Below are 115343 nucleotides of genomic sequence, written 5' to 3' on the forward strand. Positions count from 1 at the left end.
AGACCCTAAAAATACAACCTCATCCGTTAGGCTTTTTGCATACCTTTTTTACAACTATGAAAAAAATCGAGCAAGAAAATCGATTAATAAGTGTATATTAAAAGCATTATTCAAAATTTCAAACAAACTACAATACGAGTGCTTGCAACAACATTAAAAACCTGAAAACACGCTATTAAAACGGCCATTAAACCGAATATCCACAAAATCACAAACAACTAAATATCAAGTTATTAACATTCAAATGTTAAATTAAAAGTTAAAACATAATAAGGCAATAGAAAATTAAAAAACTAAAAATATTAGCATACATTTTTAATGAAATCACATAAAGCTATCAACATATTAAAAATCAGCCTTTTAACATTATCTATTTCAAGTTTTATTTCACCATCGGTTTTTGGTCAGATTTTCAGCACCGAACAAAACCCACTTAGTGTAAAATGGAGGTATATTTCATCTGGCGGCTTCAAAATCATTTATCCGGCAGAACTGGAGAAAGAAGGGCAAAGAATGGCCAATACCCTACCCTTCATATACCCTAAAATTGGACTGGGCTTGAGACAGCAACACACCTCCATCCCACTCCTTTTACAGAACCGGGGAACGGTTGCAAATGGCTTCGTTCAGCTGGGACCAAAGAAGTCAGAATTCTATGCTACACCGCCACAATATTTCGATAGCCAGGACTGGCTGAACAACCTGGCCGTACACGAATTGAGACACATCGCGCAGTTTGACAAATTGACAGGAAATCAAAAACATCCATTTCCTGAACTGGTTTACTTTGCTTACTTCGGTGCCGCGGTACCCACCTGGTTTTTTGAGGGAGATGCTGTAGTAAATGAAACGGCACTTACCTTTTCAGGTAGAGGCCGGCAACCTAACTGGATCATGCCTTTCCGAGCTTCGGTCTTGGAAGGTAAAAAATTCAGCTACAGCAAAGCCTATTTTGGATCGAACAGATCGGTAACTCCGGGCTACTACCAAACCGGATTTTTAATGATGGCCAATCTGAAAGAACAGCTCGGGCAATTTGTTTCAGACAGCCTGCTGAGCGACCTTAGAAAAAGACCGGTGAGACCTTACCCCTTTTCTCAAACCTTAAAAAAGATCTCGGGTTATAACACCAGGAAATTCTTTTTAAGTACTCAAAATAAAATCACCAAAAACTGGCAAGAACAGGCTTCAAAAACTGCTGTAGAAAATGTTGATATTTTGAATAAAAAACCGAGCTATGCAACGAATTATTTTCTCCCGGTTAGATTGAACAAAAAACAGATTTTAGCGCTTAAAGAAAGTAAGGCAGAAGCCAGGCATTTTGCAATTATCAACGAAGACAAAACTGAACAAAAACTATTTGGAATTGGTTATCAGGAACAGCCCTGGTTTAGCTTTAAAAATAACGTGATTGTTTGGGACGAAATACGATACGATCCAAGATATAAACAACGCAGCTATAGCGTAATATGCAGTTACAATATTGAAACTAAAAAACTCAAAAAACTTAGCAGTAAAAGCAGACTCTTTTCTCCATCACTTTCTACGGACGGAAAAAAAATTGTTGCTGTACAGGTTGACCTTAGCAATCAATTTAACCTGATAGAAATTAGCGCATCGGATGGAACGATAATCAAGAAATATTCAAATCCAGAAAATGAGATTCTGCAAACTCCATCTTTCGATTTATCAGGAAATAAAATTGCTTTCATCAGCGTAAGTGAAAACGGTAAAAACTTAAAAGTGCTCAGCAAGGGGATTATTGAAACGCTCATAGCAAACAGCAGGCAACAACTGAACCGTCCAATTTTCATTTCAGATAATATCGCCTTTAATGCACACTTCAATGGCATCGATAATATTTACCAGATTGATATTCTATCGAAGCAAATCAGTGCATTGAGCGCAGCAAAATATGGGGCATTTAACCCAACTGTTTCTGAGTCTGGAAAAATTACTTTTAACAACTATCAGGTTAATGGATATGAAATTTCAGAGAAGGAAATTATAACCGCTCCTGCTGGAGAAAACCATTTTGTAGATTTCACAGCGGCGGCTGAAAAACAAGAAAATGTTGGCAATGTTTTTCAGGGAGTTCCAGACAGTAGTTATCAATCGAAACCTTACCATGCCGGGTTAAATTTATTCAACTTCCACAGTATTGTTCCATCAATCGATAACGAGTACATCTTCGGGCTGGAGCTGCAATCCAACAATCTGCTCAATACGATGAACTTTTATACGGGCGCAAAATATCACCGCGACCTCAAGCGTTTTGAATACACAGCAGATATCAACTATAAGGCATTTTATCCTGTTTTGAGCGTCATCTACCGCAACAGACCAAAAAGAACGTTCTACAGAGCTAATAACACCCTTAAACAGGGAGATTGGCGAGAGCATTATATCAAACTTAATGCATCACTCCCATTATCGTTTAATTCGAGAAATGAAAACTTTGCTTTCAGTTTAAATGCGGCAACGAGTTACACGCGCAGATACCTGCCTGAGAATATGCCAAACAACTTCATCAGAGAACTTAAATTCCCGATGGAATACAGCTTTGCATTTAACCACAGTGTACGTACAACAGAGCGGGATATCGCCCCAAAGTGGGCACAGGTTTTTAGAGCAAGCTACAATCACCAGCCTTTCGACCCTAATCTTAAAGGCGAGATTTTAGCACTTGGGAGCTTCTTTTATTTTCCTGGTTTTTTTCACAACCATTCTTTTCTGGCTAGCTTCAATTATCAAAAAGCAACCGGTGTGAATCAATATGCGACAGACATTTCGACCGTGTATGGCTACAACAATATTTTAGCAAAAAGCAAACTTGAAAATACCTTACTTTTCAATTACCGTTTTCCTTTCGCTTTTCCGGATTGGGAGATTGGTCCGCTCGCCTATGTGAGAAATTTCAGGGCAGGTTTATTTTGCCATTACGAAAACATCGGAAAGGAAACCAACTTTGGAGAACCCAAAACTTATGGGGTAGAACTGAACAGTAGTTTAAACATTTTACGGTACCAGCCTGTTGTTGATGTGGGAGCAAGATTAGTTTTCGTTAATAAAGTTTACAATCAAAATCCGATATTAGAGTTTTCTTTTAATTATAGCTTTTAAACCATGAGTGGAAAAACCATCTTCATTATTGCACTGACAGCCTTACTAACCATTTTCTTAATGGTAAACACTGAGCCTGTTGATTTCGACTTTCTTGTAACAACCGTTCCTGTTTCAAAGCTTCTGGTAATTGGAATCTGTATTGTAATTGGTTTTATTATCGGATTTATTGTTGGCCGCCCGAGAAAAACGCTGAGCAGCTATGATGATGAGATTGCCAGAAATCAGGCCAACGGGAACAAAAAGGAACTAAGCGATGAAGACAGGGATTATATTAGCTAGTAACACGATACGGGGATTTTAGAGGTTCAAGGTCAGGTTGCAAAACATGAAGCTTGTGATACCCCCGCACAGCCCCTTTTTCCTTGTCAACACTTGTAGGGATTGAAATAGAAACTGATGCAATTGGACCAGAATATATTTGATTCTGGAAATCAGTTAGCCCTCCTCCCGCAAGGCTGACATTATTTCGCCGTACAGCAAGCCACTGCCACCTCCATAATGCTGCACAATTTTTAAGCCTGGCCTTAGCGCGGATAATGTTGTCCGCAACTTTTGTTCATCCCCATGATTGATTCCATTTCCGAGCAACACCAAATCCAGGTGCTGTTCCTTACAAACAGATATCGCTTCCTCATCTGAACATACGCAAATGCCAGTCCATTCTTCTCTTGCATTTAACAAACGGTTCATTACAACAGTAATATCAGCATCTCTTCCGACGTAAAGTATGGTTAAAGGCATCATATTTTTTAGGTTAAATCATATGGGCTTACCGGAAAATCCTGGCAAGCCCATTATGAACACTATAATTATCCAATTTAATTTAGTTCCATTGGCACATCCATCAGCAACACTTCCGCTCCTTCAGAATCAGCTCTAAAATTAAGTGTATCCGTATCCCAAACACCTATTGCATCTCTTTTACCTAATTTTTGTCCATTAATGGTTACTTCTCCGCTAATTACAAATGCATAAACACCATTTCCAGCTTTTTTGATTTTATAATCAGTTTCAAAGCCCTGATCAAATTTTCCGAGCGCAAACCAGGCATCCTGATGAATCCAAACACCCTCATCCGCTGCATCAGGAGATAAAATCTGCTGAAAATTATTGTGACGGGCTTCTACATTCAAAGCCTGCTGATCGTACCTTGGTGTAACATTTTTCTTGTTTGGAAACAGCCAGATTTGCAATAAATTTAATTGTTCATCTGCATTGGCATTAAATTCACTGTGACTAACGCCTGTACCTGCACTCATCACCTGGATCTCGCCGCTTTTTATTACTGCTGAATTACCCATGCTGTCTTTGTGTGCAATTGCACCTGCTAGTGGAATCGTAATGATTTCCATATTATCATGAGGATGCGCACCAAAACCCATTCCACCGTCAATTGAGTCGTCATTTAAAACCCTTAATACGCCAAAATGCATGCGCTCCGGATTATAATAATTTGCGAAGCTAAATGAGTGATGTGCATTTAACCAACCATGATTAGCATGACCTCTGGTGTTTGCTGGATGCAAAATAAACTGTGACATAAATTTCCTTTCTTGTTTATGATACAAATTTACCGCAGGCAAGGTTTTAAAACATTGATGTAGGATAAGTAATTGTTAAAGCTTAAGTTTTTCGGATACTTTCTGCCCTTCAAGTTCTCTCAAAGCATCTAATGCTATCCAATTTGCCTTCTTATTGTTTTGGGAGAGAATATTATGTGCAGTTTGTATTGCGTATGGATGTAAAAACGCATTTCGCTTTCCAATTTGTCTTAAGGCCCAGTTAATGGCTTTTTTAACGAAGTTTCGGCTATCATAAGCTTCCCGCTCAATAATTGGAAGAAAAGACAAAAAGGTTTCGTCAGGTTCTTTTTTGAGGTGTACAGCAGCAACTGCCATGAGCACAAATCCTGTTCGCTTTACAAATACCGCTTCTGCCTGACTAAACTCCAATACCTTGGGCATAAAATAAGGCGTTTTAACAAACAGATTAGCACAAGCCTGATCACAGATATCCCATGAATTGAAATCTTTCGTCCAGGCGTTTATTTGAGCCTCATCTACTTGTTTGTAATCACCAATGAAAGTTGCTAATAATCTGGCTTCGTGAATTTCAGTTTTCCAGAGTTCGAGAGAAAGAGCCTGATTTTTTCCTACTTGTTTGGCCAACGTCCTGATATCTGGAACACGGATTCCAAAGGCTTTAGCAATGTCGATCCCAAAGTGAGCCATTTTTTCCAGATAAGCCGGTTCGCTCATAGATTTCAGCTCAGTTAAGATAAATTCTACATCGTTCATGAAGCTAATTTAGTGGTTTAATTGTTTAGTTGTGGAGGTGGCGAGTTGTTTAAAAGTATCAAGAATCAAGTAGCAAGAATCAAGTAGCAAGAATCAAGAATTCAGTTTAAAGTATCAATACTGATTGTATTATAAGTGCTTTTGTTTTATCCTTTAGCTGCTGATACAAACGCAAAGCGGGGCTATCGTACCGATGCCCCGCTGAATTTACTATGCTTAAATAAGCAGTTTTATGCTAATGCCTGCTCAATATCAGCAAGTATATCATTGATGTGTTCAAGTCCTATAGATAAACGAATGGATCCTTGCTCAATCCCCACCTCATTGCGCTGCTCTTCTGTTAATTTGCTATGCGTACTGGTAGCCGGATGTGTTGCAATGGAACGGGTATCCGCTAAATTCGCAGAAATAGAGAACATTTTTAGGCTGTCCATAAATTTACGTGCACCTTCTACTCCTCCATCTACTACAATGGTTACAATACCACCACCTTGCTTCATTTGCTTCTTCGCAATTTCGTACTGCGGATGTGATGGCAGGAAAGGATATTTTACCAATTTTATTTTAGGGTGTTTCTCCAAGTATTCAGCTACTTTTAAGGCGTTGTCGCAATGACGATCCATTCTAATAGCCAATGTTTCTAAACTCTTCGATAAAATCCATGCACTAAACGGCGATAAAGCTGGTCCACTGTGACGGGCGAAACCTACCACTTCAGCAATCAGTTCTTTGGTACCTAAAATAATACCACCCAAAACACGCCCTTGGCCATCAATATATTTAGTAGCCGAATGAATAGAAATATGTGCGCCAAATTTGATAGGCTGTTGTAAATATGGGGTAGCAAAACAATTATCAACCACCAAAAGAAGATTATGCTTCCTGGCCAGATCACCTAAAAATTCCAGATCAATAATATCTATACCAGGATTAGAAGGCGTTTCTACAAAGATCATTTTGGTATTAGACTTAATTAAGCCCTCCCAATCCTGCGGCTTATCCAAATCGGCGTAATCAAAAGTGATTCCCCATTTAGAAAAAACATTGGTCAGCAATTGGTGAGTAGAACCAAAAACAGATCGGCTGGAGACGATATGATCGCCGTTTTTCAGAAAGGCACCAAAAGTGGTAAAAATCGCAGCCATACCTGTTGCTGTAGCAAATCCATCTTCTGCACCTTCTAAAAGGCACATTTTTTCGATAAACTCAGAGGTATTTGGATTTGAATAACGGCTATACACATTCCCTTCCTTCTCATTGGCAAATAAGGCGCGCATTTCTTCTGCATCATCAAATTTATAGCTCGAAGTGAGGTAAATTGGCGATGAATGCTCTTTGTGTAAGCTGCGTTCGGTTTGAGTGCGTATAGCTATGGTTTCAAAATTTTCGGATTTCATTATAAATTGTTAGTGTCGGTATTTTTTTGTGTTGAGGTGTTAGTATCGAGTATCAAGATATTAGTATCAAGTATCAAGACGTTAGTATCAAGCATTAAGACATCAGTATCAAGACTATAATGTCAAGTAGAATAACTCCTTCATTAGAAGCAAGATCATTATCCAAGTACCATTCCTCTTTCTACTTTTAACTTTGTACTTTCAACTTTTTTATTATTTATTAATTTTATAAGTAAAGTTAATGGTTGCTGATCGTCCTAAGATGTTGGAAACGGAGCAATATTTATCAAAAGTCATGGCCAGGGCGCGTTCTACTTTTGGAGTGCTTAAATCGCCATACAAATCGAAGTGAATATCAATAACATCAAATATAGGGGGCATTTCTTCATCCTTTCTACTCGCATTTATTGCTATTTTAATGTCGTCAAGTGGCTCTTTTTGTTTTGTTAATACGTTTACCATATCTATCCCGCTACATCCTCCTAAACCTACCAATAGCATTTCCATTGGTCTAAAACCCTTACCCTCGCCACCAATGGCAGCTTTTGCATCTAATTCTACAGTGAAACCGCTTTCATTTTCGGCTTCGAAATTAAACTTACCGCTTTTGCGGATGAGATTTATATTCATGTTTGTTAGTATAAAGTAGCCAGCCTCAAGTATCAAACTATTGAGCCCAGCCTAAATTAAATATCGTAATAAACTAAGTTAGGTTGTTCCAGTTCGGGTAATTTCACCGCTTTGTTAAAAAGGGCAAAAACAGATGAGCCGCTTCCACTCATAAGAGCAAATACTGCGCCTGCATCGTATAAACTGGTTTTTATTTGATGAATTTGGGGATATTTAACGAATACCGAATCTTCGAAATCGTTGATTACCTTATTTTTCCATGTTGTTGGAGACAAATGTATGATTTCTTTTAGGGAATGCAAAGGCTTTCGTGGTTTTATATGCGCGTAGGCATCCCCGGTGCTCACATGTATTGGGGGTTTTACTAAAACCTTAAAATAAGCTGACAAATCAATTTCGCAACTTTCAAACTCATCACCCTTATTAAAGGCGTACACAGGTTTATTTTCGATAAAAAAGGCACAGTCGGTCCCCAATTTACGCGCATAGTTTTGCATGGCTTCAACTGAAAGCCCTAAGTTAAACTTTTGATTAAGCAACTTGATTACAAAGGCACAATCAGCAGATCCTCCACCTAAGCCGGCTCCCACAGGAATATTTTTTAGCAGGTTGATTTGCTGAGGCGGTAATCCAAAATCAGCATTTAACATGTGGTAGGCCTTTACACAGAGATTGTCCTGTGCATCTCCCGGGATATGAATACCGTGGATTTTGCAGGAAGTCAATTCGGCATCCGAAATTTCTACAGCATCTTTAAGTCCGATCGGATAAAAAACAGTCTCCAGGTTATGATAGCCATCGGCACGTTTTTCTGTTATGTTTAAACCCAGGTTTATTTTTGCGTTTGGAAAGGATAGCATTTTAGTTGCGCGTCTGAAGTCATAAGTTTTGAGTCCGTATTGCCAAAACAAACGGATGGCTCATTTTGCAAACATACAAAAGTCAGGCTTGTTTAAAAATTGCATTTTGTCGAAAACTAAAAAGTTCAACCCATGATAAATTTTAGATATTTGCAATTGATCAATTATTTACAATTTGAAAACCCTTTTTGGGGTGATGGGTTATGAAACAATATTTAGATTTAATGCAGCATGTGCTGGATAATGGCACACAAAAACATGATCGTACTGGCACTGGAACTATCAGCGTTTTCGGTCATCAGATGCGTTTTAACCTTCAGGAAGGCTTTCCAATGGTTACAACCAAAAAGCTCCATCTTAAATCCATTATTCATGAACTCATCTGGTTTTTATCAGGCGATACCAATATTAAATATTTAAAAGACAATGGCGTTCGGATTTGGGATGAATGGGCAGATGAAAACGGAAATTTAGGACCTGTTTATGGTTCTCAGTGGAGAAGCTGGCCTACACCTGACGGGAAACACATCGATCAGATTACTAATATCATCAATACCATTAAAAACAATCCTGATTCAAGAAGAATTATTGTTTCAGCATGGAATGTTGCCGAGATTGAAAACATGGCCCTTCCGCCATGCCATGCCTTTTTCCAGTTCTATGTAGCCGATGGTAAATTAAGCTGCCAATTGTATCAACGCAGTGCAGATATATTTTTAGGTGTTCCCTTTAATATTGCATCTTACGCACTACTTACCATGATGGTTGCCCAGGTTTGCGATCTGGAAGCGGGTGATTTCGTCCATACCCTCGGAGATGCCCATTTATACAACAACCACATTGAGCAGGCACAGCTTCAATTGAGCAGAGATCCGAAACCACTACCTCAAATGAAGATTAACCCTGAAGTGAAAAGCATATTTGATTTCAAATTTGAAGATTTTACATTAGAAAATTATGAGGCACACCCACACATTAAAGGCATTGTAGCTGTATAGCTGCCAGCCCCTGAAGGGAAATTAATTGACTATCATAAATAGATAGTATTTATGAGCCCAGCTGTTTATCAACAGAATAAACCGTCACTCAATTATACTGTCGAACAATGAGTAACAATAATTGTTATATTTGTAATTATGGAAACATTTCTAATTAGTGTCCCCGAACAAAAAACAAATCTTGTTAAGCAGTTACTAAAGGAGCTTGGTGTAACCATTACTCCAAATACTGATAAACAGCCAAATAAAAAAACACTGGCTTCCATGACCAAAACCAGTAAAGGCAAGGATTTGACTAAAACTTCAAGTCATGAGGATTTGATGAATAAGTTAAATTCCTAAAAATGTATAGCCTGTCTTTTTCAACTCAATTTAAAAAAGATTATAAGCGCTGTTTAAAAAGAAGGTATGATATTTCAATTCTTGAGATTGTATTGCAAACCTTAAGAGAAACCGGAACCCTACCTTCGAAATTCAAGCCTCATTTATTAAGTGGAGATTATGCTGGTTTTTGGGAGTGCCATATCAAAAGTGACTGGTTAATGATATGGTTTCAAAATAATGACACAAAAGAAATCTATCTTGATAGATTAGGAACACATTCAGATTTATTTTAACAACATTTTTTAATGTCTATTAGTATCGCAGTCGCCGTAGGCGAAAACTTTGCCATTGGCAAAAACAATCAGCTCTTGTGGCATATGCCTGCTGACCTAAAATTCTTTAAACAAACCACAACCGGTCATACGGTGATTATGGGGCGCAAGACTTTCGATTCTGTCGGCAGACCCCTACCCAACAGAAGAAATATTGTGATTACCAGAGACACTCAATTAAAAATTAATGGAGTAGAAGTTGTTAATAGCTTGCCTGAAGCGCTGGAAATCACAAAAGAAGAAGAAAAACCCGTATTTATTGTTGGCGGAGCAGAAATTTATAAACAAGCGCTTCCCCTTACACATACCTTATTTTTAACGACTATTCATCACCAATTTGAGGCAGATACCTTTTTTCCTCCCATCAACAGGTCAGAATGGAAAGTCGTAAAATCGGAAAGGCATGCGGCAGATGAAAAAAATCCCTACGATTATACCTTCGAGGTATTGGAAAGAATTAAATGAGGTTTGAGCGCTTTGCCGATAATATTAAGCGAATTTAATTCCATCTTAGGGGGCAAACGCGACATTTGTTAACGATTAAAAATTAATCTTAATAAATTATCAATTAGGAGGTTCTATAATTTAAAAATTTAATTAGATTTGCCGACTTGTTAAAAAACAGCGAAAGACAAATTATTTTAAACAAAAAATGCAAGGAAAAGGTTTTATTAAGTTTATAGCGATAGTTTTAGCTATCGTTTGTGCGTACGGCCTCTCTTTTACTTTAGTTTCCTCTAAGGTAGAAAAAGACGCAAAAAACTATGCGAAAGGTGATTTAGCAAAAGAAAAGGCTTACTTAGACTCGATGAGTGGTGAGAAAGTTTACCCGTTATTGGGTTTTACTTATCAGAATGTAAAATCGAAAGAGATTAATTTAGGTCTAGACTTAAAAGGCGGGATGAACGTAACGATGGAGATATCGTTAGCAGAATTGGTAAAATCATTAGCAGGCAATCCTACTGATGCTAATTTCAACCAGGCTGTACAAAATGCTCAAACCCAATTAAATGCTGGTGGCAAAGATTACATCAAATTATTTGTAAATGAGTTTGAAAAATTAAGCCCGGGCGTTAAACTTGCAGATTTCTTCTCTAACCAAGACAATGCTTCTCAATTAAAAGCTAACGCAAGCAACTCAGAGGTTCAATCTTTCTTATCGAAAGAGGCTTCAAGTGCGATTGATCGCTCATTTATCATCTTACGTTCACGTATTGATGGTTTTGGTGTGGTGAGTCCAAACATGCAAAAGCAAGAGGGCAGTAACCGGATCTTAATCGAGATGCCCGGTGTTCAGGATAAAGAGCGTATTTCGAAACTTTTACAAGGTTCTGCAGAACTTCAATTCTGGCAAGTATACCAGGTACAAGAAGTTTATCCTTTGTTAGAAAACATTAACAAAACTTTAGCTGCTACTTTAAAAACAACTGCTCCTGCTGCAGATACTACAGCTAAAAAAGCTGAAGGCGGTAAATTAGCGGGTTTAGAAAAAGCTGCTACAAAAGACAGCGCTGATGCTAAAGGTGGTAAACTTGCTGGCTTAGGTAAAAAAGACTCTACAGCTTTAAAAGCTGAGTTCACAAAAACTAATCCTTTGTATACTGTTTTAAGCTTGCCTATCTATCAAGGTGAAAATGGTCAACAACAATTAATGCCAGGTGCAGTTGTTGGTTTAGCTTTACAAAAAGATACGGCTAAAGTTAATGCATACTTTAAAGTCCCTGAGGTTGCTGCAGCTATTCCTTCTACAATGAAGTTTATGTGGAGCGTTAAACCTAGAGAAAATTCTAAAGTATTCGAGCTTTATGCCATTAAAGCTACAAATGCAGATGGTAAACCAGATCTAGGTGGCGAAGCAATCAGCGATTCCCGTAACGACTTTGATCAAAAAGGAAAACCAGAGGTTACCATGTACATGACCAGCGAAGGCGCTGCTAAATGGAAAAAAATTACTGCTGAAGCTTCTGCTGATCCTCAAAATAAAAAAGCAATTGCAATTGTATTAGATAATCAGGTGTATTCTGCTCCTACTGTACAAAACGAAATTCCTAATGGTATTTCGTCAATCACAGGAAGCTTTACACAGGATGATACAAAGGATTTAGCCAACATCTTAAAAGCTGGTAAACTACCTGCTCCTGCTCGTATTGCAGGAAGTTTCGTTGTAGGACCTACTTTAGGTGCTCAGGCAATCCACGATGGTTTAATTTCATTTGTTATCGCGTTTATTGTAATCTTAGTCTTCATGGCATTGTATTATCACCGTGCCGGCTGGATTGCTAACCTTGCTTTATTAATCAACTTATTCTTCATCATTGGTATCCTGGTATCATTTGGTGCAGTGTTAACTTTACCTGGTATTGCCGGTATTGTTTTAACCATTGGTTTATCCGTAGATGCGAACATTCTGATCTTCGAGCGCGTGCGTGAAGAATTAGCACATGGAAAGAGTACGCCTGTTGCAATCAAAGAGGGTTTCAAACATGCAATGCCTTCAATTATTGACTCAAACGTTACAGTATTCATTTTAGGAGCTATCCTTTATGCATTCGGTAGTGGTCCGGTTAGAGGTTTTGCAACTACTTTATGTATTGGTATTCTTTCTTCTCTATTTGCAGCTGTTGCAATCTCTAGAGTAGTATTTGAATCTTTACTTAACCGTAAAATCGATATCAGTTTTGATAATAGTGTAACCAGAAACGCATTTAAAAATATTTCATTCAACTTCGTTGGACGTCGTAAAATTTATTATGCAATATCTTCAATCATCATTGTTTTAGGTATCGTTTTCTACTTCAAAAATGGTGGTTTAAACTTAGGTGTTGATTTCAAAGGTGGTAGAACTTACCTGGTGCATTTCGATCAGGCTGTTAGCACGGAAGATATAAAATCAAAATTAACTCCTGCATTTGGTAATGAAACGCCTGAGGTTAAAACTGCTGGTGAAGATAGTCAGGTAAAAATTACCACAACTTTCCATATCGAAGATCAGGATGTTAAAACTGATAAGTTAGTAGAAGATGCATTGAACAAAGGTTTAGCTGGTTCTAAATACGAGGTCGTAAGTTCACAAAAAGTAACGCCAATTATTGCGAGTGATATTGTAAACGGTGCTTTATATGCAGTATTGATCTCATGCTTGTTCATGTTTATCTACATTGTAATCCAGTTTAAAAAATGGCAATATGGTTTAGGTGCGGTAATCGCATTGTTCCATGACGTGCTAATGGTACTTTCATTCTATACTATTTTAGATGGTGTATTGCCATTCTCACTGGAAATTGGCCAGGATTTCATCGCAGCCATCTTAACGGTAATGGGTTATACCATGACAGAGACAGTTGTTGTATTTGACCGTATCCGTGAACGCTTGAAAGATGCCGGAAAAGCTGATTTACACGGTGAGGAACGTAATAACTTAATCAACTTTGCCTTAAACAGCACATTGAGCCGTACGATCTTAACCTCATTAACCGTATTCTTCGTGTTATTGGTTATCTTCATCTTTGGTGGAGACAGTATCCGCGGATTTATCTTCGCCTTATTGATTGGTCGTATCATCGGTACTTACTCATCTTTATGTATCTCTACTCCTATCGTAATCGATTTGGGTAGCTCAGAAGAAAAGAAAAAATAGATTTTAAAATCTTAAATATAAAAAGCGTCTTGATCTAGTATCAAGACGCTTTTTTTGTATCAGGTGTTTATTACCAATGTATTAGAAGCTAGTTACACAAACCTAAAGCAGTTAAGTTTTCGTCTGTACGCCACTTTCAACTTGAGACTTTCAACTTCTACTCTTTACACCTAACCTTAACAGTCATCGCAACGTTATATCTCATTTTCGGATCGGATTTATTGTTCAAAACGGCATTCAATAAACCTTTTGGCCATCTTTTTGTTACATTCGTATAGATTAAAACCGGTAAAACATGGATTTACAACTTCCTAAAAGTGAATATCCCAGAGTAGTAATTGTTGGTGGCGGATTTGGTGGTATTGAACTTGCTAAAAGATTAAAGAATAAGCCTTTTCAGGTAGTAATGCTCGATAAGCACAACTATCATACTTTCCAGCCCCTGCTTTATCAGGTGGCAACAGGTGGTTTAGAGCCTGATTCTATAGCATTCCCCCTCAGAAAAATTTTTAAAGGACAGAAAAACTTTATATTCAGGGTAACGAAAGTAACACAAGTTGTTTCATCAGAAAACTATGTCCTAACCGATATCGGTAAAGTAAATTATGATTATCTGGTAATAGCGACCGGATCGACCAGTAATTTCTTTGGCAACACAGAGATCGAGACCAATGCAATGCCAATGAAATCCATCCCAGAAGCACTGGATTTAAGAAGTCTTATTTTACAGAATTTCGAAAAATCACTTATTGAAAAAGATCTCAATAAAAAAGTTGCCCTACTTAATTTTGTAGTCGTTGGAGGCGGTCCAACCGGTGTAGAAACAGCTGGAGCCATTGCAGAGCTTAAAAAACATGTGATACCCAATGATTATCCAGAAATGGATATCAGTAAGGTTAATATCTATCTGATAGAAAATTCTCCCGAGTTATTGGGTGCCATGTCACCACAGGCGCAACAGAAGGCTAAAGACTTCCTTACCAAAATGGGAGTTGAAGTAATGAATACTACCCGTGTATTGGGATATGATGGCCATACCCTAACCTTGCAAGATAAAGCACCTATCCTAAGTTCTTCAGTGATCTGGAGTGCAGGTGTAAAGGGTGAAGTGATTCCTGGTCTGGATAAAGCTGAAGTAGTTCGAGGGGGCAGGATAAAAACTGATACTCATAATCTGGTTGTCGGCTATCTGAATATTTATGCCATTGGCGATGTTGCGGCAATTATTGATGAAGAAACGCCAAATGGTCATCCAGGCGTAGCACCTGCTGCCATTCAGCAAGGCCACCAGCTTGCCAAAAATCTGATAAATATTAGGGAGAATAAACCTTTAGAAAAATTCAAATACTTCGACAAGGGATCTATGGCTACAGTAGGCAGGAACAAAGCTGTGGTAGATATCGGCAAGATACGTTTTCAAGGTGTTTTTGCCTGGTTTACCTGGATGTTTGTACATTTGATGACACTGGTAGGATTTAGGAATAAAATCATTGTTTTTGTAAACTGGGTTTGGAGCTACTTTAGCTATGATAGAGGCACCAGGCTGATCATTAGAACCTTTGCGAAAGACAGAAGCATAGATTATCGGTCTGAAGTTCCCAGTGTAAAAGAAGTAAAAACACCTTAACCACAAACTTTTAAATGACTGTTAAAACATTAGCGCCCAAAAAAAAGATAGCATTAGTAGCACATGACCACCGAAAAGATGATTTGGTAAATTGGGCACTTAGAAACAGAGATGCATTTGTAGGGCATGAACTGCTTGCAACCGGCACAACAGGAAGATTAATTGAAGAAAATTTAAACCTACCCGTGCGTAGACTTCTAAGCGGACCTTTAGGTGGGGATCAACAAATTGGGGCATTAATTGCCCAGGGTGAAATTGACGTGCTGATTTTCTTTTGGGATCCGATGGAAGCACAACCTCATGATCCTGACGTAAAAGCCCTGTTAAGAATTGGCATTGTTTGGAATATTCCAATGGCTTGCGATGTGGCGACAGCAGACTTCTTAATCTCATCACCATTTATGCAAGGTACATACGAAGCCGCGCTAACTGACTATGATGCTTACAAGAACAGGGTACTTTAACTTTAGTCATTAGTCATTAGTCATTAGTCATTAGTCATTAGTGGAAATTTGAATAGCAGCTTGTTGTTTTAAATTCTTTACAATAAAATAAAAATGAGCAAAAACCCATTCAGATTAGTAGAATGCCCTCGAGATGCCATGCAGGGACTACATGATTTTGTGCCTACACAACTTAAGTCGGCCTATCTCAACCTGTTACTTCAAGTGGGCTTCGACACATTAGATTTTGGAAGCTTTGTATCACCAAAGGCTATTCCTCAAATGGCAGATACAGCAGCAGTTTTAGCTCAATTAGATTTGAGTAATACCTCTACCAGGCTTTTGGCCATTGTAGCCAATTTAAGAGGCGTAGAAGAAGCTGTTAAGCATAAAGAGATCAATTACCTTGGTTTCCCTTTTTCTGTCTCAGAAACGTTCCAACAGCGCAATACGAATTCGAGTATTGCGCAATCTCTCACAACGGTAGAGGAAATGCTTTCACTTTGTGATAAAAATGATAAAACTGCAGTGCTTTACCTTTCTATGGGTTTTGGAAACCCTTATGGAGACGAATGGAATTATGAAATTGTAGAACATTGGGCTGATATTCTCATCAGCAAAGGCGTTAAAATACTTTCATTAGCTGATACTGTAGGGGTGTCTACACCTGAAAAAATAACTTCTATACTCCCTAAGTTGATTTCGAGGTTTAATCACACAGAAATTGGAATTCACCTTCACTCTACCCCTACAGAGCGAGTGGAAAAGATAGCTGCAGCTTATGATGCAGGGGTAAAACGCATAGATTCGGCATTAAAAGGTTTCGGGGGCTGTCCGATGGCTGCAGATGACCTTACCGGAAATATTGCTACTGAGGATGTGATTACCTTTCTTAATTCAAAGGGTGTAAATTTGAATCTAAATATGGATAAGTGGAATGAGGCAATGATCCTTTCGTCCAGGATATTTGGATAATTGCCCCGTTTGCGCTATGCCTTTTTAACCATTTTAAAATGCTGAATACCAGCCTCTTCAAACTGATCACCCTCGGCAACAAAACCGAATTTGGCATACAAACTCATCGCATCCAACTGGGAGTTGAGGTAAATGTAATGTGCATCTTCGGGTAAATCAGATAAAGCTTCAGCGATTAAAGCACGGCCAACCCCCTGCCCTCTAAAATCTTTTAGCACCGCAAAGCGCTCTAATTTATATCCTGCATCCGTTTTACGCCACCTGCATGCACCGCAGGGCTGGCCATTGTGTGTAGCTAAAAAATGAATAGACTCATCTTCATGCTCCCACTCTAGTTCTGGCGGACAATTCTGCTCATCAACAAAAACAATTTTGCGAATGGCAAATACTTTATCTAAATCTTCCGGATGTATTACTTTTTGGACTTGAAGGCTCATTATTGATTAGATTTAAAATGTTTATTCGTTTGTAATTTTATTTCATTTAATTGCTTAGCTACATCTATAGAATGTGAACAATGAATATCGGCCTCTTTTTTGGCAAGTGCAGCAATAGTAACGTAAAATTTATGCAGTTGATCCAGTTCCCTTTCACTCAGGTCTTCGATATCAACCATACGATTACTGGCACCATTCTGAGCAGCAATGAGTTCGTTTAATTTCAACTGAATTGCCTTACCGTCTTTATTTTGTGCTTTTTGAATAAGGAAAACCATCAAAAAGGTAATAATCGTAGTACCTGTATTAATCACCAGTTGCCAGGTCTCAGAATAGTTGAATAAAGGACCTGTGAGTGCCCATCCTAAAACTATAGCTGTTGCAGCAATAAATGCAACAGAACTTCCGGTAAACTTGGTTGCAGCATTAGCAAATTGCTCAAAAAAATTGCTTTTTTTGAATTCTTTAGATTTTCTCATCACATTTTGTTTGATTAAATATAGCCATAAAACAAACAAAAACGCCATAGGTTTTATACCCATGGCGTTTTCTTATCATCGTAATGTTAAATAAAAACCTTATAGTTTATCATTTACATTCACACAGTTTAAATCTTCGAAAGCTACTGTTAAACGTTTAACAAAAGCCTCTTCAGCCTTACGTAACCAAACGCGGGGATCATAGTATTTTTTGTTTGGTTTATCATCACCATCAGGGTTACCGATCTGGCCTTGTAAATAAGCTTCGTTCTTTTTATAGTATTCTAAAATACCTTCCCAGAAAGCCCATTGCATATCTGTATCGATATTCATTTTGATTGCTCCATAAGAAATTGCCTCTCTGATTTCTTCCTGTGAAGAACCAGAACCACCGTGGAATACAAAGTTGATTGGTTTCTCGGCAGTTAAGCTAAATTTCTCTTTGATGAAATCCTGAGAATTTTTTAAGATTACAGGTTGTAATTTTACGTTTCCTGGCTTATAAACACCATGAACGTTACCAAAAGCAGCAGCAACAGTGAAACGAGGAGAAACTTTACTCAACTCTTCATATGCATAAGCCACCTCACTAGGTTGGGTATATAGTTTTGAACTGTCTACATCGCTATTATCTACGCCATCTTCTTCACCACCGGTAACACCCAGCTCGATTTCGATAGTCATATTCATCTTAGCCATACGTGCTAAATATTTAGCAGAAATCTCCATATTCTCTTCGATAGATTCTTCAGATAAATCTAACATATGTGAAGAAAACAATGGTTTTCCGGTTTCAGCAAAGAATTTTTCACCATGGTCTAAAAGGCCATCAATCCAGGGCAATAATTTTTTAGCAGCATGGTCAGTGTGTAAAACCACTGCAACGCCATAATGCTCTGCCAATAAGTGTACATGCTTAGCTGCAGATACAGCACCTAAAATACATGCTTGTAATTTCTCGTTATCTAAAGATTTACCCGCATAAAACTGCGCACCACCATTAGATAATTGAATCATAACTGGCGAATTTACTGCCTTTGCCGTTTCCATTACTGCATTAACCGTATTGGTTCCGGTTACGTTTACTGCAGGTAATGCAAACTGATGTTTTTTTGCCTGTTCAAATAATTCTTGAACGGCATCTCCATAAATTACGCCTTTGTAGCCTTTTAAACTCATCTCTTGTTAATTTTATTAAGTCCGAAGTTATAAAAAAAAATAACATTTCAAGCTTTTATCCATATAGAATTATTTGCCTACAAGCAAAATAAGGCCAATTTAGTGTAAAAACTACATTATCCATAGTGTAACATTTACACTAAATAGAAATACTTGAGTTAAAATAATTTTTCGTTTCTTTGCAATCCAATTCTTTAAAAAATTATATGGCTTGGTTTAAGAGAGAAAAAAAAGGTATCATTACCACAACCGAAGAGAAAAAAGAAGCACCTGATGGTCTGTGGAATAAATGTCCAAACTGCAAAAAACCCCTACATCAGGCAGAACTGCAAGAAAACAAATATGTTTGTCATTATTGCGATTATCACCTCCGCGTAGGTTCAAAAGAATACTTCGAGGTTTTATTCGATAATAACGATTTCAAAGAGCTTTTTGCCAATTTAACTTCTGGCGACCCATTAAACTTTAACGATAACAAACCTTATACAGACAGGATTGTTGAAAGCCAGGCTAAAACAGGCTTAAAAGATGCAATCCGCGCCGCTACAGGTAAAATTGAAGGTCAGGATCTCGTTATTGCCTGTATGGACTTCTCCTTTATTGGAGGCTCAATGGGCTCAGTTGTAGGAGAAAAAATTGCCCGTTCTATCGATTATAGCATTAAACACAAAATTCCATTTTTAATGATCTCCAAATCTGGAGGTGCACGAATGATGGAGGCTGCATTTTCTTTAATGCAAATGGCTAAAACTTCGGCTAAACTGGCCTTATTAAGCCAGGCAAAAATTCCTTATATTTCTTTATTAACCGACCCAACAACAGGTGGAGTTACTGCCTCTTATGCCATGTTAGGTGATATCAATATTGCTGAACCAGGTGCTTTAATCGGCTTTGCGGGCCCACGGGTTATTAAAGAAACCATCAAAAAAGATTTACCAAAAGGTTTCCAGACTTCAGAATTCGTTCTGGAACATGGTTTCCTTGATTTTATTGTTGATAGAAGAGCCATGAAAGCAAAACTTGGAGCGTTTATCAAAATGATGAATAACTAATAAGATTCGGGCGGGATTGTTTAATTGTTGAAACGTTTAATTGCTTAATTGAACTGACACCCCTTAATGTTAAACTTCTAACTGAAAATTGTTACCTGAAAACTGAAAAGCAGGGCTTGTAGTACTTCGGTATGGCAGTCCTGCTTTTTGCTTTACTCCGTTGCACTTCGTGTTCGCGTCAATCAGGTTTATTTTACGCAGCTTTGGTATTTCTTTTGAACTTTCAACTGGTAAGTACGCTAAACCTCAGCTTAAATTGCGGTTTAGCGACCTGAGCCAACAAAACCTAACCTGTTAACGCAAATTTCGTATTTCCCATTCCCCACAAATTCAGTATTTTTAATGCAACCAAACTAAAACGTTATGAAAAAGATATCACTGCTTGCCTGTCTGCTTTGCACAATTCTCTATGTTAATGGTCAGGAGAAAAAACCAAAAGCTGCCTTTGATGAGGCATTAGCTAAAAAATTAGGGGCCGATAATTACGGAATGAAGATGTATGTTTTAGTGATTTTAAAAACCGGCACTAACACTACAGAAACAAAGGCCAAAACCGATAGCCTTTTTGCAGGCCACATGGCCAATATGGGGAAATTAGTAGAGATGAACAAGCTCATCGTTGCTGGTCCAATGGGGAAAAATGACAAAAACTACCGCGGAATCTTCATCCTCAATACCAAATCTATAGAAGAGGCCAGACAGCTCCTGGAAACCGATCCGGCAGTAAAAAGTAAAGTGCTTGATGCCGAACTATACAATTGGTATGGCTCTGCAGCGCTCTCAGAGTATCTTCCTTTCCATGAAAAAATCCAGCGGGCTGGCTTTTAAAGATGCGGAGTTGGTTAAAGCAATAAAGTGCAACATTTCCATTAATAAAGCATAATGCGCATAGTTATTTGGTAAATTAGCTTTTCAGATAATTAACTAAACTTACTATGAATAAAAAACTCCTGCTATCAGCGCTATTTTTAGCCGCCTCTTCGCTATCTTTTGCGCAAGACAAGAAAATAATTGAAGGTATTGTTAAAGAAGTTAATGAAAACTCACAATTAGAGAAATTAGCGCACGAACTTTTAGATGTAGTTGGACCGCGCCTGGTTGGTAGTCCGCAAATGAAACAGGCCAATGACTGGGCAGTTAAAAAATATAATGATTGGGGAATTTCTGCAAAGAATGAGAAATGGGGCGAATGGCGTGGTTGGGAAAGAGGAATTACCCATATTGATTTGATTAGCCCAAGGCTAAGAACACTTGAGGGCACTCAGCTGGCCTGGAGCCCATCAACAAATGGCAAAGCCATTAATGCCGAGGCTATCGTTTTACCTGCAATTACAGATTCTGTTGCTTTCCAAAAGTGGCTTCCCAGCGTTAGCGGTAAACTGGTTTTGATCTCTATGAACCAGATTTCTGGTCGGCCAGAGAAAAACTGGGAGGAATTTGCTACTAAAGACTTATTTGAAAAATACAAAAAAGAAAAAGAAGCCGCGGCAAAAGCCTGGGCAGCAGGCATTACTAAAACGGGGTTGACCGCCAAGAACCTGGCTTTATCAATAGAAAATGCTGGCGCTGCAGGCATCATTATCAACAATTGGTCGCAGGGTTTCGGTGTAGATAAAGTTTTTGGTGCCAATACTACAAAAATTCCTACCATAGATTTATCTGTGGAAGATTATGGTTTAGTTTATCGTTTAGCCGTTAACGGCAACAAGCCCATGCTGAAAATATCGGCCGAATCAAAAGAATTAGGGCTTGTACCTACCTTTAATACGATTGCTGAAATAAAGGGTAAGCAGAAGCCAAAAGAATATGTAATGCTATCCGCCCATTTTGACTCCTGGGATGCAGCGAGTGGCGCCACAGACAATGGCTCCGGTACAATTTTAATGATGGAAGCGCTGCGTGTGCTTAAAAAGTTTTATCCTAATCCTAAACGTACCATTTTGGTAGGCCATTGGGGCAGTGAAGAGCAGGGATTAAATGGTTCAAGAGCCTTTGTAGAAGACCATCCTGAAATAATCAATAACCTGCAAGCCTTGTTTAATCAAGACAATGGTACAGGCCGCGTGGTGAATCTATCTGGTCAGGGCTTTGCCAAGGCGAAAGATTATTTAACCCGCTGGTTGGCTGCAGTACCAGATACCATTAAAAATCAAATCAAAACCAGCTTCCCTGGCACCCCGGGTGGTGGCGGATCAGACTTTGCCTCTTTTGTAGCAGTGGGTGCTCCAGGCTTCTCTTTAAGCTCTACCAGTTGGGATTATGGCACCTATACCTGGCATACCAATCGCGATAGTTATGATAAATTGGTTTTTGATGAGATCAGAAGCAATGTAATCCTGGCTGCAATCATGGTGTATATGGCTTGCGAAGATCCTGAAAAAACATCGAGGGAAAAAGCGACAGATTTACCTGTAAATGAGCGCACCGGAAAACCTGCTGCCTGGCCAGAGCAGAAAAAAGCGACCAGAAAGGGAGGATTATAAAAAATACCCCATAACTATTAGGAGCATTTCAACAAATGCTCCTTTTTAATTTAATTTCTCCAGGGTTGAACAAGAAGCCTTTAAATAAGAGAACAACTATATTTGTAGCAAAATAAACATTTGATGAAAAGAATAACTGTTTTTTGTGGTTCGAGTTTTGGTACTGAAAAAATTTTTGAAGAACAAGCCTATTTATTGGGTAAAACTTTAGCGAATAAAAATATTGGTCTGGTTTATGGTGGTGCAAAAGTTGGTTTGATGGGCAGTGTAGCCAACGGAGCTATGGAAAACGGAGGGGAAGTAATTGGTGTGCTACCCCACTTCTTAAGAAGTAAAGAGATTGCTCACAATCATTTAACTGAACTGATACTGGTAGACAGTATGCACGAGCGTAAGACCAAAATGAATGATCTCTGCGATGGCGTAATTGCACTACCAGGGGGATTCGGAACGCTTGAAGAGGTATTTGAAATGCTTACCTGGGCACAATTGGGCTTGCACCAGAAACCAATAGCTTTCCTCAATATTAATGGCTTTTACGATGAGTTATTTGCGCTGCTTAAAACAATGGTTACCAAAGGTTTCTTAAAAGAAATCAATGAAAGCATGGTATTATCAAGCAGTAATATTGATGATTTATTGCTGAAAATGGAAAATTACCAGGCCCCTACCGTTGGTAAGTGGATTAAAAAAGAGGAAGTTTAACACCCCTGGCCTATTACACAAACCAAAAGGCTACTCTTCTTTCTTCTGAAACTTATAAAACAGATAGCCTAAAAATGGCAAAATCAAAATGCTACCTAACAATAGCGCCAAACCTAAACTATAGATCGTTTTTTCTGGCCCTAAAGTTTCAAAAAGTGAAATGGCATTTCCACCTTTGAGTCGAATAAAGTTAGGAAAATGGGCATAACTTATCGCTAGCAGAATCATTGTGACCTGAAACCCTGCCAAAAGCCGTAAAACTTTCGTTTTGCCTTTAATGAGGAGATACCAAAGAAGGATTAATGATAAACTAGCCAGAACTATGGCAGAAAGACCAATTGTATTTTTAAAAACCCAATCTACTAAGGGGATATCATCTCGCTGTGCAGCTATAAATACCATGGCTCCAAAAACAACGGCAGCTACATTCATGAATTCAGCCTTTTTAATGAATCTTTTTTTATCATGCTCATCATTGGTTTCACCAATCAGATAAATTGCAGCCAGAAACCCGCAAAGGGCAACTGTAAACAAACCTACCGCTACAGAGAACCAGTTTAACCAGCTATAGATATAAGCTGAAACAAAATCAGTTGCCTGCGTATCAATATGACCTGAAATGACACTTCCGGCAATAATGCCCAGAAATAGTGGGGTAATAAAGCTCGAATAACGAAATATACGGTTGTATAGCCATTGCATATCATCTTTGATGGCATCGTAATGGCGAAATACAAATGCTGTTCCCCGGGCAATAATACCAATGAGCATAATGAGTAATGGAATATGCAAATACACAGACATGGTGGTATAAATGCGTGGAAAACCAACAAAAAGGATTACAATAGCGATAATTAGCCACATGTGGTTGGCTTCCCAAACCGGACCAATAGCCTGGTACATCGTTTTGCGTGTTTTGCTTCGGTTTTTAGATGAAGTGAACATTTCAATTATCCCAGCACCAAAATCTGCCCCACCGAGCAGGAAATAGAGTAAGATCCCCAAACATAAATAAGTGATAACAACGTATTGCATGGCTAAGATTTAGAGGTTTCAGATTGATTATAGAGGACAGGAACCATTTTAATCTGACGATACAGCAAAAAGATTACTATGATACTTAAAGAGACATAAATGGCAGAAAAGATGTAAAAAGAATATACCACACCCGGCATTGGTGTTACCGCATCTTTTGTACGCATGATACCATAAATAATCCAGGGTTGTCTTCCCACTTCTGTTACTACCCAACCCGCTTCCAATGCAATATAGCCTAGCGGAATAGCATAAACGAACAGCTTGAGTAGCCATGGCTTATCCTCAAAAGGCTTCTTCCTGATGAGCAATACAAAATAAACAACGGAAATTAACATCAGCAAGGTGCCAATACCTACCATAATTTGAAACGCATAATGTGTTATGGCTACAGGAGGTTGATCAGCAACCGGAATCCGATCCAAGCCCTTCACCTCTGCTTTAAAATCGCCATGTGCCAGAAAACTCAATGCTCCAGGAATTTTAATGGCTCCATGAACTGTTTTATCCTTTTCGTTAACAATACCACCAATAAGTAGTGGGGCTGGCTTTTCTGTGTGGTATAAAGCCTCCATTGCGGCTAATTTTGCCGGTTGTCTTTTGGCTACATCTTTAGCTGAAATATCGCCACTTAAAGGTTGAAGCAAAGCACCTATACAGGCAAATGTAGCGGCTATTTTAAAGGCTTTCAGGTGAAACGATCTATTCCTGTTTCGCAAGATCATCAACGCATGAACCCCGGCAACTGCAAAACCTGTTGCAGTAAATGCAGCCAAACACATGTGTAGCGCTTGTGTAAACCATGCACGATTAAACATCGCCTGAATAGGATCTATATTGAGGTACTGACCGTTTACAAAATCAAATCCTGCCGGACTATTCATCCAGGCATTTGCTGCAACCACCAAAATACCAGAGGCTAAACCACTTACACCAACAACCATTCCTGTAAACCAATGAAACCATTTATTAAGCTTGTTCCATCCGTAAAGGAAAAAACCTAATGCAATTGCTTCGATAAAAAAGGCAGTGCCTTCTAACGAAAAGGGCATTCCAAATATCGGCCCGGCATGTTCCATAAATTTCGGCCACAGTAAGCCCAACTCGAAAGAAAGCATCGTTCCGGAAACTGCACCGGTAGCAAAGAAAATCGCTACCCCTTTACTCCAGGCTTTAGTAAGATCTTTATAAATTTCATTATTCGTTTTTAACCATCTGTAGTGTGATACTGCCATAAAAAAGGGCATCACCATACCTATACAAGAAAAAATAATGTGGAAGCCTAATGATAAGGCCATTTGGGAACGTGCGGCAAGAAAATCATCCATATCTGAGGGGATTAGCTATTGTCACAAATATAATAGATAAGGATGTAGTTATAAGGTGTTTAAAGCGGTAATTTAGAATTATTTTAAATATAGAATGTTTATAAATAACGAAAAAATTTGGCTGTACTTCCCAGCCCATTAAGCCAGTAAGCCTCGCTTTTTTTAGCGAGGCCGGTAATCAATTTCCAAATTTTTACACTCCTTTTAGTTCATCGTAAGCGGCGCCTAAGCTCCTTTGAATGCCTTCACCTTTCCATTCAGGAGCATTTGGAATAGCGGTTATCTTTAAGATATCTTCCTTCGTTTTTCCTGCTTTTATTTCAGCGCCTACAAAAGTGAGGAGATTTTGCAAATAACTCTGAAATGCTTTAATATCCGCTTTACTACCCGTTACTTTTTCGGGATCCAAACTATGCCCCCAGATAAATAGTGTATCATTATCGAATTGATTGACAATTTTATCTAAAGCTACGATCCAATTCCCGATATGGGCACCATTTTCTCGATCAATGTAAGGGAACTTACGGTTGAACACCAGATCTCCTACATGGGCAATATTGGCATTTTCAAAATGATAAACCGCATCACCATTGGTGTGTCCGGAGCCATAGTAATAGGCGCTGATGCGTTCATCTCCTATTTTAGCTTTCCAGCCAGTGCCAAAAGTAGTATCGGGCAACAATTGCTTTTCTAAGTTATTTGCTTTTTCGGCACCTCTTTTTTGATTCACTAAAGAATTTTGATGGGCAACCACTTTTTGGGCTAAACCTTTAAAAGCAATATTGCCAGCGGTATGATCTCCGTGATGATGGGTATTGAGCAAGTATTTGAATGGTTTCTCACCCAGTTTTTTCAACTCTTCAATTACATGGGGTGCTGTTGTGGGAAACTGGGCATCAACTACCACAAATCCATTCGCAGAATTTAACCAGGCAATAGTACCACCCTGTTCAGTAAAAATGCCGACGTTATTTCTAAGCAGCTTAAAATTATAGGCCCTGAACATTTCCTGTTGCGCAAATACGTCTGATTTGTATATGGACAGCATGGCCATTGCCAAAGCTGAATTTTTAATAAAAGATCTTCTTTCCATTTTAGGGATTAATTTAAAAAACCACAGCAAATGCCGTGGTTTAAATTTAATGATTTTGTGTGAAAAGCAAGACGCTTTTTATATGGCCGAACCCGGCGTTGCGCCCGGCTCATGACCTGGACCTAACGGATTGTTTTTACGTTTATCTTCTTTGCTGAATAAATTTGTTGTTATTTTCGAAGATTTGTTCTCATCTAAAGAATCGTGATCCCTAACATCCTCAGGCTTTTTATCAAGTAAATCATTCTCTATTACTTTTCCTTTTTCCTTATTGGTTTCCATAGTATTTCTAAATTGATGTACTTATGGAACATTGAGATCAGGGTTTTGTTTAGAAAAAATAAAATCAGCCGGAGGCATAGCATATCCCCTCCTCTTGATATAAGGATTTGAAAAATTAGTTTTTCTTTTATCTAAAATCCGGCACCTGGTATATTACCAATTTCATGAATACATCCAAAAGAATGGAATCTTCTTTTATGTATCTTGTTAAAATGATTAGAGGTTTCTATCGAGAAAGTACTCAAATCGAAAATGCGCGCATGTTTCTTGTCCTGATTTGACGTCTTGTTTTTCAACGGAGCACTTCCAGTGCCCGAGTTGAGGTTTCTATTTGTTTCCATAACGATATGAATATACCCCCTGATATCAGCATCAAGGTTTCGGGTTAAAATAAATTGTAAAGCGGTAATTTGATAAAATCTATGCTTTAAAATAAATACTTTGGGTGGATGGCTTAACCTTATGCTTGGAGGATGGGTGATAAGGTTTCGTTAGCGGATTACAGATAAATAGCTATAAATGACCTAATTGTTATATAAATATAATATATTTTTTAGACTTCAGCCAAATATTTCAGATAAAAAAAAGCCCTGACTTTTCAGCCGGGCTTTCCTCTCTGGTTAATGATTGTTTATGCCAATGCATTTTGTTTCACTACCATTTTTACTTTTTCTATTACGTAATCCAATTCTTCCTTTGTAGTATACTTGCTGAAAGAAAACCTTACCGAAGGGCGATTAGGGTCTGCCTTAATGCCATTTAACACATGAGAGCCGATATTAGAGCCTGATGAGCAGGCACTTCCACCTGAAGCACAAATTCCGTTTATATCCAAATTAAACAGCAACATATCGGCCATATCCATCTCCGGAAAGGATACATTCAGAACAGTATAAAGACTCTTATCTGCATCTGTTTCACCATTAAAAGCTATTCCCGGTATTTCGGCAACCAGTTGAGCTTTCAGGTAATCTTTTAAACCCTGAATATGATTTTGGTGTTGATCCATTTCTGCATAAGCAATTTCTAACGCTTTTGCCAAACCAACAATACCATAAACATTTTCTGTTCCGCCACGCATGTTGCGTTCCTGCGCTCCACCATAAATCATTGGTGGAATTTTAATGTTACTATTTACATATAAAAAACCAACGCCTTTGGGCCCGTGTAGTTTATGTGCAGCACACACAATAAAATGAGCTTTTAATTCTCTCACATTATGTGGATAGTGCCCCATGGTTTGTACCGTATCGGCGTGATAAATGGCGTTATACTGCTCACAGATGTCACCTACCCGCTTCATATCACTTAGCGTTCCCAATTCATTATTGGCATGCATAATAGATACAAAAGAACGCTCGTTATTTTGAAGGAGCTCTTCTAAATGCGCATAATCAATATTTCCTTTCTCATCAATATTTACGAAACTCAGCTTATCGATTTCACCATTTTTGAGCATCATATTTAAGGTGTGCTCAACTGCATGATGCTCTATTTTTGAAGTTATGGCATGCTTTATTCCATACGCTGAGATTCCACAACGAATAGCTGTATTATCGGCCTCGGTGCCACCAGAAGTAAAAAATATCTCAGATGGGGATGCATTTAACAGATTAGCCACTGTTTTACGTGCCTTCTCAACCAAAGTCCTAACCTCACGGCCAAGCGCATGGATAGCCGAAGGATTACCAAAATAGTTCTCCATTACGTTAGTCATTTCTGCAATAACATTTGGATCTAATGGCGTTGTTGCGGCATTATCTAAATAAACCCTTTTCATTTTTAAGAATAATTGTAGTTAGTGTATTATGCGCTCCTGTAAATACCTGAGCTCGAGACTGAGCACTATTGTCCCAGTCTCATTACTATATTTAAATTCTGATTATAAGTGAAGGATTTCCTTAATATCAGAGATAATCTTATTTGCTAAACTTTCAGCAATGGTTTCGTTTTCAGCCTCACTGTAAATACGAATGATTGGTTCGGTATTAGAGCGACGCAAATGTACCCAAGTTTTATCAAATTCTATCTTTAAACCATCAATAGTGCTGTAAGGCTGATTTTTATATTTCTCTTCCACCTTTTTCAGCAAATTATCGATATCCATTTCTGGGGTAAGCGTAATTTTATTTTTAGAGATGTGATAAGCAGGATAGCTGCTTCTCAATACAGAAATTGATTTACCAAACTTAGCCAAATGAGTTAAAAATAAAGCAATTCCAACCAGTGCATCCCTACCATAGTGAGATTCAGGATAGATAATACCTCCGTTACCCTCTCCACCAATAATGGCATTTGTAGCTTTCATTTTATTTACTACGTTTACCTCGCCCACTGCAGAAGCATTATATTCAGCCCCTGCTTTTTCAGTAACATCTCTTAAAGCACGTGTTGAAGAAAGGTTGGACACTGTATTTCCAGGTGTATTTTTTAACACATAATCTGCAACAGCAACTAAGGTATATTCTTCTCCGAACATGCTGCCATCTTCATTTACAAAGCAAAGCCTGTCTACGTCAGGATCTACAACAATGCCTAAATCAGCATTTTGTTTTTGTACCTCCTTAGAAATTTCGGTCAGATTTTCAGGAAGTGGTTCCGGATTATGCGGGAAATGACCATTAGGTTCGCAATATAATTCTACTACTTTTGTTACACCTAAAGCTTTTAACAAAGCGGGAATAAAAATACCACCTGTTGAATTCACACAATCAATAACGACTTTAAAATCGGCTTTTTTGATGGCTTCAACATCTACTAAGGGCAGCGCTAAAACCTTGTCAATGTGTTTTTGCAGGTAAGTATCGTTTTTAATCACCTTACCTAGCTTATCTACTTCAGCAAAATCAAAATCAGCCGATTCAGCTAAATCCAATACTTCCTTACCATCCGCGTCACTAATAAACTCACCTTTACCATTCAATAGTTTAAGGGCATTCCATTGTTTTGGATTATGACTTGCCGTTAAAATAATTCCTCCACCTGCTTGTTCATCAGGAACTGCTACTTCAACAGTTGGCGTAGTTGAAAGACCCAGATCTATTACTTCTATTCCTAATCCCTGCAGTGTACCAATTACCAGGTTATTTACCATTTCACCAGAGATACGGGCATCTCTACCTAAAACAATTCTTTTGTTACCTGTTTTCTGTACTACCCAGCTCCCAAAAGCTGCTGTAAATTTTACGATATCTATAGGTGTTAGACCGTCTCCAGCTCTTCCACCAATGGTTCCTCTGATTCCTGAAATTGATTTGATTAAACTCACTGCGTGTATTTTATATGATGCTCAAAAATAATAAAAAAAACAAGATAGCCGGCACTTGTTAACGGTTTAGTACTTTAATTTACATTCTATTTATATGACGAAATTTACAGAACACATTCAGCGTAATAAATCAAACGTATGTTCGATTTATCACTTTTTTGCAAAATAATCTTTGAATTCATCTACTTATTCAAAGTGCCTACGCCTAAATATTCTGATTTAAAAAGTAAATATTTAAACCAATACCTCTCCTTAAACCATATTCTTGCAACAATATTGCATAATTGATCATCCAGACTTTTGATCATGCTTGAAAAGCCTATATTTGCAAATCAAATAAAACGGCTAAGTATGCAGCGCAAATGGTTTCAATATTGGTTTAATTCGCCATATTATCACATCCTCTATCAACAAAGAAACGATGCAGAAGCCGAATTTTTCATTGATAATTTATCAGCTTATCTTAAACCGGCAGCCGATGCAAAGATGCTCGACATTGCCTGTGGCAAAGGAAGACATTCCATTTATCTTAATAAAAAAGGTTTTGACGTTACCGGAATAGACTTATCTGAGCAAAGCATTAAATACGCCAAACAATTCGAGAACGAAAAGTTGCATTTTCTGGTACACGATATGCGCAGACTTTTTTACATCAACTATTTCGATATTGCCCTGAATTTGTTTACCAGTTTTGGTTACTTCGAAACAGAAAAAGATCATGTTAATGCACTCAAAACATTCAGAAAATGTCTTACGATGAATGGCATTTTAGTTATTGATTATTTCAATACAGAAAAAATCATTAGAAATTTGAATTCCTGTGAGACTAAATCACTCGATGGCATTACCTTCAATATCACCAAAAATGTTGTTGACGGAAAGATCATTAAGAAGATCAATTTTGAAGATAAACAAAAGGTGTACAATTTTGAAGAGCGGGTTCAAGCTTTTAGTTTTGAAGATTTTGAACGGATGCTTGCTAAAGCAGGAATGGTTATCGACCAGTCATTTGGTAGTTATGCATTAGAAGGTTTTGATCAAAACAATTCTGACCGGTTAATTTTAATTTGCAGAAAAGCATGATAGAGCAAGTATTACAATTTGATACTGAACTATTTCTTAAAATCCATCTAGGACTCTCCAATGGCTTTTTCGATTGGCTAATGCCGCTCATGAGAAACCGTTTTTTCTGGTCGCCATTATACCTTTTCATCGTTATATTTTGCATTAAACAATACAAAAAACAGGGTTTTTACATCATTGGTATGATCCTTTTTACTTTTGCAATGGGCGATTTAATAGCTTCCAGGCTTATCAAACCCTTTATTGCTCGGGTAAGACCCTGTAATAACATTGATCTGCAAAACTATATTATTCACCGTGTACCATGTGGCAGCGGTTTGAGTTTTCCCTCTGCACATGCTACCAATCACTTTGCTATTGCCGTTTTTTTGATTTGTGTATTTTACGCAAGATGGAAACCCATTTTGCCCATAGGTTTAGCCTGGGCAGCAATTATCAGCTTTGCACAGGTGTATGTGGGCGTTCATTACCCTGTAGATGTTACCGTAGGTGCATTGTTAGGTACAACAATTGGCCTGCTATGTGCTAAATTATTTAAAACCCTACAACCCGATTTTTAAATGGAAGCTTGGAAATTTTGTGTTCTTTTTTTCTGTGCTTTTTTAGGCGGTGCTACCATCTTTCTGGTAAAAAGCGACAAGTCCAAATTACTGAAGCTAATTTTGTCTTTTAGCGGGGCTTATCTTTTTGCCATAACGGTTTTACACCTTATTCCTGATGCATACAGTGGTCCCGACAGCAAAGAAATAGGTATTTTTATCCTGATAGGTTTCTTGCTTCAAGTATTTCTGGAGCAATTTTCTGAAGGAGTTGAACACGGACATATTCATAAACACCATGATGGACATGTTTTCCCTTTTGGGATTATGATTAGTTTATGTCTGCATGCTTTTTTAGAAGGAATGCCACTGGCAAAAGATCAGCATAACGAACTTATTTTCGGAATCTCCCTACATCACATACCAGCAGCCTTTGCCCTGGCGAGTATTTTAATGCAAAATCATTTCAATAAAGGAAGCGTTGTTTTATACCTGGTGATTTTTGCATTGATGGCACCCTTTGGTTATTATGTTAGTTTGGGTTTAAGTAATGGTTCCATAGGTGGCGTTGAGGCTTACTTCAATAAAATTATGGGGATTGTTATTGGTATTTTCCTCCACATTTCCACCACCATTTTATTTGAATCAAGTGCTGATCATAAGATTAATACCCGAAAAATGATTGCAGTATTGCTAGGGATTAGTGTTGCCTTGATAGGCTTCTTCTTGGGCCATAACCATTAATTTCATTTCAAGCCACCCAAATTTTTCGTATATTAGATGTATGGAAGATATTGTAAATGAGCCTGCTGTTGCTTATAACAAACGTTATTTTAGCGCTGAGGAATATTTAGAGCAAGAACGTACTGCCAGCGAAAAACATGAATATTTTGATGGGGAAATCTTTGCTATGTCTGGGGCGAGCAATAATCACAATGAAATCTTCAGTAATTTATTTACAGAGATTGCAATCAAACTAAAAGGGAATTCTTGTCGGCCATATGGCAGTGATAAACGTTTGCAAATTCCGCAAAACACATTGTTCACCTATCCAGATATCTCTATTTATTGCAATGGATTAACACTAAGCGAAGTAGATGAAAATACTTCCATTCTACCTTCTTGTATAATTGAAATTCTTTCCCCATCTACAAAAGCGTATGACCGAGGTACGAAGTTTAAACTTTATAGAGATATCCCTAGCCTGAAAGAATATGTGATTATTGATTCTGAATCTATTCTGATTGAAGCCTTTCACATTAATGAAAATCAGAATTGGGAGCTGAAAGAATATAAAACAGTTAACGATCAGCTTAAATTTGTTTCACTGGGTTTTGATGTTCCTGTTGTAGAAATTTACAAGAATGTTTCTTTTATCAAAGAGAAATAACCTGGCTGTAGCCTATTTTTTATCCTTCTTCTTACCATAACCCCAAGGACAATGCCTGCATTTATTTTTGCAGCAATAGCCTCTTTTCAAATGATAAGCTTCAGTAAAAACCATCAGCCCCTGCTCGTTAAAATAAAAATCTTCGCCTTCTTTCATTAATTTCGAAATTATTGATGAGTTGGTGTTTGAATGACTGAATTAGTGAATGATCGAATTAGTGGGTGAAGGATAGATAGTCTTGGCTTTCAATACTCGCTACCTGATACTCAATTCCCGATACTTTATACTTGATACTTTATACTTGATACTTTATACTTGATACTATATACTTGATACTATATACTTCGTACTTGATACTCAATACTACTACCCGGCAACTAATTTAAAATCTTAACCACTAATTTACCCTCAAAATATGCCTTCAATTGTTTTCCATCCCCATGTAATGTCCAAACCTGTTGGGGTTTCACCATTTCAATGGTTTCTAAAATAGCATTCCAATCAGCATGATCAGAAATATACAAGGAAATTCCGTTCTGTTGTTGTAAATTTTTCCAACCTGATGCAAACACCCTCACCACATTAATGGCTTTATGGTAACTGTGAAAAACCATGGGTGGTACAATATAAACCTGTCCTTCATGATTGTTCTTCATTACTTTTCTGTCATACATCTTATAATTACCCAATTTCACGCCGTAATCTTCATAAATTTTTACAAATGGCATAATGCTATGGTGAACCATAACATTCCTTCCCGGGCAATGCTGACTCATCAACTGTATTAATCGTTGGCTTTTACCCAAAGCATAAGCACCCAGCATGATATTACTTGAGGTAGCATTCAGTTTTTCTATCTCCTGAACTGGTGATGGATGTATAACTTCAGGATTGGCAAAGGTACTTTCCGTAATTAACACATCTGCCCGAACAAATTCAAAAGGTTCGCAGCTATTATCGGGTTCTATCTTATAATCACCGGTGTAGAGATATTTTGCACCATCATACTCCATTAAAACCTGTGCAGAGCCTAAAATATGCCCGGCCGAGTAAAAAGTAATCAACACCTCTCCAATTTTAAATTGCTGGTGGTAAGCTTTGGTATGAAAATCGACCGCTGCAAATTTGCGATAACGGTGCTTCATGAAACTCATGGTCGGGCTTGTGCAGTAAACGTTCTGGCTTCCACCTATCGCATGATCACCATGTGCATGAGAAACCACTGCTTCTCTTACAGGTTGTTGCGGATCGAGGTAAAAGTCGCCATATCTGCAATATAATCCTGTAGGGGTAATGACAATAAAATCTTCTTTAATCATCTAATGATGTATTACGATAAAGTTTAGGGGTTATTGAGCCCTGACTTTTTCTAAAAATTGTTTATGGAGTGTATACACCTGCTCTATTATGGAGTTTTTTTCATCATTAATGATGGAATAATCTGCGAGTTTAACTTTCTCCTCATCGCTCAGTTGTTTATCCATTCGGGCTTTAACTTGTTCGGCAGAAATACCATCACGCTGCATCACCCTGCTTATTTTAACCTCCAGAGGGGCTGTTACCAGAATGTTTATGTCGCACATCTTATACGAACCACTCTCAAAGAGCAAAGCCGCTTCTTTTAACGTATATGGTGTGCTGGTCGAAATTTGCTTTTCCCAGGTATCAAAACCCCTAAAAACTGCCGGATGAACTAAGGCATTCAATTTTTTCAGTTCGGCTTCATCATTAAATACTATCCCGGCAATGTGCTTATTGTTAAGTGTACCATCGCTAAAGTAGCTTTCTTCTCCAAAAGTTTCTTTAATGCCAGCAATAAGAAGTTCATCCTTAACCATGATATTTTTTGCTTCCGGGTCTGCATAGAAAACGGGGATCCCCAAAACTTCAAATATCTTACAAACAGTGGTCTTACCACTCCCTATCCCACCCGTTATACCAATTTTCAACATTATTTTTCTATTACAAAATCTACCTTTGATGGGCTTACACTAATCAATTTACAATAATCAGGAAACTCAGTAATTTTCACTTTAAACTGACTGTGCTGCAAATTTAACCATTCATCGGCATTTACTGTGGCCTGTATAAAATTATCATCTACCTGATTGTAATTACTCAGGGCTACCAAAAAGGTTACTTTAATTTTTTTAGGATAAAGCTTAATGCTGTTGTAATTGCGGTTATTGATAATCTTCAGGGGCACCTCAACAGTCTTTTCTGTAAATTCATCTATCGGTAACTTAACTTCTACTGAGGAAGGAAATATACTCACATTCTTATGTGTACTGTGTTGCATGGCAATCCTTGCGGTACTGCTACTCTGTACATGATCAAGTTTTAAGGTATCAGTAGCCCATGCACTAATTTTATCGAGCTCCTCAATGGGACCTGTAACCGTTACATATTTAGGATTGAGTTTCACCTCATTGGAAATATCGTATTGCTTTACAAAGTTGATTTCTTTAACCAATTTTATCGGAACTTTTTTAACTGTTCTTTGTGTAAAGTCAAAATATAATGTATCGGGCTTTACGGATATTACTTTTTGGGAACTTTCCAATTGTTTATTCACATTATATAACTGATCAGAAAAAACCACAAAATCCTTTGTATTCAAGGTATTTAAACTCACAGCAATAGATTGCGGGTTAATCCTTAATCTGGCAAACAATAACTGCCATCCTGTGCCTTCAACTTGTAAATCTACTGTATCTGACTGCAGGGGATGAAAGGCTCTTTTTTGAGGGAAATTTTTATAAATAAGAACTGTTTTTGCCGTATAAACATATTTATTATTTAACGCCATAAAAAGCCATGCGGCAATAGCCAGCAGCAAGCAAGCTACCAGGCTGAGCACACGTCTTTGTTCTATTTTGGTTAACTTGATAAAAGGCATAAATAGCGAGTATTTTACAGCAGATTAATCTTAGTTTAAACAACAATTTAGCCAAATGTACCAAAACTTAGTTAGTAGCTCAAATAAGTATAAGAATCATCTCAAAACAAGTTCAATATCAAACAAGAAAGGCCAATCAAGTGATTGGCCTCTACTAATTAGTATTGCTAAAATTTATGCTTTTGGCGCAGTTGCCTTAGTTGCATCTAAAGAGATAGCAGATTTTTCGAAGCGGATTTTAGTACCACCCTCTACTTCAATTAAGAAAGTAGTATCGTTCATATCAACAATACGGCCATGAATACCAGCAGTAGTAATCACTTTGTCTCCTTTTTTCAACTCTTCTACCAATTTTTTATGGTCTTTGGCTTTTTTAAGTTGCGGCCTAACCATGAAGAAGTAGAATACCAATCCGATAGCTGCCATTACAAACAATTGCTTGTAATCGAATCCACCTGCTGCTTGTAAAATTACTGTTAATGTCATTTCTTATGTATTTGTGTTTTGTTATTATTTCTTTTCTAAAACTTCACCTACCAGGTGCACAGTAGTTACTTTCTCACTGGCGTTTGAAGTAACGGTAATCACTTTATCCTGCATACCCATTTTGCCTTCACTATTAAATATCACTTTAATTACACCTTCTTTGCCTGGTAAAATGGGCTCACCCGGAACCTGAGGAACAGTACAGCCACACGTTGCTGTAGCATTAGATACAATTAACGGGCTTTTACCTGTATTTTTAAGCTTAAACTCGTGTTGAACACTCTCGCCCTGAACAATTTTTCCGAAATCGAAAATATCTCTTTCAAAAACGATAACAGGCGCATCTGCAGATGGAACCGTTGCATTTTTTGAGGTATCACTTGTACTACTGGCAGCTGAGGTATTGGCATTACGACATGCTGTAAATGAACAAATGGCTAAGGCAAGTATGAATATTTTTTTCATAGGGTAATCAATTAATGGTGCAGATTGCTCCTGCAACCAATTATTCTTCAATTAATCCGCGACCTATTTTTTTAATGGTGTTTGATTTTTTCAGGTCACCTAAAATTTTGTCTAAAATACCGTTAATAAATGAATTACTTTTCGGAGTACTGTAATCTTTTGATAACTCTAAGTACTCATTAATGGTAACTTTAACGGGAATCGATGGAAAATTTAATAGCTCACAGATAGCCATTTTCATTAAAATAGTATCCATTAAAGCAATACGCTCTGATTCCCAGTTTTTTGTTCTATCGGCAATCATATCCTGATACTTTGCATTATTTTGCAGGGTATGAACAAATAAATCCTGTACGAATTTGCTGTCTTCTACCCAATCAGCACTGATTTCAGTTAATTTGTTTTTAAATGGATCATCGTAAACGAAGTTTTTGAGTGTTTTGGCAACCATCCCCTTCATTACTTCATGATCTACCTGCCAATTGATAAATTTTTCTTCAAAAACCTGAATGATGGCCTGGTTTTTAAGAATAATCTTTCTGAAAATATATTTGATGATGTCTTTGGATGACTCCAGGGTTTCATTTGGATCGGCAAGGTATTCTGCATACTCATTCGAAGCTTTTAACGAATTGAACACAGTTTTACGAATTTCCGGATCAAATCCCCAATCTACCTTATATTTTTTAATGGCGGCGATATATTCGGGATTTTGTTGAAGAAGCACACTGAATTTATTGTGTAAAAGCTTCATGTTCGGATTGATATCATCCGCTGTTTTGATGTATTTGTTGGCCCGTTCAGCAGCATCATTTGCTGTAAACTCGGTTACTTCCACCATAAGAGAAAGCATCCAGATATACATTTCGTAAACGCTATCGATGCTTTGCATTAAAGTTTTAAGATCTCCTTTAATGTCTTTTTTGTCTGCCATGTGCCAAGCAAAAATATTTTGCAAAGCTTTAATTCTTAAGTGCCTTCTATTTAACATGAATGTAAGAACGATGTGGTTATTTAAACCGATTGATAATTAATAATTAATACGATGATTTTATTTTCTTTACATCTGCGATCCGCTTTTCAGCTATGCGGTTTGCAGCTATATTGGTAGATATACTTTCTGATTTACTTAATTTAATAACATTGCGTGTAGCATCATAAATATTTTCGGTAAGCTGAACAGTCCGCTTTTTTCCGAAGCCTGTAAGCTCTGAATAGCAAGATATTAATCCGCCTGCATTAATTAAATAATCAGGGGCAAACAAAATGCCTTTTTTTAACAAGAGCTCACTATCAGCTACTTCGTCTTTTAACTGGTTGTTTGCAGAACCTGCGATAATAGCGAATTTCATGCGTTCGATGGTTTTGCTATTTACGGTTGCTCCCATTGCACAAGGGGCATAAACATCGGCATCTATACCAAAAATTTTATCTGCTTCAATCGGTTTCGCTTTATACTTACGTGCTACATAAGTTAACTGCTCCTGATTGATGTCGCTAATCAGTACTTCTGCATTTTCCTTTCTCAATAAAGCAACCAGATGCTCGCCAACATTGCCAATACCTTGAACTACAATAGTCCTCCCTGCAAGCATATCCGTACCAAAAACTTCCTTAACACTGGCTTTTATCCCGAGATAAACACCTTGTGCAGTAAATGGTGCAGGATTTCCAGCCCCGCCTATAGATTCTGGCACACCTGTAACATAACTGGTTTCCATCCGGATAAACTCCATATCGCGGGTATTGGTTCCCATTTCTTCGGCAGTGATAAACTCCCCGTTCAAGTTTTTAATAAACCTACCGTAACTACGCATCAGCGTTTCGGTTTTATCTTTTCTGGAATCTCCAATAATAACACCTTTGCCACCACCAAGATTTAAACCTGTTATGGCTGATTTATAGGTCATTCCTCTTGATAAACGGAGCGCATCTTCTAAAGCTTCCCCCTCTGTGGCATAACTCCACATGCGGGTTCCACCCAAAGCGGGGCCCAAAGTTGTATCATGAATGGCGATGATTGCTTTTAAACCTGTGTCAGCATCATTACAGAAAACTAGTTTTTTGTGCCCATAAGCACTCAGTTGCTCTAAAATGGATGTATCTAAAGAAGAATTTGCTGGCATAATGTACGTACGGCTAAACCTGCTGCAAAATTAAAATAAAAAACCATTATTACACGTTTTTAACGAAACTATCACAAATTTACTTCAGCTTTAATTAAAATTCCTATCATAAATATCTAAGTTTGCCCAACATGAAACATCTAAGGCATTTAAACAAATACTTCTATAAATATAAGTGGTGGATTATTCCTGGAATCTTTTTCGTTGTGATATCGAATATTTTTGGCGTTGTTCCGGCGCAGGTTATTGGCTATGCTTTTGATTTGATTACCGAAAACATCCAGATTTATCGCACATTTGATGGTTTTGACCGCCAACAAATCATTTACGATATATTTAGTCAGTGCCTTTTATATTTTGGTCTTTTAGTTATTGGACTGTACATATTACGCGGCTTGTTTTTATTCTTTATGCGTCAAACCATTATTCTGATGTCGAGGCATATTGAATTTGATATGAAAAACGACATATATCAGCACTACCAGGATCTAAGCTTAGGTTTTTACCGCAGGAACAACACAGGCGATTTAATGAACAGGGCAACCGAAGATGTTAATCGGGTGCGCATGTATGTAGGCCCCGCCATTATGTATACTGCAAACACCTTTGTGCTTTCTGTTTTGATTATCTGGTCGATGTTTGATGTAAATACCAAGCTGGCACTTTATTCACTCCTCCCACTGCCCTTCCTTGTTATTATTATTTATTATGTAAATACGCTGATTTTCAAAAAAAGCGGCAAAATCCAGGAGCGGCTTTCAGAATTATCGAGTTTTGTTCAGGAGAGATTCTCCGGAATAAGGATTATTAAATCGTATGTTAGGGAAGATTACACTCGGGATAGATTTGCGGTACAGAGTAATGCCTACAAAAAAGATTCGATGAGTTTAGTAAAAGTATCGGCGCTTTTTTACCCCACTATGCTGCTTTTAATAGGATTAAGCACTATATTAACAATCTATATAGGTGGTATACAGGTAATTAACGGGAGTATTACTGCCGGTAATATTGCCGAATTTATTATTTACATTAACCAATTAACCTTTCCGGTAACCATGCTGGGATGGGTAACCTCGCTTATACAAAGAGCGGCTGCTTCACAAAAAAGAATCAACGAATTTTTGAATATTCCTTCAGACATTCAATCCAACGTTTCAAAGGAGCATACCCTCCAAGGCAACCTCAGTTTTAAAAATGTAAGCTTTACTTATCCGGATACCGGGATTAAAGCATTAGAAAACATAAGCTTTGAGATTAAGAGCGGCGAATTTGTAGCCATAATAGGCAAAACAGGCTCAGGGAAGTCTACATTAGCCAATTTAATTATGCGCATGTATGATGTGGGCCAGGGGGAAATTCAGATTGATGCACAACCTTTGAAATCGCTCAATCTAAAAAACTACAGGAGCCAGATCGGTTTTGTTCCTCAGGAAGTTTTTCTTTTTTCTGACACGATTAAGAACAATATTGCCTTTGGTTTAGACAAAACAACAGATGAGGAAGTACATGAGGCTGCAAAAAATGCTTCTGTTTACCATAACATTATTGAGTTTGATGAGCAGTTTGAAACCATGTTAGGGGAACGTGGTATAACCCTTTCGGGAGGACAAAAACAACGTGTATCTATTGCAAGGGCTTTAATCAAATCTCCGAAGATTTTAATATTTGACGACTGCCTTTCGGCTGTTGATACCAAAACTGAGGAAGAGATTTTACAAAATCTGGGCAAAATCATGAATGGAAAGACGAGTATTTTGATTGCACACCGGATTTCTACGATCAAAAATGCAGATAAGATTTTAGTGCTTGATAAGGGCAAAATCATTGAACAGGGCACACACGGTGAGCTACTTAGCCTAAATGGAGCCTATACTGCACTTTATAACAACCAACTTTTGGAAGAAGAAAGCCGAACTATTTAAATTGTGTTAAAATTGTATTTTGAACTTTAAATATTTGCTTTATATTTACCGAAACCAAAAACCACAATCAATACCAACCATGGGAGAATTCGACAACAAGGAAAGAGAAGAAGTTTTTTCAAAGAAAGTAAGAGCAGGAAAGAGAACTTACTTCTTCGACGTGAAGGCTACTCGCTCGGGTGATTATTATTTAACAGTAACCGAGAGCAAGAAAAGATTAGAAGACGGCGTATTTGTAAAACATAAAATCTTTTTATACAAAGAAGATTTCGAAAAATTTGCAGAAGGTCTTAACGAAACTGTTGATTACATCAAAACTCACCAGGATGTTGTGGAAAAACGCTACGAATATTCAGAAAATGGTGAACATGTAGCCAAATCAACTGACGATTTTTCTTTTTAAGTTATATAATTCAAAAAAAAAGCCTTTGCAAAACAAAGGCTTTTTTTTTATGCATTGACGGCAAAGATCTTTTGATGGTTATTTTACCATACTGGCAGCAACAATCATGATGAAAGATAAATAACCAATAATCATCACAATGGTAGCAATGCCCCAAAATTTGAATAATGATTTAAGATTTAGCATCGCATCATTTAAGCTGGCCTGCTCGCCATATAAGATACCATGACTTCCTTTATTTGAAAAACGGAATAAGAGTAAGCTTGGGTAGAAATATAAAAGCGCCAAAATAAGATAAAATACCGTTATTCCAATTGCTCCGATTCCGGCAAGTGGTCCTAATTGAGCCAGCATTGCTGGATTTGCAGTTATTGCAGCGCCTATTCCAAAAGATCCAATGATTAAAAAAGCAGATACAATGAAACCAATGATGGCCAATAGTCTGGTCCATTTGGTTGTTTCATAAATGTAGCTCCGCATTTCTTCTGTAACAATCAATTTGACTTCCTGTACCTGTTGCTCTTCGAATTCTTCCATGTTTAATACGCTAAATTTTGGATAAACTTAGATAAAATATAGCTCTGCTGCAAGAGCATGGGTTTAAATAAAGATTTTAAAACCTTATCTTTGCACGATTTTTAGTGGGAAAACAGAAAGGCCGGAGCGAAAAGTATGATGGATAAATTTGCTAATGCTGAAAAAACAAGCTAAAAAACACACCTAATTAGAAAATAGACAAAGAATTATATATAAATGGCATTACAATGTGGTATTGTTGGCTTACCAAACGTAGGTAAATCAACACTTTTTAACTGTTTATCAAACGCGAAGGCACAGGCTGCCAACTTCCCTTTTTGTACAATTGAACCTAATGTGGGTGTAATTACTGTACCTGATGATAGATTAACCAAACTTGCTGAGCTGGTTAAACCCCATAAAGTACAACCCAATACAATTGAGATTGTAGATATTGCCGGTTTAGTAAAAGGTGCTTCCAAGGGTGAGGGTTTGGGTAACCAGTTTTTAGGAAATATCCGGGCTACTAATGCGATTATCCACGTTTTGCGTTGTTTTGATGATGGAAATGTAATCCATGTTGATGGTTCTGTTGATCCGATCCGCGACAGGGAGATTATCGACACCGAGTTACAGTTAAAAGATCTTGATACCGTTGATAAGCGCATCCAGAAAGTGGAAAAAATGGCTAAAACCGGTGGCGATAAGGATGCTAAACGTACTTTTGAAATCCTTTCGGTTGTAAAACCACATTTAGAAAGTGGTAAATCTGTAAGAACTGCCCCCCTATCTGATGAAGATTTCGATTTTATCGTTGATCTGGGCCTACTTACTCAAAAACCAGTAATGTACGTTTGTAATGTAGATGAAGCTTCAGTGGTAACCGGTAATAAATATGTAGATTTAGTTAAAGCCAGTGTCGCTGATGAAAAAGCGGAAGTTTTGGTCATTTCTGCTAAAATCGAATCAGAAATCGCTGAATTAGAAAGTTATGAGGAACGCCAGGAATTTTTGGCTGATCTGGGCCTGGATGAATCAGGTGTTAACAAGTTGATTCGTGCAGCATACAAATTATTAAACCTGTACACTTATTTCACTGCGGGTGTACAAGAAGTTAGGGCCTGGACCATTACCAAAGGCTTTACTGCCCCTCAGGCTGCAGGTGTGATTCACACTGACTTCGAAAAAGGTTTCATTCGTGCGGAAGTAATCAAATATAACGACTTCGTAACCCTTGGTTCTGAAAATGCATGTAAAGAAGCCGGAAAACTTGGAGTAGAAGGGAAAACATATGTGGTGGAAGATGGTGACATCATGCACTTTAGATTTAATGTTTAATTAAAATCTAGCAATAAAGAAAGCCGCTTCTAATCAAAGCGGCTTTCTTGTTTTAGGAGCCTTTCCAATAACGGCAAAATAAACTGATCGAAGTACAGAACTGGTTATCGAACTAGATGTAAGTTCCAATCAAAATCACTTTTTATTTGTATTTATGTAGTTAACTACGTAGTTTTACGCTATGAATTTACAAGTTATCCCTATAAGCAATGAGCGCGCAATGGCGGTTATTGATATTATCTTACCCATACAACAAAAGGAATTTAATGTCCCCGTAACTTTAAGCGATCAGCCCGATTTACTGAACATAGAGGCCAATTATCACCAAAATGGTGGTTGCTTCTGGGGTGCAGAGATAGACGGAGAACTGGTTGGTACCATTGCGCTCATCAAATTTGATGCTCATGCAGGTGCTATCAGAAAGATGTTTGTAAAACAGGCTTTTCGTGGTAAGGAATTGGGAATTGCCCAAAAGCTTCTGAATACTTTAACGGGTTATTGCAGGGACAATGAAATCTGGAACCTTTATCTGGGTACAGTTCCTGTTTTACAGGCGGCAATCAGGTTTTATCAGAAAAATGACTTTGTTAACATTGAAAAGCAAAACCTTCCGGCAGCGTTCCCCCTGATGAGTGTAGACACCGAATTTTTCACTAAAAACATTCAAACTTTATGATGAACTTAATTGAAGAGTCGGGCATACTAGCGCTATCCACACGCCTGCAGCGATTGAGTGAACAGCTTAGAAAGGATGGGGCTTTGTTATATCAGGCTTTTGGAATCGACTTCGAGCCCAAGTGGTTTCCGGTAATTTATACTTTGCATCATAAACCCCATTTAAGTGTAGTAGAAATTGCAACAGAAATTGGCTATACCCACCCTTCCACCATTAGCTTACTGAAGGAGTTGGAGCAGCGGAAACTGATCCAATCGCAACGGGATAAGGCGGACGAACGAAAGCGTCTTTTATGTCTTACTGATCAGGGAACAGCCTTGATAACCCAGATGAAGCCTGTTTGGGAGGTGATGACTGATATTTTAAATCAGATTGTGCATAATGAGCATAACCTCTTCCTTGCTATTAACCAGGCAGAGGAAAAGCTCAAACATCAAAGCTTTTTACAACGAGCTTTACAATTAAAAAGCGAGCAAGACACTAAATAACCAGTCCAAAGCCCGCTAATTGTTCCTTTGTATCTTCGTAATCGATATGATGAATCCCTGTTAGGCCTAAAGTTTCGGCGATTTGCACAAAAAGCATCCGATCATCAATATACAAGCTTGTAGCTATGTCGCTTTGTGAAATATCAATGGCAACTTTAAAAATATCAGCATCAGGTTTGCGAAAATGTACAAAACTTGAAGAGATGAAGAAATCAATGAATTCATTTAACTTAAAAGTATTGATCCGGTATTGATTTAATTCCCTGCCTTCATTGCTAATCACGGCAACTTTAAGGTTATATTTTTTCTTCAGCTCACAAATGAGCTGAATCATTTCAGGATATGCCTGTGACTTACTGAACATGAATGTTTTGAAGTCATCGTATGTAAAAGAACGTTCTTCAAAGAAAACGATTCTCTCTAAATACTCATCCAATGTTAATTTACCTACTTCGTAAGTATCGAAAGTCAGGTGATGACGTTCTTCTAAATCTACCGAGTCTAGATTAAATAAAACCGCAGCTTCGCCTCTCGCCTTTCTATCCCATCCATTCGTTAATAATACTCCACCAATGTCGGTAAAGAGTGTGGTAATTTTCTTTTCCATTTATTAAAGTTTAAAGTAGAACGCCTTTTAAAAACATCATGGCGACAGAGAAATAAATAACCAGACCGGTAACATCCACAAGGGTTGCCACAAATGGTGCTGATGATGATGCAGGATCGGCGCCGAGGCGTTTAAGTAAAATAGGCAGCATTGAACCTGCGAGGGAGCCCCAAAGCACAATACCAACCAGTGCTACACCAACAGTACAACCGATTAAAAACCAATGGGGTCCGTACATAGTAGAAAAAAGTGTCCAGGCATAAATCCTAAAGAAGCCAATAGTTCCTAATGCAAGGCCTAATAATAATCCGGAGATTAGTTCGCGGCGCATCACCCTCCACCAATCTGCCAATGTAATTTCACCTAAGGCCATAGCCTGTATGATCAAAGTAGAAGCCTGGGAGCCGCTGTTACCGCCGCTGGAAATGATTAATGGAACAAAAAGCGCAAGGATAACGGCTTTTTCTATCTCCCCTTCAAAATAACCCATGGCAGTTGCGGTGAACATCTCTCCAAAGAATAAAATGATGAGCCAGCCTACGCGTTTTTTCACCAATTTTAAGATCGGCATATCCAGGTAAGGCTCGTCTAAAGCCTCCGTACCTCCAATTTTATGCATATCCTCAGTATACTCTTCATTCGCAATCCAGAGGATATCATCAACCGTTACTATTCCCAAGAGCACATTATTTTCATCCACCACAGGTAAGGCCACCCGGTTATTCATCCTAAAAATATTGATGGCATCTTCTTGTGGATCATTGGCTTTCAAGGCGATAAAGCGTTTATCCGTGAGTTCACCTATTTTTGATTCGGGATCAGCCAATAAAATTTCACGGATTCGGATATCATCTAATAAAATCCCCTCTCTGTCAATCACGTAAACCACATCAATCGTTTCGGAGTTTTTACCATACCTCCTGATGTGCGCTAATACCCTCGACACTGTCCACTCTGGTTTTACGGCTACATAATCAGGGGTCATTAAACGGCCTACACTATCTTCCTTATAACCCAACAAAGCCAGCGATTCTTTTCTTTCCTCCGCGGGAAGAAGGGTGATCATTTTCTTAACCACATCCCCTTTTAACTCGCTAAACAAGGCTGTCCGGTCATCAGGAGGTAAGTCCTTTATAATCTGGTTGAGTTTATTGCCTGAAAGTTTTTTAATAATTCTTTCCTGAGTAGGAAAATCAAGAATACGAAACACATTTACTGCCCGATTGAGCGAAATCGTTTCTATAAATTTGGCAGCATATTGCGGTAATTCATCAATAAGTTCTTCTACATCTGAAATATTCAGTTGATCGAGATACTGTTTCAATGCTTTATCATTCTCTTTTTCAAGCAGTTCCTGAATCTCTTCTACAACCAATTCTTCCATAACAAAAAACTAAAATGATTACATGCTTAAACCTTTATTTCCCGGTTCGCAAAGGTGCGGTTTTATTTTCAAAAATGCCAATCATTGGGCTTTTGAAAGGACATTTGTTCGTTAGCCATTGGTTTGTTGGTCATTGAATCACCTGTAGCCTGATACGGAGCTTATGTGAAGACATTGCTGTTTGAATTTGAACCTTTGTAGCGTAATCCTGCTGTTCTGCGTTTTAGGGTCAAAACATGATCCCTATATTTATAATGAGAAAAATCACTTCTTTTCCTAAAAGCATCATTGCCATGCTTTTGGTGTTCATTACATTCGGCTCTTGCAAGAAATCGCAAGAAGAAAATCAACCAGTACCCGTTAGAACCACAGCAAGTATATCCTTTAACAATGGTATCCCTGAACTAAACAAGCTAGATTTTTATGTAAATGGTACAAAAAAAGCCAGCTTGACCGATGCCTTGAACAGCACGTACAATGAAATTGCAACCGGAAAAATTGAGGTTAAGGTTATTAATCCAATTTCCGGAGCCATGGTTGCCACAACAACTTTAGAAATTTTAGCCAGAGATTATTCCATATTCCTTTGTGGCAACCCCATTGATCCAATTTTAGTTTTTTCGGAGGATAATTTAAATGCTCCTGGTACAGACAATGGAAAAATCCGATTTGTAAATCTAAGCCCTGCTGTCAAAAACCTGAGCATAAATGAAGTTGGTAAACAAGCTTTATTTAGCAACCGTCCTTATAAAACTTCTACCAGTTTTGAAAATATACCTGCCGCTAACGAGATCAGTTTTAACCTCAAGGAAACCGGCAGTGATGCTGTGATAACTACTTTAGAAAAAACCAAAATTGAGAAGGGCAAAATTTACACCCTAATTGCTACGGGGGAGCGTATAGAAAATGGCTCTAACGCGAACGTTAAACTCTTGGTATTGGTAAACAAATAAACCGCTCCGATTGAAGAAGTTGTACAGAAAGAGATCCGCTATGATTGGATATTTGTTCATTTTTGTCCTGCAGGGTATAAATGGAATCTTTCTGTACAACTTATTATTTTATTTGCTTCATAAAACCATATTACCTGATAATTTATGCTTCATTGGGGTAAATATGGTTAATGTTGCTTTAAAATCAACCTATTCGTTAAGGGTGCTGGGTTCTACAGTGGGCTGAGGTAATCCTAAGGCAGCTATTTCAGTATAAACACTCTCATTTACCAGGAATCCCCACTTTCTAAAGAAATTAGTTAGATTTTTACCAGATACAGTGCAGGCTTTCAGCATGAAATAACGCATTTTTTCAGCATCTGTGCTTACCACCGGAAGTTCTACACGCGTTTCTTTGTGTAATTGTTTATAAAAGTTATCACCATATGCCAGCCAAAGCTGATGGAACATGTATAGTCTTATCCAATCTCCATTGGTAATACTTCCATTGAAATCTTTAGTTGGGCTAGTATTAGCCAGATAGGTAGAAACAGCAGGCCATCTGTTATCACGTTTTAACCTGGACGGCGTTACACCCATTGCCCGCTCAACTGCAAGGGAATAGATATTAACGGTTACTTCGCCCAAGGTACTCCATTTCCATGCCTGTTGCTGGTGCATGTGACCAAGTTCATGCCAGGGTCCCCAGCCATCTACTCCTCCAAGTGTTGAGGTGAATGCGGCAGAAGCAGCTGCAGTTACATATCGGGTTCGGTAATGAGTAGCTGCCATCCAACCTGTACCATCGCTTTCTGTCATCAATATGCGTTGATGGATATTGACCTGATGTTGTGGAGCGGAACCGTCAATTCCACTAAAAGTATCTTCCACATCCATAGTTTGATCGGCTTTGCTTAAAACGTAATTGTTATCCTGACTTTGCGTATCCAATGCTCTTGCTCTGGAATAAACCTGGTACACCCTTGTTCCGATCAACACCACATCGGGTGATGTAGTGTAAGTGGCTAACTGATTAGCCCAATCTGTAGAGGTAGTTTGATTTTTTATGTATACAGGTGTTCTTACGTGTCCACTAACAAAGGTAATTCGTACCGTGCTTGAAGGTGTACCTGAAGTTACGAAACGTACCCATACCAGCCCGCCGTATTGGTCAGCAGTGATGTTATTCGTTCCGGTAGTGAGGCTGAACTCCTGGGGATTATTTTTGGCCGCATACCTGGAGTAAGTACCTATCAGGATTTTAGGGCGAGTAGTTCCCGACAGCTGTTGCACACTGATTTGCATGGTTGTATTGGGTGAGAGATAAAAACCAGTGGGATCAAAGTCTGACCAGGGAGCGCCCATATTTAGTCTTGTGGCTTCTGTAGGTCCGGATTTTAGTTCTGTAAAATCTTGAACATTACTCCCGATGGTAGTGTAAAGATTTGGATTTGATGATGCCATAAGTGCATCTGGCTTCTTCAAAGTATTGGAGTCCGGTTGAGGTTGCTCTTCTTTACAACCCGAGAGAATTAATGCACAAATCACAATGATGTGAAAAAAACTAAAAATTTTCTGTTTCATAATTTAATTTGATTAGTAGTAGTTAAGGTTAACGGATATACATTTTTCCCCTGCAGTTATCAGGGAGTCGTACTTTATTAAACTTTATCATGTGGTGTTACCTGAACCAATCATCAAAAAACCTGACCAAGAAAGAACACTGCGCAACCGTTTGACAAACAGACAAATAAATGTTTTCCGGAAGTAATTTGGTTGGTTTATCAGTATAAACTATTATGCAACATTAGCGTGTTTATCCGATTAAGATTCAACAGCAGATGATAAAATAAAAAGAGGGGCTTATATCCCCTCTTTTTATCATCTTACTAATTATATAATCCAAGTTCTGCTAAAGAAGCAAATTGTAGCCCGTCTTGAGCGGAGTTGGCAATTACTTTCAGGTATCTCAATGTTTTGGTACTGCCAAATGCGAAGTGTTGTACACCGGCAGCATTCTGAGCTACATAATTGTTTACCGCAGTGAAATTAACATTATCGGTACTTGTTAAAACCTGGAAATTTTTAATTGCTCTGCTTAATCCGCTTCTTTGAACCAGGCTTAAGCCTTTAGCTGATTTTGACGAACCGAGGTCGATAACAATCTGATGCGGATAACTGGTTGCAGAGGTGGTCCATCTCGAATGCCAGTATGTACTTTCGCTTCCATCTATTAAGGTAACCGCTCTACCATTTGTAGCGCCCTCACCACTGGTTTCTTCGGAACTAAATGAATTGATACTCCACCCTGTTTTACTTAATTCTGCAATTGGGGCAACGTTATCCTGTAAAGTTGAAGGATCTGTAGTCGGCGCAGGTAAACCTAAAGCAGCCATATCCGAATATATTTGAGTAGTTGCGGCAACAGTTGATAAATTCAATCCCCATTTTTGGAAGAAATTACTCAAATTTTTACCTGATATATTACAGGCTTTTAGCATAAACCAACGCATTTTGGCATCATCGTTAGCCAGTGTCGGATTTTCAACACGCATATCTTTGGCTAATGTGCGGTAAAAATTGTCTCCATAGGCCAGGGTCAGTTGTTGAAACATACATAGCCTTACAAAAAGATCGGTTAAGGGGTTAGCGTAGCTTGCTGATCCATTATAATCTTTGGTACCAGCCGTTTTCCCTAAGTAGGTAAAGGCTTTGGTCCAAACGCCATCATTTACCAGTCTATTGATTGATGGAGTAAGCGTGCGTTGCACATATAAACTGTAAAGATTTACGGTAACTTCGCCTAATGTACCCCACCTCCACATCATTTGGTGCTGGTGTCCCAGTTCGTGCCACAATCCCCAACCATTGGTACCTACTCCACTTAAAGTTAAAATGGCATTTACATCAGATGTGATATAAGCCGTACGGTAATCATAAGCGAAAAAGTAATAAGCGGGGTCTTCATGCTGTGTTAAGAGATAGGTGTGCACATTTTTGGCATGTACTGGCAATGAGTTGTCTAAACCATTCAGGTCATCCTCCAGTGCAATCACCTGCGTAATTTTGTTTAAAATAGCCGCCTGATCCTCTGTCTGGTACTGTATTGCCTTTGCCCTTGATACTACAATAAAACAATTTGAGCCTTCTAAAACCACATCAGGCGTAGTGTAAGTTTGCAATTGATTGATCCAATCTGAATTAGTGGTTACACCGAGCTTGAAATACGGAGCATACTGGTAGCCTGAATTAAAAGTTACTTTAGCGGTAGATCCTGTAGTAGAATTGGTATATCTGATCCAGAGTAATCCACCAACTGCATTAGTGATGGTGTTGGTGCCAGCGGTTAATTGTACCACTGTAGGTTGAGTATTCCAGGTACCGTACCGGGAGTATGTACCGATGAGTAATTTAGGCAAGCGGGTACCGGCTGTTTGCTGCACAGTAAGGTTTAAGGTATCACCAGGAGCCATGTACAAACCAGTAGCGGTAAAATCAGTCAAATAGTATCCGTTTTTTAAACGGTCTCTTTCATTAGATGCATTAATTTTCTCTACAACATTAAAGATGTTGGTTTGTGTTGCAGACAGCGCAACCGCCGTGCTCATTGTTTTTTCAATACTGAGCGTTTTATCTGGTAAAACGGCAGATTTTTTACAGGCAGAAAAGCCTACAATTGCCAAAGTGCTAAGGAGTACTAGTTTTTTTTTCATGTTTGGGTTAGTAAATTATTTGGTTAAGGGATCCAAAATTCTACTTTTAGAAATTTGGGATAATTTGCTGGGTAGTCTGGGTAACCAACACTTAGCGCAACACGAATCGAAGTGTTAAAACACAATATTGTTTATAGTTCCGACACAATAGGTCTTCTTTTTATGTAAAAAGATTATTTAAAATACAATCATGTAGTTTTAAATATCATCCGAATGTATTTGCATTTCAGTCAAAATAAAAATAAAAACTACGCGCAAACGTTTGACTTATTTTAAAAAAGCCACACAAAAGTTATTTCAGCATGGAATACCTAGATATTTGTGATTTTAATAAAGCTTTGTAAGGATTATTGGGGAGAAAATATAGAACATAAAAAAACGAGACAAGCAGTGATTTCACTAAATGTCTCGTTATGTGTGCTCCCGACGAGATTCGAACTCATATCGATGGTACCGGAAACCATAATTCTATCCATTGAACTACGGGAGCAATGAGCGGCAAATATAGTTATCCTATTTTTAATTTTTAGGCTTTTTGATGAATTCTTCTCTAAGGTGCTGATTGTGGTTTATTTGAAATATTAAACTGCTGTAGAAATTTTGGCTACCTCCAGATTTTAATGTATTTCATTTTTATGCATCTGGCTATTTATTCACTTCAGCCTGCACTTTTCTTAAAACCACATGAAATGCCCCTTCAACGGATTTTACTTGTTCATTTCAAGATCATTATCTACTTATCCACTATGGCCATTATCCTTTTTAAAAATAATGACTAGCTTTAGATTCCGGAATGTTGGGTTAAACCCAATATGCTTTAAACCACTAATGGCCATAATTACAGTCTTAATAAAATGAAGCATTTAGCAGATCATTTGAAAAATTATCAAAACCTTTTTAAAGTAATTCTTAAAGAGAAAACACAAAACATACCGAAATTAGGTTTTGCCTTTTTTATCTGGCTAACACTGACTAATATGACCGCATTTAAGGATGCGGTTGCCCAAGAAATCAGTCCCCAGTCGCCAAAACCAAACATCGTAATTATCATCTCAGATGACCATGCTTTTCAGGCGATCAGTGCTTATGGCAATAAATTGATACAAACACCTAATATTGACCGCATTGCGAATGAAGGTGTCAGATTTGACCGTGCTTATGTTACTAACTCGATTTGTGGTCCGAGCAGAGCTGTTATTCTAACTGGTAAGTACAGCCATAAAAATGGATTTAAAGATAACGTAACCTCGACTTTCGATCATAATCAGGATAATTTTGCCAAGCACTTGCAATCTGCCGGCTATCAAACGGCCTGGATAGGAAAATTGCACCTGAGTGGAAATCTGCAGGGTTTTTCATTCTATAATGTGCTGCCCAATCAGGGGCAATATTATAACCCGGAATTTATTGGAATGGACGGCAATCTGATTAAAAAAGAAGGATATGTAACGAATGTGATTGAAGACATTTCTGAGCAGTGGTTAGATTCAAGGGATACTTCAAAACCCTTTTGCCTCATTATCGGGCATAAAGCTACCCACCGAACCTGGCTTCCGGATACCGCCGATATGGGCAGATATGATCACATGAATTTCCCCTTACCTGCAAACTTTTATGATGATTACCACAACCGCAAAGCAGCTGGCCTACAAGATATGAGTATTAACAAAACCATGTTGATGAGTTACGACCTTAAGATGCTTTCATACAATAAAGGAGAAGGATCGATAGATCGAATGAACACGGCACAACGGACTAAATTTAATGCTTATTACGGTCCAATAGAAGCAGATTTAAAAGCCAAAAATCTTTCTGGAAAAGCATTGGTAGAATGGAAATATCAGCGATACATGAAAGATTATTACAATACAGCAGCCTCATTAGACAGGAATATAGGTAGAACGCTGGATTATTTAGACAAACATAATCTGAGTGAGAATACCATTGTAATCTACATGTCAGACCAAGGGTTTTACTTAGGTGAACATGGCTGGTTTGATAAACGATTTATGTACGAAGAGTCTTTTAGAACCCCTATGCTGATGCGGTATCCTGGGGTATTACAAGCGGGCACACAATCTAAAGCATTGGTTATGAATTTAGATATTGCTCCTACCCTTTTAGATGCGGCAAATTTAGAAGTACCATCAGCTATGCAAGGCAAATCTATGCTGCCCTTATTCAAAGATAAAAATGCAAAGGGCCGGGATGCCATGTTTTACCATTATTATGAAAATGGAGAGCATTCTGTATCTCCTCATTTCGGGCTGAGCACAAAAAGGTATAAGCTGATCCGTTTTTATACAAGAGTATCCTCATGGGAGCTTTATGATCTTCAAAAAGATCCTTCTGAAGAGAATAACATTTTTGGAAAGAAAGGTTATGAAAAAATCACAGTGGAATTGAAAAACAAACTTAATCAGCTCATAGCACAATATGAGGATGAAGATGCGAGAAAAATATTGGCGGAGGATAAATTGTAAGGTTTCTTATGAGATGTTTAAGCAACTAAGGCTTACATCCGCCCCATCTTCTACTTCATCCATTTCCTTTTTACCTGGCTGTTTTTAGCACAAAGATAAATGCACAGCCATTCGAAGTTTGGCCAGGGGATAAGATTGGGCAACCCAACTAACCATACTCTTTCTAAATATGAGATTCATTACCAGCGAATCTCATATTTATTTATTTTTGGCGACATGTTGTCTGACTTCAAGATTCTCCGTTTTTTCGACAGTCCGAGCCTGGCTATTGTTGAGCTTAAGCGCATCGGATTACCTGATAGTACGCCAGGTTCAGCAATTCAATATTGGTTAATGCTTGATAAACATCAGGATAAGCTTTCCTTAATCGATCTCCGTTCTATTGACTCATCCGGAGAAGTGGAAGAACGTTTTTTTGATCGGGGTTTTCTTAAGTATAATACAACAGAAGCTACTTTTATCGAAAAATTCAATTCAGCTCAACACCGCCTTGAGATCAGGAATACGAGCGATTTTCCAACTAAAATGCTCAGTAAGATAAGGGAACTCATTTAGTTAGCTTAAAGGATACAAAGTCAATTCTACCCGACAATTTTGGGCAACATTTGATAGGTGTATTATTTTTATTACATTTATATCCTAATCATTAACCTAACTTCTGGCACTATGGCCATTGCAATCGATGAGCGCAAATGGGGAGACTTTAACGGATCCTCTCCTTTAATTGCAGTATACAATAGTTTTCATCCGCTTACCCCGGAGATGGAAGCACTAATTGACATCCATACCTTTCCGATTAGCTTCAGAAAGAACAGATATATCATTTCTCCAATTGACCGAAACAGATATTTATACCTCATTCTTAAAGGTGTGGTAAGGGGTTTTTATAAAGATGATGGATCTGAGATCACTACCTGGATTTCGAGAGAAAATGAAATTGTGGGAACTATTCGCAATCTCTGGACAAATGAAGAATCTGAAGAATACTTGCAGGCCATTGAAGATGTAGATTTGATTGCCATCCCCCATGACCTGACAACTATGCTCTATCAAAATTATTATGAAGCCAACATTATCGGACGTAAAATTATGGAATTGCATTACCAGGCCGCCTGCGACAGGGCGCTAATCTGCCAATTGCCAACCGTAAAAAGCCGATATCATCATTTACTTAAAGCTTTTCCAGGGATGATAGAACGTGTTCCTCTTAAACATGTTGCTTCTTTTTTGGGCGTACGTATTGAAACACTGAGTAGAGTTCGTACCAGTGAAAAAACTGTTTAATAGCAGCAAGGGGCTTTTAGACTTTTAATCCACAACCGATCAAAACCTCCTAAGGCGGCTAAGTAGATTCCAATCAATAAGAAAAAGGGATAAAGGGAATTAGACCTGCAACTCACAACGTAACCCACAACACATTATAACACATTGGCTACTTCCCACTAAGCACCTATTTCCCCAATTCGAGCACAGCTAAAACAGGCAAATGATCTGACGCATAACGTTCAGGAATAACCTCATGAGTGATTACCTTAAATGGATTTCCAATTTTAAAACCAATATGATCGATGGTTTTGCGTGGGTTAATTACCGGAATCGTAAAGGCACATTCGCTGCAGGTCCTGGTAAAGGCGGTATCAAAAATGGATATGCTTTCGGTACCGGGCGCTGCGTTAAGGTCGCCGGCTACGATAAGTGGCAGGGTTTCATTTGCAGTTAATTTTACGATTTCTTTGGCTTGCATAATGCGGTTTTCTTCAGGGCGCTGTGCATCTAAATGGGTAGAGGCAAAACGAATGAATTGGTTTTTGGCAATTTCTGCCGTGGCAATGGCCAATACCCTTTGCTCTGCCTTAGCATCGGCATTTTTCGGCAATTTATAAGTTTGCTGATTGGAAAGGGGAAAGCGTGAAAGAATGGCTACGCCATAATCTCCCCCATCATGATCGATTGCCTTTCCGAAATAAAAGTTCATTTTTAGCTTTTTAGCTAATACCACAGCCTGGTTTATGTTACCAGACCGTTTGGTATTTACATCAACTTCCTGCAGGGCCACTAAATCAGGTTTTTGTTTAGCTATGGCTTGCACTATAGCATCAACATCAATTAAACCTTCTTTTTCTTTTGAAGGCGGATTACAATGATGAAGGTTATAAGATAATATGCGCAGTGTTGTACCACCAGCAGATGTGCTTTGCTGGTTGATTTTCGGAGAACAACCACCAATCAGAACTAAACATAAAAGCAACAAAGAGTATAATTTCATAGGTTTTAAATTTAAGAAAAGATAGCGTTTCCCGAATATGGGAAACGCTTAAAATATTACCAACCTGGATTTTGCCCCAAAGCCGGATTTCGTTGTAACTGGGTGATGGGAACTGGCCAAAGGTAATTCTTCGGGTCAACAAATCTTCTTCCTGTGTTAATTACAAAATATCCCTGATTATCGGTAGCGATTGTGGATACATATTGTTGATTAAAACTTTCTACCAGGCTCTTTTTCATCCCTTTTACATCCTGAGCCAATAAATCGCCTTGTTTCCAACGGAGAATATCGTAATAACGTTGTCCTTCTAATGCCAGCTCCACTCTCCGCTCGCGCCTGATTTCAGTTCTTAAATCCAATCCGGCGGCGGTTAATTCGGTAATTACCATTCGCTTCATACCCACCCGGTCGCGCAGTTTATTAATGGTATTGTCTATATCTGTTTGCGTAATCGTTCCCTTTTCCAGTTTCGCCTCAGCATAAATTAAGAGTACCTCAGCGTAGCGAATGTGGTGAATGTCATTGGAATCCTGACTTACCGTACCCACTGCTGCCACTTCAACATACTTACTAAAATAGTACCCAGTTCCGGTGATACAGCCTTTTTTATCGGCATTCCATTTTGGGGTATTAAAAACAGGGTTGGTATTGGCGTCTGCATCACCGTCATCCTGGCCACCCCATGCCGATCCGGGTGTTAGAATGGTTTGATTCATTCGTGGATCCCTGTTTTTGAAAATATTCGCATAAGTTTGCTCATTGTACAACGGCGATTTATCGATTGGTAAACCATCTGAGCAGAGATAACAATCTACCAGCGATTTAGTAGGCGAATACCGACTTGTTTGGTCTGGCACCTGTATTTCCCGACTGGTGTTGTGTACGCTTACACCAGCAACATATGGCCGGGCCAAAATTGTTTCTTTATTTGCTCCTGCAGCAAGTTTACCTTTGTAAGTAAACAAATCATTATAACATTTTCCTGGCCCACCGGCGGTATATAACTGATAAACATTCAGATCCATAACCGCTTTAGCAGCCAGTTCAGCAATATCCCACTTCTCGAAGAACAGGGCTACCCGTGCTTTCCAGGCCAGTGCAGCACCTTTTGTAATTCGACCAAGATCTGCTGATGCGGCATAGTTTGGTGGTAAACCGGTTGCGGCTGTATCTAAATCTGCAAACACAAATTCCAGTACTTCGGCCCTTTTGTTCCGTGGTCCAAATACCTCTTCATCGCCAATATCTAATGTATTTTTAATCAATGGAACATCGCCAAACAGGAAGATTAAATAGCTATACATGAAAGCGCGCAGAAACCTAACTTCCCCCGAATATTGCGCCAATGCGGTTGCACTAATATTGGTTGCTTTGGTATAATTCTCCAGGAAATGATTGCATCGCCTAATGGCCGAATAAAGGTTAACCCATTCACTGTTTAATGTTCCTGAGGTGAAGTCGTAATTACCGGCAGAAATGGCCTGATATTCGGAATTTGGCGGATAAATGGTATTATCGCCCATATTTTCCATAGCGATGGTATTATTGCCACGTAAATTGCTGTAACAGGCATTTGCCGCTAATTTTAGCTGTTCTTCATTTTTCCAGAAACTGATATCGGTTACCGAGTCTAGTGGATCACGGTCTAGAAAACCCTTTTTACAGCCAGTAAGGAAGAAAGAAGGAATTAGCGCCGTTGCCCCTAATAATCCTGTTGCTTTCAAAAAAGATCTGCGGGTATTGATATATGAATTTTGATTTTTCATGGATGATTATTTTAACTGGATAGATAGACCAAAAATGAAGGTTTTAACCTGCGGATAAAGTCCACCGCTTGTTGCCTGCGATTCTGGGTCGTAAGCATAAAAGAAATTGGTATCGGTGAACAGGTTATCTGCTGATGCATAAACCCTAAACCGCTGCACATGTATTTTTTGCAGGAAATTTCCAGGTATCGTATACCCTAACTGCAGATTTTTTACGCGGAGATAAGCCGCATCCTGCAACCAGTAATCGGCTAACCGACCTGTATTTCTACTGTCTTTATAAACAAAACGTGGATATGAACCTCCTGTGTTTTGTGGTGTCCACCTGTCTAAATGCACCTCTTGAGGAAAGGCCGCATCGGCATTGTAGGCGTGTAAGCCCGGGCCTGTAATGTAACCATTGGCCTGTCCAACTCCCTGTAAAAATACGCTCAGATCAAAGTTATGGTATGCGGCATCCAGCCTGAACGAATAATTATACCGGGGATATGCATCGCCAATAACTTCCCGATCAAGGTCTGCACTGATTACGCCATCGCCATTTAAATCCCTATATTTCAGATCGCCCGGGGCTACTTTTCCTGCATCTGCAGAGAAGATTGGAAATTTGGGCACATACTTTCCGGCGGCATCTTTAGTAAAATCCGATTCTTGTGCCAGGCCATCCGTACGATAGCCATAGAAGGCGTCCAGCGGTTGTCCTACCTGTCGAATCCGATCTCCAATGGTTGGCGGAACGCCACCTAAATCTGTAACGGTATTCCTGATGTCGAAAAATTGTCCGGTAATGCCATACTTAAAGTTACCTATCTTATCGTTCCAGCCGAGGCTTAACTCATAGCCTTTATTGGATATTGCACCGGCATTTTGGTCAGGCACTGTAAGTCCGATTACATCTGGCTGGGGCACTTTAAGCTGAATATCAACCGTTTTCTTATTAAAGATATCGCCGGTAAAGGTTAAGCGGTTATTAAAAAAGGCCAAATCAACCCCAACATTCAGCATGGTTGCTTTCTCCCACCGCAATAAAGGATTAGACAAAATCGTTTGTGCAAAGCCTGTTGTTAAAATATTACCAATTGGCATGGTGCTTACACTCGTTAATACCTTCACATACGGATACCATTCTGAATAGGCAGGTCCATCTGCTCCGTATTGGTTACCCAAAGACCCATATGAAGCCCTGATTTTTCCATCACTAAACCAGGATTGTTTACCTTCTTTTATAAAGCTTTCTTCACTAAACCGCCATCCTGCTGAAACAGAAGGAAAAAGCCCCCATTTTCTGCCTGGTGCATATCTTGAAGAGCCATCGTACCGTAAATTAAACTCCAACAGGTATTTACCTGCAAAATCATAATTTACCCTTGAGAAGAGCGATTGAAGCGCATACTGATAGGCATCACCTGTAGCTGTAGGGTTTAATGAACCAATGTTCAATACCGGCACATCATCACTCACCAGGTTTGTTTTGGCCGCAGTAAAGGCATCAAAACGGTATGTTTCCTGCTGATAGCCTCCCAATAATTTAATATGATGTTTAGCTAAATTAAGTGTATAATCGGCCTGCATAGAGAAATTTTGCAAGGTAGTAGTGGTGGCCACCTCCCGAAGTGAATTATTGGGACTGGTAGTATAAATAATGGCGTTTGTAGCCGGATTAAAATAATCTATTCGCCGGGTAAAAGTCCTTCTTTTTTGTGAGTTCGCAATTAATCCATATTGCGATTTAATATCAAGCCCTTTCAACAGGTGAATGGTACCCGTAATGTTGGAGGTAAATTCTTTGGAGAAGAAGTTATTAAAGCCACCATCAGTTGCAATGGCAAGCGGATTACTTGAGCCGCCGCCATAGCCCCAGGTACCTGTAGTGAAACGCACCGGAGTTAAAGGTGAACTGGTAAATGCGGTATATATGGCTCCTCCACCTCCTTCTGTATCGGCAGCCGGTTGGTTCTGGTTACGGTCTAAATAACCAAGGTTTACGTCTACATCCAATAATGAAAGTAATTTCACTGCCGAAAGCTTCATCCTTGCATTATTCTTAGCAAATTTATACTGATCTCCGGCGATTAAACCATCCTGATTTTCCCTCCCGTAAGAGAAATAATAGTTAAAATCGTTGCTTCCGCCATTTACGTTAACGCTGTGATTTTGTTGAGGGGCATAGTCTTTAATCAAAGCCTCTGTCCAATTGGTATTGGCAAAATAATTTGGATCTGAGCCATTTCTGGCCACTTCAATCTGTTCATCGGTATATGATTTGGGCAATCCGGCATTTACCTGTGCTTCACCTAGCAACAGCATATAATCTACCGATCCCAGCATTTTAGGCAGCCTGGTAGGTTTTTGAAAGCCATAATAACCATTATAGGATATGGTAGCCTTTTGGTTAAATTTTCCTTTTTTAGTGGTGACCAGAACCACCCCATTCGCTGCTCTTGAGCCATATATTGAAGATGAGGCCGCATCTTTAAGTACGGTTACGCTTTCAATATCATCCGGATTAATCCAGTTCATATCGCCTGGTACCCCATCAATAAGGATAAAGGGATTGGGATTATTGGTTGTTCCTGTTCCCCGAATGCGCAAAGCAGAATTGGTTGCTCCGGGTTGACCGCTTCCACCTATGGTAGTCAGTCCGGTAATCGTCCCCTGCAAACCTGTGGATACCGCTGTAATCGGTCTGTCTGCCAACACTTTGGCATCTACCTGCGAAATTGCACCCGTTACATTGGCTTTCTTTTGTGTACCATAACCTACCACTACTACATCATTTAACCCAGTACTGGTGGGTTTCATGCTAATGGTGTATGAATTCTTGTTATCTGCCGTGAAAAGATAATCTTCATATCCCAGCATACGGATTCTGATTTTATCCCCCGGGTTTGCAGTAATTTTAAAGTTCCCCCTGTCATCTGTAGAAACAGTTTTTCTTGCGTTTTCGTTCACTACAGTCACCCCTGGTATACCTATGCCATTTTCATCAGAGATTGTACCGGTAATATCAGCACGTTGTATTGGTGGTCTCCTTTTAATTACAATGGTTTGCTGTTCAATGGCATAGCTTAGCGGGAGATTCTCCAGGGCCTTATCTAAAGCCTGCTCAATAGAAGCATCTTTAAGCGTAAAGGTTAAAGGGCTTGCCTGGCTCAACATCTCATTATTATAGAGAAAATCGTAGCCTGTTTGTTTTTTAATTTCCATGAAAACTTCTTTGAGGGAAGCATCTTTGAAGGCCAGATTTATTTTCTGTGCATAGAGCGAAGCCCTTACCTGAACACAGAATAGCAATAGTACAACAGCCGTTAATTTCATAATTTTAAGTTGAAAAGAACGATGAGGCTTGTTTTTTTTGAAGTAAAAAAAATTCATTTTGTTTTTGGTTTAGCGGGTGGTTAATCCTTTTTGGTTGAGATTGCGGTTAGTTGATTACAGTAACCCTCCTTTCCTGTACATTAAATTTTACTGTTCCGGTAAGGCTCAGAACTTTGAGTACCTCGCTTATATTCTTAAATCTGGATACTGAGCCGGTATACGTTAAGTTGTTATTATGGGTGCTATAGCTTACTTCTACATCGTACCAGCGTGAAACTTTGCGCATAACAGCCGATAGACTTTCACCGTTGAAAATGAAATAACCGTTTTTCCAGGCCATTTCCTGATCAATATCTGCTTTGCTTACACCAAATTTATTGGCCGTAAATACGCCTTGTTCTCCTGGTTTTAAATAAGCATTTGCTCCAGCCGAGCTGAGCATCACAAGGCCTTCCAACAAAGTGGTTTTGACAAAAGGCTCATCACTATAAGCCATTACATTAAAGTGAGTGCCCAGCACTTTTACCTTCATTCCACCCGCGGTGACATAAAAAGGCATTTTTTTATTGGCTGCCACTTCAAAATAAGCTTCTCCATCGAGCTCCACTTCTCGGCTATTGCCTACAAATCGGGTTGGAAACCGCAATTTGCTGTCGGCATTGAGCCAAACCTTCGATCCATCTGGCAAGGTTAAATTGTATTGCCCGCCACGTGGGATAGATATGGTATTGAAAATAATTTCATCAGGTGTGGTGGCCAGCACATTGTAAGCCAGTTCACCACCTTCTTTTTTAATAACTGCTGTACCGTTTTCTGAAGCAATTTGCCCGTTTGACGCATCATTTAAGTTAACTGTACTTCCATCACCTAAGATCAATGTTGCTTTAGTAGTGCCAGGCTGTATTGGAAGCGCCTGCTTTGCCGTCTTCAAATCGGATTTTAAACTTGTTTTCTGACGCAGGCCAATAAAAATACTTAGCGTTACAAAAACCAATATGGCCGCAGCCGTGGAGAGTTTTTTCCAATTGAAAACAAAGCCCGGCTGTTGTTGCTTCTGCATTTCCTCCAAGAGGTTCGCATAAATTCGATCCGCCTGCTCCTTGTTGGCAGTATCTGCTTCTATCCATTCAAAATCATCTTCATATTGATTTAGCTGTTCAATCTCTTCTGGTGTACATTTCCCCTGAAGCGATTTCTGATATAACAGGATATATTCGTCTTTTGTCATGCCTGGCGTTTTCAGTACAAGTCGAAAAAAGTAAGGACCACACACATACTTTTGAAAAAAAAATAGCTAATTTGGAAAAAGACTAAAGCCGATACGTTCCCCATAATATGTTCACAATTGCTTAACAAATTCTTTATTTAGATCAATGAACTTTGAATAAATGAAATCGGTCAATTTTAACGCAGCAGAAGCTGAGCTATTGGAGCGCATCAGGCAAGGCGATAGCCGGGCCTTTAAAGTGATATTCGATCGGTATTTCCCCTCTTTGCTGGCAACTGCCAGATATCACCTCCATGATGAGAACACTTGCGAAAATATTGTACAAGACATTTTTCTGAACCTTTGGCTCCGGAGAGAAAGTCTGGACATTAAAGATTTTAAAAGTTATTTAAAATCGGCAGCCCGTTATCAGGTTTACTCTGTAATCAGGAGCCGAAAACTAACTAAAAACCTCATTTTTACAGATGAGCAACTCGAAAATCACGCGGTACACGAATTAAATAATGGAGAGGAATGGTTTCATGTAGCGGCGCTAAAACTACAAATCAATTCCTGTTTGCAAATGCTGCCTAAACGTTGCAGGGAAATTTTTATGCTGAGCCGCGAAGAGCACCTCAGCAACCTTGAAATTGCTGAACGACTTAATATTTCGAAGCGCACCGTAGAAAACCAAATTACCGTTGCCCTCCATCACCTCAGGGTAAGCGTTAAAAATGACTTGCCGGGAAGTGCATCAGGAATTATTTCGGTATTGCTGCTGATTTCATCGGGGCTTAGGTGATTTTAAGTTTGTTTCCTGTATAAACAGCATTATTCTAAAAAAGAAAGGGGCCAGCATGCTGACCCCTAAACTTATATACCATTATATTTTAAATTAGTACCCTGTGTTCTGCTTCAGGTTTTTATTTAATACTAATTCAGTAGCCGGAATTGGAAAAATATCGCGTGAAGCGCCTTCCCCGCCATTTTTAAAACCCCATTTGCCCTGGTATTTACCAAAACGGATTAAGTCATTGCGCCTCCATCCTTCCCAGGCTAACTCTCTGCCACGTTCGTCTAAAATCTGATCCAGTGTTAAGGTGGTTACCTCTGGTGCTTTCACCCTAACCCTAACTTTATTAAACCACTTCAGGGCTTCTGTTAGTGATCCTCCTGTTCTTAAAAGGGCTTCTGCCTTCAACAGGTAGACATCTGCCAGCCTAAAAATAGGCATGTCATTGTTTTGGAACCGGGTACTGCTATTGGTATTTGGATCAGGATAGAATTTAATAGAACGAATACCTCTGGATACACCATTCACCTCCGGCCCTACGTCCATGGTTTCCTGATTGGTTAGTATAATATCTGCTGTAAAATCCAACTGACCCGAACCATTCATAATAGGAGTCGTTCCATCATTTAAGAATTGCTTTCCAACTAACCAACTGGCATTACGCACATCATTTGTGAGGTTAAAAAGCGCATAGAATTCTTTCAATGTACATTGTGCATTACTCGGACTAAAAGGCAAATTATATTTGGCTCTGAGTGCGCTGTGCAACGTAAACCGGGTCATGGCATTTCCACCTGAATAGTTGGCGTCATAAATTGCTGCAAAAATGGTTTCCGTATTCGCGCCATTATTCACGGCAAAAAGCGAATTATAATCGCCTACCAAAGTCATTGAAGATCCATTGATGATTTTATCAGCATATACATTTGCTTCGGTATACATCGCCTTCCCAATATACTGTTCGGCATTCATATATAATTTTTGAAGCATTGCATAAGCCATCCATTTGGTTGGCCTTCCATAAAACTCTGCTGTAACCGTTGCTGGTGCAGAAAGCCCTTCTGATATGGCTAAAAGTTCTTTTTCAATGTAACTGAACACTTCAGCACGGGTAGATTGCTTAGGGCTTTCTGCAGTACCAAAGCTGGTAATCGGTACATTACCAAACATATCCATTACATACAGATAATACAGTGCGCGCATGGCCCGGATTTCATTCAAAAACTGTGTTTTAGTCGGGCTATCCACAGATTTCTCTAAAATATTAAGTACCCGGTTACAATCGCTGATTCCGGCATACCCCCATTGCCAGGCACTCAAAATAATGGGGTGATCTGGCGCCCAGTTGTGCTTGTGCAAGGTTTGGTACCTCCCCTGGTCGTAGTATCCGCCATTTCTTGCTGTAATGATTACTTCTTCGCTGGTTAGCTCATACATTCTCCAGATATCAACACCAAAGCCGGCATTGAACTTCTGATACACGGTTCCTGTTGCCGCAACAAAGGCATCTGGTGTAGCTGGAAAATTTCCGTTGGTTAATTGAGATTCAACATCGACATCTAATTTGGTGCAGGCGCCTAATGATAAGGTAGCTAAAAAAGCTGCTGCTATATATTTTTTCATTGCGTTTTTTGTTTGAAGTTAAAGATTGAAGTTCAGCCCGAAAATTGCCGATCGGGTTTTTGGATAAAAGTTTCGGTAATCAATACCCGGTGTTTGTCCGCCCATATTAATCTCCGGATCTACACCTTTATACTTGGTAATGATAAACAAGTTATTTCCTGATGCATATACCCGAAGTGTTTTATTCCCTTTAATTTTAAAAGTATAACCCAATGTGGCATTATCTAAACGGAGATAAGAACCACTTTCTAAATATCGATCCGATACAAATTGTGCTTTATCATCATTAATTGATTCGGTAAGCGTTTGCTCGGCAATGTTGGTTTGAAACGCATAAATAGGTGCATTCATATCGGCAAGCGTAGCGTTTAAAATTTTATTTCCATATACGCCACGGATAAAGAAGTTAAAGTCGAATTGCTTATACCTGAAAGTATTATTCCAGCCATACAATAATTTCGGTTGTGCCGATCCGGTTACGGTAAAATGCTCAAATCCGGTGTTGGCTGTAGAAGCTACCCCGTTTTTATCATAAAAAGTTGACTTTCCAGCCGCATCCTTTCCGGCATACCGCAATGTATAGAAAGTGCCCAAAGGCAATCCTTCTTTAATTACCTGATAACCCAATGCGCCCGATTGCCCTCTACCTCCAACATTAGCCGTGTAGAATTCGTTGGCCTGGAATAAATCATTAGAAATAGAAGTAATTTCGTTCTTGTTATGCGATAAGTTAATGGCAGTATTCCAGCTAAAGTTACCGGTTCTGACTGGTGTTGTGTTTAAGCTCAACTCAATACCTTTATTTGTCATTTCGCCCACATTGGCTGTGAGTACGTTGAATGGATATTGAGTGGTAGACACCTGATAAGGAGCAATCAGATCGGTAGTTTTCTTGTTGTAAACATCCAAAGTACCCGAGAGCTTATTCTTAAACAAACTGAAATCCAAACCAATATTTAGTGTGGCCGTACGCTCCCATTTTAAGTTGGGGTTATCATTTTGAATCGGACCAATTGCCGTTAACCATTTGCCGTTAGAATAAAAGTAAGAGCCACTTTGCGCGCCGTAAACCAATCTGGCAGTATAAGCATCGAAACCAACAGAGTTTCCTGAAACACCGTAACCTGCACGTAATTTCAGGTTATCTACAAAACTTACATTGCTCATAAAACTTTCACGGTCTATATTCCAGCCTGCAGAAACCGAAGGAAACATTCCCCACCTGTTATTTACGCCAAATGCCGATGAGCCATCTCTACGGATAGTAGCCTGTAAAAGGTATTTTCCTTTATAATCGTAAATCGCTCTACCATAGAAAGATATTAATCTCAGGGTAGAAATATAAATGCTCCCATAGTTTACCACAGTAGATCCGTTACCATTACTTAAACCGATATTGTTCCACAATAAATCATCTGATACAAAGTTCTGACCAGAGGTTTGAAAGCCATCACCATTTCGATTTTCTTGCCAGGAATAACCCGCAAGGAGTTTTAAGCCATGACTACCAAACGTTTTGTCATAATTAAAATAGCCTTCAAAAACTTTTTGGGTATTTTTTACAGAAGATCGCTCTGCATAGCCATTAAATCCTTGTCGTAACATTGAATACCTGTTATTGTACAGGTTTTCGTTAATCTGCTCGTTCTGCATCGACACCATTGCGTTGAAATCAAGACCGTTTAGGATATTAACTTTTGCAGAACCATTGATCAGATAAAGGTTGGTTTTACCCTGATAAGTATTGTTTTCTAACAAGGCAACAGGGTTGTAATATCCTCCTGTACCAGTAGTTCTGGTTGGATCTTCATAAAACGTACCATCTGCATTGTACACACTTACGGTTGGCAAATAGGTAAACATATTATTATATACCTGAGTGGCAATTCTATCATTTGTGGTGTTGCTATTCGTAAGGTTGATGTTCAGCTTTAAGCGATTATTGAATAAACGTTGTTCCATGTTGGCACGGGCAATAAAACGTTCTAATCCTGAATTTTTGATAATCCCTTCGTTATCGAAATAATTTAAACTCGCACCATAAGAAGAATTCTCTCCTCCACCGTTAAAGTTAAGGTTATGGTTGTGCGAAAACCCCGTTCTGGTTACTTCATCTAACCAATTGGTATTGCTACCATTATCACTGATTTTATCCAGAACTTTTCCATTGTCTTTCAGGTAAGTTCTCAACTGATCACCTGTAGCCATTTGTATTGTATTGGATATTGTTTCTGATGCAGCATAAGCGCTATAAGACAGTTTACCCTGCCCTTTTCCGGCATTGCGCGTAACTACCATAATTACACCATTTGCCGCCCTTGAACCATAAATAGCTGTGGATGAAGCATCTTTTAGCACTTCCATACTCACAATATCATCAGGAGCAACCAGATCTATTGAAGCTCCGGGTACACCATCAATAACATAGAATGGCTCCTGAGCACCTTCCCTGAAACTTGAAGGCCCTCTTAAAATAACTGCGGGTCTATCATTTGGGTTCCCGCTGCGGGTAATGTTTAAACCAGCAACTTTACCTTGCAATAACTGACCGGGTGAACTCACTACTCCGCGGTTAAACTCCTCCTGTTTAATAGAAGTTACTGATCCGGTAATCTCGTTTCGTTTACTTTTACCGTAACCGATGGTAACTTCCTGAAGCGCATTAGACTGCTCCTTTAACTTAACATTTAGAGCCACCTGTTGCCCTGCCGTTAAGGTGTAGCCAGACAGGGTATCAGTCTCATAACCGATAGAACTGAAAATAAAGCGGTAAGGCCCGCCAGCTGCAAGGTTATTAAAGCTGAATAACCCCTGGGATGAAGAAGTTGTTACTGCCGTTTTACGTGTACTGAGGTGCTCAGCTTTAATTGTAACACCAGGGAGCGGTTGCCCTGACATGTCTTTTACGAGCCCTTTAACGGGTGCTTCCTGGGCAATAACCCGGCTTGCAAGGCACAAAAAAGCTATGCATAGCATGATTTTAGTTAGTTTTTGTTTTGTTGGGTACATGGATGATCGTTTATATGTTTGGTATTTATTTATTGGTTTTCTGTATGCTGTATTCCTCATCTGAAATTTTGATCAGGGTCATGTTGTTAATCAGACAGATGTCTGATAAAACTTGTTGCGCGTCTTCTTTTCCTACATCTACCTGCCCGGTATAAGTAATCTGTCTGATTTCCTTCTCGTCTGCATTAATTTGAAGTCCATAAGCTTCATTTAGCAAGGAAATTACCTGTTTAAGCGGGATATTCTTCATGGTAATCAGATTCCCTTTACGTTCTAAAAATGCTGCAGGCTTAGTTGTTGTTTTATTCAACTTTATAATTGCAGTCATTTGTTTGGCTGCATCGTAAATTAGTGTGGTACCAATAGCAGAAATGTAAACTGGCACTTGTCTGGTATTCACCTGCGTTACCTTTATCTTACCAGTATGGAGTTTAACCGAAACATGGTGCTTGCCCTCCTGCGTATTGATGGTGAATGAGGTACCTAAAGCAGTGGTTTTCAAGCCGCCGGCATATACACTAAATGGTCGGCGTGGATTTTTTCTTACTTGGAATTTAGCTTTTCCAATCAGATAAACCGTTCTTAATTGTCCTTTGAAAACCCTTTCGAATTTGATTTCAGATTTTGGAAAAACGGTAGCGATGGAAGAGTCAGGCAAGGTCACGCTCTTGCTGTGATCCGCATCATTCCTGACAATTTGCCAAGGCTGTGTATCAGCAGACAGGTTTGGAACAACATTTTGAGTTGATTGAGTATTCTGCTTGTTTAACATCTGGCTATCCGAGCGATAAACGAGCCATGTGCCCAAGCCCACCAGGAGCAGGATTGAAGCTGCAGCCAAATACTTGCTTATACGAACAACCTTCATTTTTCGTTCGGTACGATACGCTTCGATTTCGGCAATTTTATTCAGGATATGCTGGTGCATATGCTCAGTCTTATTTTCCGTAATTGCATGATCAGCATGAAAAGCTTTCCATTCCTCATCACTGAAGTAATGGCGTATTATTTGTTTCAGATATCCCAAAGGGGGAAGAGCTCTTTTTCCTGGCTTCATATTAGTATTACGCACACTAAATGAGTTGCCATTACGACTTAACAATTATTTAATATTGGAAAAAAATTGAAGTACCTATAAGAAAACGGAAAACATATATTGCTTGAGGCGAGAAAGGACTTTGCCTATATGACTTTCGACAGTTTTGGTTGAGATACCCATTATATCGGCAATCTCCGCATAACTCAATCCATTATCCCTGCTTAAATTAAATACAGTTTTTCTGATTACCGGCATGGCAGCAATCTCTTGTTCAAACTGCTTCAGCATGTCTTTACTTTCGATCATCTTCATCAGGTTATCGGTAAAAGGATGTTGATCGGATTGTTGGTGATAACGCGATCTGACTGACTCTTTTCGAAGCTGATCTATCATTACCTGACGGGCAATTCCAAAAAGCTGAATATTCAACTCCAGGGTATCTACCAAAGAAGCTCTCCGCTCCCAAAGCCGGATAAATGTAAGCTGAACAACCTCTGAAGCAATGAAATCGGATTGGGTTTTGTAGAATACAAAATCATAAATTTGTTTGTGATAATTGAGATAGGCGCTATTGAAAACGGCCATATCTCCAGTTTTGATGCCATATATCATATCCGTACCCATTGCGTGGGCAAAATTATCTGCTTTAACATCCTGCTCGTTTAATTTAACATTATCAATATATGAATTTTTGTTATGAAATTAATTACCAATATGCGGGCAGAATAAACTACAAAATGGATTGTGTTAGGGATTGCGCTGAGCAATTTTAGGTTGTGCACAGCGAGAAATGAGCAGATCAGATTGAAAAACTTAACTAATGGTAATCTCCTGTTACCAACAGTTTTCTAATGAGCGAAATTTGTCCTAAATGATAATGCGTATGCTCAATTATACCATGGAGATTGCGATAATAACTTCCATATTTAGGGTCGGTAAAATCGGTGTATAAGGATGTGCCTGGCAATTGTTCAATAAGCAATGCGAATTGTGCTCCATCCTCTAATACCTGATCTACTAATTGCTTCCAATCCTCAGCGCAAGCAATGGGCAAAACATCGAAACTCAGCTTATCGCTAGCTTGTAATTGTTCTCCTTGCAGAACTTTCGAAACTTCCTTTACATAATAATTGATATGATAAGTGAGCCTTGCAATGGTATTAAGATCTGCAATTTTTGTTGTGGCTTGTAACCAGGTTACCTGTGATAAGGTATCTTTAAGATTTACAGTGGTCCAGTTCCCACCGAAATAAACCTCTTTAAAGTGTTTTGCAATATTTTTAATCTGTGCATCCATTTCAATCTAAATTAATTAAAAAAGTACGCTTTTTCCATAAATCTAAAAATACTCATTGCTAATCAAATGAAAACCTATGGCGGGTTATTGCTCCCATTGCAAACCATTTTAGCTTAATATCGGTTTATTTTAAAATTGGAAAAATATGAATATCATAACAGGTGCTACCGGAAATATAGGAAATGCTTTGGTTAAAACTTTGATTAAAAACGGAGAATCTGTGATAGCGGTTACGCGTAACCCGGGTAAGGCCGTTCAAATGTTTGGGAACACAGTAGAAGTCGTTGAAGTTGATGTGATGGATACAGTAGCCTTACACGAAGTTTTTAAAAAAGGATCCTCAATTTTTATTTTGAATCCTCCGGCAGATCCGGCAGGCAATACCGACGTGGAAGAACGAAAAACTGCAAAATCGATTATTACGGCGTTAAAACAATTAGAAGAACATAAACGAGTTGTGGTCGAATCAACCTTAGGCAATCAGCAGGGTGATCATATCGGAGATTTAGGTGTGTTGTACGAACTGGAAGAGGGAATTAAAAAACTTCCTCATGATTACCGAATTATCAGGCCAGCATATTACATGAGCAATTGGAGAATGGCCTTAGCAGAAGCCAAAAAAAGCAAAACAATCACCTCTTTTTATCCCGCCGACTTTAAATTTCCGATGGTTGCGCCTGATGATATTGCCATTCTCGCCGCAAAACTGATGACTGCCGAAAAAGCTGATCAGATTAACCCGATAGAGGGGCCTGAAGAATATTCGCCAAACGATGTTGCCAATGCCATTGCTCAAATCATTTCGAAACCCGTTGAGCTGAAAGTAATCCCTGAAGAAGCCTGGGAACAAACCTATCAGGATATGGGATTTTCGGCTTCTGCTGCTAAATCTTATTCAAACATGACCAAAATTAGTTTATATGGCGGCTTTGAGAGACCTAAAAACCCAGTGCTTGGTAAAACTTCGCTTTTTGAATATCTGCAAACTGTTAATAATTTAAACACCTAACCGGTTTAAAACCTTATTAATTAAGATTTTGCTCATTTTATCCAAAAACATTAAATTGGATAAAAATGGAGACCTATTCGCACATTAAGACGGTTCTGGGCATTATTCTCGGGCTGAGCATCACACATTCCTTAAAAGGAGCGGTGAAGCTTATTGATCATCCCAACCGAATAAAAGCTTATTCAGTCCATTTATTGTGGGCTTTCTATATGTTTCTCAATACAGTTTATTTCTGGTGGTTTGAAGTTCACCTTACTGAAATAAAACATTGGGATTTCATAAAGTACTTGTTCCTGGTTACCTATGTCATTACCTATTATGTACTGGCCGCACTCCTTTTCCCCGATGACCTTAGGGATTACAAGGATTACCGGGATTATTTTTATTCCAGGAGGAAATGGTTTTTTTCTATTCTGGCACTTTTATTTGCATTGGATATGATTGATACCTACATCAAAGGGCCTCATTATCAAATGCAAATGTTAGAGATTTATCCGGTTAGGGCTATTTTACACATTTGCCTCTGTTTTTGGGCTGCAAGAACACAAAAAAATACGCAACAGCTAATGATCGTATTGCTGTTTATCCTCTTTCAATTTTACTGGATTTTACGGTATTATCTGAACGGATAATGAATTTTATTTAGTGTACTACATCCGTCAGGTTAAGGTGCGTACCTTCGAGGTTTTTAACAGCTTTTACATCAACAGCCATTAATCCGGCATCCGTTAGTTCAATCTCATACTCTACCACATCAAATCTGTTCAAAGCATTAAAAAGCTGTGGCTGTCGAAATCTTATCTTTTGATTATTGGGGTCCTTAATTATTCCAGAGCCGATAAATCCGTTATACGAAATAACTATTCCAGTTCTCATTTCGAAATGATTTTGAGGTGAAAAATTTAATTATAGTTGTGATAGTATGAAGTTAAGAAGATGTAGCATCTTAAACGAATCAGGAATAAAACTGTAACTCAGGTTTACATAATTGCTCACTTTATTCACAACTCTACATCCTTAGCTCAAATCACCTAAATAGAAAACGCATTTTTTTCACAAACCATATACTGGATCAACTATAACAATTGTATTTCCCGGATCAGGCTATTATGATGTAACATAATAGAGGTTGTATGGACTTAGAACCTTTTCCCATTTGTGAAAATTTCAGCTATTACAGCCCATACTGCTAGCGTAGCATTTATTTAAAAAGAGCAATCAGATTAAAATTAAAATGGTTACATACATTGGAAATGCTGTATTACCAAAGGTAGGCTGTTAAACCAAGTCCAAAGCTGAGGTTATCAAACCTAACCTTCTCCATTCCTACATTTTTAAAAACGTAAGTTCCATTGGGGTTGATATCATCTATAATATCCAGAGTAAAGTCATTATCAGAATTGAAGTAACTAATGAAAGCCTTTATTCCTATATTTCTTTTTATCTGCTTCTGGATACCCGCCCCAACAGACCAACTAAAAGCATTTTCAGGCTTGTAGCGATAATAGGGTAATTCTTCTGTTTGAAAAACATCCCGGTAATCTTCATTGATTTTTAAAATGACTTCACCCTGTGCTCCCGTAGAAGTTCCTGCCCCTAACTTAGCCGTAATAAACCAGTTCTTGGGCAATGGGATACTGAAGTAAGGTCCGGCATGGATATAGCGAATACCCATAGGCTGCGTATAATGCCCTTCACTAACCATTGGGATATCCGGATCATTAAAATTAAGTTGATCATCATTTATCGGGAAGCTTGAAAAGGCAAATTCTCCTCCTAATCCAATATTTTTGCTAAAAAACCAGGCCCCTTCCAAGCCGAAATTAAAGCCACTTTTGGCAAACATTCCATTTTCTTTTTTAGTTAAATCTTGAGTAAGTGCCTCGGCATACCCCATCCTCAACTCTATGAAGCTGGGTTTTAACTGCACTGGAACAGGATTATTATGAATGCGAATATGTTCTCCGTGGTCTTTAAAAATTTTATCAGCGATAACATAACCTAACTCCGTGGATAGAATTCCCACTCCAGCTCCTGCCAAAACATCAGAAATCCAGTGCCTGTTATTTAATTCGCGACCAACTGCCGTTGCAGTGGCAGCGGTATAAGCGCCAACACTATATAACGGTGAACGGAACTGCCCGTATTCTTTATGCAAAAAGGTTGCATTCATAAATGAATTGGCAGTATGACCCGAAGGGAAAGAATTTCGTGTGCTTCCGTCCGGACGTTCAACTTTTGCTGTATACTTAACCGTATTAACTACCGAAGCCATAATTATTGCAGAAAAACCATATGAAACTAAAGCTCTCCCCATCTTGTGTTTCCCTTTTACCCCCGCAGCGTTTAAGCCCAGAACAGTTGCTACCGGGGCATATTGGAGATAATCATCATAATGATATCTAAAAGTAGGAAGGTACCTGTTTCTGAATTCCCTAACATCCTTTCTAATGCCCCAGGTGGCTGCGCTCCCAGCAAATAAGAGTACTGGCACTGCAGAAATTTTTACAGACTTGGAGTTCCAGAAATTGTTTTTCAGAACGATGCTGTCCATCACTTCAATTTGCTGAGCAGACAAACCAATAGCCGAGAAGAGAAACACTAAGTTGAAAATGAAAACGGGGATGATTTTTTTCATGAGCGTAAAATGGAATTCAGGCGGTAATTCTTATCTACTATAAAGATATAACATAATTGAAAAACAGCAAATTAGAATAATTAAAACCATTGAATCGAACAGCGACGCTGTTTATTTTTGATATAAAGTCGAATTATTCAATTGGATGCAGTATTTGGTGATCCAGTTTCCTGCCGCATCAACATACAGGATATTGGGTTTGCTTTTCACATTGATGGTGCCATCAGCTATCCATTTATCCAGCCTTGCGGGCAAAACACTATTTGCTTTCTTAGCATGTGCCAGTATACTTTTAGCTCCCATTAGCAAATTGGCTACCAGTAAACTTCCGTCAAATACGGGGCTGTTTTTATCTGATTGAAAAGCATTACAAACCATTGCAGCCTCTTCGGCAGATTGTGTAATCTGCCAGTCGAGCCGGATTAAATCATTTGGGGCTGAGCCTGCAGCCAGCGATCTAAAAAAGGCTGCCTGTACGGCAATCATCTTATTCAAGTTATTGGTTGCTGCATAAGCCCTCCTAAAATTTAAAACATTTGCAGACAACGCATTGACCATCGCATTATTGGTGATTCCTTCATGGTTAAAATCTGTGGCCTCAAATACGATCAAGGCTTTTCCAGCCAGTTCTTTAATGGTAATGTCTTGTATTTTCCTGCTCCCAAGTACGTAAACCTGTTCTTTTCCAATCGTTTTGATAATGTCGGTCGCCAGGTTTTCCAGCGTCATTTCTTTCGGACAAAAATGACTGAAACCTAAAATTAAAAACTCTTTAGGATGTGTTATTAAAAACTGTTTGGCAGCAAGCAGTACGGGATCTAATCGTTCGCCATACCCTCCCCCCACAGCCAGATCAATACAATCGGAAGAGCTATGTTTAAGAAAAACTGTATCTCTCAGTAATCCAGTTCGTAAATCGAACATCCTAACCCCATCTTTAATCTGCTTTTCTATGCTTTGTGTTTGTGTGAGTGTATTACATTCGTTGATGGTACTTTTCTGACTTCCGGCAGTTTCATACAGCACAGACATACCCGCATCATGAGACCCGGGAATAACAATATCCTTTAAAGTATAATTACCCTTCTCTTTCTGAAGTGTTTCGGTTATCCACAGCGACATATCCTGCCCCTTAGTGCAAAATGGATAGCAATAAAATATCAGGCATATCAAAGCCCGCAAGAAAACCAGCTGGTATTTTATAAAGGGGTATGACTTCATACGATAAACGTCTTAAAATGAAACTATTGATAACATTAACTATTTACAATTTACCTTTTTTTTGTAATTTGTTAAAAATACCGTTTCATAAAAAGCCCATCCCTACCGATTATGAAAAAACATTACTCCCTAATTTTTTCCGTCTGCGTTTTATGCTTTAGTTTTTCTCTGAAGGCTCAGGATTCACATTATTGGTCTTCTAACTTTTCTGCTGCAGGTTTCCTTGCTCCTGGTGCCACAGTGGTAAATAATCTCGATAGTGGCGTGTATTATCTTAATCCTGCTTTAATGGCCTGGTCGAGCAAAACTGCTACTTCAATTTCTGCCAATGTATATGATTATAGCCGGGTAAAAATCACCAATGGTGTTGGACACGGTAAAGACTTAACCGCTACCAGTACCAGAATTATTCCACAACTGGTATCTAAAACATTCAAGTTAAACAAAGACCATCCCTTAACATTTGGATTTGCCTTGATTCAAAATCCCATGCAGGATTTTAGAGCTTCGCAAAGAATGGATAAAAGAATTAATGTGTTAAACGATAGTTACAGCCCGGGAAACGAAGCCTATGTTGGACAATTCGACCAAAACAGTAAAGTTACTGAAACTTATGCCCAGCTTAGTGCCGGAATTAAGATTTCTAAAAAACTTGCTTTGGGTGCAACCGTAGAGGGTAATATAAGAAAGCAGGTTGTTGGCTCAAACTTCAGCTCAAAAGCCATATTCAATAATGATCCGGGTAATACAAATGCTTTTTTTCCCAAAGTAGCTTCCAATGAAATTTATACGCAAAGTAATTATACCCATATGGGATTAAAGCTAAAATTAGGAGCTTCTTATGAATCTGCAGCACATCATTTTGGTTTAGTATTGAGCAGCCCACAGCTGAAATTACATGGCACAGGCGCTGTACTTAGCGATTTGAGCATTAATAACCTCACTTTCAACGGCACCAACATCGATTTAAACATACTGGCTAGTACACGTCAAACTAAACTTAAAACCACCTGGAAAACACCGTTGAGTATTGCTGCAGGTTATGCCTACGACTATGGGAAAGGGCAAATTAATCTAACAGCTGAGTTTTTTGCAGGCTTAAAAAGTTATACCATTTTAAAAGCTGATGATGCCCTTTTCATTAAGAATAGTGACGCTCAGGCGCCTGTAGATACAGACCAGGGTTCGCTGGACCTTAATGATGAGCGAAAACGTATTTTTAATATCGGTATGGGGTACAGCAGAAGCCTTAATCCTACAGTCGTACTGATGATGCCTTGCGTACCGACTTCAATTATCTCAAAACCAGGGATGAATCACAACAACACTTAGATTTGTGGGACAACTACCATTTTCAGCTAGGGGCCAATTTTAAAAGGAGAAAATTTAACCTTCGTGCTGGTGTACAGCTTAGTTATGGCCATACCGATCGTTATGCGCAACCAGCGAATTTCGACACTCCTACCGAAGATAATTTACTTATTGGAGAAACATTGAATGTTCCGGCAAAACGTTTTGGAGCGGGTTTATTGCTGAGCTATATTCACAATTTTTAAGTTTCCCATAAAACTGTAAAACGAAGTAATGAACGATCCGTATTACCATCAACAAAAAAGCGTCTGTTCATTTAAGACTCAGACGCTTTGAAAATCATATATGCATAAACTATTGAAGTACTACATCAACCAGAATAGGGAAATGATCTGAAACGAACTTACCATGATAAGTATCTGTTAAAATACCCCAGCGGTTGGCTGTAAAACCTTTGGTTACAAAAACGTGATCGATTATTTCATATCCACCAACATCTTTGCCCCAGGCATTAAATGAAGAGTTGTTTACATAAGGATTTTTAACCTGGGTATAGGTATCGGTTAGTGTGCCAGAATTAGCCAGGGTTAAATACCACTCACTTTTATGCCCGCCGTTAAGATCTCCCGTAAAAATGGCCGGTGTATTACCTGCAATTTCTTTAATTTTTTTCACCATCAATTTACCACTTTCAACCCTCGCAATCTTTCCCTGATGATCAAAATGTGCATTAAAGTAATAGAATTTTTTCCTGGTTTTTACATCTTCCAGATATACCCAACTGCAGATTCTGTTGCAGCATTTGGCATCCCAGCCTAAACCTGGTTTATCAGGTGTTTCCGATAGCCAGAAATCGCCTTTTTTCAATAATTTAAATTTGTCTTTTTTATAGAAGATTGTTGAATGTTCACCAGCATCTTTACCATCATCCCTGCCAAGGCCATAATGTTCAAATTCTGGCAGCAATTGCTGTAGGTCATCCACCTGATTTTTGAGTCCTTCCTGGATTCCGAATACATCAAACTGATGAAAGCGGATTAAATTTGCCGCTACAGATCTTCTTTGTTCCCAGCGGTTTCCGGTGTCGCCGGCATTATCATAGCGAACGTTAAATGACCCGATGGTGTAGTGCTGGGCAAAGCTGCTTAAACTCAATGACATGAGTAATAATAAAAAGAGGATTGATTTGTTTTTCATTTTATCTTATTGATTTGGTCGGTTTATTGATCAGGCAGCTTTTTAAATTTTATGGATAAAATGCTGGGGCATTTCTGCTGCTTCCAGCATAAAGTTATGCAATTCGTAATTCTTAACAAATGGTTTCAATTTCTCTGAGCCTGGTCCGAACATGGTAAGCTCTACATAATCTCCTGTATGGTTCATCCCAGCCCATTGTACATCGGTATATTTGCCCATCAACCTGCCGTATTCATAAAAAGGTAAATTCGATTCATTGTATAATCCACCCGGAATAATATCTTTAAAATGAACCCGCAACGAATTAATGTCGGCGGGGTTCATGGTAATTCCCTGGTGCTCCAAAATCATTTCCTGAATTTTCTTTTCTGAAAAGGATTGATCAATTTGCGTAAGCAGCCAGTTATTGCTATGCCTGAACTGCTGTAAACGGTCAAACTTCTTATCGGCCTCATCGGCATAAAATAAACCCGGATTGGCATTGCCATGGTCTGTAGTAATGATTACCAGGGTTTCTCCATCCTGCTCTGCAAATTCGATCACTTTCCCTACTGCTTCATCAAAAGCCAGCTGATCAAAAATAAGTCCGCTAACATCGTTTGAATGTGCCGCCCAATCTACTTTTCCACCCTCAATCTGGAGTGCAAAACCCTCCTTATGATCTTTCATCAAAGAAATTGCTTTAATGGCCATTTCTGCCAGAGAAGGAACAGTATCCATTAATTTCTGATCATGCTTCCGATCCACTTCATATGGCAACCCGTCTTCAGCAAATAAGCCTAAAACCGGCTTTGATTGATCGAGCGCCAACATTTGAGTTTTATTTTCAACAAAGTTGAATCCTTTAGACAGGTAATCTGGGATAATACTCCCATCTTTTCTTTTCGATCCAAAATACTTGTTACCACCACCCATCATCACGTCAAAGCGAAGCTCGAGATATATTTTTGCGATAGCAGCTTGCCCGTCGCGGTCATCAATATTTACACAAAATCCTGCCGGGGTAGCATGCGTGATGGGTACAGTAGTTACACAGCCTACTTTTTTTCCCTGCTCCTTGAATTTTTGAAGGATGGGTTGTGGCTTTTCGCCTTTTGCGCCAACATTGAGAGAACCATTAGGAACCCGCATACCACCACCCCAGGAAGAGCTTGCGGCAGCAGAATCTGTAACCATCGAACTGGCAGAAGCTGTATCCATTAATGCCCGAACAGCCCTATTTTGGCGGTATAAATCTAACCAGTGACTACTTTTTCCCCATGCGCGGTTAGCATACAGGTCGGCCATGTTAAGCGTTCCGGTACTCATACCATCACTCACCATCATAATGATATTTTTCGCTTTTTTCCCTTTACCAATGGGATTTGCAACAACGTCTTTCAGGTCAAAAAAAGGCAGTCCGATTCCTGCCAGCAGACCTCCTTTTAATAAGGATCTCCTATTCATTTGATTATTTATATTTTTTGTATGGTGCGCTAATCAGCGGCGAAAATAGGACTGCTATGTTAGGATAATGTTGAATACAGAATACCTTATTATAAAGTCTCTATTAAGATAACAGCTATTTTGCTAGCTGCCGTAACTTTTGCGGATGCTTTCCCTGAGCAGGATAAATTCCTGAGCGGTTTCGGGTACTGTTCTTCTCAGCACTTTCAGTTTTTCTGGTAGAAAACGCAGTTTTACTTTAAAATAAAGTTCCTGGTAAGTGGCCACCTGATCGCAAAGTTCCTGAATCAGTTTTTCGTACTTACCAAAAACCAGGTAGAGTTCTTCCCTGATTTCTTTTATTTGGCTGCAATCTTCCTGTTCTGCATCAATTGCAGTTTGCAACCGCTCCAAATAATTGAGCGCTTCGATTAAATGCTCAAAAGAATTCTTATTTATTCCCCTTATACTCATTAATAATTTCCATATGTACGCTATACAACAAATACACCTATGACTTATTCAACATACATTACCCAGTCACGAAATTAAAAAATCCCGGCCCTTACAAAGTTAACCTAGCATTATCATTAAGTTAATAATGTAGATTAAACCATTACCAACAGATATAAATTTAAGATTCCTGTCAATAAAGCAGTTTAATCCCTTAACTTTGCATCATGTCAATTTCAGAGTTAGAAGAATGGTTTGCAAATGCACCAAAACCACAAATGCCAGTTTATCTGAGCCCTGCAGAAAAAATAAACGACTACAATCAATTTTTAGAAAGCCATTTTGAACCCCTTCGTGCCAATCCGACAAGCAAGGTTAATGCGCCACTTTTAGATAGATTAATGAAAATGAAGCTGGTGATTGAGAGTAATGCTTAGGCAACGCTGATAACGCCTTGTCAGTTTCCTGTTTTTCCTATTCTCTATTTTTCTTCCCATTCCCTGCTTCCATCTCTATTTTCCCAAAGCTTGTTTTTATATTCCTTGCTAAACCCGGCTTGCTATATCCCAAAGTTATCTGAATGTCACAACCCACTATTTTCATAAACATAATCTCTGGCTGCACGTTAGATTACTAGTATTTAAACAATATATTATGTCGTTATTAGAAAATAAAGTAGCCTTAGTTTCGGGAGCTGGTTCCGGTATTGGACGTTCGATTGCCCTTAACTATGCTAAAGAAGGCGCAAAAGTAGTAGTAGCAGATATCAATGAAGAACACGCTGATGAAACGGTTAAACTGATCAAGGAAAATGGTGGTGAAGCCATAGCAGTTAAAGCCGATTCTTCCAAAGCCGAAGAAAACAAAAGATTGGTAGAAATAGTAGTAGCTCAATATGGTCGATTAGATATTGCCTGTAATAATGCAGGTATTGGTGGCCCTGCTAAACCAACTGCCGAATATGCAACTGAAGAATGGGATCGCGTTATTGCGCTCAATTTAAATGGTGTTTTTTATGCTTGTAAGTATCAACTGCAGCAAATGGAAAAGAATGGTGGTGGAGCCATTATTAACATTGCTTCCATACACGGGCAGGTTGCTGCACCAAATTCTCCCGCATATACAGCATCTAAACATGCAGTAGTGGGCTTAACTAAAAATATTGCTGCAGAATATGCCACTAAAAATATCCGATGTAATGCAGTTGGTCCTGGATATATAGAAACCCCTCTCCTTTCTGACAACCTATCAGAAGAAGCGAAAAATGCCATTGCAGCAAAAAGTCCTATCAACAGGCTGGGAAATGTACAGGAAATAGCTGACCTTGTTACTTTTTTAAGTTCTGATAAATCATCGTTTACAACGGGAAGCTATATTATAGCAGACGGAGGATATACGGCTGTTTAATGGTCTTCATAATAGTTGCGGTTCCAATCGCAGACTAGGTGGGGTAATTTGAGTTATCAGATTGCCCTTTTTTTTATATTTTTTTTCTTTTTTTCAAACCCTGTAGTTGTAAATTTCGTATATTAATATAAACTCCTTATCGTCAATTATGAAAAAAGGCAAATTATATTATCTGTTTAGGTAGGATTACCGTTTATATCTCCGACATTTGGAGGCAGAAAACATCGGCCTATTCTTTATCCGCAGTATTTAACTTCATCCCATTAAATCATGCAAACTATTATTTCGCCCTTACAACCGCTTATATCGTTTTTTAAACAATACGGCAACATTTCCGATGGTTTTATAAAAAAACTGGAACAAGAGTGCAGCTTTGTTACCGTTAGGAAAAACAAACACATTTTATCGCCTATAGACAGCAATGCGGCACTTTACTTTGTAACGAGTGGCATTGTTCGCGGCTTTATTAAAGATGAAGGTAAAGACATTACCACCTGGTTTAGTTTTGGCAATGAAATTATTGGAGCCATCCGTCATCCCCATGAAAATCCCGGTCATTCTGTTGAGTACCTTCATGCATTGGAAGAATGTGAACTCATTAGAATTCCCTATACCTTAATCGACTTTCTTTACACTACTTTTCCTGAAACCAATCTGATTGGCCGGAAACTTTTAGCCTTGCAATATCATGAGGCTTCAGAACGCTCTATTCTGGCCAGAATACCAACAGCAGGAGGCCGGTATGAGCGATTACAAAAAAACATGAATCATAACCTGAACTCAATCCCCTTACGCTATCTGGCCAGTTTCCTCGGCATGCGTGTAGAAACACTGAGCAGAATCAGAACTAAAAGCCACATGAACGATAAACAAAAACTGAGTCATGCATAAGTTAAGCCTGTTAGACTGATCTCTTTGTTCTTTGTTCTTTAGTATCAAGTATTTAGTATCAAGTATCAAGACAAGGTGTTATGTAGGTTAACACACTTGATCTTTGCTCGTTACTCCTTGCTCTTTGCTCGTTACTCCCAACTCATTGCTCCCTTCCTCCTGTCAAACCTTTTTAGCATCCATACTGTTTGAGGTATAGCAATAAGAAAGACAAATTGATTCAGTCATGGTAAACGAAATTTGTGAAGCAGTAGGAAAAACACTCATTGATCGAAAGTTAAGTATTGCATTTGCTGAAAGTGCAACTGCCGGAAGGTTAGCTTCCGAATTTGCTATGATTACTAATGCCGGTAAATTTTTACGCGGGGCCATTGTATGCTATGATGCGGCCCTGAAGATTGAACTCCTTCATGTAAATCCAGATCTTATTGAACAATATACACCTGAGTCTATGGAAGTAACCCGGGCAATAACTATGGTTTACAAAGTCAGATCAGCGCCGATATTTATATTGGTGTTACCGGATTAACCGCTCAAGGCGGAAGTGAAACCCCGGAAAAACCCGTTGGTACAATGTTTATTCATGGTATTAAAAATGGAGAGATTATCTTTTCCACACGCTGTAATTTTGTTGGTTCACGTGAGGAAATCATTTTGGGCAGTATTAACCACTGCGCAGAGTTGCTATGGGAATACCTTCAGGAATCAGGATAAACATGATGCTTGTGTAAAAAACAAGCTCGGCAGTCAAAATCATAAATGCTGAATTTGAAACTACTCTAATTGTCAACTTCATAAATTTAGCCAGAGCAACATACCTGATATTAGGATTATTTTTATAGTTTTAGGCTTTTCTAGTATATATCTACATGCCATTTACCCCATTGTCCAGCGTGCAATTATCTGCCTTTCGAATTGTACTACAAGAACAGCAGAACAGTCCGACCGAGAATTTTGCCCTGCTCCGCCAATTTAACGAAAGTTTTTCCAGCAATGCCGAGCAACTCGCAATTATGGAGTATAGCACCTCATTGTTGGGCACAGAAAGCCAATATAATGAGGTCAAAGCCGAATGTAAGGCGGCTTATCAAGCCTTAAAACAGCAACAAAAACATCTCGATGAGCGAATATTAATTATCGAACAAAAACTTTATCTCGGTTTACCCGAAGATCTGGAGGAAATGGAGAAGGTAATTACAGAGCAGGAATCTATTGTGGCAGATCAGGAAAAAATCAACCTATCCGAAGAACGCCTGCTCGAAAAAATGCGCAACATTGATATCGATCATGGCAAACAACTTGCTTTGCTTGAACAATCTAAAGAAAACAGATCTTTACCATTAAAATCGAAACAGGCTGCATTTCGATTAAAAATAGACCAGGCAGAAAAGCAACTCCTTTTAAAAACTAAAATATTCAGCGTAGCGCCTGTAATTGTTCTCCCTATTTTACTTGATGTAATTGCAACTAAAACCGGAATCCAAAAAGCAGGTGAAAACCATTATATTTTTTCACATTATGTATTTTTCCTCAGCTTCCTGATACTGGAGCTGTTTTTTGTTGAGCGATTTAAAAGTTTTGCTTCACAACGTTTAAGTACGGCCAGTTGCCTGGCCTTATTATCCGAATTGGAAACTGCGTTGATAGATAATAATCGGGAGATAAAGAAACTGGAAAATGAATGTGGCCTGAGTTTAAATGATGTATTAATGGCCTATGAAGACCATTAAATGGTAAACCGCGAGCTTAATAAGCATGAAGATTTCATGAAGAAATTAAAGAAATCACCCTCAATTTTTGGTGGTATAAGAAAGTAATGTTACCTTAGCTCTTGAGAGCGTTAATTTAGATACGGGCGGAAAGGCATTAGTCTTCTGCCCGTTTTTTGTTTACGGCAATTACCTCCTAACTATCAGCCGGATACGTAAATAGTTTTAACAATTCAGGATAAAACCTGCAAAAAAAAGCAGGCACACTTCCATCATGTACCTGCTATTATCTGGCATCCATTTAAGCCTAGGTATAATTTATTTGTTTTTAATTTCTTCTAATAAAGCGGCAAGGGCTTTTACGCGCTCGGGATGAACCTCTGCCAGATTATTTTTCTCTTCTTTATCCTTATTTAGGTCGTAGAGCTGAGCACTTGCTAAATTCCCGGTTTCAATACCTACCAATTTCGAATAAGCCGGGCCATTTTGCGGAACAATATATTTCCAATTGTCTTTGATGATTGAAAGCGCTCCTCCTTGTTCAATATAGGTAGATCGGCCTACCTTATTTTTGCCCAAAAAAGCATCCAATTGATTTTCACTATCTGAAGCTGTTCCGGCGGTAATTTTTTGCTGAAGCAAGGTTGCAAAGGATTGTAAAAAATCAATCTGCGATACCAGGGCGTTAGATACGGCAGGCTTGATAGCTGACGGCCAACTGATGATAAATGGTACTCTGGTACCACCTTCGAGTGCACTGTATTTACCTCCCCTTAGTGTACCTGCGGGGGTATGGCCGTTTAATCTGGTTACGGCTTCATCCTGATAACCATCGTCTAATACGGGGCCATTATCGCTGGTAAAGATGATCATCGTATTTTTTGCTATACCCTGATTTTCCAGCTGTTTCATAATTTCTCCAACAGTCCAGTCCAATTGTAGAATGGCATCCCCCCTGTCGCCCAATCCGCTTTTGTCTTTAAACATGGTACCTGGCATACGCGGAACATGCGGTTCTGTTAAAGCAAAGTACAAGAAAAAAGGGTTTTGTTTGTTGCCGGATATTACCTGCTTAGCCTGTTCTAAAAAGGTATAAGAGAGTTCTTCATCTACCCAACGCGCCATTTTACCTCCCGTCATGAAACCAATCCGGCCAATACCATTCACAATGGTATTATCATGACCCTGCCCTGCCGAGCTTTTCATTTTTAACAATTCCGGGTTTTCCCTTCCGGTAGGTTCGGTTCCTATTTTCTGTTTGTAATCTACTGCAATGGGATCTGATGAATCCAAAGCCAGCACGCGATGATTTTGAAGAAAAACCGTGGGTACCCGATCTGCAGTGGCCGGAAAAATGAAGGAGTAATCAAAACCTACCTCATTAGGCCCTGGTTTGATTTCACCATTCCAATTCTTCTCTACCTGTTCTCCTAAACCTAAATGCCATTTACCCACTACAGCGGTTTGATAACCTGCATCTTTAAAAACCCTGGGCAGCGTTTTACGATCCGTTGGAATAATCAGTGCAGCATCGCCAGGCAATACGCCTGTTCCTTTTTTCCTCCAGGGGTATTCACCTGTCATTAGCGCATATCTGGATGGTGTGCAGGTTGCTGAAGTAGAATGCCCGTTGGTAAAACGGATTCCTGCTGCAGCCAGCTTGTCCAGGTTTGGCGTATTCAGCTTGGTAGCACCATAGCAACTTAAATCGCCATAACCTAAATCATCGGCACAGATTAAAATTACGTTAGGTTTTTTCTGTGCAAAACCGTGAAAGCATAAAAAAGAAATTAAAATCAGTAATGTAATTCTCATTGATTAAATTTTAGGATTAGCATTTATATCCATCATCGAAGATCGGCCAGGTTATCCAGCATCATCAGCCCTTAAAATTCATCCTAACACAGCACGGTCTTCCAATCAATATTAAGAATTTATAAAGGAATAAGTTAAAAATAAACTGCTTTTGGCTGCGCAAACGTTTGATATTTAACCGATTTGTTCATTATCAGAATTATTTGCAGAAAACTGAAACATTCTCTACCTTCTCATTAATAAACCAAACATTATTTACACGCTTAATCTTTAATAATTTGCACCCTATATTAGCTAGAAACAATGTAAACGTCACCGGATCAGGGAGCCAGGTGATTGTTTTTGCCCACGGTTTTGGTTGTGCTCAAAACTCCTGGAAATTTATTACAGATGCTTTTTTAAAGGATTACCGCGTTGTATTATTTGACTATGTGGGCTCTGGTAATTCAGATATTAGTCAGTACGATTATCATAAATACGCTACTTTAGAAGGCTATGCATGCGATGTAGTTGATATTATTGAAGCACTGAATCTCCGCGACATTATTTTTGTTGGCCATTCGGTAAGCAGTATGATTGGCATGATTGCGGCATTACAAAAACCCGAAATCTTTAAAAAACTGGTATTTATTGGTCCTTCACCCCGTTACCTGAACGATCAGGAGTATATTGGAGGCTTTGAAATAAAAGACATTGAAGGGATTTTTATGCAAATTGCCGAAGATTATGTAGGCTGGACCAAAGTCATCTCTCCTGCTGTTATGCAAAATATGCATCGTCCGGAACTCAGCGAATTTTTACAAGAATGTTTTGAGGCTACGGATCCGAGTATTGCACTGGCTTTTGCCATGGCTACATTTAAATCAGATAACAGGGAAAATCTGAAAAAGTTAAAGGTACCCAGCCTAACCCTTCAAGGAGTAGATGATATTATGGTACCACTTTCTGCCGGGGATTATATCCAGCAACACACCCCCAGTAATTTCTTAAAAGTGATGCAGGCAACCGGACATTTCCCTCACATCAGCCATCCCGAAGAAACCATAAGAGAGATTAAAAATTTTATTGAAGAGAAATAACGAACTAGGAAGCAGAAGCCTTTAAATTCCAAAGAAAATTCAGTGCTTCCAGCTTCGCCAAATCACAAATGCGATGGATGTGGGCTAATTTCAATTTAGCCTCATCCCAGTCCATTTCCGCTTGAAGCAGGTATTGAACATCAGCACCAAGCTTAGCTTCCAAACCCATCACATAAATGGTCGATAAAAAATGATGCGCTGTTTGTTTGAAAGATGGATGATTCCTTTCGCTTAAATAACGATCCAATAAAACCAGATCAGCATTTAAATGGTTGATAAATTTTTCAGTCATGTCTAGCTCGTACGCCTTATCCCCTAAGCTCAGTTCATGTAACTTGCTGAGATCTAAAACAGCAAACTGATGATCAACCGCCGGCGTTACTTCACCCGGAGATCCGATTTGCAAGAACTGAGTTAAGATACCATCAAGGGCAATTTTATCTATTGGATACTGGATACAGGCATTCATCCCGGCAATGAAGCACTTATATTTTACTTCTTCCAAACTACTCCTTGTAATGGCTACTATAGAAGCAGATAATCCCTGTTCAAAACGTAAATGGCCAGCCAAAGCAAAACTATCCGCATCAGCTAATTCAGTACTGATCAATATAAGTGTAAATTCATTTTCATTTAGTGCCGCTAAAGCTGCAATTTTATCAGCCGCAATTATAAAACCTGCATCAAATTCCCTGAGGTACCGGGCAATAATTTCCTGATCATTAGGATCACTAACCAGTACCAATACACTTGTTTTTCTCTTTTTTTCGATTGTTGACATACTGTAAATGCCAGTTATAATATTTGAATTCGTTTATTTAAAGCTGGCTTGTAGGCTTCAGAAACCGGCACCAGGGTTTTGTTTACAATGACTGTGCTGCCATCCATAGCTTCGATTTTATTTAAATTGATCATAAATGAACGGTGTATCCTAATAAATCGATCAGCCGGTAATTTATCCTCTATCGATTTGAGGCTCGAATAAATACTGTAAGTTTTACTGCTGGTGTAAATTTTTACGTAATCACCTTTCGCCTCCAGATAATCTACATCGTTTAATCTTAGTCTTCTAATTGTTCCTGCGTCCCTGATAAAAATAAAATCATCTTTATTACTGCCTGAAAACAGGGCTTGATTTCTGAATATTTCCTTTGCTTTTAGGATGGATTGAAGAAAACGTTCTGGAGTTAGTGGTTTGGTCATAAAATCGACAACATTCAAATCAAAAGCATCTGCTGCATAATCTCTGTTGGCGGTTACAAAAATGATGAGCGGACTTTGATGCCCTAAACTTCTAGCCAGATCGATACCCGATAAATCAGGCATTTCTATATCCAATAGCAAGAGGTCAATTTTACTTGCACTCATTACCGTTAATGCTTCTGATGCCTGTCCGCACTCAGCAACCAGCTTCAAACCATTATCCAGTTTGATCAGCTGTTTTAAAGTACTTCTGGCAAGTTCATTATCATCAACTATCAGGCAGTTCATCCGCTCAAATTTTCTAAAAATAAAGCTAAGTATATGTGAGTAGTAATAGAGGGGCAAAGTATAATGAACAAAATGAACATTTATCTATCTTTGCCAAATCCAAATAACGCTCTATCCCGTAAGTATGCCCGCTCATCGTGCTAAAACGGCTTTACAGAGCAAAAGACTTAAAATTCATTTTATTCATTATTAAATTCAATTAAAAAAACATTAACAAATCAAGTACAATGAACTTATTCAAAACAATTTTACTATCCTCAATAACTGTTTTGGGCAGCCTGAGCATAAAAGCGCAAGATTTTAAAGCGCCTGTGAGTTTTAAACTTAAAAACGGAATGAACGTTATCGTTTCTGAAAACAAACGTTCTCCTAAAGCTTACGCCAGCTTCACTTTAGATGCTGCGACTTTTAAAAACGAGAAAGATGGGGTTGTAGAATTATTAAATGCAGTACTCAATGAGGGTACTGATAAAAATTCAGCAATTTCTTTTAAAGATAACAGTGGTAAACTTAATGCGCTTAGCAATAATTTTGACCATGAATTAAACACTTTTGCTTCATTAATCCAGAACGTAGTGATTGATGAACAAAATTTCAATACAGCCAAAGCTAAACTTTTAGTGAGCTTAAAAGCACAGGATTATGATTATGATCAAAGCGTGAATGAGCATAGCATTACAGCTTTAACAATAGATGATGTTAAAGCTTTCTATCATTCGATCAGTCCTGATAAAACTTATTTAACTATTGCCGGAGATATTGAATTTGCTCAGGCCAAAACAGCAGCCAAAAAAGCTTTTGGAAATTGGTTTCAGGCTGCTAATTCTACACCAGTTTTAGCAACGTCTAAATAACAACATTAAAATGATGAAAGGGCCTCCTGAAAATTCAGGAGGCTTTTTTTTTACCAAGGGTATTCTTAACAGGCGATACATACCTCAAAAAGCGATAGGGCAAACTTTTATTGCGTATCATTGTTTTTTGTTCCAAAATCCCATTATGAAATTTAAACCTGTAGCATTTATCGTTAACATAGCCATCACCTTAGGTATAGGGGCTATCGGAAGCCTGGCTACCTCTTCATCTGTACGAACCTGGTACCCTACAATAAACAAACCCTCATTTAACCCACCAGATTGGGTATTTGCCCCGGTTTGGACCACCATTTTTATTTTAACAGGAATAGCTGCCTATCTGGTCTGGATCAAACGGGATAAGATAGTACACTTTCCACGAACCGTAGCCATCTACCTCATTCAACTGATTTTAAATCTGGCCTGGTCGTTTATTTTCTTTTACCTCCATGAAATTGGCTTTGCACTGGCAGAGATTTTAATACTTCTACTCGTTGTTCTTGTTAACGCCTTTGTCTTTTATAAAATAGATAAATGGGCTGGTTTACTCTTTATTCCTTATATTCTTTGGGTAAGTTTTGCAAGCATCTTAAATTATAACCTATTCATATTGAACTGATTTTAAAAGAAAAGCCTTATTTTTAGAAGGTGGTGACTTTTAATAGATTTTTGCTGATACTCTTCGTGCTGTGCTGTACCCGATTACATGCGCAAAAGGTTGGACTTGTATTTAGCGGGGGCGGCGCAAAGGGGCTCGCTCACATCGGAACATTAAAAGCATTAGAAGAAAACCACATTCCTATCGATTACATTACCGGAACTTCCATGGGTGGAATTGTTGGTGCCATGTATGCCGCCGGATATACGCCTAAAGAAATTGAAAAAATTGCGATCAGTAATGATTTTCAAAATTGGGTAAATGGCCGCTACACCAGCGACTATACTTTTTACTTTCAAAAAAATGCCCCTAATGCCTCCATGTTAGCCGCCAAAGTAGCTATAGATACAGGCTTTCATTTTAGTTTCCGCTCCAATCTCATCAACGACATCCCTCTAAACTTCGCTTTTTTAGAACTCTTTTCTCAGGCTTCTGCAGTGGCAAAAGATAACTTCGATAATCTGTTTGTACCCTATCGCTGTATGGTGGCCGATGTGCTCTCGCAGAAAAGTATAACCGTAAATAAAGGCAGTTTAGCCGAAGCAGTGAGGGCAACCATGACCGTACCCATCATTTACCGCCCTATTAAACTGGATAACAAATATGTATTTGATGGTGGTCTTTACAATAATTTCCCTGCAGATGTAATGCAGCGGGACTTTAAACCAGATTTCATTATTGGCGCAAATGTATCTTCTAAAGTTTACAACGAATACCCTAAAAATATTGATGACAGGTTGATGAATCGTTTTTTGGTATATATGTTCTTATCCAAATCAGACTCGACCATGATTGGCAAAAACGGCGTATATATTCAGCCGGATTTAGCGAACTATAGTGTAACCAATTTCTTTCCGGTAGAAGATTTAATTAAAAAGGGTTATGATGCTACCATGGCTGATATGCCCCGAATAAAGGCGCTAATTAAAAAAAGAGTAACGGACGAGGAACTTCAACAGCGAAGGGAAGATTTTAATGCCAGAAAGCCTAATTTGAAGTTTAGTAATGTAATCGTATCCGGAGTAAATGAACAGCAAAAAAAGTATGTAGAAAGACTTTTCAAAAACGATAGAAAGACTTTTAACCTTGCCGACATTAGAAGAGGTTATTACAAACTGGTTGCAGACCAGACTTTCGAGACGGTTTACCCCAAAATATTATACGAAGCTGCTACAGATAGCTATACTTTTGAGGTGGTAGCCCAGCCAAAAAAGAGTTTTAAACTCGAACTCGGCGGTAATATATCTACCCGTCCCATTAGTAATGTTTTTCTGGGTGCACAGTACAATTTTTTAAACCGGAAATCATATACGTTTGGAACCAGTTTTTATTCGGGCAGGTTTTATGAGTCGGTACAAGTAAACGGAAGGGTAGATTACCCAACTAAACTTCCCATATTTTTAGGTGCCGAGCTCACCTATAACCACTGGAATTTTTACAATACCAGTCAAATTTTTATCGAAAACCCCCGGCCCATTTACATTGAACAGTCCGACCGGAAAATCGACCTCATGATGGGTTTTCCCCTAAATTATAATACTAAAATCGTTCTTCATTCTACGTTTATTAATAATAACGACCGCTATAGCCCGAACAATACTTTTGCGGTTGGAGACATTTTAGATCAAACCATTTTTAATGGATTTAGAGGCTCACTAAATCTGGAGAAAAACTCCCTGAACAGAAAGCAATATGCCTCTAACGGACAAAGTTTTTCCCTAAGTTTTAACTACACAACCGGAAGAGAAAATTACAATCCCGGTAATATTTTCCGCAATACGCCAGGATTTGTTAAAATACCCGGTACAAGTCAACTTCACCATTGGGGAAGTATTAAATTAACTCAGGAGAATTATTTTCTGCATGTTAACAGATATACACTAGGCTATATTGTTGAAGGGGTTATCTCTAACCAACCCTTATTTAGTAATTACTACTCTACCCTTTTGGTTGCACCTGCATTTTATCCGATACAGGACAGCCGTTCGCTCTTTTTAGATAAATTCAGGGCTGCCACTTACGCTGCCGGTGGGATAAAAAATATTTATAATCTGAAAAAAAATTTAGATTTTAGATTGGAAGGGTATTTATTTATCCCGCATAAGGAATTTGAACTCACTAATTTTCAGGATGTTAATTACGCAAAAGCCATTACTAAAATGCGATATGCAGGCACAGCAGGTTTGGTTTACCATTCTCCGCTTGGCCCTGTAAGCCTGAGTTATAATTTATATAATGATGCAGTTAAAAGAAATGGTGTATTATTGCATATTGGATATTTAATTTACAATAAACGTTCTATCGAATGAAACGATCTATTTTATTTTTATCACTGTGTTTAATTGGATTTTTCGGATTTGCCCAGAATGCTGCCATTAATAACTTTTTGGTTAAAGAAAACCTGTTAAAAAACAACAAACTGGCTATTATTGCTGCCGATACCCTCAACAATCCCAATGAAAACATAAACGGCAGTTATACTTTTAGTGTAAGCGGTTTTACACAAATATTAAAATTTAACGATGGTATTGCAGTACTCCCCTTACCTATTGATAAATCTACCTTTGTATACATTAAACACCAAAATGATAATGGTACCCACAGTAAACTGGTTTATGTATACAAAAAAGATAATGATTTAAGTCCTTATGCAATTAACAGCTTGTGGATGTTTATCATCCCCATAGCACTCATTATTGTCGCTATCGCATTCAGAAAACTTATTATTTTCGTCGTAATCGCATTCTTAATTTTTATTTATTTTAACCACAGTAATGGCCTTAATATCTCTACTTTCTTTGAGAGTATTTTTGATGGACTGAAGAATTTGATTTGAAAAGTGAAAAGATGAAAGTGAAAAGTGAAAAGTTGAAAGTTGAAAGAAGTCCGGGGTCAGGGGTCGGAGGTCAGAAGCTTAGGTGCTTAAAAATTGGCGAAGAGCAGAGAACAATGAGCAAAGAGAAAAGATCAATCGCGTTAACCTACGTAACACCTTGTCTTGATACTTGACACTAATGGGTTGAAGAATTGATTTGATTTGAAAAGTTGAAAGTTTAAAGTTGAAAGAAGTCCGGGGTCAGGGGTCGGAGGTCAGAAGCTTAGGTGCAAAAATGAACTGCATTAACCAGATCCAGGTATTGAAATCTTGATACTTGATACTTGATACTAAATACTAAATACTCGATACTAAAGAGCAAACAACAATGAGAAAAGATCAAGCGCATTAATCTACTTAGCTCCTTGTCTTGATACTTGATACTAAATACTTGATACTAAAGAGCAAAGAACAATAATCAAGCGCGTTAACCTACGTAACACCTTGTCTTGATACTCGATACTAAGTACTTGATACTAAATACTAACTACCATTAACTCAACACTAAAAAGGCATTCCAATACCAAAATTATACTGAATAAACCGATAAGTATCGGGGCCATGCGTGGCATTGTAATCATTTTTAAAGTCTCTCGCTCCGGATAAAAATTTACTGATCACCCACTGGTCTGAACCGGTAAACTGAGGATCTTTTAATTTAAGTCCGACATCAAACCTGAATACAAAGTATTGCACATCGTATCTTAAACCTAAGCCGGTACCCAATGCCAGTTGTTGCCCCAGCTTCTTAAATTTAAACATCTTTTCTTCTCCATCAATGGCTGTTAAATTCCACACGTTTCCAGCGTCTACAAATGCAGCCCCTTTTAATGTTGCCCCAAAGAATTTGTCCAGCAACTTATATCGGTATTCAAAGTTCGTTTCTATCCTTAAATCGCCCAGTTGATCTAAACCAAATATGGCTTTCCGAACCAGATCGCTAGATAGAGTGGCCCTGTTATAGTTACCTGGCCCAATTGTTCTGGCCTGCCAGGCCCTTATACCACTAGACCCTCCTGCAAAGAAACGTTTCTCAAAAGGCATATCAATGGTATTACCATAGGCATAGCCAACCCCTGCATTTAGCCTCGCTACAAATTGCCTTTCTCCACCCAGATGTTTATACCACCTGATATCTACTTCCGGACGGATGTATTGATTATAAGGTAGGCCTAAAATTGTTCCATAGTCACGTCTGGAGCTGTCACCATCGATAAAGTTGTTTGGATTGTGCTTAGATCCTGATAGTCTGGATATGGTTTGCAACAAGTTACCCGCAATATCAATTCCCCCTCTGAAATAAACAAAAGTCCTCAATTGATTGAGTTTATTGGCATTAAGGGTATAATTATACTTCATTCCCAGGGTAAAGTCTTTACGATTTAACAATTGCGAATAATAGAAGTTATTTAACAAGGTAGAAGCATCAATTTTATCTTCCTCCAGGTTACCAAAGCGATATTCGAAATTTAAGGGTGTGAAAGAGTGGAGTTTTGATTTTGTTTCAAACCAGTCATAAGTTATTGAATTAATAAAAATTCTCCTTACCGATACATCTTTTTGCAAAGCATAAATATAACTGCTGGAGAAAGTAGTGTGCGGCATTCCGTTACCCCCCAACACGGGGTTATAGAAAGGAATAATTAATCTGGGTACTGTAATACTGGCACTAATGGAAAAGTCGCGCTGATAAATGTCTTTAAACGGCGTTTGTCCGCCACCAATTCTAGACTGTAAGCCACCCTTCACCTGCAGTTCAAATCGCTCTGCGCCTCTAAAAAGGTTATTATTGGTATAGGTATTACTCAAGTTAAAGCCTACCGTACCTCCATTAAAAGGCACCTCTCCTTCCACACGATTGCTCATAACCTTTTGAGGAATTAACTGAATTGCTGCATTGATTTTGTTTGAAGTACTATCACGATTAAAATAATCTATTTTAACGTTCTTGAAAATATTAAGCTCATATAACCTATCGTAGGTTAAATTTTCATTCCTGATATCGAAAAGGTCGCCTTGTTTAAGGAAATCGTAACGTACAATTGGATTTCTCCGGTACCTTTTAGAAAAATCGGTAAATATGATTCCATTTACAGTGTCTTTGCTTAATTTATAACGTGCAGAATCAGGGAAGCCATCCGGATTTGGCGCAATAACCATGTGGGTATAGCCAATGGTATATTGTTTATGTGGCCCGGTTGGAGGATTAGTTACGTTCAATTTAACATCCACTTTATGGGTCTTAGAGCTGGCATCAGCGCCGAAAACATCAAAGTTGATATATGGTCTCAGAAAATAGAAATATCCATTTTCCTTCATTAATCTATAAATCTGTTCCCGCTCGTAATTAAGCGAATCTGAGTCGTATTGCATGCCGCTATGCAAATGGGTTACAGCAGGTTTATTGGCATTATAAACCGCTTTAATATTGGGACTGGCAATAGAATCGCTTAGTTTATCGATAAAATATGCAGGGCCTGGCTGGGCTTTAAACTTAACCTCAGCCTTTTTATCCTTTACCTGAATATCTGCACTTACCTTAGCCTGAAAATACCCCTTATTGTTTAAGAATTTCTGAATTTGCGTTCTGGAAATCTCCACCAAAGCGCTGTCTAAAATGGCTGGAGGAGTACCAAAAGGTTTAATGTTATTGGTTTTATAACGACCATCTTTAGTATTAAAAAGATTATACAAAGGTACATTGATACTGAAAGCTGAGGCAGGGCGCAAATCTTTCTGAACATAATTGTAGGCTTGTTCTTCAAATTTGGCATCTACGCTGTCAATGGTAACTTTTTTAACAATGGCTTGGTAATCGGCTATGTACTTTGTTGATGAACAGGCCTGTATTAAAACAATAATTAATAGTAATATTGCAGGGCTTTTCAGTTTAATATTTATCAAGTATTGGTATGCTTTCAAAATCTCAGATTAGTTTTGTTAAATCGTTACATCAAAAAAAATATCGCAGGGAAAATGGCTTGTTTTTGGTTGAGGGCATAAAATCGATTAAAGAATTTATCCAGTCAAGTTACCAAATTCATACCATTTTTTATACAACCGAGCAACGTGATGGTTTACCTCAATTACCCGCAAATATAAGTTTATTTGAAGTAAACAACGCTGAACTGGCCAAGATTAGTACTTTACAGGCACCGCAAGGTATTTTAGCTTTGGTTTATATTCCTGAAAATAAATCTATCAATCCGGAAGTGCTGGCCAATCAATTTACGCTTGTACTAGATGGAGTACAGGACCCCGGTAATATGGGTACTATTATTAGAACAGCAGACTGGTTTGGCTTTAAGCATATTGTTTGCTCGGAAGATACGGTAGAGGCTTACAATCCGAAAACGGTGCAAGCCACTATGGGTTCGCTTGCCAGAATAAATATTTCCTATGTTAAACTCACAGATTTCATTGCAAAAAGCAAACTTCCGGTTTTTGGCGCCCTCCTGGAAGGAAAATCTATTTATAAAACCAATTGGGGAAATGAGGGACTGGTTATTTTGGGGAATGAGGGAAAAGGGATTACCGAGGAAGTGATTTTAAAAGTAAATCAACCAGTTACAATTCCTAACTTCGGTGAGGCTGAGTCGTTAAACGTGGCTGTAAGTGCTGCAATCTTCTGCTCAGAAATTAAACGGCCAAAAAATTAACATAGAAAAATGCATTATTATTTGCTAGCTAATTATTAATTGCTATTTTTGCAGCCTGATTTCAGGGTCGAGTGGCCGAGTGGCTAGGCAGAGGTCTGCAAAACCTTCTACAGCGGTTCGAATCCGCTCTCGACCTCCATTTGTACAAATAAAATTATAAAAGGTTATTACCATGGCAGTTACCAGATTAAAAAGAAAAGACAGAAGAAATAAAAACTTTGCTAAACAAGAAGTTGATTTCTTGAAGAGAGCAACTAACATCGAATTAGGAAGTCGTTCTACTCAACCTAAAAACGATCAATTAGCTAAAAACAACGCTGTTTTAGCTGCATTGGCAAAATAATTTTTAGATTTTCTTCTAAAAGAATTAAAGCATCCTTCTGATCAAAGGATGCTTTTTTTATGCCCATTTATTGGGTTGTGGGTTATAAGTTGCTTGTATGGGGTTTGAATGGGAAATAAGGCTGAAACAGGTCTAAGCTATGAATATATTCATACCGGAGATCAGAACAACCGATCACTAAAAGAAATTCCTTAATAGAGAAAAGTACTACTGCGCTACCAGGTCTTTACAGATTTGCTTAATTAATCCCGGTCCTTCATAAATAAATCCGGTATAAAGTTGTACCAGGCTGGCGCCGGCATCAAGTTTTTCTTGTGCATCTTTTGCAGAATGAATTCCGCCTACCCCAATAATCGGGAAGGCCTGGTTGGATTTTTGGGATAGATACCGGATCACCTCGGTAGAACGATCTTTAACCGGTTTTCCACTTAGCCCACCCATTTCTCCTGTTAAAACCTTATCGGTAGTCAAATTTTCACGACTGATGGTGGTATTGGTAGCAATGATACCTGCAATTTTTGTTTCGGCAACAATTTCAATGATATCATCCAATTGGGCATCCGTCAAATCAGGCGCGATCTTTAGCAGGATTGGCCGGGCGATATTATTTTTAAGGTTACGTTGCTGCAGGGTATTTAAAATGTTTTTTAACGGCTCTTTTTCCTGTAACTCGCGCAATCCGGGAGTATTAGGAGAACTTACATTCACTACGAAGTAATCTACTACATCAAAAAGGCGATCGAAACATTTAATGTAATCGCTTACTGCATCTTCATTGGGTGTTGCTTTATTTTTGCCAATGTTTCCACCTACCACGATATCCGGATGACGATCTTTCAGCATTCTCAACCGCTCAGCCATTACATCCACCCCCTTATTATTAAAACCCATACGATTAATCAAGGCTTCATCATTTGGCAAGCGGAACATGCGGGGCTTATCGTTTCCAGGTTGTGGCATTGGGGTAACCGTACCAACCTCTATAAAACCAAAGCCCAAATTGCTCAGCGCTTCTACATATTCGCCATTTTTATCAAATCCGGCAGCCAGGCCAACAGGATTTCTGAACCTGATGCCAAAAACCTCACGCTCCAAACCTTTGATGTGCACATCGAAGCTACTACGTATAATTGTTTTGCCCAATGGAAATTTATCATTAAACCATTTTAACCGCTTTACTACAAAGTAATGCACGTTTTCGGGGTCAAATTTGAAGAATATAGGTTTAATGAGACGATACATGCAACGAAGATAAATAAAATATGTAAAAAGATGGAAATGGAAAGTAGAAAATAGGACGGGGGAGAAAAGCTAATGGCTTACAGGTAATTGACCATGGACAGATACTGAATAACGGGATGGTTATTTGAATCAGTGGAACTGGCATTCCAGCTCCACTAAATTCAAGTGCTTTTAATATGCAGCTGTGAACTGCTCCTGGTGATGATTATTATTTTCCAGTTCATCTGCGATAACAACAGCTAAATCTTCAACCGATAAAATAGAGCGGTGCGCATCATTAAATACCGGAGAAGTTTTGCCTAAACGATATTGGCCGGTACGGCCGGTAGTAATACCCTGGTGCATTTCAATCGCAGGGCTAAAAAACAACCAATCCAGTTCTTTTTCTGCTTTCAAAATATTGAAATAGTCTCTCACTGCTGTTGCACCCGGTTTGTATTCAGCCGGAAAGTTTGGCCCATCTACAATTTGATGCCCGTTAATTTGCAAAGTTCCTGCACCACCAATAAAAATATACCTTTTAACACCAGAGGCCGTTACCGCGGCTTGAATTGCTTTAGCGCCTGTTATGGTATTTTCATACAAATTAGGGTTTGTCCAGCCTGCGTTAAATGCACTTACAACGGCGTCTGCCCCGCTCAGGCTCGCGGCAAGTTTTTCAGTATCCAGCACGTTTACTGCAACCTTAACAACCTTCTCATCATTATTATCAATTTTTGTGAGGTCGCGCGCAATGGCAATCACCTCAGTTCCACGACTAACCAATTCGTTTAAAATGGCCTTGCCAACAAATCCTGTGGCACCTATTAATGCTATTTTCATAACTTTATATTTAATGTTTAACTGTTTAATTGTTGAACTGTATAATTGTTACCGGCAAACGGTTAACCGGTAACAACCATACCGCTGACCATACAAATTGTAATATATTTCATTACAGTTATGGTCAAATTTTTTTACTTAAACTTTGCGGCAAAATCTGCCAATGTCTGGTTCCCCAAACTCTTGAGTAGTGTATCTTCTACCTCCTGATATAAATCTTTAAGATGAGTATTAATCTGCCTGCCTACTGCGCATTTAGGATTGGGTTCGTTTTTCGTTTCTCCCAACAGACTTTTATCCTTAACTGCTAAATAAACGTCTGACAAATGAATTTCTGCAGAATTTTTAGCCAGTATTGTCCCTCCACCCTTGCCTTCCCTGCTTTCTACAAAGCCATGTTTGCGAAGGTTTATAATCTCTTTCCGTACCAAAACAGGATTAATATTGATGCTTCCCGCTATCAAATCTGAACTCACGTATTCTCCCTTCATCTGCTCGAGCAATGTTAAAATATGAAGGGAAACTGGAAAACGGCTGTTGTTCATTCTGTAATTATTTTTATTACAGTACAAAGGTGCATAAAAATATTTAATCTAAAAAATGTTAAATTTTTATTCCTAATTGTTCTAAAAGCTATCTTTGTAAAATTTTTCCCACCAAACAAATACATTGAAAAAGTTCTTCAAAATATTAGGTATCGGCCTAATTTCTATAATAGCATTGTTGTTTATTATTCCTTACTTAATTCCCCAAACGATAAATAAAGAGGTTACTCGGATTATCAATAGCAATATCAAAGGCGAAGTAAAATTTGAAAGCACCAACATTTCCTTCTTCAGTCACTTTCCTTCTTTAACTTTAAACCTCAACAAATTCTTACTCAAAGGGTCAAAACCTTTCCAACAGGATACACTTGTTTATACCAGACGATTGGCTTTAGGCATCAATTTATTATCATTATTCTCGAAACAGGTAAAAATTGATGAATTTTATCTGGATGATGCTAGGATTAATATACTTACTGATAAGCAAGGGCATGCCAACTATAACGTATATGAGAGCAAACCGACAGAAAAGCCTTCCAAAAGCGAGAGTGAAACTGCCATTAAAATCGAAGGTATTTTTATAAATAACAGTACTTTAACTTATAATGATCAGTCTATCCCGATGCTGATCAGAACAAAAGGCTTTAATTATGCCGGGAAGGGAGATTTAAGCCATGCCATTTTTGATTTGAAAAGTACGCTTTCTATAAAAGAAATGGATGTTTTTTATGCCAATACTCCTTACCTCCTGAAGAAAAAAATAAATGCAAAGCTGATTACAAAGGTTAACACCAACTCTTTAAATTTAATTTTTGATGAAAATAACCTGGTGATCAATTCGCTCCCTATTCGTTTTGTGGGCCATTTCTCCTTCTTAAAGGATGGCTATGATATTGATTTCAGAACAAATGCAAAAGAAACCGATTTGCATAACATTTTCACTGCATTGCCTCCCGAAATAGCCGATAGACTGGCACGCACCAACATTAAAGGTTATGCCGAGGTTGATGCTTCACTGATTGGAAAATATATTGCTGCAACCCATCAAATGCCCACGCTTGCCTTTAACATGAAAGTTAGAGAGGGCTATATTTCCAATCCAAATGCACCGGAGCCCATTAGCAATTTGTTTTTAAACTTGAAAACGAAACTCCCGGGGTTAAATACAGATAGCCTGACCATTAATATGGATAGCTTATTTTTTAACATTGGGAAAGACTATGTTGCCTCCATTACCAAAGTTAAAGGTTTTAAAACGCCTGAGATTTACACAGACACCCGTTCTGATATCGACCTGGAAAAATGGGCAAAAGTGGTTAACCTGGATAGCCTGGTTTTAAAAGGTCGCTTAAACCTCGATTTAAAAGCAGCCGGAAAATATGGTAAAAAAGTAGTACGCTCAGGTATCAGACAAGTTGATACCCTTACAACCGTACCAAAATTTTCTTTAAAAGCTTCTCTAAACCATGGTTATTTCAAGTATCTGGCTATGCCAGCAGCCATTGATAGAATTAACTTCCAGGTGAATGGTTCGAACACCGATGGTGAATATAGACACTCGAAATTTTCTGTTGAAAACATAGATATCCAGGCCCTGAATAATTTTATTAAAGGTTATGCCAAACTGCAAACAGCAGAAAATATGCCCATGGATATCCAGTTAAAGTCGCTGATTAATTTTGCCGATCTGAAAACCATTTATCCCATTAAAGGCTATGAACTAAGTGGTTTATTAAATATCGACCTGCAAAGTAAAGGCCCCTTTAATAAAGCCAAAAAGCTTTTCCCGGTAACCACTGCAAGCATTAACCTTAAAAATGGCAGGATTAAAACTCCGGCCTTTGAGCAAGCTTTAGATCATATTCAAATTGATGCTGATTTAGTAAATAAGGATGGGACGCTAAAAAACACCGGGCTCAATATAAAACCGATCTCTTTCAAGATGGCCGATCAGCCATTTATATTAAAAGCGAGCATCCGGAACTTTGAAAATATTGCCTATCAGGTAACTTCTAAGGGAACTGTAGATATTGGTAAAATGTACCGGCTTTTTGCCATTAAGGGCTACCAGGTTAAGGGTTTGATTTTTACAGACCTGGTTTTAAAAGGCTTACAAAGTGACGCCATGAATGGCAGATATGGCAAATTACAAAATAGTGGCCGAATGACCATAAAGGAACTAAACTTACAATCTGATTTATTCCCTAAGCACTTTCTGATTAAAAACGGCATTTTCTCTTTCCATCAGGACAAAATGAGGTTTGATGAATTTAATGCTTCTTACGGACAATCTGACTTTAAGTTAAATGGCCATTTAAACAACGTAATTAATTACGTACTGAATGATAAGGCTAAGCTTAAAGGCAGCTTCAAACTAATCAGCAACCAAATTCTGGCTGATGAATTTATGGTTTATGCAGATCCGACAACGACAGGTACTGCAGCAGGATTCAGCGGTGTAATCCTGATCCCGGAGAACCTGGATATCACTTTTACAGCTAATGCCAAAACGGTAATTTACAACGGATTAAGCATTAACGATGCTAAGGGCACCCTGTTAATTGGTAATGGGGCTTTAGCTTTAAAGCAAACAGGCTTTAATATTGCGGGGGCACAAGTTGGTATGGATGCCAACTACAAAAGTACAGGCACTAAATCAGGGCTTTTTGATTTCCACTTAACGGCCAAAGAATTTGACATTGCAAGAGCCTATAAAGAGATTAAGTTATTCAGGGAGATGGCCAGTTCGGCTTCGAAAGTAAAAGGCCTGGTTGGTTTAGATTACCAGCTTTCAGGCAAACTGAACGCCGAAATGTTTCCGGTTCTTCCATCGTTAAAAGGTGGTGGTATACTGAGTTTAAAAAAGATAAGTTTAATGGGATTCAAAATGATGAATGCTGTTAGTAAAGCGACCAAACGGGATAGCTTAACCAATCCGGATTTGTCTGATGTACAGATCAAATCGACCATTAAGAACAACATCATTACTATTGAGCAAACCAAAATGAAGGTAGCTGGTTTCAGGCCACGTTTTGAAGGACAAGTGAGTTTAGACGGACGTTTAAATTTAAGCGGCCGCCTGGGGCTCCCTCCCTTTGGAATTTTCGGAATTCCTTTGAGCATAACCGGAACTCAGGAGAAACCCATTGTTAAACTGAAAAGAAATAAAGAAGGTAAGCTGGTTGAAACTGAAGGGGGGTAGTTTTTAGTCAGTAGTCTTTAGTCATTAGTCATTAGTTAATAGTCATTAGTCAGTGGGCAATGGTTAGTAATGGGCTTTGTTGTGAGGATTTTTTTGAGTAACTTAGTCATGAATAAGCAAGAAATTTCTTGTGCTGCTTTATCTGCAAATGGCTGGGCAAGTCCACAGTAAGTCCACCTCAGGTCCACGTTTTAGTACCAGAAGGTGGAGTTAACCTGTAATTACCTTGAATTTACCCTGAGTGATACCTGAATAGCGTAGGGATAGGAACCGAATGACAAGCGGGTTTAGCACAATTTACAATCTTAGTTACCCAGGAGCTGATTCAGTTGTGCGTACTGCAAGAGCATGATGGTTTTGCCGTCTTTGATTTCTCCTGTTGCAACCATATCAAGTGCTTTGATGAAAGGCATTTCTAAAACTTCGATATTTTCCTGCTCATCGTGATGACCACCCCCCTCGTTAACTTTCATTTCTTTTGAATATTCGGCTACAAAAAAGTAAAGTATTTCTGTTACCGATCCGGGCGACATGTAGGCTTCAAAAACCTTTTTAACTTCTTTAATCTGATAACCTGTTTCTTCCTCTGTTTCACGCTTAATGGCTGTTTCAGGATTGTCTTTATCTAATAAGCCTGCACAGGTTTCGATGAGCATACCACTTTCATTTCCGTTAATGTAAGTAGGCAAGCGAAATTGTTGCGTTAAAATAACTGTCCCGTTTGCCGGGTTATAGAGCAAAATCGTAGCACCATTACCCCTATCGTAAGCCTCCCTGTTTTGAATTTCCCTGGTTCCATCTTTTTTAAGGTACTCAAATGTGATTTTATTGAGGGTGTACCAGTTATCTGACAAAATTTCTTTGCTGAGGATTTTGATGTTTTCGTTTTTCATGAAAAGGCCTGTTTAGTTCAAAAGTATCGTATTAATTTGATTTTAGGCAAGATAAAACTCCATTTAAACCTGGAGGCGTATTGCAACCCGCGTTTTATGCAGTCTGCTTTGTACTTAAACCTGATAGCAGCGGCAGCCTCCGATTTTTTCATCGGAGCTATAGCGGATAGCAGGAACAAACTTCTAAAAATGCTGTGAATGGGCTTTTCAAATCGGCACCTGACCCCTTAGCCAACTTGCTCCTGTTTGATTTAAGAAATAAAATGCCCTTTAAAATTCGTACTTTTGCAGCCGAAATGATTTCAATAAATAATTTAACATTTTTAATAGGCTCCAGGGCCTTATACGATGAGGCGAACTGGCACATCAAACCGGGCGACAGAGCCGGATTAATTGGTGCCAACGGGACAGGGAAGTCTACTCTTTTAAAACTTATTGTGGGCGAATATGCACCGAGTTCGGGTACCATATCCATGTCGAAAGACCTGCGAATTGGGTATTTGAACCAGGATTTACTTTCTTATGAATCGCATCACAGCATTTTACATGTGGCCATGGAGGCATTTGACCGCCAAAATAAGTTACATGATGAGATTGAAGAATTACTCAAAAAAATTGAGACCGATTATAGTGAGGAGGTTTTATATAAGCTGAGCGATAAACAGCAGGAATTTGAGGCACTGGATGGCTACAACATCGAATACAGGGCAAATGAAATTTTAGCAGGTTTGGGTTTCAGCACAGCCGATCAGCAACGGCCGCTAAACACCTTTTCCGGGGGATGGCGGATGCGTGTTATGCTGGCAAAAATTCTTTTGCAGGATCCCGATATCCTGTTGCTTGATGAGCCTACCAACCACATGGATTTACCCTCTATTAAGTGGTTAGAAAACTATCTGGCAGGTTTTGAAGGGGCTATTGTAATTGTTTCTCACGACAGGTATTTCCTGGATAAGATTGTAAACCGTACGGTAGAATCGCGTAAAGGAAAACTGACTGTTTATGCAGGTAATTATAGCTTCTATGTTGAAGAAAAATCTTTAAGAGCTGAAATCCAAAAAGGAGAATTTAAAAACCAGCAAGCTAAAATTAAGCAGGAAGAGCGTTTAATTGAACGTTTTAAAGCTAAAGCCAGTAAGGCAAAAATGGCTCAATCGAGGATGAAAGCCTTAGATAAGCTGGAGCGTGTAGATGATGTAGATGATGATAACCCAACAGTTAACTTCAGCTTTAAATTCACCAAGCCATCTGGTCGCCACGTGGTTCGCATTGAGCATGTTACCAAGCGTTACCCGAATGTTCACATTCTGGATGATGCAGAAGCGGTGATTGAAAAAGGGGATAAAATTGCCTTAATTGGTGCCAATGGTAAGGGTAAATCTACCCTGTTGCGGATTATTGCCGGAACAGAAAAAGCCGACGGAACCTGCGAAACCGGACACAATGTAACCACAACTTTCTTTGCACAGCACCAGCTTGAATCGCTTCATTTGGATAATGCCATTTTAGAAGAGCTGCAAGCTTTTGCCCCCAAACATACCGATACAGAACTGCGGAGCATTTTAGGTTGTTTCCTGTTTACGGGTGATGATGTTTTCAAGAAAATCAAAGTCCTTTCGGGAGGAGAAAAATCTCGTGTAGCGCTGGCGAAATCATTAACTACAGATTCGAATTTCCTGATTCTGGATGAGCCTACCAACCACCTTGATATACAATCGGTTAACATCTTAATACAAGCTTTACAGCAGTTTGAGGGTACTTTTATTGCAGTATCTCACGACAGGTACTTTTTAGATAATGTAGCCAACAAAATCTGGTTTATAGAAGAAGAAAAGATTAAGCAATATCCGGGCACTTATGCAGAATACGAAGAGTGGAACAGTAAACGTGTGGTACCGATTTCGAAACCTATTCCGGTAAAAATGCCTGAAAAGGAAAAGCCCGCTGCAAAACCTGCTTCAACTCCCAATACGGCAAATCAATTGAAGAAACTGAATGATGAGTTGAAGAAAGTAGAACAGAACATTACTGAACTGGAGCAAAAGGTGAAGGACATTGAGACTGAACTGGCTGATGAACAAGTTTACAGCAAAGCAGATAAACTGGCGGAAGCCAATGAGCGTTATTTGGCTGCGAAACAAGATCTGGATACTAACCAGGGCAAATGGGAAAGCTTAGCCGCTGATATTATGGAATTAGAGGGTTAAACAAAGCCCAGATAATAAATGGTTTTAGAAGCCGTTGATGAAAAATCAACGGCTTTTATTTTAAGGTACAAATTAGCCAAAGTTTTGTGCCTTCAGCTGAAAACTTTACTTTTAAAAATGCAAAAAATAATATTCCTGGTTTTATTTTTCATCTCTACCCTATCTTTTGCCCAGAGCAATAATACTTTCAGCTACGAAAACAGAATCTACCTGCCCAACATTAAAACGGCACAATGCTATAACAGCAAGAAGGAACAGAGTTTACCTGTGATTATGCTAAACTCATCAGAAACATTAATTTTTTCTTTTGACGATTTACTGGCTGGCACTAAAAACTATTGGTATACGGTTGAACACTGTACTTCGGATTGGAAACCATCTAAAATTTCGAGTATAGATTACCTGGAAAGTTTCAATGATGACCGGATTATCAATTACAGATACTCTTCTAACACCACCAGAAAATATACCCATTACGAACTGACACTTCCTAACCAACAGGTGCAACCCAAAATTGGCGGCAACTACTTGCTAAAGGTTTATGAGGATGGCGACATTAAAAAACCAGTGATTTCTCAGCGTTTTTACATTGTTGATAGTCAGGTTGCGGTGGCTGCCGAAATCGGCAATTCCATGCAGGTAGAATTTAGGAATTACAAGCAGAAAGTTAACTTCACACTCAATCATGCTATTCCGATTCCTAACCCCTACCAGGATTTAAAGGCCATAGTGATGCAGAACTTTGATTATAACACTGCACAGGTTAACCAGCGTCCTTCTTTTGTTAAGCCCAATCAATTAATTTATAACGACCTTAACACCAACGATTTCTGGGCTGGAAATGAATTTAGAAAGTTTGATACACGCAGTTTACGTTTTAAAGGCGATAATGTACGTGATATTTATCGTGATAATGAATCGGTAAACGTGCTGCTGTTTCAAGACATTAGCAGAAATACCAGTGCATTTGCCAATCAATATGATGAGAATGGAAATTTCTTTATCCGCAATACAGATGGCAGGGATGACAAAACCGAATCGGAGTATATGGGTGTTTTATTTACCCTGAATGCAGCCGCACCAGGTGCCAATGGTGAAGCCTATGTAATTGGCCGTTTCAACAACTATACTTTAGGTGCTGAAAACAAATTGCTTTATGATGCCAGTAAGAAACAATTTTACGGCAATATTATGCTGAAGCAAGGACTTTATGATTATGAATATGCCTGGCTGGATAAGACTACAAATACAGTTGAGTCCAGGCCATTTGAGGGTTCCTTCTTTCAAACAGAAAACAGCTACCAGATTTTTGTATACTATAAAAGACCCGGAGCAAGATGGGAAACTTTAGTGGGCTACACTAACCTAACTAATAAGATTTCAGAAAGATAGACAATCGATTGCGTACAATTAATTGTCAATTCTACCTTTATTGTTACAAAATTTTTCTTCTTTTTAAGCAGGGTTAATTACTTTAGTATTTCAGATTTGAAATAATAAAAATGCTTATCCCCGAAATAAGCATGCTAACCAAAAAATATGTTTAAACAACTTCTTGCCTTAACGGCAATATCCTTTTCTTGCGTGCAGTTAAATGCACAGACCAGTTTAAAACCTTATACTCAAAAAATTGACGGCACCAAACTAAGTTTTGATATGCAGGCTGTTCCGGCCGGAAGCTTTAAAATGGGCAGTAATAATGGAAAAGCAGATGAAAAACCTATCCATGAAGTACAGTTAGATGCTTTTTGGATTGGAAAACATGAGGTTACCTGGAACATTTTCGAGCCTTTCCTGTATCGCGATTACGAATTAAAAGCCAGTGAAGGTAAAATTCCTGCAGAAGTGGATGCGGTTACCCGACCAACCAAACCCTATCTTGACATGACCTTTGGTATGGGCAAGGAAAACCAACCAGCCCTGGCCATGACTCAATATAATGCTATTCAGTTTTGTAAATGGCTATACACACGTACAGGTGTCTTCTACCGTTTACCAACAGAAGCCGAGTGGGAATACGCCTGTAAGGCAGGAACGAACACCAAATATTCTTTTGGAGACAACGCTGCAGATTTAAAGCAATACGCCTGGTATGGTGAAAATAGCGAAAACAAAACCCATCAGGTTGGCCTAAAAAAACCAAATGCATGGGGAATATATGATATGCATGGCAATGTAAGTGAGTGGACTTACGATGAGTACCTTGCCGATTTTTATGCAAAGAGCAGCGGTAAAGCTGCTGTAAATCCGGTTGCTGTACCGAGCAAGTTGTACCCTAATGTTGTTCGTGGCGGCTCTTATGATGAAAGCCCGGAGAATTTATCTTCTACAGCCCGTTTGGCATCTGATCCGGCCTGGAAGCAGCTTGACCCGCAAATTCCAAAAAGCAACTGGTGGTTTCCGGAAGCTCCATTTGTAGGTATGCGTTTGGTAAGACCGGCCAAAACGCCATCAAAGGCAGAAATTGATGCTTATTACGATAAAAAACCTATAAAAGACATATAAATCTACCCTAATCAAACTAATCCACAAATGAAAAAAGAACCTATTACCCAACAAAGAAGAGATTTTCTAAAAACTTCTGCCCTACTGGCTGGTGGAGCATTATTGAGCAGCATTCCATTGGCAGGTGCTTATGCATCGGGAAGCGATACCATTAAAATTGCTTTGGTTGGCTGTGGCGACCGCGGAACAGGTGCTGCTGTACAGGCTTTAAGCACTAAATTTAACCTCAAACTAGTTGCTATGGCAGATGCTTTCGAAGATCGTTTGCAAAGCAGCTATACCAATTTAAAAGAAAAATTCACTGATAAAGTAGATGTACCCAAAGACCGACAGTTTGTAGGTTTTGAAGGTTACCTTAAAGCCATTGCCCTGGCAGATGTGGTATTATTGGCTACGCCTCCAGGATTCAGGCCGATGCACTTTGAAGAAGCCATTAAGCAAGGTAAACATGTGTTTATGGAGAAACCTGTAGCAGTTGATGCGGCAGGGATCAGAAAAGTAATGGCTGCAGCCGAAGAAGCTAAAAAGAAAAAACTGAATGTGGTAGTAGGTCTTCAAAGAAGATATCAAACCAATTATCGCGAAGCTATTAAACGTATACAGGATGGCGCTATTGGCGACATCGTTTCTGGCCAGGTATTCTGGAACAGTGGTGGTGTTTGGGTGCGCCCACGTGTTGCTGGCCAAACCGAAATGGAATACCAAATGAGAAACTGGTATTACTTTAACTGGCTTTGTGGCGATCATATAGTAGAGCAACATGTTCACAACATAGATATTGCCAATTGGGTTAAAGGCGATCATCCGGTTTCCATTCAGGGAACGGGTAGCCGCGCATGGAGAACCGGAAAAGATTATGGGGAAATTTATGATAACCATGCCGTAGAGCTCACCTATAAAGATGGATCTGTAGTTTACAGCCAATGCCGCCACTTTGAAGGGATCAGCAACCGGGTGGATGAGACTTTCCAGGGCACTAAAGGTAAAGTATATTTATCTGGCGGAAACCAGGCTGTTTTGTGGGATGCCAAAGGAAATGAAATCTATAAACACAACACTAAAGGGAATGCAAACCCTTACCAAACAGAACATGATGAGTTATTTGAAGCCATTTCAAATGGTCAATATAAATTCGCCAATGCCGATTACGCTGCAACCAGTACATTAACCAGTATTATTGGCCGTTTAGCCACTTACTCGGGCAAGGTAATTAAGTGGGATGAGGCTTTGGCATCTGATGAGATATTAATGCCTGATCGTTTGGCCTGGGATGCTACGCCTAAGGTACTGCCTGATGCAAATGGCATATATCCTTATGCAATGCCAGGAAAAACGAAAGTAATCTAAATTTAAGATGTATATCCGTTACCTGATTCTGTGTATACCCTTTCTAACGGCTTTTTTTCTGAAAGGGGAACTGAAGCCTTATAAAATTTCAGGGTATGCACAGGGTACGGATTATGCCATTACTTATTATGCTACAGATAGCATCGTAACGCAGAAAGGGATTGATAGCCTGCTCCGTGTAATTGATGAATCGATGTCTCTTTATAAAAAAGAATCGTTGATTAGTAAATTTAACAAGTCAGACAGCGGCATTGAGGTAGACCCCCTCATGCTGGCGGTGCTCAAAAGAAGTTTTGAGATCAACCGCGATACCAGAGGGATCTTTGACATCACCGTTGCTCCACTGGTTCAGGCCTGGGGCTTTGGACCAAAACAACAAAAAGGAACGCCAGATAGTGCTGCCATTCGGCAGATCTTAGGGTGCGTGGGCATGCAACGCCTGCGATTAAAACAAAACTTTCTGGCTAAGGAACAAGCTTGCATTCAGATTGATCTTAATGGTATAGCACAAGGGTACAGCGTAGACTTAATTGCTCAATATCTGGAACAAATGGGCGCCAAATGTTACCTTGCCGAGCTTGGTGGAGAGATCCGGATTTCGGGTCGAAAACCCAATGGCAGCCTCATGAAAATCGGCATTGAGGGGCCAGATGAAAATGGCATTCCCGGTATCCGGCATATTGCCGGGTTGGAACATGGCTCCATTACCACTTCTGGTAACTACCGGAAATTTCATCAGAACGGAAGTAAAAAAATCACCCACCTCATTAATCCTAAAACAGGCTATCCTTTAGACAATGAAATGATCAGTGTAACCGTTTACGCTAAAGATGCCATAACCGCCGATGGTTATGACAATGCTTTAATGGCCATGCCTTTAAAAGAGGCTTTGGCCTTTGTAGCCAAAAGAAAAGATTTAGAAGCCTACTTTGTATATCACCAAAAAGATGGCTCCGTGGCCGACACCCTTACTTTGGGATTTAAAAAATTATTAACCGACAGTACTAAACCCACCAATACGCTGTAATGAAAAGAAGTGAATTTATTAAAAATAGCCTGCTTACTGCTGGCGCAATAACTGCCGGAACAGGCATTACAAGTGCTTTTGCAGCAGATAAAGCTACTCCTCTTGCTGCAGATAGAACTTTTAATATGGACTATGCCCCACACCAGGGCATGTTTGAAAGTCATGCAGGCAAAAGTTTCCTGGACCAGATCCAATTTATGTATGATAAAGGGTTTCGTTCTATTGAAGACAATGGTTACCTAAACCGCCCGGTTGAGGAGCAGGAGAAAATTGGTAAACTTTTGGCCAAACTGGGCATGCGTATGGGGGTTTTTGTAGTAGATGGTGGGGATAACTGGAAAACTTCTTTAACCACTGGGAAAAAAGAGTTCAAAGATAAATTTGTAGAAACCTGCAAAAAATCTGTTGAGGCCGCCAAACGCTGTAATGCCAGGTGGCTCACCGTTGTACCTGGTTTTTACGAGCGAAACTTACCTTATGGTAACCAGTTTGCCAATGTAATCGACGCCATGCGAGCGGGCGCAGAGATATTTGAACCCCATGGGCTGATTATGGTATTGGAAACCCTTAGCGATACCCCAGAATTGTTTTTGCAAAAAACAAATGAAACCTATGCGGTATGCAAGGCGGTACAAAGTCCTTCCTGTAAAATTCTGTATGACATTTACCACATGCAACGCACAGAGGGCGATTTGATCAAAACCATCGATCGTTGCTGGGATGAGATCGCTTATGTTCAAATTGGTGATAACCCGGGCAGGAAAGAACCTGGAACAGGCGAAATTAACTATAAAAACCTTTTTAAACACTTGCACAAAAAAGGTTACAAAGGGGTGATGGGCATGGAACACGGCAATTCAAAACCCGGTAAAGAAGGTGAATTGGCCTTGATTTCCGCTTATCGCGAAGCCGATAGCTTTTTGTAGTACAAAAAATTATACAAACGAAGTTTACCGGGACCATTTCCGGTTAACTTCGTTTGTATATAACCATTGCCGGCGCTTTCGAAACTTCGCAATATTAGGTGGTTTGAACCCAAACCGAAACGCTTTTGGCGTGGCAGTGAAATTCGGCAAAACCCTCCTCATCTATTACAATTCCTTCTTCATGTTTTCCCAGCGCATCGATAAAGGTTTTACCGGCAAAATGCTTACCGATCTCCATTGTTTTCCAACCTTCTTCTCCTGTGCTTAGCAATACAGCCAGCCCGCTATCAGGATGTTCCTCATCCCCTGCCCTTGTCCAGCCTACACAGTTTCCATGGTCGAAATAATCGCGCTGTTCTCCATAAGCCAGATGGGTCCTGATTTTGCTCATGGTTTCCAATTCGGGTAAAATGGCCAGCTGAATATGAAAGTCCTCTCCTTCTTTCTGATCATCGTAAATACCACCGTAGAGATCAGGAAAAAATAAACAGGGAATGCCCTGCATCCGCAACAATATAATGGCATATGCCATAGGCCTGAACCAAAACTCAACATAAGATTCCAGTGCTTGTAAGGGCTGAGAATCGTGGTTATCTACAAAGGTGACAGCAAGTTCGGGGTTTATCTGCAACAGGGTATTGTCGAAGATTGTCCGCATATCAAAATTGTTTTCTTCTTTACTGGCCAGGAAAAAATTATGGTGAAGGAGTGAATCAAAAATTTGAGTTTTCCCAGCTGTTATCTGAATATATTCTTCCTGTTCGGCGGTATTTACCACGTCCCAATTCTCAGCCACAATAAAAAAATTTCGGTTGAACTTCTGGTTTAAATGATCTATCCATTCGACAATAAAATGTGGATTGATGTGTTTTACGGCATCCAATCTAAATCCGTCTACTTTGGTCTGCTCTACCACCCATTCGCCCCAGTACTTAAGTTCATCTACAACGGCCTGATTACGAAAATCGATGTCGTTGAACATCAGGTAATCATAATTTCCAAACTCGGTAGAAGGTACATCCTCGAAGCCTTCACCTGCAGAATTCTGAATTGAATATATAGCTGTTTCTTTCAGGTCTTCGGCCCAATCTACACCACTAAAGCACTGTTGATCCCAAATAAACCCGGAGTAAGCTCCATCTCTGCCCGGAAAAGTAAACCGGGTCCATGCGTCTATTTCAAATACATCGCTGGTAAATTCATTTCGATTTTCCTCATTTACAGTCCTCACCGGAATTCGCTCCAGCTCATCTCCACCAGCTTTGTGGTTGAAGACCACATCGGCTAAAACCGATATTCCTTGCTCATGGAGTGCATCGATTGCTGTTATATATTCTGCCTTGCTACCATACCGGGTGTTTACGCTACCCTTTTGATCAAATTCTCCAAGGTCAAACAAATCGTATACATCATAGCCCACAGAATATCCTCCTGTGCTGGCTTTGTATGCGGGCGGGAGCCAAACAGCTGTTACGCCAATTTCCTTTAAATGAGCTGCATCAGCAGCTACCTTATTCCACAAATTTTGTTCCTCGTTATAATACCAATGGAAATATTGGATAATGGTTTGGTTTTGCATTCATTTATTTTTTATGCTAACATAACATCCTTTTTAAAGAATTGTTCAGGCCCCGGGCTAAAAATAAATCATGGAGTGTTGAGGATAGTGCATTTATAGCCCAAATTTGCTTACTTTTGCGCCTAGTTATGAGTTTGAAAAAGAAATTTGCGAAAGAGAGTTTTACAATTATGAATGAGTTGGTGCTTCCCAATGACACCAATACTTTGAATAATCTGATGGGTGGACGTTTGCTTCACTGGATGGATATTGCTGCCGCAATTTCTGCCCAAAAACATTGTAACCGCATCGTTGTAACAGCTTCAGTAGATAATGTTTCTTTCAAACAACCCATTAAACTGGGCGATGTAATTACCATTGAAGCAAAGGTTACCAGGGCTTTTAACACCTCTGTAGAAGTCCGTTTAGATGTATGGTCGGAAAATATTCCAAGTGGCTCCCGCCAGAAAAGTAATGAGGCTTATTACACTTTTGTTGCAGTAGATCAGAGTGCCAGAACCATTCCTGTTCCTGAGCTCATCCCTGAAACGCCAGAGGAAGTTGAACTGTTTGAAGGTGCATTAAGAAGACGACAATTAAGATTGGTTTTGGGCGGAAAAATGCATCCTGATGAAGCCCTTGAACTCAAGGCCTTATTTTCTAAATCATAATTTTTACAGAAAAGTACTGCAAGCTTATTTTGTTTCTGCTATTTTAGCCATCAGACTAAAATAAAAAGCATGACAACCTACACCATTCTCATTATTTTAAGTGGATTAGTAATTTTTTCTTATCTGTTTGACTTAGTGGCGAGTAAAACCAAAATACCATCGGTTTTATTGCTGTTGATGTTGGGTATTGGTTTGCGTTTTTTAGTCGATTACCTTAAGATACACACCTATAACTTCTTAACCATACTACCTACTTTGGGTACCGTGGGGTTAATTTTAATCGTTTTTGAAGGTTCTCTGGAACTTAAATACGATAAGAATAAAAACAAAATTATTAAAAGTGCTTTCTTATCGGCGTTATCTATTCTGCTGCTGAGCATCGCAGTGATTACGTTTATTATCTATCAGATTACACAGGAAGATTTTTATACTTGCATGGCCAATGCTGTACCTTTTAGCGTAATCAGTTCGGCCATTGCCATCCCATCTGCCGCCGCTTTAAATGGAAAAGATAAAGAGTTTGTGATTTATGAATCGTCTTTTTCTGACATTCTTGGCGTAATCGTTTTCAATTTTGTAGTCAGCAATGCTTCGGTTTCCGCTTATTCTTTTGTGAGCCTTGGGTTTAGCACTTTTCTGATTGTTCTGCTTTCTGCTGTTGCCTGTATTGTATTGTTATACATTATGGGGCGATTGGTGCATCACATTAAGTTCTTCCTGATCATTGCTATCCTGATCCTGGTTTACGCTATCGGACAGTCTTATCATCTTTCTTCACTGGTGTTAATATTAAGCACTGGTTTATTTCTGAATAATGCTGATACCATCCAAAACGCCTGGTTTAGAGGTTTATTTTTATATAAAAACTTAACGGCAGACCTCTCGCAACTTTATCAGCTATCAGCAGAAAGTGCTTTCATTTTAAGAACTTTCTTCTTTGTAATTTTCGGATTTACCATGAACCTTTCCGAGCTCAACGACCAACCTGTTCTGGCCAACGGATTCTTCATTTTAGCCTCAATCTATGTAATCAGGTTAATCTGTTTAAAAATCTTTAAGAAAGATAGTGCCACTCCTTTCCTTTATATTGCTCCAAGGGGATTAATCAGCATACTATTGTATCTCAATTTACCCGATTCGCTAAAGCTGCCGCAAGTGGGTACATCGTTTCTGTTTTTAGTGGTACTGGGTTCGAGCATCGTTATGACACTTGGTATCACATTGAGCAAGCGCAAAAGGGAAGAAATCAGGGTTTAAAAGAAGTTGATATCGCCTTCATCTTTTTAAGCTCGTTTAAAACATCGGGATGAGTTTGGTAATATATAGAATAATAAGCGAGTTCGCTGAGCTTAGATTTATCTTTGGGCAGATTAAAATTTGCCTGGTTGGGATTAATTTTATGAATAGGCCATAAAAGTGCATTGGCAATCCCAGTACCAATAACAGAAAAAAATGTGGTAGCCAATTCGTCTTCAAACGTAGGTATTTCCTGTCCATTTTTATCGACCATTTTCCCATTCGGATTCATTTTATACTCCTGGGGATCTGATCCAATTTTCACTAAATCAACAGCCTTGTAACCTCTTTTCGGAATACGAATCTGGATACGCTTTATTTCTGCAATGGCAATCTTATTAAAAGTACCCTCATCATTTAAAATAATATGCGTAGAATCTACCTTGTATAAAATCCCTTTTTGCTTATCAGATTGTGTTTTAACAACAGTTAGATATGGTTTTACATGCTGGGCCTTGGCTACACCTATAATCAGGAAGAAGATGAGTATAAAATAGGTTGCTTTCATATTAAGATGCTGTTCGAGGGACTGACTTACTGTGCAAGATCGTTAAAAAAATATTCCTCTGGATAAGGCATAAAAAAAGGCAGTAGATTAACTGCCCATTTCTAAAATTTTATCAAATTCTTCTGCCTTTAAGGGCATTACCGATAAACGCCCCTGGCGAACCAGTGAAATGTCTTTCAAGGTTTCTTCGGCTTTAATTTGCTCTAATGAAACCGGATTTTTAAGCGAATGAACCGGAGATAAATCTACTACAACCCAATTGGTATCATCCGTTGTTGGATCTTGATAGGATTCTTTAACTACTTTAGCTACCCCAACTACATTTTTCCCTTCGTTACTGTGGTAGAAAAGCACTAAATCACCTACTTTCATATCCCTCAGGTTATTCCTTGCCTGATAATTCCGAACGCCATCCCAAAAGGTACGACCATCTTCGTTAAACTTCTCCCAGCTGTATTTAAATGGCTCGCTTTTCACTAACCAGTACTGTGTGTTTTTCATTGTTAAAATTGTATGGTTGCAAAAATAACAATCTCTAACAAACTGGTGGTATATTAATCATAAGGATGTTCAAAAAGAAGTTTGTTGATGGTTTTAATTTTAAAAATCAACATGGGTTTATCCTAAAAATTAATCTCCTTTCAATGATGTTGGAGGCATCGAATTCCCCTGGAATTGTCTGGATATAACTTCTTTAAGCCGGTCCTCGTGCTCGTCTCCCCAAAGTCCGATGGTATGGATTACAGGTATCAAGGTCTTTCCAAAATCAGTTAGATCATATTCCACTTTAGGCGGCATAACCGG

General features: G+C 38.8%; 110 protein-coding genes and 2 tRNA genes (1 of these 112 running past the window's edge). 55 read left to right on the plus strand and 57 right to left on the minus strand.

The features are described from left to right. Positions 1-318 precede the first annotated feature (318 nt). Together ACQY77_RS05810 and ACQY77_RS05815 are read left to right on the plus strand one after the other, a co-directional pair. Positions 319-3123, plus strand: coding sequence for a hypothetical protein (locus ACQY77_RS05810; RefSeq protein ID WP_421938925.1), 2805 nt, complete (start codon positions 319-321; stop codon positions 3121-3123). Positions 3124-3126: 3 nt separating this feature from the next. Beyond that, positions 3127-3405 (plus strand): lipopolysaccharide assembly protein LapA domain-containing protein, encoded by a 279-nt coding sequence (locus tag ACQY77_RS05815; protein ID WP_421938924.1) that lies wholly within the window; start codon positions 3127-3129, stop codon positions 3403-3405. A gap of 156 nt (positions 3406-3561) precedes the next feature. Here ACQY77_RS05815 and ACQY77_RS05820 read toward each other — a convergent pair whose 3' ends face one another. From ACQY77_RS05820 to ispE, 6 genes are all read right to left on the minus strand, one after another. Next, complete coding sequence (locus tag ACQY77_RS05820; RefSeq protein WP_421938923.1) at positions 3562-3870, minus strand: hypothetical protein; 309 nt, start codon at positions 3868-3870, stop codon at positions 3562-3564. A gap of 74 nt (positions 3871-3944) precedes the next feature. Then, positions 3945-4667 (minus strand): pirin family protein, encoded by a 723-nt coding sequence (locus tag ACQY77_RS05825; RefSeq protein WP_421938922.1) that lies wholly within the window; start codon positions 4665-4667, stop codon positions 3945-3947. Positions 4668-4742: 75 nt separating this feature from the next. Continuing rightward, entirely contained in the window at positions 4743-5423 is a 681-nt protein-coding gene (locus tag ACQY77_RS05830; protein WP_421938921.1) for a DNA alkylation repair protein, read from the minus strand. A gap of 230 nt (positions 5424-5653) precedes the next feature. After that, entirely contained in the window at positions 5654-6820 is a 1167-nt protein-coding gene (locus tag ACQY77_RS05835; RefSeq protein ID WP_421938920.1) for a trans-sulfuration enzyme family protein, read from the minus strand. A gap of 213 nt (positions 6821-7033) precedes the next feature. Continuing rightward, positions 7034-7450: an OsmC family protein gene (locus tag ACQY77_RS05840; RefSeq protein WP_421938919.1), complete on the minus strand. Its 417-nt coding sequence runs from the start codon at positions 7448-7450 to the stop codon at positions 7034-7036. Between the two features lie 56 nt (positions 7451-7506). Next, a complete protein-coding gene (ispE, locus tag ACQY77_RS05845) occupies positions 7507-8310 on the minus strand; it encodes a 4-(cytidine 5'-diphospho)-2-C-methyl-D-erythritol kinase (protein WP_421942393.1) in 804 nt (267 codons plus the stop codon). A 203-nt stretch (positions 8311-8513) separates the two neighbouring features. Between ispE and ACQY77_RS05850 the strand changes: the two genes are divergently transcribed. From ACQY77_RS05850 to ACQY77_RS05885, 8 genes are all read left to right on the plus strand, one after another. Continuing rightward, entirely contained in the window at positions 8514-9308 is a 795-nt protein-coding gene (locus ACQY77_RS05850; RefSeq protein WP_421938918.1) for a thymidylate synthase, read from the plus strand. Between the two features lie 138 nt (positions 9309-9446). Further along, the gene (locus ACQY77_RS05855) at positions 9447-9650 is read left to right on the plus strand and encodes a hypothetical protein (RefSeq protein WP_421938917.1); all 204 of its coding nucleotides are present in this window, start codon (positions 9447-9449) and stop codon (positions 9648-9650) included. 2 nt (positions 9651-9652) lie between these two features. Continuing rightward, on the plus strand, positions 9653-9925 hold the full coding sequence (locus tag ACQY77_RS05860; protein ID WP_421938916.1) for a type II toxin-antitoxin system YafQ family toxin: 273 nt from the start codon (positions 9653-9655) through the stop codon (positions 9923-9925). A gap of 12 nt (positions 9926-9937) precedes the next feature. Further along, on the plus strand, positions 9938-10429 hold the full coding sequence (locus tag ACQY77_RS05865; protein WP_421938915.1) for a dihydrofolate reductase: 492 nt from the start codon (positions 9938-9940) through the stop codon (positions 10427-10429). A 187-nt stretch (positions 10430-10616) separates the two neighbouring features. Next, positions 10617-13601, plus strand: coding sequence for a protein translocase subunit SecDF (secDF, locus tag ACQY77_RS05870; protein WP_421938914.1), 2985 nt, complete (start codon positions 10617-10619; stop codon positions 13599-13601). A gap of 295 nt (positions 13602-13896) precedes the next feature. Beyond that, positions 13897-15228 (plus strand): NAD(P)/FAD-dependent oxidoreductase, encoded by a 1332-nt coding sequence (locus tag ACQY77_RS05875; protein ID WP_421938913.1) that lies wholly within the window; start codon positions 13897-13899, stop codon positions 15226-15228. Between the two features lie 14 nt (positions 15229-15242). Further along, on the plus strand, positions 15243-15692 hold the full coding sequence (locus tag ACQY77_RS05880) for a methylglyoxal synthase (protein ID WP_421938912.1): 450 nt from the start codon (positions 15243-15245) through the stop codon (positions 15690-15692). A gap of 93 nt (positions 15693-15785) precedes the next feature. Further along, on the plus strand, positions 15786-16646 hold the full coding sequence (locus ACQY77_RS05885; protein ID WP_421938911.1) for a hydroxymethylglutaryl-CoA lyase: 861 nt from the start codon (positions 15786-15788) through the stop codon (positions 16644-16646). 14 nt (positions 16647-16660) lie between these two features. On the opposite strand, the gene ACQY77_RS05890 is transcribed toward ACQY77_RS05885, so the two are convergent. The 3 genes from ACQY77_RS05890 to fbaA all read right to left on the minus strand — a co-directional run bounded on the left by ACQY77_RS05890 (position 16661) and on the right by fbaA (position 18741). Next, entirely contained in the window at positions 16661-17083 is a 423-nt protein-coding gene (locus ACQY77_RS05890) for a GNAT family N-acetyltransferase (RefSeq protein ID WP_421938910.1), read from the minus strand. Continuing rightward, a complete protein-coding gene (locus ACQY77_RS05895) occupies positions 17083-17562 on the minus strand; it encodes a low affinity iron permease family protein (RefSeq protein ID WP_421938909.1) in 480 nt (159 codons plus the stop codon). Before ACQY77_RS05895 ends, ACQY77_RS05890 begins: the two co-directional genes overlap by 1 nt. A gap of 99 nt (positions 17563-17661) precedes the next feature. Then, positions 17662-18741 carry a class II fructose-bisphosphate aldolase gene (gene fbaA, locus ACQY77_RS05900; RefSeq protein WP_421938908.1) on the minus strand — a complete coding sequence of 360 codons (1080 nt, stop codon included), beginning with the start codon at positions 18739-18741 and terminating at the stop codon, positions 17662-17664. Positions 18742-18947: 206 nt separating this feature from the next. On the opposite strand from fbaA, the gene accD reads away from it, so the two are divergent. The 4 genes from accD to ACQY77_RS05920 all read left to right on the plus strand — a co-directional run bounded on the left by accD (position 18948) and on the right by ACQY77_RS05920 (position 22981). Continuing rightward, entirely contained in the window at positions 18948-19793 is an 846-nt protein-coding gene (accD, locus tag ACQY77_RS05905) for an acetyl-CoA carboxylase, carboxyltransferase subunit beta (RefSeq protein ID WP_421938907.1), read from the plus strand. Between the two features lie 363 nt (positions 19794-20156). Next, positions 20157-20621, plus strand: a complete 465-nt coding sequence (locus tag ACQY77_RS05910) for a YciI family protein (protein ID WP_421938906.1) — start codon at positions 20157-20159, stop codon at positions 20619-20621. A 107-nt stretch (positions 20622-20728) separates the two neighbouring features. After that, positions 20729-22276: a M20/M25/M40 family metallo-hydrolase gene (locus ACQY77_RS05915; RefSeq protein WP_421938905.1), complete on the plus strand. Its 1548-nt coding sequence runs from the start codon at positions 20729-20731 to the stop codon at positions 22274-22276. Positions 22277-22399: 123 nt separating this feature from the next. Then, the gene (locus tag ACQY77_RS05920) at positions 22400-22981 is read left to right on the plus strand and encodes a TIGR00730 family Rossman fold protein (protein ID WP_421938904.1); all 582 of its coding nucleotides are present in this window, start codon (positions 22400-22402) and stop codon (positions 22979-22981) included. 30 nt (positions 22982-23011) lie between these two features. On the opposite strand, the gene ACQY77_RS05925 is transcribed toward ACQY77_RS05920, so the two are convergent. The 7 genes from ACQY77_RS05925 to glmM form a co-directional block, all read right to left on the minus strand. Then, positions 23012-24016 (minus strand): cytochrome d ubiquinol oxidase subunit II, encoded by a 1005-nt coding sequence (locus tag ACQY77_RS05925; RefSeq protein WP_421938903.1) that lies wholly within the window; start codon positions 24014-24016, stop codon positions 23012-23014. Between the two features lie 2 nt (positions 24017-24018). Beyond that, the gene (locus ACQY77_RS05930; protein ID WP_421938902.1) at positions 24019-25344 is read right to left on the minus strand and encodes a cytochrome ubiquinol oxidase subunit I; all 1326 of its coding nucleotides are present in this window, start codon (positions 25342-25344) and stop codon (positions 24019-24021) included. 193 nt (positions 25345-25537) lie between these two features. Continuing rightward, positions 25538-26437 carry an MBL fold metallo-hydrolase gene (locus ACQY77_RS05935; protein WP_421938901.1) on the minus strand — a complete coding sequence of 300 codons (900 nt, stop codon included), beginning with the start codon at positions 26435-26437 and terminating at the stop codon, positions 25538-25540. Between the two features lie 78 nt (positions 26438-26515). Then, the gene (locus tag ACQY77_RS05940; protein WP_421938900.1) at positions 26516-26719 is read right to left on the minus strand and encodes a hypothetical protein; all 204 of its coding nucleotides are present in this window, start codon (positions 26717-26719) and stop codon (positions 26516-26518) included. 131 nt (positions 26720-26850) lie between these two features. Further along, positions 26851-27060 (minus strand): hypothetical protein, encoded by a 210-nt coding sequence (locus ACQY77_RS05945; RefSeq protein WP_421938899.1) that lies wholly within the window; start codon positions 27058-27060, stop codon positions 26851-26853. Positions 27061-27350: 290 nt separating this feature from the next. Then, positions 27351-28499, minus strand: coding sequence for a cysteine desulfurase family protein (locus ACQY77_RS05950; RefSeq protein ID WP_421938898.1), 1149 nt, complete (start codon positions 28497-28499; stop codon positions 27351-27353). A gap of 102 nt (positions 28500-28601) precedes the next feature. Continuing rightward, positions 28602-29987 (minus strand): phosphoglucosamine mutase, encoded by a 1386-nt coding sequence (gene glmM, locus ACQY77_RS05955; protein WP_421938897.1) that lies wholly within the window; start codon positions 29985-29987, stop codon positions 28602-28604. 351 nt (positions 29988-30338) lie between these two features. Between glmM and ACQY77_RS05960 the strand changes: the two genes are divergently transcribed. Genes ACQY77_RS05960 through ACQY77_RS05975 form a run of 4 tightly spaced genes read left to right on the plus strand, consistent with a single transcriptional unit; the run spans position 30339 to position 32999 of the window. Continuing rightward, positions 30339-31070, plus strand: a complete 732-nt coding sequence (locus tag ACQY77_RS05960) for a class I SAM-dependent methyltransferase (protein WP_421938896.1) — start codon at positions 30339-30341, stop codon at positions 31068-31070. Next, complete coding sequence (locus ACQY77_RS05965; protein WP_421938895.1) at positions 31067-31630, plus strand: phosphatase PAP2 family protein; 564 nt, start codon at positions 31067-31069, stop codon at positions 31628-31630. Before ACQY77_RS05960 ends, ACQY77_RS05965 begins: the two co-directional genes overlap by 4 nt. Next, complete coding sequence (locus tag ACQY77_RS05970; RefSeq protein ID WP_421938894.1) at positions 31631-32353, plus strand: ZIP family metal transporter; 723 nt, start codon at positions 31631-31633, stop codon at positions 32351-32353. It abuts the gene before it with no gap. A gap of 40 nt (positions 32354-32393) precedes the next feature. Continuing rightward, a complete protein-coding gene (locus tag ACQY77_RS05975; RefSeq protein WP_421938893.1) occupies positions 32394-32999 on the plus strand; it encodes a Uma2 family endonuclease in 606 nt (201 codons plus the stop codon). Positions 33000-33011: 12 nt separating this feature from the next. Here the strand turns inward: ACQY77_RS05975 and ACQY77_RS05980 are convergent, their stop codons facing one another. From ACQY77_RS05980 to ACQY77_RS06015, 8 genes are all read right to left on the minus strand, one after another. Further along, positions 33012-33155, minus strand: a complete 144-nt coding sequence (locus tag ACQY77_RS05980; protein ID WP_421938892.1) for a DUF5522 domain-containing protein — start codon at positions 33153-33155, stop codon at positions 33012-33014. Positions 33156-33376: 221 nt separating this feature from the next. Continuing rightward, positions 33377-34318 (minus strand): exonuclease, encoded by a 942-nt coding sequence (locus tag ACQY77_RS05985; RefSeq protein ID WP_421938891.1) that lies wholly within the window; start codon positions 34316-34318, stop codon positions 33377-33379. 30 nt (positions 34319-34348) lie between these two features. Next, on the minus strand, positions 34349-34951 hold the full coding sequence (gene coaE / locus ACQY77_RS05990) for a dephospho-CoA kinase (RefSeq protein WP_421938890.1): 603 nt from the start codon (positions 34949-34951) through the stop codon (positions 34349-34351). After that, entirely contained in the window at positions 34951-35898 is a 948-nt protein-coding gene (locus ACQY77_RS05995; RefSeq protein ID WP_421938889.1) for a YbbR-like domain-containing protein, read from the minus strand. Before ACQY77_RS05995 ends, coaE begins: the two co-directional genes overlap by 1 nt. Before the next feature lie 174 nt (positions 35899-36072). Beyond that, positions 36073-36384: a preprotein translocase subunit YajC gene (gene yajC, locus ACQY77_RS06000; protein ID WP_421938888.1), complete on the minus strand. Its 312-nt coding sequence runs from the start codon at positions 36382-36384 to the stop codon at positions 36073-36075. 24 nt (positions 36385-36408) lie between these two features. After that, a complete protein-coding gene (locus ACQY77_RS06005; RefSeq protein WP_421938887.1) occupies positions 36409-36849 on the minus strand; it encodes a DUF1573 domain-containing protein in 441 nt (146 codons plus the stop codon). 40 nt (positions 36850-36889) lie between these two features. Continuing rightward, positions 36890-37840, minus strand: a complete 951-nt coding sequence (gene nusB / locus ACQY77_RS06010) for a transcription antitermination factor NusB (RefSeq protein WP_421938886.1) — start codon at positions 37838-37840, stop codon at positions 36890-36892. A 46-nt stretch (positions 37841-37886) separates the two neighbouring features. Beyond that, positions 37887-38975, minus strand: coding sequence for a Glu/Leu/Phe/Val family dehydrogenase (locus ACQY77_RS06015; protein ID WP_421938885.1), 1089 nt, complete (start codon positions 38973-38975; stop codon positions 37887-37889). Positions 38976-39106: 131 nt separating this feature from the next. On the opposite strand from ACQY77_RS06015, the gene ACQY77_RS06020 reads away from it, so the two are divergent. Together ACQY77_RS06020 and ACQY77_RS06025 are read left to right on the plus strand one after the other, a co-directional pair. Continuing rightward, positions 39107-40897: an ABC transporter ATP-binding protein gene (locus tag ACQY77_RS06020; protein ID WP_421938884.1), complete on the plus strand. Its 1791-nt coding sequence runs from the start codon at positions 39107-39109 to the stop codon at positions 40895-40897. Between the two features lie 79 nt (positions 40898-40976). Further along, positions 40977-41300, plus strand: a complete 324-nt coding sequence (locus ACQY77_RS06025) for a DUF3276 family protein (protein WP_421938883.1) — start codon at positions 40977-40979, stop codon at positions 41298-41300. Between the two features lie 78 nt (positions 41301-41378). Here the strand turns inward: ACQY77_RS06025 and ACQY77_RS06030 are convergent, their stop codons facing one another. After that, complete coding sequence (locus ACQY77_RS06030; RefSeq protein WP_421938882.1) at positions 41379-41837, minus strand: hypothetical protein; 459 nt, start codon at positions 41835-41837, stop codon at positions 41379-41381. Positions 41838-42053: 216 nt separating this feature from the next. Between ACQY77_RS06030 and ychF the strand changes: the two genes are divergently transcribed. The 3 genes from ychF (at position 42054) to ACQY77_RS06045 (ending at position 44318) form a co-directional block, all read left to right on the plus strand. Beyond that, complete coding sequence (gene ychF / locus ACQY77_RS06035) at positions 42054-43154, plus strand: redox-regulated ATPase YchF (RefSeq protein ID WP_421938881.1); 1101 nt, start codon at positions 42054-42056, stop codon at positions 43152-43154. A 181-nt stretch (positions 43155-43335) separates the two neighbouring features. Beyond that, positions 43336-43830, plus strand: coding sequence for a GNAT family N-acetyltransferase (locus ACQY77_RS06040; RefSeq protein ID WP_421938880.1), 495 nt, complete (start codon positions 43336-43338; stop codon positions 43828-43830). After that, the gene (locus ACQY77_RS06045; protein ID WP_421938879.1) at positions 43827-44318 is read left to right on the plus strand and encodes a MarR family winged helix-turn-helix transcriptional regulator; all 492 of its coding nucleotides are present in this window, start codon (positions 43827-43829) and stop codon (positions 44316-44318) included. Before ACQY77_RS06040 ends, ACQY77_RS06045 begins: the two co-directional genes overlap by 4 nt. On the opposite strand, the gene ACQY77_RS06050 is transcribed toward ACQY77_RS06045, so the two are convergent. Both ACQY77_RS06050 and mgtE read right to left on the minus strand, forming a co-directional pair. After that, positions 44311-44925 (minus strand): HAD hydrolase-like protein, encoded by a 615-nt coding sequence (locus ACQY77_RS06050; RefSeq protein ID WP_421938878.1) that lies wholly within the window; start codon positions 44923-44925, stop codon positions 44311-44313. The genes ACQY77_RS06045 and ACQY77_RS06050 overlap by 8 nt on opposite strands. Positions 44926-44935: 10 nt before the next feature. Next, on the minus strand, positions 44936-46309 hold the full coding sequence (mgtE, locus tag ACQY77_RS06055) for a magnesium transporter (RefSeq protein WP_421938877.1): 1374 nt from the start codon (positions 46307-46309) through the stop codon (positions 44936-44938). Positions 46310-46563: 254 nt separating this feature from the next. Between mgtE and ACQY77_RS06060 the strand changes: the two genes are divergently transcribed. After that, positions 46564-47262: a DUF4397 domain-containing protein gene (locus ACQY77_RS06060; RefSeq protein WP_421938876.1), complete on the plus strand. Its 699-nt coding sequence runs from the start codon at positions 46564-46566 to the stop codon at positions 47260-47262. 189 nt (positions 47263-47451) lie between these two features. On the opposite strand, the gene ACQY77_RS06065 is transcribed toward ACQY77_RS06060, so the two are convergent. The 3 genes from ACQY77_RS06065 to ACQY77_RS06075 form a co-directional block, all read right to left on the minus strand. Then, the gene (locus ACQY77_RS06065; protein WP_421938875.1) at positions 47452-48825 is read right to left on the minus strand and encodes a M60 family metallopeptidase; all 1374 of its coding nucleotides are present in this window, start codon (positions 48823-48825) and stop codon (positions 47452-47454) included. A 305-nt stretch (positions 48826-49130) separates the two neighbouring features. Continuing rightward, entirely contained in the window at positions 49131-50954 is a 1824-nt protein-coding gene (locus ACQY77_RS06070; RefSeq protein ID WP_421938874.1) for a M60 family metallopeptidase, read from the minus strand. Between the two features lie 418 nt (positions 50955-51372). Next, positions 51373-51444, minus strand: a tRNA-Arg gene (locus ACQY77_RS06075). Between the two features lie 364 nt (positions 51445-51808). Between ACQY77_RS06075 and ACQY77_RS06080 the strand changes: the two genes are divergently transcribed. The 3 genes from ACQY77_RS06080 to ACQY77_RS06090 all read left to right on the plus strand — a co-directional run bounded on the left by ACQY77_RS06080 (position 51809) and on the right by ACQY77_RS06090 (position 54721). Then, positions 51809-53437, plus strand: a complete 1629-nt coding sequence (locus ACQY77_RS06080; protein ID WP_421938873.1) for a sulfatase — start codon at positions 51809-51811, stop codon at positions 53435-53437. 99 nt (positions 53438-53536) lie between these two features. Then, complete coding sequence (locus ACQY77_RS06085; RefSeq protein WP_421938872.1) at positions 53537-53992, plus strand: hypothetical protein; 456 nt, start codon at positions 53537-53539, stop codon at positions 53990-53992. A gap of 111 nt (positions 53993-54103) precedes the next feature. After that, positions 54104-54721 (plus strand): Crp/Fnr family transcriptional regulator, encoded by a 618-nt coding sequence (locus ACQY77_RS06090; protein WP_421938871.1) that lies wholly within the window; start codon positions 54104-54106, stop codon positions 54719-54721. Positions 54722-54887: 166 nt separating this feature from the next. On the opposite strand, the gene ACQY77_RS06095 is transcribed toward ACQY77_RS06090, so the two are convergent. The 4 genes from ACQY77_RS06095 to ACQY77_RS06110 all read right to left on the minus strand — a co-directional run bounded on the left by ACQY77_RS06095 (position 54888) and on the right by ACQY77_RS06110 (position 62015). Beyond that, the gene (locus tag ACQY77_RS06095) at positions 54888-55703 is read right to left on the minus strand and encodes an endonuclease/exonuclease/phosphatase family protein (protein WP_421938870.1); all 816 of its coding nucleotides are present in this window, start codon (positions 55701-55703) and stop codon (positions 54888-54890) included. A 56-nt stretch (positions 55704-55759) separates the two neighbouring features. Next, positions 55760-57469, minus strand: a complete 1710-nt coding sequence (locus tag ACQY77_RS06100) for a RagB/SusD family nutrient uptake outer membrane protein (RefSeq protein WP_421938869.1) — start codon at positions 57467-57469, stop codon at positions 55760-55762. Between the two features lie 6 nt (positions 57470-57475). Next, positions 57476-60787, minus strand: coding sequence for a TonB-dependent receptor (locus tag ACQY77_RS06105; RefSeq protein ID WP_421938868.1), 3312 nt, complete (start codon positions 60785-60787; stop codon positions 57476-57478). Between the two features lie 106 nt (positions 60788-60893). Continuing rightward, the gene (locus ACQY77_RS06110) at positions 60894-62015 is read right to left on the minus strand and encodes a FecR family protein (protein ID WP_421938867.1); all 1122 of its coding nucleotides are present in this window, start codon (positions 62013-62015) and stop codon (positions 60894-60896) included. A gap of 160 nt (positions 62016-62175) precedes the next feature. Between ACQY77_RS06110 and ACQY77_RS06115 the strand changes: the two genes are divergently transcribed. Beyond that, on the plus strand, positions 62176-62796 hold the full coding sequence (locus ACQY77_RS06115) for an RNA polymerase sigma-70 factor (RefSeq protein ID WP_421938866.1): 621 nt from the start codon (positions 62176-62178) through the stop codon (positions 62794-62796). Between the two features lie 93 nt (positions 62797-62889). Here ACQY77_RS06115 and ACQY77_RS06120 read toward each other — a convergent pair whose 3' ends face one another. From ACQY77_RS06120 to ACQY77_RS06140, 5 genes are all read right to left on the minus strand, one after another. Further along, complete coding sequence (locus tag ACQY77_RS06120; protein WP_421938865.1) at positions 62890-64410, minus strand: RagB/SusD family nutrient uptake outer membrane protein; 1521 nt, start codon at positions 64408-64410, stop codon at positions 62890-62892. 18 nt (positions 64411-64428) lie between these two features. Then, complete coding sequence (locus tag ACQY77_RS06125; RefSeq protein ID WP_421938864.1) at positions 64429-67419, minus strand: SusC/RagA family TonB-linked outer membrane protein; 2991 nt, start codon at positions 67417-67419, stop codon at positions 64429-64431. Positions 67420-67444: 25 nt separating this feature from the next. Continuing rightward, positions 67445-68476 (minus strand): FecR family protein, encoded by a 1032-nt coding sequence (locus ACQY77_RS06130; RefSeq protein WP_421938863.1) that lies wholly within the window; start codon positions 68474-68476, stop codon positions 67445-67447. Between the two features lie 75 nt (positions 68477-68551). Further along, positions 68552-69043 (minus strand): RNA polymerase sigma factor, encoded by a 492-nt coding sequence (locus tag ACQY77_RS06135; protein ID WP_421938862.1) that lies wholly within the window; start codon positions 69041-69043, stop codon positions 68552-68554. A gap of 232 nt (positions 69044-69275) precedes the next feature. Continuing rightward, on the minus strand, positions 69276-69755 hold the full coding sequence (locus tag ACQY77_RS06140; protein WP_421938861.1) for a DUF1572 domain-containing protein: 480 nt from the start codon (positions 69753-69755) through the stop codon (positions 69276-69278). Between the two features lie 145 nt (positions 69756-69900). Between ACQY77_RS06140 and ACQY77_RS06145 the strand changes: the two genes are divergently transcribed. Then, positions 69901-70764 carry an SDR family NAD(P)-dependent oxidoreductase gene (locus ACQY77_RS06145; RefSeq protein ID WP_421938860.1) on the plus strand — a complete coding sequence of 288 codons (864 nt, stop codon included), beginning with the start codon at positions 69901-69903 and terminating at the stop codon, positions 70762-70764. Between the two features lie 65 nt (positions 70765-70829). After that, positions 70830-71396: a hypothetical protein gene (locus ACQY77_RS06150; RefSeq protein WP_421938859.1), complete on the plus strand. Its 567-nt coding sequence runs from the start codon at positions 70830-70832 to the stop codon at positions 71394-71396. A gap of 10 nt (positions 71397-71406) precedes the next feature. Here ACQY77_RS06150 and ACQY77_RS06155 read toward each other — a convergent pair whose 3' ends face one another. The 3 genes from ACQY77_RS06155 to ACQY77_RS06165 all read right to left on the minus strand — a co-directional run bounded on the left by ACQY77_RS06155 (position 71407) and on the right by ACQY77_RS06165 (position 74524). Next, entirely contained in the window at positions 71407-71640 is a 234-nt protein-coding gene (locus ACQY77_RS06155; protein WP_421938858.1) for a hypothetical protein, read from the minus strand. A gap of 385 nt (positions 71641-72025) precedes the next feature. After that, positions 72026-73402: a phosphatase PAP2 family protein gene (locus ACQY77_RS06160; protein WP_421938857.1), complete on the minus strand. Its 1377-nt coding sequence runs from the start codon at positions 73400-73402 to the stop codon at positions 72026-72028. Positions 73403-73513: 111 nt separating this feature from the next. Next, positions 73514-74524, minus strand: coding sequence for a hypothetical protein (locus ACQY77_RS06165; protein ID WP_421938856.1), 1011 nt, complete (start codon positions 74522-74524; stop codon positions 73514-73516). A gap of 210 nt (positions 74525-74734) precedes the next feature. Between ACQY77_RS06165 and ACQY77_RS06170 the strand changes: the two genes are divergently transcribed. After that, complete coding sequence (locus ACQY77_RS06170; RefSeq protein ID WP_421938855.1) at positions 74735-75955, plus strand: hypothetical protein; 1221 nt, start codon at positions 74735-74737, stop codon at positions 75953-75955. Positions 75956-75957: 2 nt separating this feature from the next. After that, the gene (locus ACQY77_RS06175; protein WP_421938854.1) at positions 75958-76179 is read left to right on the plus strand and encodes a hypothetical protein; all 222 of its coding nucleotides are present in this window, start codon (positions 75958-75960) and stop codon (positions 76177-76179) included. Positions 76180-76288: 109 nt separating this feature from the next. Here the strand turns inward: ACQY77_RS06175 and ACQY77_RS06180 are convergent, their stop codons facing one another. From ACQY77_RS06180 to ACQY77_RS06190, 3 genes are all read right to left on the minus strand, one after another. After that, a complete protein-coding gene (locus ACQY77_RS06180) occupies positions 76289-77131 on the minus strand; it encodes an endonuclease/exonuclease/phosphatase family protein (RefSeq protein ID WP_421938853.1) in 843 nt (280 codons plus the stop codon). A 42-nt stretch (positions 77132-77173) separates the two neighbouring features. Then, entirely contained in the window at positions 77174-78577 is a 1404-nt protein-coding gene (locus ACQY77_RS06185) for an alkaline phosphatase (RefSeq protein WP_421938852.1), read from the minus strand. A 123-nt stretch (positions 78578-78700) separates the two neighbouring features. Further along, the gene (locus ACQY77_RS06190; protein WP_421938851.1) at positions 78701-79030 is read right to left on the minus strand and encodes a hypothetical protein; all 330 of its coding nucleotides are present in this window, start codon (positions 79028-79030) and stop codon (positions 78701-78703) included. Positions 79031-79236: 206 nt separating this feature from the next. On the opposite strand from ACQY77_RS06190, the gene ACQY77_RS06195 reads away from it, so the two are divergent. The 6 genes from ACQY77_RS06195 to ACQY77_RS06220 all read left to right on the plus strand — a co-directional run bounded on the left by ACQY77_RS06195 (position 79237) and on the right by ACQY77_RS06220 (position 83037). Continuing rightward, on the plus strand, positions 79237-79446 hold the full coding sequence (locus tag ACQY77_RS06195) for a DUF6965 family protein (RefSeq protein ID WP_421938850.1): 210 nt from the start codon (positions 79237-79239) through the stop codon (positions 79444-79446). 217 nt (positions 79447-79663) lie between these two features. Continuing rightward, entirely contained in the window at positions 79664-80416 is a 753-nt protein-coding gene (locus ACQY77_RS06200) for an SDR family NAD(P)-dependent oxidoreductase (protein WP_421938849.1), read from the plus strand. A 270-nt stretch (positions 80417-80686) separates the two neighbouring features. After that, complete coding sequence (locus tag ACQY77_RS06205) at positions 80687-81307, plus strand: Crp/Fnr family transcriptional regulator (protein ID WP_421938848.1); 621 nt, start codon at positions 80687-80689, stop codon at positions 81305-81307. A 226-nt stretch (positions 81308-81533) separates the two neighbouring features. Continuing rightward, a complete protein-coding gene (locus tag ACQY77_RS06210; RefSeq protein WP_428430124.1) occupies positions 81534-81836 on the plus strand; it encodes a CinA family protein in 303 nt (100 codons plus the stop codon). Further along, positions 81818-82021 (plus strand): hypothetical protein, encoded by a 204-nt coding sequence (locus ACQY77_RS06215; RefSeq protein ID WP_428430142.1) that lies wholly within the window; start codon positions 81818-81820, stop codon positions 82019-82021. Before ACQY77_RS06210 ends, ACQY77_RS06215 begins: the two co-directional genes overlap by 19 nt. A gap of 155 nt (positions 82022-82176) precedes the next feature. Continuing rightward, entirely contained in the window at positions 82177-83037 is an 861-nt protein-coding gene (locus ACQY77_RS06220) for a hypothetical protein (RefSeq protein WP_421938846.1), read from the plus strand. A gap of 297 nt (positions 83038-83334) precedes the next feature. On the opposite strand, the gene ACQY77_RS06225 is transcribed toward ACQY77_RS06220, so the two are convergent. Beyond that, on the minus strand, positions 83335-84831 hold the full coding sequence (locus tag ACQY77_RS06225; protein ID WP_421938845.1) for a sulfatase family protein: 1497 nt from the start codon (positions 84829-84831) through the stop codon (positions 83335-83337). A 278-nt stretch (positions 84832-85109) separates the two neighbouring features. Between ACQY77_RS06225 and ACQY77_RS06230 the strand changes: the two genes are divergently transcribed. Further along, positions 85110-85910 carry an alpha/beta fold hydrolase gene (locus tag ACQY77_RS06230; RefSeq protein WP_421938844.1) on the plus strand — a complete coding sequence of 267 codons (801 nt, stop codon included), beginning with the start codon at positions 85110-85112 and terminating at the stop codon, positions 85908-85910. 4 nt (positions 85911-85914) lie between these two features. Here the strand turns inward: ACQY77_RS06230 and ACQY77_RS06235 are convergent, their stop codons facing one another. Both ACQY77_RS06235 and ACQY77_RS06240 read right to left on the minus strand, forming a co-directional pair. After that, the gene (locus ACQY77_RS06235) at positions 85915-86691 is read right to left on the minus strand and encodes a hypothetical protein (protein ID WP_421938843.1); all 777 of its coding nucleotides are present in this window, start codon (positions 86689-86691) and stop codon (positions 85915-85917) included. Between the two features lie 14 nt (positions 86692-86705). After that, positions 86706-87401, minus strand: coding sequence for a LytR/AlgR family response regulator transcription factor (locus ACQY77_RS06240; RefSeq protein ID WP_421938842.1), 696 nt, complete (start codon positions 87399-87401; stop codon positions 86706-86708). A 227-nt stretch (positions 87402-87628) separates the two neighbouring features. Here ACQY77_RS06240 and ACQY77_RS06245 point away from each other — a divergent pair, with 227 nt between their 5' ends. The 4 genes from ACQY77_RS06245 (at position 87629) to ACQY77_RS06260 (ending at position 91749) form a co-directional block, all read left to right on the plus strand. Continuing rightward, positions 87629-88255 (plus strand): hypothetical protein, encoded by a 627-nt coding sequence (locus ACQY77_RS06245; protein WP_421938841.1) that lies wholly within the window; start codon positions 87629-87631, stop codon positions 88253-88255. Positions 88256-88400: 145 nt separating this feature from the next. After that, on the plus strand, positions 88401-88874 hold the full coding sequence (locus ACQY77_RS06250) for a TspO/MBR family protein (RefSeq protein ID WP_421938840.1): 474 nt from the start codon (positions 88401-88403) through the stop codon (positions 88872-88874). Positions 88875-88924: 50 nt separating this feature from the next. Further along, entirely contained in the window at positions 88925-91222 is a 2298-nt protein-coding gene (locus ACQY77_RS06255) for a patatin-like phospholipase family protein (RefSeq protein WP_421938839.1), read from the plus strand. Then, positions 91219-91749 (plus strand): hypothetical protein, encoded by a 531-nt coding sequence (locus ACQY77_RS06260; protein WP_421938838.1) that lies wholly within the window; start codon positions 91219-91221, stop codon positions 91747-91749. Before ACQY77_RS06255 ends, ACQY77_RS06260 begins: the two co-directional genes overlap by 4 nt. Before the next feature lie 543 nt (positions 91750-92292). Here the strand turns inward: ACQY77_RS06260 and ACQY77_RS06265 are convergent. Further along, complete coding sequence (locus ACQY77_RS06265) at positions 92293-94710, minus strand: BamA/TamA family outer membrane protein (protein WP_421938837.1); 2418 nt, start codon at positions 94708-94710, stop codon at positions 92293-92295. Between ACQY77_RS06265 and ACQY77_RS06270 the strand changes: the two genes are divergently transcribed. From ACQY77_RS06270 to ACQY77_RS06280, 3 genes are all read left to right on the plus strand, one after another. Continuing rightward, the gene (locus ACQY77_RS06270; RefSeq protein WP_421938836.1) at positions 94701-95447 is read left to right on the plus strand and encodes a TrmH family RNA methyltransferase; all 747 of its coding nucleotides are present in this window, start codon (positions 94701-94703) and stop codon (positions 95445-95447) included. The two genes, ACQY77_RS06265 and ACQY77_RS06270, sit on opposite strands and share 10 nt — an antisense overlap. A gap of 65 nt (positions 95448-95512) precedes the next feature. Next, a tRNA-Cys gene (locus tag ACQY77_RS06275) sits at positions 95513-95586 on the plus strand. A 33-nt stretch (positions 95587-95619) separates the two neighbouring features. Beyond that, positions 95620-95790 (plus strand): spore protein, encoded by a 171-nt coding sequence (locus tag ACQY77_RS06280; RefSeq protein WP_421938835.1) that lies wholly within the window; start codon positions 95620-95622, stop codon positions 95788-95790. Between the two features lie 207 nt (positions 95791-95997). Here the strand turns inward: ACQY77_RS06280 and ACQY77_RS06285 are convergent, their stop codons facing one another. The 3 genes from ACQY77_RS06285 to ACQY77_RS06295 form a co-directional block, all read right to left on the minus strand. Beyond that, positions 95998-97032 carry a quinone-dependent dihydroorotate dehydrogenase gene (locus ACQY77_RS06285; RefSeq protein WP_421938834.1) on the minus strand — a complete coding sequence of 345 codons (1035 nt, stop codon included), beginning with the start codon at positions 97030-97032 and terminating at the stop codon, positions 95998-96000. Positions 97033-97203: 171 nt separating this feature from the next. Further along, the gene (locus tag ACQY77_RS06290) at positions 97204-97854 is read right to left on the minus strand and encodes an NAD(P)-dependent oxidoreductase (protein ID WP_421938833.1); all 651 of its coding nucleotides are present in this window, start codon (positions 97852-97854) and stop codon (positions 97204-97206) included. A gap of 134 nt (positions 97855-97988) precedes the next feature. Further along, entirely contained in the window at positions 97989-98399 is a 411-nt protein-coding gene (locus ACQY77_RS06295) for an Rrf2 family transcriptional regulator (RefSeq protein WP_421938832.1), read from the minus strand. Between the two features lie 124 nt (positions 98400-98523). On the opposite strand from ACQY77_RS06295, the gene ACQY77_RS06300 reads away from it, so the two are divergent. Next, positions 98524-101601, plus strand: coding sequence for an AsmA family protein (locus ACQY77_RS06300; RefSeq protein WP_421938831.1), 3078 nt, complete (start codon positions 98524-98526; stop codon positions 101599-101601). A gap of 305 nt (positions 101602-101906) precedes the next feature. Here ACQY77_RS06300 and nudK read toward each other — a convergent pair whose 3' ends face one another. Further along, complete coding sequence (nudK, locus tag ACQY77_RS06305; protein WP_421938830.1) at positions 101907-102494, minus strand: GDP-mannose pyrophosphatase NudK; 588 nt, start codon at positions 102492-102494, stop codon at positions 101907-101909. 296 nt (positions 102495-102790) lie between these two features. Here nudK and ACQY77_RS06310 point away from each other — a divergent pair, with 296 nt between their 5' ends. From ACQY77_RS06310 to ACQY77_RS06335, 6 genes are all read left to right on the plus strand, one after another. Beyond that, positions 102791-104701, plus strand: a complete 1911-nt coding sequence (locus tag ACQY77_RS06310; protein WP_421942392.1) for an ABC-F family ATP-binding cassette domain-containing protein — start codon at positions 102791-102793, stop codon at positions 104699-104701. Positions 104702-104818: 117 nt separating this feature from the next. After that, entirely contained in the window at positions 104819-106093 is a 1275-nt protein-coding gene (locus tag ACQY77_RS06315) for a DUF5103 domain-containing protein (protein ID WP_421938829.1), read from the plus strand. 147 nt (positions 106094-106240) lie between these two features. Next, positions 106241-107206, plus strand: coding sequence for a formylglycine-generating enzyme family protein (locus ACQY77_RS06320; RefSeq protein WP_421938828.1), 966 nt, complete (start codon positions 106241-106243; stop codon positions 107204-107206). A gap of 27 nt (positions 107207-107233) precedes the next feature. Continuing rightward, entirely contained in the window at positions 107234-108553 is a 1320-nt protein-coding gene (locus ACQY77_RS06325) for a Gfo/Idh/MocA family oxidoreductase (RefSeq protein WP_421938827.1), read from the plus strand. Positions 108554-108560: 7 nt separating this feature from the next. Beyond that, positions 108561-109580, plus strand: coding sequence for an FAD:protein FMN transferase (locus tag ACQY77_RS06330; RefSeq protein ID WP_421938826.1), 1020 nt, complete (start codon positions 108561-108563; stop codon positions 109578-109580). After that, entirely contained in the window at positions 109580-110506 is a 927-nt protein-coding gene (locus ACQY77_RS06335; RefSeq protein ID WP_421938825.1) for a hydroxypyruvate isomerase family protein, read from the plus strand. The genes ACQY77_RS06330 and ACQY77_RS06335 overlap by 1 nt, the downstream gene beginning before the upstream one ends. 94 nt (positions 110507-110600) lie before the next feature. Here the strand turns inward: ACQY77_RS06335 and ACQY77_RS06340 are convergent, their stop codons facing one another. Further along, positions 110601-112085, minus strand: coding sequence for an alpha-amylase (locus ACQY77_RS06340; RefSeq protein WP_421938824.1), 1485 nt, complete (start codon positions 112083-112085; stop codon positions 110601-110603). Positions 112086-112213: 128 nt separating this feature from the next. Here ACQY77_RS06340 and ACQY77_RS06345 point away from each other — a divergent pair, with 128 nt between their 5' ends. Then, on the plus strand, positions 112214-112735 hold the full coding sequence (locus tag ACQY77_RS06345; protein ID WP_421938823.1) for an acyl-CoA thioesterase: 522 nt from the start codon (positions 112214-112216) through the stop codon (positions 112733-112735). Positions 112736-112804: 69 nt separating this feature from the next. Continuing rightward, positions 112805-113992, plus strand: coding sequence for a sodium:proton antiporter (locus tag ACQY77_RS06350; RefSeq protein WP_421938822.1), 1188 nt, complete (start codon positions 112805-112807; stop codon positions 113990-113992). Here ACQY77_RS06350 and ACQY77_RS06355 read toward each other — a convergent pair. The 3 genes from ACQY77_RS06355 to ACQY77_RS06365 all read right to left on the minus strand — a co-directional run. After that, positions 113982-114539 carry a hypothetical protein gene (locus ACQY77_RS06355; protein ID WP_421938821.1) on the minus strand — a complete coding sequence of 186 codons (558 nt, stop codon included), beginning with the start codon at positions 114537-114539 and terminating at the stop codon, positions 113982-113984. The genes ACQY77_RS06350 and ACQY77_RS06355 overlap by 11 nt on opposite strands. 87 nt (positions 114540-114626) lie before the next feature. After that, positions 114627-115040, minus strand: a complete 414-nt coding sequence (locus ACQY77_RS06360) for an EVE domain-containing protein (protein WP_421938820.1) — start codon at positions 115038-115040, stop codon at positions 114627-114629. 129 nt (positions 115041-115169) lie between these two features. Continuing rightward, positions 115170-115343, minus strand: the final stretch of a protein-coding gene (locus ACQY77_RS06365) for a winged helix-turn-helix transcriptional regulator (protein ID WP_421938819.1). The gene runs 219 nt beyond the window's last position; 174 of the gene's 393 nt are visible here — the last part of the coding sequence; its start codon lies beyond the right edge, outside the window — the gene reads right to left on this strand; its stop codon occupies positions 115170-115172.

The organism is Pedobacter sp. (assembly GCF_965279535.1).
In the GTDB taxonomy this organism is placed as follows: Bacteria; Bacteroidota; Bacteroidia; order Sphingobacteriales; family Sphingobacteriaceae; genus Pedobacter.

Coding starts and splice junctions, on each gene's coding strand:
- ACQY77_RS05810 (WP_421938925.1), top strand. CDS start 319: ATGAAATCACATAAAGCTATCAACATATTAAAAATCAGCCTTTTAACA.
- ACQY77_RS05815 (WP_421938924.1), top strand. CDS start 3,127: ATGAGTGGAAAAACCATCTTCATTATTGCACTGACAGCCTTACTAACC.
- ACQY77_RS05820 (WP_421938923.1), bottom strand. CDS start 3,870: ATGATGCCTTTAACCATACTTTACGTCGGAAGAGATGCTGATATTACT.
- ACQY77_RS05825 (WP_421938922.1), bottom strand. CDS start 4,667: ATGTCACAGTTTATTTTGCATCCAGCAAACACCAGAGGTCATGCTAAT.
- ACQY77_RS05830 (WP_421938921.1), bottom strand. CDS start 5,423: ATGAACGATGTAGAATTTATCTTAACTGAGCTGAAATCTATGAGCGAA.
- ACQY77_RS05835 (WP_421938920.1), bottom strand. CDS start 6,820: ATGAAATCCGAAAATTTTGAAACCATAGCTATACGCACTCAAACCGAA.
- ACQY77_RS05840 (WP_421938919.1), bottom strand. CDS start 7,450: ATGAATATAAATCTCATCCGCAAAAGCGGTAAGTTTAATTTCGAAGCC.
- ispE (WP_421942393.1), bottom strand. CDS start 8,310: ATGCTATCCTTTCCAAACGCAAAAATAAACCTGGGTTTAAACATAACA.
- ACQY77_RS05850 (WP_421938918.1), top strand. CDS start 8,514: ATGAAACAATATTTAGATTTAATGCAGCATGTGCTGGATAATGGCACA.
- ACQY77_RS05855 (WP_421938917.1), top strand. CDS start 9,447: ATGGAAACATTTCTAATTAGTGTCCCCGAACAAAAAACAAATCTTGTT.
- ACQY77_RS05860 (WP_421938916.1), top strand. CDS start 9,653: ATGTATAGCCTGTCTTTTTCAACTCAATTTAAAAAAGATTATAAGCGC.
- ACQY77_RS05865 (WP_421938915.1), top strand. CDS start 9,938: ATGTCTATTAGTATCGCAGTCGCCGTAGGCGAAAACTTTGCCATTGGC.
- secDF (WP_421938914.1), top strand. CDS start 10,617: ATGCAAGGAAAAGGTTTTATTAAGTTTATAGCGATAGTTTTAGCTATC.
- ACQY77_RS05875 (WP_421938913.1), top strand. CDS start 13,897: ATGGATTTACAACTTCCTAAAAGTGAATATCCCAGAGTAGTAATTGTT.
- ACQY77_RS05880 (WP_421938912.1), top strand. CDS start 15,243: ATGACTGTTAAAACATTAGCGCCCAAAAAAAAGATAGCATTAGTAGCA.
- ACQY77_RS05885 (WP_421938911.1), top strand. CDS start 15,786: ATGAGCAAAAACCCATTCAGATTAGTAGAATGCCCTCGAGATGCCATG.
- ACQY77_RS05890 (WP_421938910.1), bottom strand. CDS start 17,083: ATGAGCCTTCAAGTCCAAAAAGTAATACATCCGGAAGATTTAGATAAA.
- ACQY77_RS05895 (WP_421938909.1), bottom strand. CDS start 17,562: ATGAGAAAATCTAAAGAATTCAAAAAAAGCAATTTTTTTGAGCAATTT.
- fbaA (WP_421938908.1), bottom strand. CDS start 18,741: ATGAGTTTAAAAGGCTACAAAGGCGTAATTTATGGAGATGCCGTTCAA.
- accD (WP_421938907.1), top strand. CDS start 18,948: ATGGCTTGGTTTAAGAGAGAAAAAAAAGGTATCATTACCACAACCGAA.
- ACQY77_RS05910 (WP_421938906.1), top strand. CDS start 20,157: ATGAAAAAGATATCACTGCTTGCCTGTCTGCTTTGCACAATTCTCTAT.
- ACQY77_RS05915 (WP_421938905.1), top strand. CDS start 20,729: ATGAATAAAAAACTCCTGCTATCAGCGCTATTTTTAGCCGCCTCTTCG.
- ACQY77_RS05920 (WP_421938904.1), top strand. CDS start 22,400: ATGAAAAGAATAACTGTTTTTTGTGGTTCGAGTTTTGGTACTGAAAAA.
- ACQY77_RS05925 (WP_421938903.1), bottom strand. CDS start 24,016: ATGCAATACGTTGTTATCACTTATTTATGTTTGGGGATCTTACTCTAT.
- ACQY77_RS05930 (WP_421938902.1), bottom strand. CDS start 25,344: ATGGATGATTTTCTTGCCGCACGTTCCCAAATGGCCTTATCATTAGGC.
- ACQY77_RS05935 (WP_421938901.1), bottom strand. CDS start 26,437: ATGGAAAGAAGATCTTTTATTAAAAATTCAGCTTTGGCAATGGCCATG.
- ACQY77_RS05940 (WP_421938900.1), bottom strand. CDS start 26,719: ATGGAAACCAATAAGGAAAAAGGAAAAGTAATAGAGAATGATTTACTT.
- ACQY77_RS05945 (WP_421938899.1), bottom strand. CDS start 27,060: ATGGAAACAAATAGAAACCTCAACTCGGGCACTGGAAGTGCTCCGTTG.
- ACQY77_RS05950 (WP_421938898.1), bottom strand. CDS start 28,499: ATGAAAAGGGTTTATTTAGATAATGCCGCAACAACGCCATTAGATCCA.
- ACQY77_RS05960 (WP_421938896.1), top strand. CDS start 30,339: ATGCAGCGCAAATGGTTTCAATATTGGTTTAATTCGCCATATTATCAC.
- ACQY77_RS05965 (WP_421938895.1), top strand. CDS start 31,067: ATGATAGAGCAAGTATTACAATTTGATACTGAACTATTTCTTAAAATC.
- ACQY77_RS05970 (WP_421938894.1), top strand. CDS start 31,631: ATGGAAGCTTGGAAATTTTGTGTTCTTTTTTTCTGTGCTTTTTTAGGC.
- ACQY77_RS05975 (WP_421938893.1), top strand. CDS start 32,394: ATGGAAGATATTGTAAATGAGCCTGCTGTTGCTTATAACAAACGTTAT.
- ACQY77_RS05980 (WP_421938892.1), bottom strand. CDS start 33,155: ATGAAAGAAGGCGAAGATTTTTATTTTAACGAGCAGGGGCTGATGGTT.
- ACQY77_RS05985 (WP_421938891.1), bottom strand. CDS start 34,318: ATGATTAAAGAAGATTTTATTGTCATTACCCCTACAGGATTATATTGC.
- coaE (WP_421938890.1), bottom strand. CDS start 34,951: ATGTTGAAAATTGGTATAACGGGTGGGATAGGGAGTGGTAAGACCACT.
- ACQY77_RS05995 (WP_421938889.1), bottom strand. CDS start 35,898: ATGCCTTTTATCAAGTTAACCAAAATAGAACAAAGACGTGTGCTCAGC.
- yajC (WP_421938888.1), bottom strand. CDS start 36,384: ATGACATTAACAGTAATTTTACAAGCAGCAGGTGGATTCGATTACAAG.
- ACQY77_RS06005 (WP_421938887.1), bottom strand. CDS start 36,849: ATGAAAAAAATATTCATACTTGCCTTAGCCATTTGTTCATTTACAGCA.
- nusB (WP_421938886.1), bottom strand. CDS start 37,840: ATGTTAAATAGAAGGCACTTAAGAATTAAAGCTTTGCAAAATATTTTT.
- ACQY77_RS06015 (WP_421938885.1), bottom strand. CDS start 38,975: ATGCCAGCAAATTCTTCTTTAGATACATCCATTTTAGAGCAACTGAGT.
- ACQY77_RS06020 (WP_421938884.1), top strand. CDS start 39,107: ATGAAACATCTAAGGCATTTAAACAAATACTTCTATAAATATAAGTGG.
- ACQY77_RS06025 (WP_421938883.1), top strand. CDS start 40,977: ATGGGAGAATTCGACAACAAGGAAAGAGAAGAAGTTTTTTCAAAGAAA.
- ACQY77_RS06030 (WP_421938882.1), bottom strand. CDS start 41,837: ATGGAAGAATTCGAAGAGCAACAGGTACAGGAAGTCAAATTGATTGTT.
- ychF (WP_421938881.1), top strand. CDS start 42,054: ATGGCATTACAATGTGGTATTGTTGGCTTACCAAACGTAGGTAAATCA.
- ACQY77_RS06040 (WP_421938880.1), top strand. CDS start 43,336: ATGAATTTACAAGTTATCCCTATAAGCAATGAGCGCGCAATGGCGGTT.
- ACQY77_RS06045 (WP_421938879.1), top strand. CDS start 43,827: ATGATGAACTTAATTGAAGAGTCGGGCATACTAGCGCTATCCACACGC.
- ACQY77_RS06050 (WP_421938878.1), bottom strand. CDS start 44,925: ATGGAAAAGAAAATTACCACACTCTTTACCGACATTGGTGGAGTATTA.
- mgtE (WP_421938877.1), bottom strand. CDS start 46,309: ATGGAAGAATTGGTTGTAGAAGAGATTCAGGAACTGCTTGAAAAAGAG.
- ACQY77_RS06060 (WP_421938876.1), top strand. CDS start 46,564: ATGAGAAAAATCACTTCTTTTCCTAAAAGCATCATTGCCATGCTTTTG.
- ACQY77_RS06065 (WP_421938875.1), bottom strand. CDS start 48,825: ATGAAACAGAAAATTTTTAGTTTTTTTCACATCATTGTGATTTGTGCA.
- ACQY77_RS06070 (WP_421938874.1), bottom strand. CDS start 50,954: ATGAAAAAAAAACTAGTACTCCTTAGCACTTTGGCAATTGTAGGCTTT.
- ACQY77_RS06080 (WP_421938873.1), top strand. CDS start 51,809: ATGAAGCATTTAGCAGATCATTTGAAAAATTATCAAAACCTTTTTAAA.
- ACQY77_RS06085 (WP_421938872.1), top strand. CDS start 53,537: ATGCACAGCCATTCGAAGTTTGGCCAGGGGATAAGATTGGGCAACCCA.
- ACQY77_RS06090 (WP_421938871.1), top strand. CDS start 54,104: ATGGCCATTGCAATCGATGAGCGCAAATGGGGAGACTTTAACGGATCC.
- ACQY77_RS06095 (WP_421938870.1), bottom strand. CDS start 55,703: ATGAAATTATACTCTTTGTTGCTTTTATGTTTAGTTCTGATTGGTGGT.
- ACQY77_RS06100 (WP_421938869.1), bottom strand. CDS start 57,469: ATGAAAAATCAAAATTCATATATCAATACCCGCAGATCTTTTTTGAAA.
- ACQY77_RS06105 (WP_421938868.1), bottom strand. CDS start 60,787: ATGAAATTAACGGCTGTTGTACTATTGCTATTCTGTGTTCAGGTAAGG.
- ACQY77_RS06110 (WP_421938867.1), bottom strand. CDS start 62,015: ATGACAAAAGACGAATATATCCTGTTATATCAGAAATCGCTTCAGGGG.
- ACQY77_RS06115 (WP_421938866.1), top strand. CDS start 62,176: ATGAAATCGGTCAATTTTAACGCAGCAGAAGCTGAGCTATTGGAGCGC.
- ACQY77_RS06120 (WP_421938865.1), bottom strand. CDS start 64,410: ATGAAAAAATATATAGCAGCAGCTTTTTTAGCTACCTTATCATTAGGC.
- ACQY77_RS06125 (WP_421938864.1), bottom strand. CDS start 67,419: ATGTACCCAACAAAACAAAAACTAACTAAAATCATGCTATGCATAGCT.
- ACQY77_RS06130 (WP_421938863.1), bottom strand. CDS start 68,476: ATGAAGCCAGGAAAAAGAGCTCTTCCCCCTTTGGGATATCTGAAACAA.
- ACQY77_RS06135 (WP_421938862.1), bottom strand. CDS start 69,043: ATGGCCGTTTTCAATAGCGCCTATCTCAATTATCACAAACAAATTTAT.
- ACQY77_RS06140 (WP_421938861.1), bottom strand. CDS start 69,755: ATGGATGCACAGATTAAAAATATTGCAAAACACTTTAAAGAGGTTTAT.
- ACQY77_RS06145 (WP_421938860.1), top strand. CDS start 69,901: ATGAATATCATAACAGGTGCTACCGGAAATATAGGAAATGCTTTGGTT.
- ACQY77_RS06150 (WP_421938859.1), top strand. CDS start 70,830: ATGGAGACCTATTCGCACATTAAGACGGTTCTGGGCATTATTCTCGGG.
- ACQY77_RS06155 (WP_421938858.1), bottom strand. CDS start 71,640: ATGAGAACTGGAATAGTTATTTCGTATAACGGATTTATCGGCTCTGGA.
- ACQY77_RS06160 (WP_421938857.1), bottom strand. CDS start 73,402: ATGAAAAAAATCATCCCCGTTTTCATTTTCAACTTAGTGTTTCTCTTC.
- ACQY77_RS06165 (WP_421938856.1), bottom strand. CDS start 74,524: ATGTCGCTGTGGATAACCGAAACACTTCAGAAAGAGAAGGGTAATTAT.
- ACQY77_RS06170 (WP_421938855.1), top strand. CDS start 74,735: ATGAAAAAACATTACTCCCTAATTTTTTCCGTCTGCGTTTTATGCTTT.
- ACQY77_RS06180 (WP_421938853.1), bottom strand. CDS start 77,131: ATGAAAAACAAATCAATCCTCTTTTTATTATTACTCATGTCATTGAGT.
- ACQY77_RS06185 (WP_421938852.1), bottom strand. CDS start 78,577: ATGAATAGGAGATCCTTATTAAAAGGAGGTCTGCTGGCAGGAATCGGA.
- ACQY77_RS06190 (WP_421938851.1), bottom strand. CDS start 79,030: ATGAGTATAAGGGGAATAAATAAGAATTCTTTTGAGCATTTAATCGAA.
- ACQY77_RS06195 (WP_421938850.1), top strand. CDS start 79,237: ATGTCAATTTCAGAGTTAGAAGAATGGTTTGCAAATGCACCAAAACCA.
- ACQY77_RS06200 (WP_421938849.1), top strand. CDS start 79,664: ATGTCGTTATTAGAAAATAAAGTAGCCTTAGTTTCGGGAGCTGGTTCC.
- ACQY77_RS06205 (WP_421938848.1), top strand. CDS start 80,687: ATGCAAACTATTATTTCGCCCTTACAACCGCTTATATCGTTTTTTAAA.
- ACQY77_RS06210 (WP_428430124.1), top strand. CDS start 81,534: ATGGTAAACGAAATTTGTGAAGCAGTAGGAAAAACACTCATTGATCGA.
- ACQY77_RS06220 (WP_421938846.1), top strand. CDS start 82,177: ATGCCATTTACCCCATTGTCCAGCGTGCAATTATCTGCCTTTCGAATT.
- ACQY77_RS06225 (WP_421938845.1), bottom strand. CDS start 84,831: ATGAGAATTACATTACTGATTTTAATTTCTTTTTTATGCTTTCACGGT.
- ACQY77_RS06235 (WP_421938843.1), bottom strand. CDS start 86,691: ATGTCAACAATCGAAAAAAAGAGAAAAACAAGTGTATTGGTACTGGTT.
- ACQY77_RS06240 (WP_421938842.1), bottom strand. CDS start 87,401: ATGAACTGCCTGATAGTTGATGATAATGAACTTGCCAGAAGTACTTTA.
- ACQY77_RS06245 (WP_421938841.1), top strand. CDS start 87,629: ATGAACTTATTCAAAACAATTTTACTATCCTCAATAACTGTTTTGGGC.
- ACQY77_RS06250 (WP_421938840.1), top strand. CDS start 88,401: ATGAAATTTAAACCTGTAGCATTTATCGTTAACATAGCCATCACCTTA.
- ACQY77_RS06260 (WP_421938838.1), top strand. CDS start 91,219: ATGAAACGATCTATTTTATTTTTATCACTGTGTTTAATTGGATTTTTC.
- ACQY77_RS06270 (WP_421938836.1), top strand. CDS start 94,701: ATGCTTTCAAAATCTCAGATTAGTTTTGTTAAATCGTTACATCAAAAA.
- ACQY77_RS06280 (WP_421938835.1), top strand. CDS start 95,620: ATGGCAGTTACCAGATTAAAAAGAAAAGACAGAAGAAATAAAAACTTT.
- ACQY77_RS06285 (WP_421938834.1), bottom strand. CDS start 97,032: ATGTATCGTCTCATTAAACCTATATTCTTCAAATTTGACCCCGAAAAC.
- ACQY77_RS06290 (WP_421938833.1), bottom strand. CDS start 97,854: ATGAAAATAGCATTAATAGGTGCCACAGGATTTGTTGGCAAGGCCATT.
- ACQY77_RS06295 (WP_421938832.1), bottom strand. CDS start 98,399: ATGAACAACAGCCGTTTTCCAGTTTCCCTTCATATTTTAACATTGCTC.
- nudK (WP_421938830.1), bottom strand. CDS start 102,494: ATGAAAAACGAAAACATCAAAATCCTCAGCAAAGAAATTTTGTCAGAT.
- ACQY77_RS06310 (WP_421942392.1), top strand. CDS start 102,791: ATGATTTCAATAAATAATTTAACATTTTTAATAGGCTCCAGGGCCTTA.
- ACQY77_RS06315 (WP_421938829.1), top strand. CDS start 104,819: ATGCAAAAAATAATATTCCTGGTTTTATTTTTCATCTCTACCCTATCT.
- ACQY77_RS06320 (WP_421938828.1), top strand. CDS start 106,241: ATGTTTAAACAACTTCTTGCCTTAACGGCAATATCCTTTTCTTGCGTG.
- ACQY77_RS06325 (WP_421938827.1), top strand. CDS start 107,234: ATGAAAAAAGAACCTATTACCCAACAAAGAAGAGATTTTCTAAAAACT.
- ACQY77_RS06330 (WP_421938826.1), top strand. CDS start 108,561: ATGTATATCCGTTACCTGATTCTGTGTATACCCTTTCTAACGGCTTTT.
- ACQY77_RS06335 (WP_421938825.1), top strand. CDS start 109,580: ATGAAAAGAAGTGAATTTATTAAAAATAGCCTGCTTACTGCTGGCGCA.
- ACQY77_RS06340 (WP_421938824.1), bottom strand. CDS start 112,085: ATGCAAAACCAAACCATTATCCAATATTTCCATTGGTATTATAACGAG.
- ACQY77_RS06345 (WP_421938823.1), top strand. CDS start 112,214: ATGAGTTTGAAAAAGAAATTTGCGAAAGAGAGTTTTACAATTATGAAT.
- ACQY77_RS06350 (WP_421938822.1), top strand. CDS start 112,805: ATGACAACCTACACCATTCTCATTATTTTAAGTGGATTAGTAATTTTT.
- ACQY77_RS06355 (WP_421938821.1), bottom strand. CDS start 114,539: ATGAAAGCAACCTATTTTATACTCATCTTCTTCCTGATTATAGGTGTA.
- ACQY77_RS06360 (WP_421938820.1), bottom strand. CDS start 115,040: ATGAAAAACACACAGTACTGGTTAGTGAAAAGCGAGCCATTTAAATAC.